The 111,512-nt window shown below is 54.5% G+C and carries 125 protein-coding genes, 1 rRNA gene and 1 riboswitch (1 of these 127 running past the window's edge); of the genes, 22 read left to right on the plus strand and 104 right to left on the minus strand.

Annotation, left to right across the window (positions count from 1 at the left end; all coding sequences use genetic code 11):
- A 16S ribosomal RNA gene (locus tag ACFQZG_RS20485) occupies positions 1-326 on the minus strand; the annotation flags it as partial.
- 338 nt (positions 327-664) lie between these two features.
- Positions 665-1,558, minus strand: coding sequence for a nucleotidyltransferase-like protein (locus tag ACFQZG_RS20490; protein ID WP_378155901.1), 894 nt, complete (start codon positions 1,556-1,558; stop codon positions 665-667).
- 203 nt (positions 1,559-1,761) lie between these two features.
- On the opposite strand from ACFQZG_RS20490, the gene ACFQZG_RS20495 reads away from it, so the two are divergent.
- A complete protein-coding gene (locus ACFQZG_RS20495; RefSeq protein ID WP_378155903.1) occupies positions 1,762-2,151 on the plus strand; it encodes a DUF2614 family zinc ribbon-containing protein in 390 nt (129 codons plus the stop codon).
- Between the two features lie 95 nt (positions 2,152-2,246).
- Here the strand turns inward: ACFQZG_RS20495 and ACFQZG_RS20500 are convergent, their stop codons facing one another.
- The 8 genes from ACFQZG_RS20500 to gatC form a co-directional block, all read right to left on the minus strand.
- A complete protein-coding gene (locus tag ACFQZG_RS20500; protein WP_378155905.1) occupies positions 2,247-4,001 on the minus strand; it encodes a glycosyl hydrolase family 18 protein in 1,755 nt (584 codons plus the stop codon).
- A gap of 174 nt (positions 4,002-4,175) precedes the next feature.
- Entirely contained in the window at positions 4,176-4,607 is a 432-nt protein-coding gene (locus tag ACFQZG_RS20505; protein WP_378155907.1) for a Fur family transcriptional regulator, read from the minus strand.
- Between the two features lie 86 nt (positions 4,608-4,693).
- Positions 4,694-5,287 carry a hypothetical protein gene (locus ACFQZG_RS20510; RefSeq protein ID WP_378155909.1) on the minus strand — a complete coding sequence of 198 codons (594 nt, stop codon included), beginning with the start codon at positions 5,285-5,287 and terminating at the stop codon, positions 4,694-4,696.
- Positions 5,288-5,315: 28 nt separating this feature from the next.
- A complete protein-coding gene (locus ACFQZG_RS20515; protein WP_378155911.1) occupies positions 5,316-6,011 on the minus strand; it encodes an MgtC/SapB family protein in 696 nt (231 codons plus the stop codon).
- 115 nt (positions 6,012-6,126) lie between these two features.
- Positions 6,127-6,588: a GNAT family N-acetyltransferase gene (locus ACFQZG_RS20520; protein ID WP_378155913.1), complete on the minus strand. Its 462-nt coding sequence runs from the start codon at positions 6,586-6,588 to the stop codon at positions 6,127-6,129.
- Positions 6,589-6,671: 83 nt separating this feature from the next.
- Entirely contained in the window at positions 6,672-8,105 is a 1,434-nt protein-coding gene (gene gatB / locus ACFQZG_RS20525) for an Asp-tRNA(Asn)/Glu-tRNA(Gln) amidotransferase subunit GatB (protein WP_378155915.1), read from the minus strand.
- Positions 8,106-8,117: 12 nt separating this feature from the next.
- Positions 8,118-9,578, minus strand: a complete 1,461-nt coding sequence (gatA, locus tag ACFQZG_RS20530) for an Asp-tRNA(Asn)/Glu-tRNA(Gln) amidotransferase subunit GatA (protein ID WP_378155917.1) — start codon at positions 9,576-9,578, stop codon at positions 8,118-8,120.
- A gap of 25 nt (positions 9,579-9,603) precedes the next feature.
- Complete coding sequence (gene gatC, locus ACFQZG_RS20535) at positions 9,604-9,891, minus strand: Asp-tRNA(Asn)/Glu-tRNA(Gln) amidotransferase subunit GatC (RefSeq protein ID WP_378155918.1); 288 nt, start codon at positions 9,889-9,891, stop codon at positions 9,604-9,606.
- Between the two features lie 98 nt (positions 9,892-9,989).
- Here gatC and ACFQZG_RS20540 point away from each other — a divergent pair, with 98 nt between their 5' ends.
- A complete protein-coding gene (locus tag ACFQZG_RS20540) occupies positions 9,990-11,036 on the plus strand; it encodes an EAL domain-containing protein (protein ID WP_378155920.1) in 1,047 nt (348 codons plus the stop codon).
- A gap of 453 nt (positions 11,037-11,489) precedes the next feature.
- On the opposite strand, the gene ACFQZG_RS20545 is transcribed toward ACFQZG_RS20540, so the two are convergent.
- From ACFQZG_RS20545 to ACFQZG_RS20755, 44 genes are all read right to left on the minus strand, one after another.
- The gene (locus ACFQZG_RS20545) at positions 11,490-11,873 is read right to left on the minus strand and encodes an ATPase (RefSeq protein WP_378155922.1); all 384 of its coding nucleotides are present in this window, start codon (positions 11,871-11,873) and stop codon (positions 11,490-11,492) included.
- A gap of 145 nt (positions 11,874-12,018) precedes the next feature.
- Positions 12,019-12,600: a Uma2 family endonuclease gene (locus ACFQZG_RS20550; RefSeq protein WP_378155924.1), complete on the minus strand. Its 582-nt coding sequence runs from the start codon at positions 12,598-12,600 to the stop codon at positions 12,019-12,021.
- 55 nt (positions 12,601-12,655) lie between these two features.
- The gene (locus ACFQZG_RS20555) at positions 12,656-13,879 is read right to left on the minus strand and encodes a M24 family metallopeptidase (protein WP_378155926.1); all 1,224 of its coding nucleotides are present in this window, start codon (positions 13,877-13,879) and stop codon (positions 12,656-12,658) included.
- 85 nt (positions 13,880-13,964) lie between these two features.
- Entirely contained in the window at positions 13,965-14,447 is a 483-nt protein-coding gene (locus tag ACFQZG_RS20560) for a hypothetical protein (RefSeq protein ID WP_378155927.1), read from the minus strand.
- Positions 14,448-14,467: 20 nt separating this feature from the next.
- A complete protein-coding gene (locus ACFQZG_RS20565; RefSeq protein WP_378155929.1) occupies positions 14,468-14,893 on the minus strand; it encodes a hypothetical protein in 426 nt (141 codons plus the stop codon).
- A complete protein-coding gene (locus ACFQZG_RS20570) occupies positions 14,890-15,036 on the minus strand; it encodes a hypothetical protein (RefSeq protein WP_378155931.1) in 147 nt (48 codons plus the stop codon). The genes ACFQZG_RS20565 and ACFQZG_RS20570 overlap by 4 nt, the downstream gene beginning before the upstream one ends.
- 30 nt (positions 15,037-15,066) lie before the next feature.
- Positions 15,067-15,216 (minus strand): hypothetical protein, encoded by a 150-nt coding sequence (locus ACFQZG_RS20575; RefSeq protein ID WP_378155933.1) that lies wholly within the window; start codon positions 15,214-15,216, stop codon positions 15,067-15,069.
- A gap of 22 nt (positions 15,217-15,238) precedes the next feature.
- On the minus strand, positions 15,239-16,132 hold the full coding sequence (locus ACFQZG_RS20580) for a hypothetical protein (RefSeq protein ID WP_378155935.1): 894 nt from the start codon (positions 16,130-16,132) through the stop codon (positions 15,239-15,241).
- A 14-nt stretch (positions 16,133-16,146) separates the two neighbouring features.
- Positions 16,147-17,082 carry a type II secretion system F family protein gene (locus tag ACFQZG_RS20585; RefSeq protein WP_378155937.1) on the minus strand — a complete coding sequence of 312 codons (936 nt, stop codon included), beginning with the start codon at positions 17,080-17,082 and terminating at the stop codon, positions 16,147-16,149.
- Complete coding sequence (locus ACFQZG_RS20590; RefSeq protein WP_445297465.1) at positions 17,076-17,423, minus strand: hypothetical protein; 348 nt, start codon at positions 17,421-17,423, stop codon at positions 17,076-17,078. The genes ACFQZG_RS20585 and ACFQZG_RS20590 overlap by 7 nt, the downstream gene beginning before the upstream one ends.
- A 110-nt stretch (positions 17,424-17,533) precedes the next feature.
- Entirely contained in the window at positions 17,534-17,893 is a 360-nt protein-coding gene (locus ACFQZG_RS27600; RefSeq protein WP_483862645.1) for a YhjD family protein, read from the minus strand.
- Complete coding sequence (locus ACFQZG_RS20595; protein WP_378155939.1) at positions 17,890-18,090, minus strand: hypothetical protein; 201 nt, start codon at positions 18,088-18,090, stop codon at positions 17,890-17,892. The genes ACFQZG_RS27600 and ACFQZG_RS20595 overlap by 4 nt, the downstream gene beginning before the upstream one ends.
- Positions 18,091-18,241: 151 nt before the next feature.
- Complete coding sequence (locus ACFQZG_RS20600) at positions 18,242-18,451, minus strand: hypothetical protein (RefSeq protein WP_378155941.1); 210 nt, start codon at positions 18,449-18,451, stop codon at positions 18,242-18,244.
- Between the two features lie 273 nt (positions 18,452-18,724).
- Positions 18,725-19,564: a peptidoglycan recognition protein family protein gene (locus tag ACFQZG_RS20605; RefSeq protein WP_378155942.1), complete on the minus strand. Its 840-nt coding sequence runs from the start codon at positions 19,562-19,564 to the stop codon at positions 18,725-18,727.
- Complete coding sequence (locus ACFQZG_RS20610) at positions 19,527-20,168, minus strand: hypothetical protein (RefSeq protein WP_378155944.1); 642 nt, start codon at positions 20,166-20,168, stop codon at positions 19,527-19,529. Before ACFQZG_RS20610 ends, ACFQZG_RS20605 begins: the two co-directional genes overlap by 38 nt.
- A gap of 323 nt (positions 20,169-20,491) precedes the next feature.
- A complete protein-coding gene (locus ACFQZG_RS20615) occupies positions 20,492-24,484 on the minus strand; it encodes a hypothetical protein (RefSeq protein WP_378155945.1) in 3,993 nt (1,330 codons plus the stop codon).
- Between the two features lie 11 nt (positions 24,485-24,495).
- Positions 24,496-25,731 (minus strand): hypothetical protein, encoded by a 1,236-nt coding sequence (locus tag ACFQZG_RS20620; RefSeq protein WP_378155947.1) that lies wholly within the window; start codon positions 25,729-25,731, stop codon positions 24,496-24,498.
- 66 nt (positions 25,732-25,797) lie between these two features.
- Positions 25,798-27,045, minus strand: coding sequence for a right-handed parallel beta-helix repeat-containing protein (locus tag ACFQZG_RS20625; RefSeq protein ID WP_378155949.1), 1,248 nt, complete (start codon positions 27,043-27,045; stop codon positions 25,798-25,800).
- 34 nt (positions 27,046-27,079) lie between these two features.
- Complete coding sequence (locus ACFQZG_RS20630; protein ID WP_378155951.1) at positions 27,080-27,793, minus strand: H-type lectin domain-containing protein; 714 nt, start codon at positions 27,791-27,793, stop codon at positions 27,080-27,082.
- Positions 27,794-27,797: 4 nt separating this feature from the next.
- Positions 27,798-29,582: a hypothetical protein gene (locus tag ACFQZG_RS20635; protein ID WP_378155953.1), complete on the minus strand. Its 1,785-nt coding sequence runs from the start codon at positions 29,580-29,582 to the stop codon at positions 27,798-27,800.
- 16 nt (positions 29,583-29,598) lie between these two features.
- Complete coding sequence (locus tag ACFQZG_RS20640) at positions 29,599-30,516, minus strand: hypothetical protein (protein WP_378155955.1); 918 nt, start codon at positions 30,514-30,516, stop codon at positions 29,599-29,601.
- A 10-nt stretch (positions 30,517-30,526) separates the two neighbouring features.
- Entirely contained in the window at positions 30,527-30,811 is a 285-nt protein-coding gene (locus tag ACFQZG_RS20645) for a hypothetical protein (RefSeq protein WP_378155957.1), read from the minus strand.
- On the minus strand, positions 30,804-31,124 hold the full coding sequence (locus ACFQZG_RS20650; protein ID WP_378155959.1) for a hypothetical protein: 321 nt from the start codon (positions 31,122-31,124) through the stop codon (positions 30,804-30,806). Before ACFQZG_RS20650 ends, ACFQZG_RS20645 begins: the two co-directional genes overlap by 8 nt.
- 61 nt (positions 31,125-31,185) lie before the next feature.
- The gene (locus ACFQZG_RS20655) at positions 31,186-31,569 is read right to left on the minus strand and encodes a hypothetical protein (protein WP_378155961.1); all 384 of its coding nucleotides are present in this window, start codon (positions 31,567-31,569) and stop codon (positions 31,186-31,188) included.
- 23 nt (positions 31,570-31,592) lie between these two features.
- On the minus strand, positions 31,593-32,429 hold the full coding sequence (locus tag ACFQZG_RS20660; RefSeq protein WP_378155962.1) for a phage major capsid protein: 837 nt from the start codon (positions 32,427-32,429) through the stop codon (positions 31,593-31,595).
- A 15-nt stretch (positions 32,430-32,444) separates the two neighbouring features.
- The gene (locus ACFQZG_RS20665; protein ID WP_378155964.1) at positions 32,445-33,218 is read right to left on the minus strand and encodes a hypothetical protein; all 774 of its coding nucleotides are present in this window, start codon (positions 33,216-33,218) and stop codon (positions 32,445-32,447) included.
- A gap of 92 nt (positions 33,219-33,310) precedes the next feature.
- On the minus strand, positions 33,311-35,194 hold the full coding sequence (locus tag ACFQZG_RS20670) for a hypothetical protein (RefSeq protein ID WP_378155966.1): 1,884 nt from the start codon (positions 35,192-35,194) through the stop codon (positions 33,311-33,313).
- A complete protein-coding gene (locus tag ACFQZG_RS20675; RefSeq protein WP_378155968.1) occupies positions 35,191-35,460 on the minus strand; it encodes a hypothetical protein in 270 nt (89 codons plus the stop codon). Before ACFQZG_RS20675 ends, ACFQZG_RS20670 begins: the two co-directional genes overlap by 4 nt.
- 3 nt (positions 35,461-35,463) lie before the next feature.
- Complete coding sequence (locus ACFQZG_RS20680; RefSeq protein WP_378155970.1) at positions 35,464-35,625, minus strand: hypothetical protein; 162 nt, start codon at positions 35,623-35,625, stop codon at positions 35,464-35,466.
- Between the two features lies 1 nt (position 35,626).
- On the minus strand, positions 35,627-36,964 hold the full coding sequence (locus tag ACFQZG_RS20685; RefSeq protein ID WP_378155972.1) for a PBSX family phage terminase large subunit: 1,338 nt from the start codon (positions 36,962-36,964) through the stop codon (positions 35,627-35,629).
- The gene (locus tag ACFQZG_RS20690) at positions 36,961-37,341 is read right to left on the minus strand and encodes a hypothetical protein (RefSeq protein WP_378155974.1); all 381 of its coding nucleotides are present in this window, start codon (positions 37,339-37,341) and stop codon (positions 36,961-36,963) included. Before ACFQZG_RS20690 ends, ACFQZG_RS20685 begins: the two co-directional genes overlap by 4 nt.
- Positions 37,342-37,538: 197 nt before the next feature.
- Positions 37,539-37,682: a hypothetical protein gene (locus tag ACFQZG_RS20695; RefSeq protein ID WP_378155976.1), complete on the minus strand. Its 144-nt coding sequence runs from the start codon at positions 37,680-37,682 to the stop codon at positions 37,539-37,541.
- Positions 37,683-38,351: 669 nt separating this feature from the next.
- Complete coding sequence (locus tag ACFQZG_RS20700) at positions 38,352-38,786, minus strand: sigma factor-like helix-turn-helix DNA-binding protein (RefSeq protein WP_378155978.1); 435 nt, start codon at positions 38,784-38,786, stop codon at positions 38,352-38,354.
- Positions 38,787-39,106: 320 nt separating this feature from the next.
- Positions 39,107-39,337 carry a hypothetical protein gene (locus tag ACFQZG_RS20705; protein ID WP_378155980.1) on the minus strand — a complete coding sequence of 77 codons (231 nt, stop codon included), beginning with the start codon at positions 39,335-39,337 and terminating at the stop codon, positions 39,107-39,109.
- Positions 39,338-40,411 (minus strand): hypothetical protein, encoded by a 1,074-nt coding sequence (locus ACFQZG_RS20710; RefSeq protein ID WP_378155982.1) that lies wholly within the window; start codon positions 40,409-40,411, stop codon positions 39,338-39,340.
- 240 nt (positions 40,412-40,651) lie between these two features.
- Positions 40,652-41,008: a YopX family protein gene (locus tag ACFQZG_RS20715; protein ID WP_378155984.1), complete on the minus strand. Its 357-nt coding sequence runs from the start codon at positions 41,006-41,008 to the stop codon at positions 40,652-40,654.
- A gap of 552 nt (positions 41,009-41,560) precedes the next feature.
- A complete protein-coding gene (locus ACFQZG_RS20720) occupies positions 41,561-41,884 on the minus strand; it encodes a RusA family crossover junction endodeoxyribonuclease (RefSeq protein ID WP_378155986.1) in 324 nt (107 codons plus the stop codon).
- A 1-nt stretch (position 41,885) separates the two neighbouring features.
- Entirely contained in the window at positions 41,886-42,086 is a 201-nt protein-coding gene (locus tag ACFQZG_RS20725) for a hypothetical protein (protein WP_378155988.1), read from the minus strand.
- Positions 42,079-42,354 carry a hypothetical protein gene (locus tag ACFQZG_RS20730; protein WP_378155990.1) on the minus strand — a complete coding sequence of 92 codons (276 nt, stop codon included), beginning with the start codon at positions 42,352-42,354 and terminating at the stop codon, positions 42,079-42,081. The genes ACFQZG_RS20725 and ACFQZG_RS20730 overlap by 8 nt, the downstream gene beginning before the upstream one ends.
- Positions 42,351-42,761 (minus strand): BC1872 family protein, encoded by a 411-nt coding sequence (locus ACFQZG_RS20735; protein WP_378155992.1) that lies wholly within the window; start codon positions 42,759-42,761, stop codon positions 42,351-42,353. The genes ACFQZG_RS20730 and ACFQZG_RS20735 overlap by 4 nt, the downstream gene beginning before the upstream one ends.
- 324 nt (positions 42,762-43,085) lie before the next feature.
- Positions 43,086-43,355, minus strand: coding sequence for a hypothetical protein (locus ACFQZG_RS20740; protein ID WP_378155994.1), 270 nt, complete (start codon positions 43,353-43,355; stop codon positions 43,086-43,088).
- 465 nt (positions 43,356-43,820) lie between these two features.
- A complete protein-coding gene (locus ACFQZG_RS20745; RefSeq protein ID WP_378156221.1) occupies positions 43,821-44,603 on the minus strand; it encodes an ATP-binding protein in 783 nt (260 codons plus the stop codon).
- Positions 44,494-45,345 carry a hypothetical protein gene (locus ACFQZG_RS20750; RefSeq protein WP_378155996.1) on the minus strand — a complete coding sequence of 284 codons (852 nt, stop codon included), beginning with the start codon at positions 45,343-45,345 and terminating at the stop codon, positions 44,494-44,496. Before ACFQZG_RS20750 ends, ACFQZG_RS20745 begins: the two co-directional genes overlap by 110 nt.
- A 4-nt stretch (positions 45,346-45,349) precedes the next feature.
- Positions 45,350-45,538, minus strand: a complete 189-nt coding sequence (locus ACFQZG_RS20755; RefSeq protein ID WP_378155998.1) for an SANT/Myb-like DNA-binding domain-containing protein — start codon at positions 45,536-45,538, stop codon at positions 45,350-45,352.
- A gap of 110 nt (positions 45,539-45,648) precedes the next feature.
- Between ACFQZG_RS20755 and ACFQZG_RS20760 the strand changes: the two genes are divergently transcribed.
- Positions 45,649-45,807, plus strand: coding sequence for a DUF6364 family protein (locus ACFQZG_RS20760; protein WP_378156000.1), 159 nt, complete (start codon positions 45,649-45,651; stop codon positions 45,805-45,807).
- A gap of 63 nt (positions 45,808-45,870) precedes the next feature.
- Here ACFQZG_RS20760 and ACFQZG_RS20765 read toward each other — a convergent pair whose 3' ends face one another.
- The 13 genes from ACFQZG_RS20765 to ACFQZG_RS20825 all read right to left on the minus strand — a co-directional run bounded on the left by ACFQZG_RS20765 (position 45,871) and on the right by ACFQZG_RS20825 (position 54,188).
- The gene (locus ACFQZG_RS20765) at positions 45,871-46,680 is read right to left on the minus strand and encodes a hypothetical protein (RefSeq protein ID WP_378156001.1); all 810 of its coding nucleotides are present in this window, start codon (positions 46,678-46,680) and stop codon (positions 45,871-45,873) included.
- A 124-nt stretch (positions 46,681-46,804) separates the two neighbouring features.
- Positions 46,805-47,422 (minus strand): hypothetical protein, encoded by a 618-nt coding sequence (locus ACFQZG_RS20770; protein WP_378156002.1) that lies wholly within the window; start codon positions 47,420-47,422, stop codon positions 46,805-46,807.
- Positions 47,423-47,908: 486 nt separating this feature from the next.
- Positions 47,909-48,268 carry a YopX family protein gene (locus ACFQZG_RS20775; RefSeq protein WP_378156004.1) on the minus strand — a complete coding sequence of 120 codons (360 nt, stop codon included), beginning with the start codon at positions 48,266-48,268 and terminating at the stop codon, positions 47,909-47,911.
- On the minus strand, positions 48,261-48,932 hold the full coding sequence (locus tag ACFQZG_RS20780; RefSeq protein ID WP_378156006.1) for a phiTE_072 family protein: 672 nt from the start codon (positions 48,930-48,932) through the stop codon (positions 48,261-48,263). The genes ACFQZG_RS20775 and ACFQZG_RS20780 overlap by 8 nt, the downstream gene beginning before the upstream one ends.
- Positions 48,929-49,414, minus strand: a complete 486-nt coding sequence (locus tag ACFQZG_RS20785; protein WP_378156007.1) for a hypothetical protein — start codon at positions 49,412-49,414, stop codon at positions 48,929-48,931. The genes ACFQZG_RS20780 and ACFQZG_RS20785 overlap by 4 nt, the downstream gene beginning before the upstream one ends.
- 746 nt (positions 49,415-50,160) lie before the next feature.
- Entirely contained in the window at positions 50,161-50,490 is a 330-nt protein-coding gene (locus tag ACFQZG_RS20790; RefSeq protein WP_378156009.1) for a hypothetical protein, read from the minus strand.
- Between the two features lie 175 nt (positions 50,491-50,665).
- Positions 50,666-50,920, minus strand: coding sequence for a single-stranded DNA-binding protein (locus tag ACFQZG_RS20795; protein WP_378156011.1), 255 nt, complete (start codon positions 50,918-50,920; stop codon positions 50,666-50,668).
- Positions 50,917-51,492, minus strand: coding sequence for a Sak single strand annealing protein (locus ACFQZG_RS20800; RefSeq protein ID WP_378156013.1), 576 nt, complete (start codon positions 51,490-51,492; stop codon positions 50,917-50,919). The genes ACFQZG_RS20795 and ACFQZG_RS20800 overlap by 4 nt, the downstream gene beginning before the upstream one ends.
- On the minus strand, positions 51,485-51,697 hold the full coding sequence (locus tag ACFQZG_RS20805) for a hypothetical protein (RefSeq protein WP_378156015.1): 213 nt from the start codon (positions 51,695-51,697) through the stop codon (positions 51,485-51,487). The genes ACFQZG_RS20800 and ACFQZG_RS20805 overlap by 8 nt, the downstream gene beginning before the upstream one ends.
- A gap of 551 nt (positions 51,698-52,248) precedes the next feature.
- Positions 52,249-52,470 carry a hypothetical protein gene (locus ACFQZG_RS20810; protein WP_378156016.1) on the minus strand — a complete coding sequence of 74 codons (222 nt, stop codon included), beginning with the start codon at positions 52,468-52,470 and terminating at the stop codon, positions 52,249-52,251.
- A 482-nt stretch (positions 52,471-52,952) separates the two neighbouring features.
- Positions 52,953-53,075, minus strand: a complete 123-nt coding sequence (locus tag ACFQZG_RS20815) for a hypothetical protein (RefSeq protein ID WP_378156018.1) — start codon at positions 53,073-53,075, stop codon at positions 52,953-52,955.
- A gap of 13 nt (positions 53,076-53,088) precedes the next feature.
- The gene (locus ACFQZG_RS20820) at positions 53,089-53,742 is read right to left on the minus strand and encodes a Rha family transcriptional regulator (RefSeq protein ID WP_378156019.1); all 654 of its coding nucleotides are present in this window, start codon (positions 53,740-53,742) and stop codon (positions 53,089-53,091) included.
- A 71-nt stretch (positions 53,743-53,813) separates the two neighbouring features.
- Positions 53,814-54,188 (minus strand): helix-turn-helix transcriptional regulator, encoded by a 375-nt coding sequence (locus ACFQZG_RS20825; protein ID WP_378156021.1) that lies wholly within the window; start codon positions 54,186-54,188, stop codon positions 53,814-53,816.
- Between ACFQZG_RS20825 and ACFQZG_RS20830 the strand changes: the two genes are divergently transcribed.
- A complete protein-coding gene (locus ACFQZG_RS20830; RefSeq protein ID WP_378156023.1) occupies positions 54,162-54,557 on the plus strand; it encodes a helix-turn-helix domain-containing protein in 396 nt (131 codons plus the stop codon). The genes ACFQZG_RS20825 and ACFQZG_RS20830 overlap by 27 nt on opposite strands.
- A gap of 225 nt (positions 54,558-54,782) precedes the next feature.
- Positions 54,783-55,010 (plus strand): helix-turn-helix domain-containing protein, encoded by a 228-nt coding sequence (locus tag ACFQZG_RS20835; protein ID WP_378156025.1) that lies wholly within the window; start codon positions 54,783-54,785, stop codon positions 55,008-55,010.
- Positions 55,011-55,169: 159 nt separating this feature from the next.
- Here the strand turns inward: ACFQZG_RS20835 and ACFQZG_RS20840 are convergent, their stop codons facing one another.
- A complete protein-coding gene (locus tag ACFQZG_RS20840) occupies positions 55,170-55,532 on the minus strand; it encodes a LytTR family transcriptional regulator DNA-binding domain-containing protein (protein ID WP_378156027.1) in 363 nt (120 codons plus the stop codon).
- A gap of 138 nt (positions 55,533-55,670) precedes the next feature.
- On the opposite strand from ACFQZG_RS20840, the gene ACFQZG_RS20845 reads away from it, so the two are divergent.
- Complete coding sequence (locus ACFQZG_RS20845; RefSeq protein ID WP_378156029.1) at positions 55,671-56,306, plus strand: tetratricopeptide repeat protein; 636 nt, start codon at positions 55,671-55,673, stop codon at positions 56,304-56,306.
- Between the two features lie 37 nt (positions 56,307-56,343).
- A complete protein-coding gene (locus ACFQZG_RS20850) occupies positions 56,344-57,783 on the plus strand; it encodes a recombinase family protein (RefSeq protein WP_378156031.1) in 1,440 nt (479 codons plus the stop codon).
- Here the strand turns inward: ACFQZG_RS20850 and ACFQZG_RS20855 are convergent.
- From ACFQZG_RS20855 to uptA, 6 genes are all read right to left on the minus strand, one after another.
- Entirely contained in the window at positions 57,695-58,831 is a 1,137-nt protein-coding gene (locus ACFQZG_RS20855; protein ID WP_378156033.1) for an ATPase, T2SS/T4P/T4SS family, read from the minus strand. The two genes, ACFQZG_RS20850 and ACFQZG_RS20855, sit on opposite strands and share 89 nt — an antisense overlap.
- Positions 58,789-59,622 carry a CpaE/TadZ family protein gene (locus ACFQZG_RS20860; RefSeq protein WP_378156035.1) on the minus strand — a complete coding sequence of 278 codons (834 nt, stop codon included), beginning with the start codon at positions 59,620-59,622 and terminating at the stop codon, positions 58,789-58,791. The genes ACFQZG_RS20855 and ACFQZG_RS20860 overlap by 43 nt, the downstream gene beginning before the upstream one ends.
- Entirely contained in the window at positions 59,622-60,341 is a 720-nt protein-coding gene (locus ACFQZG_RS20865) for a CpaB family protein (protein ID WP_378156037.1), read from the minus strand. The genes ACFQZG_RS20860 and ACFQZG_RS20865 overlap by 1 nt, the downstream gene beginning before the upstream one ends.
- A gap of 178 nt (positions 60,342-60,519) precedes the next feature.
- The gene (locus ACFQZG_RS20870; RefSeq protein WP_378156039.1) at positions 60,520-61,146 is read right to left on the minus strand and encodes an MBL fold metallo-hydrolase; all 627 of its coding nucleotides are present in this window, start codon (positions 61,144-61,146) and stop codon (positions 60,520-60,522) included.
- A gap of 13 nt (positions 61,147-61,159) precedes the next feature.
- The gene (locus ACFQZG_RS20875; protein ID WP_378156040.1) at positions 61,160-61,726 is read right to left on the minus strand and encodes a thioredoxin family protein; all 567 of its coding nucleotides are present in this window, start codon (positions 61,724-61,726) and stop codon (positions 61,160-61,162) included.
- A 34-nt stretch (positions 61,727-61,760) separates the two neighbouring features.
- Positions 61,761-62,369 carry an undecaprenyl phosphate transporter UptA gene (uptA, locus tag ACFQZG_RS20880; RefSeq protein WP_378156223.1) on the minus strand — a complete coding sequence of 203 codons (609 nt, stop codon included), beginning with the start codon at positions 62,367-62,369 and terminating at the stop codon, positions 61,761-61,763.
- A 171-nt stretch (positions 62,370-62,540) separates the two neighbouring features.
- Between uptA and ACFQZG_RS20885 the strand changes: the two genes are divergently transcribed.
- The 3 genes from ACFQZG_RS20885 to ACFQZG_RS20895 all read left to right on the plus strand — a co-directional run bounded on the left by ACFQZG_RS20885 (position 62,541) and on the right by ACFQZG_RS20895 (position 67,704).
- Positions 62,541-62,990, plus strand: coding sequence for a cupredoxin domain-containing protein (locus ACFQZG_RS20885; RefSeq protein ID WP_378156042.1), 450 nt, complete (start codon positions 62,541-62,543; stop codon positions 62,988-62,990).
- Between the two features lie 157 nt (positions 62,991-63,147).
- The gene (locus ACFQZG_RS20890) at positions 63,148-63,453 is read left to right on the plus strand and encodes a dehydrogenase (protein ID WP_378156224.1); all 306 of its coding nucleotides are present in this window, start codon (positions 63,148-63,150) and stop codon (positions 63,451-63,453) included.
- Positions 63,454-63,681: 228 nt separating this feature from the next.
- Complete coding sequence (locus ACFQZG_RS20895; RefSeq protein WP_378156043.1) at positions 63,682-67,704, plus strand: endo-1,4-beta-xylanase; 4,023 nt, start codon at positions 63,682-63,684, stop codon at positions 67,702-67,704.
- A gap of 75 nt (positions 67,705-67,779) precedes the next feature.
- Here ACFQZG_RS20895 and ACFQZG_RS20900 read toward each other — a convergent pair whose 3' ends face one another.
- The 8 genes from ACFQZG_RS20900 to yyaC form a co-directional block, all read right to left on the minus strand.
- Positions 67,780-68,139 carry a hypothetical protein gene (locus ACFQZG_RS20900; protein WP_378156045.1) on the minus strand — a complete coding sequence of 120 codons (360 nt, stop codon included), beginning with the start codon at positions 68,137-68,139 and terminating at the stop codon, positions 67,780-67,782.
- Positions 68,140-68,280: 141 nt separating this feature from the next.
- Entirely contained in the window at positions 68,281-70,560 is a 2,280-nt protein-coding gene (locus tag ACFQZG_RS20905) for an O-antigen ligase family protein (protein ID WP_378156047.1), read from the minus strand.
- 158 nt (positions 70,561-70,718) lie between these two features.
- Positions 70,719-71,420, minus strand: a complete 702-nt coding sequence (locus ACFQZG_RS20910) for a PilZ domain-containing protein (protein WP_378156049.1) — start codon at positions 71,418-71,420, stop codon at positions 70,719-70,721.
- A gap of 115 nt (positions 71,421-71,535) precedes the next feature.
- Positions 71,536-71,623, minus strand: a riboswitch (cyclic di-GMP riboswitch).
- An 89-nt stretch (positions 71,624-71,712) separates the two neighbouring features.
- Positions 71,713-73,368 carry a histidine kinase N-terminal 7TM domain-containing diguanylate cyclase gene (locus ACFQZG_RS20915; RefSeq protein WP_378156051.1) on the minus strand — a complete coding sequence of 552 codons (1,656 nt, stop codon included), beginning with the start codon at positions 73,366-73,368 and terminating at the stop codon, positions 71,713-71,715.
- Between the two features lie 166 nt (positions 73,369-73,534).
- Positions 73,535-74,722, minus strand: coding sequence for a class I SAM-dependent methyltransferase (locus ACFQZG_RS20920; RefSeq protein WP_378156053.1), 1,188 nt, complete (start codon positions 74,720-74,722; stop codon positions 73,535-73,537).
- Positions 74,719-75,381 (minus strand): DUF6483 family protein, encoded by a 663-nt coding sequence (locus ACFQZG_RS20925; protein ID WP_378156054.1) that lies wholly within the window; start codon positions 75,379-75,381, stop codon positions 74,719-74,721. Before ACFQZG_RS20925 ends, ACFQZG_RS20920 begins: the two co-directional genes overlap by 4 nt.
- A 2-nt stretch (positions 75,382-75,383) precedes the next feature.
- Positions 75,384-76,151: an alpha/beta fold hydrolase gene (locus ACFQZG_RS20930; protein ID WP_378156056.1), complete on the minus strand. Its 768-nt coding sequence runs from the start codon at positions 76,149-76,151 to the stop codon at positions 75,384-75,386.
- Positions 76,152-76,169: 18 nt separating this feature from the next.
- Positions 76,170-76,706 (minus strand): spore protease YyaC, encoded by a 537-nt coding sequence (gene yyaC, locus ACFQZG_RS20935; RefSeq protein ID WP_378156058.1) that lies wholly within the window; start codon positions 76,704-76,706, stop codon positions 76,170-76,172.
- Between the two features lie 143 nt (positions 76,707-76,849).
- On the opposite strand from yyaC, the gene ACFQZG_RS20940 reads away from it, so the two are divergent.
- From ACFQZG_RS20940 to ACFQZG_RS20950, 3 genes are all read left to right on the plus strand, one after another.
- Positions 76,850-77,071: a DUF1128 domain-containing protein gene (locus ACFQZG_RS20940; protein ID WP_378156060.1), complete on the plus strand. Its 222-nt coding sequence runs from the start codon at positions 76,850-76,852 to the stop codon at positions 77,069-77,071.
- Between the two features lie 178 nt (positions 77,072-77,249).
- Entirely contained in the window at positions 77,250-77,402 is a 153-nt protein-coding gene (locus tag ACFQZG_RS20945; protein ID WP_378156062.1) for a hypothetical protein, read from the plus strand.
- A 38-nt stretch (positions 77,403-77,440) separates the two neighbouring features.
- Entirely contained in the window at positions 77,441-78,340 is a 900-nt protein-coding gene (locus ACFQZG_RS20950; protein ID WP_378156225.1) for a LysR family transcriptional regulator, read from the plus strand.
- Positions 78,341-78,416: 76 nt separating this feature from the next.
- On the opposite strand, the gene ACFQZG_RS20955 is transcribed toward ACFQZG_RS20950, so the two are convergent.
- Genes ACFQZG_RS20955 through ACFQZG_RS20970 form a run of 4 tightly spaced genes read right to left on the minus strand, consistent with a single transcriptional unit; the run spans position 78,417 to position 83,130 of the window.
- Positions 78,417-79,346 (minus strand): hypothetical protein, encoded by a 930-nt coding sequence (locus ACFQZG_RS20955; RefSeq protein ID WP_378156064.1) that lies wholly within the window; start codon positions 79,344-79,346, stop codon positions 78,417-78,419.
- A 40-nt stretch (positions 79,347-79,386) separates the two neighbouring features.
- Positions 79,387-80,940, minus strand: a complete 1,554-nt coding sequence (locus ACFQZG_RS20960; RefSeq protein WP_378156066.1) for a UDP-glucose--hexose-1-phosphate uridylyltransferase — start codon at positions 80,938-80,940, stop codon at positions 79,387-79,389.
- Positions 80,941-80,955: 15 nt separating this feature from the next.
- A complete protein-coding gene (galE, locus tag ACFQZG_RS20965) occupies positions 80,956-81,945 on the minus strand; it encodes a UDP-glucose 4-epimerase GalE (protein ID WP_378156068.1) in 990 nt (329 codons plus the stop codon).
- Between the two features lie 3 nt (positions 81,946-81,948).
- Positions 81,949-83,130, minus strand: a complete 1,182-nt coding sequence (locus ACFQZG_RS20970; protein WP_378156070.1) for a galactokinase — start codon at positions 83,128-83,130, stop codon at positions 81,949-81,951.
- 173 nt (positions 83,131-83,303) lie between these two features.
- Here ACFQZG_RS20970 and ACFQZG_RS20975 point away from each other — a divergent pair, with 173 nt between their 5' ends.
- Entirely contained in the window at positions 83,304-84,173 is an 870-nt protein-coding gene (locus ACFQZG_RS20975) for a helix-turn-helix transcriptional regulator (RefSeq protein WP_378156072.1), read from the plus strand.
- A 421-nt stretch (positions 84,174-84,594) separates the two neighbouring features.
- Here ACFQZG_RS20975 and ACFQZG_RS20980 read toward each other — a convergent pair whose 3' ends face one another.
- From ACFQZG_RS20980 to ACFQZG_RS20995, 4 genes are all read right to left on the minus strand, one after another.
- Positions 84,595-85,266 (minus strand): hypothetical protein, encoded by a 672-nt coding sequence (locus ACFQZG_RS20980; RefSeq protein ID WP_378156074.1) that lies wholly within the window; start codon positions 85,264-85,266, stop codon positions 84,595-84,597.
- A gap of 540 nt (positions 85,267-85,806) precedes the next feature.
- Positions 85,807-86,820: an asparaginase gene (locus ACFQZG_RS20985; protein ID WP_378156076.1), complete on the minus strand. Its 1,014-nt coding sequence runs from the start codon at positions 86,818-86,820 to the stop codon at positions 85,807-85,809.
- A 145-nt stretch (positions 86,821-86,965) separates the two neighbouring features.
- The gene (locus ACFQZG_RS20990) at positions 86,966-87,958 is read right to left on the minus strand and encodes a glycosyltransferase family 2 protein (RefSeq protein ID WP_378156078.1); all 993 of its coding nucleotides are present in this window, start codon (positions 87,956-87,958) and stop codon (positions 86,966-86,968) included.
- Between the two features lie 34 nt (positions 87,959-87,992).
- A complete protein-coding gene (locus ACFQZG_RS20995) occupies positions 87,993-89,822 on the minus strand; it encodes a phospholipid carrier-dependent glycosyltransferase (protein WP_378156080.1) in 1,830 nt (609 codons plus the stop codon).
- A 138-nt stretch (positions 89,823-89,960) separates the two neighbouring features.
- Between ACFQZG_RS20995 and ACFQZG_RS21000 the strand changes: the two genes are divergently transcribed.
- Positions 89,961-90,269, plus strand: coding sequence for a YtxH domain-containing protein (locus ACFQZG_RS21000; RefSeq protein WP_378156082.1), 309 nt, complete (start codon positions 89,961-89,963; stop codon positions 90,267-90,269).
- Between the two features lie 78 nt (positions 90,270-90,347).
- On the plus strand, positions 90,348-90,587 hold the full coding sequence (locus ACFQZG_RS21005) for a hypothetical protein (protein WP_378156084.1): 240 nt from the start codon (positions 90,348-90,350) through the stop codon (positions 90,585-90,587).
- Between the two features lie 169 nt (positions 90,588-90,756).
- Here ACFQZG_RS21005 and ACFQZG_RS21010 read toward each other — a convergent pair whose 3' ends face one another.
- The 4 genes from ACFQZG_RS21010 to ACFQZG_RS21025 all read right to left on the minus strand — a co-directional run bounded on the left by ACFQZG_RS21010 (position 90,757) and on the right by ACFQZG_RS21025 (position 92,764).
- Complete coding sequence (locus tag ACFQZG_RS21010; RefSeq protein WP_378156086.1) at positions 90,757-91,113, minus strand: hypothetical protein; 357 nt, start codon at positions 91,111-91,113, stop codon at positions 90,757-90,759.
- Positions 91,114-91,202: 89 nt separating this feature from the next.
- Positions 91,203-91,976: a sigma-70 family RNA polymerase sigma factor gene (locus tag ACFQZG_RS21015; RefSeq protein WP_378156088.1), complete on the minus strand. Its 774-nt coding sequence runs from the start codon at positions 91,974-91,976 to the stop codon at positions 91,203-91,205.
- Positions 91,973-92,413, minus strand: a complete 441-nt coding sequence (gene rsbW / locus ACFQZG_RS21020; RefSeq protein WP_378156090.1) for an anti-sigma B factor RsbW — start codon at positions 92,411-92,413, stop codon at positions 91,973-91,975. Before rsbW ends, ACFQZG_RS21015 begins: the two co-directional genes overlap by 4 nt.
- A 30-nt stretch (positions 92,414-92,443) precedes the next feature.
- Positions 92,444-92,764, minus strand: coding sequence for an STAS domain-containing protein (locus ACFQZG_RS21025; protein WP_378156092.1), 321 nt, complete (start codon positions 92,762-92,764; stop codon positions 92,444-92,446).
- 264 nt (positions 92,765-93,028) lie between these two features.
- Here ACFQZG_RS21025 and ACFQZG_RS21030 point away from each other — a divergent pair, with 264 nt between their 5' ends.
- Entirely contained in the window at positions 93,029-94,264 is a 1,236-nt protein-coding gene (locus tag ACFQZG_RS21030) for an NAD(P)/FAD-dependent oxidoreductase (RefSeq protein ID WP_378156094.1), read from the plus strand.
- 56 nt (positions 94,265-94,320) lie between these two features.
- Here ACFQZG_RS21030 and ACFQZG_RS21035 read toward each other — a convergent pair whose 3' ends face one another.
- The 7 genes from ACFQZG_RS21035 to ACFQZG_RS21065 all read right to left on the minus strand — a co-directional run bounded on the left by ACFQZG_RS21035 (position 94,321) and on the right by ACFQZG_RS21065 (position 102,066).
- The gene (locus ACFQZG_RS21035) at positions 94,321-94,812 is read right to left on the minus strand and encodes a hypothetical protein (RefSeq protein WP_378156096.1); all 492 of its coding nucleotides are present in this window, start codon (positions 94,810-94,812) and stop codon (positions 94,321-94,323) included.
- 99 nt (positions 94,813-94,911) lie between these two features.
- Complete coding sequence (locus ACFQZG_RS21040) at positions 94,912-95,748, minus strand: CheR family methyltransferase (RefSeq protein WP_378156098.1); 837 nt, start codon at positions 95,746-95,748, stop codon at positions 94,912-94,914.
- Positions 95,745-99,395, minus strand: a complete 3,651-nt coding sequence (locus ACFQZG_RS21045; protein ID WP_378156100.1) for a response regulator — start codon at positions 99,393-99,395, stop codon at positions 95,745-95,747. Before ACFQZG_RS21045 ends, ACFQZG_RS21040 begins: the two co-directional genes overlap by 4 nt.
- Positions 99,385-100,551 (minus strand): PP2C family protein-serine/threonine phosphatase, encoded by a 1,167-nt coding sequence (locus ACFQZG_RS21050; RefSeq protein WP_378156101.1) that lies wholly within the window; start codon positions 100,549-100,551, stop codon positions 99,385-99,387. Before ACFQZG_RS21050 ends, ACFQZG_RS21045 begins: the two co-directional genes overlap by 11 nt.
- A 134-nt stretch (positions 100,552-100,685) precedes the next feature.
- A complete protein-coding gene (locus ACFQZG_RS21055; protein ID WP_378156102.1) occupies positions 100,686-101,009 on the minus strand; it encodes a YflT domain-containing protein in 324 nt (107 codons plus the stop codon).
- A gap of 62 nt (positions 101,010-101,071) precedes the next feature.
- Entirely contained in the window at positions 101,072-101,584 is a 513-nt protein-coding gene (locus ACFQZG_RS21060) for a hypothetical protein (RefSeq protein WP_378156104.1), read from the minus strand.
- A 2-nt stretch (positions 101,585-101,586) separates the two neighbouring features.
- On the minus strand, positions 101,587-102,066 hold the full coding sequence (locus ACFQZG_RS21065; protein WP_378156105.1) for a DUF948 domain-containing protein: 480 nt from the start codon (positions 102,064-102,066) through the stop codon (positions 101,587-101,589).
- A gap of 159 nt (positions 102,067-102,225) precedes the next feature.
- On the opposite strand from ACFQZG_RS21065, the gene ACFQZG_RS21070 reads away from it, so the two are divergent.
- The 4 genes from ACFQZG_RS21070 to ACFQZG_RS21085 all read left to right on the plus strand — a co-directional run bounded on the left by ACFQZG_RS21070 (position 102,226) and on the right by ACFQZG_RS21085 (position 106,103).
- Positions 102,226-102,387, plus strand: coding sequence for a DUF1328 domain-containing protein (locus ACFQZG_RS21070; RefSeq protein ID WP_378156107.1), 162 nt, complete (start codon positions 102,226-102,228; stop codon positions 102,385-102,387).
- A gap of 260 nt (positions 102,388-102,647) precedes the next feature.
- Positions 102,648-103,691, plus strand: coding sequence for a nucleotidyltransferase family protein (locus ACFQZG_RS21075; RefSeq protein ID WP_378156109.1), 1,044 nt, complete (start codon positions 102,648-102,650; stop codon positions 103,689-103,691).
- Complete coding sequence (locus ACFQZG_RS21080) at positions 103,688-104,872, plus strand: glycosyltransferase (RefSeq protein WP_378156111.1); 1,185 nt, start codon at positions 103,688-103,690, stop codon at positions 104,870-104,872. Before ACFQZG_RS21075 ends, ACFQZG_RS21080 begins: the two co-directional genes overlap by 4 nt.
- A complete protein-coding gene (locus ACFQZG_RS21085; protein WP_378156113.1) occupies positions 104,862-106,103 on the plus strand; it encodes a hypothetical protein in 1,242 nt (413 codons plus the stop codon). The genes ACFQZG_RS21080 and ACFQZG_RS21085 overlap by 11 nt, the downstream gene beginning before the upstream one ends.
- 69 nt (positions 106,104-106,172) lie before the next feature.
- Here the strand turns inward: ACFQZG_RS21085 and ACFQZG_RS21090 are convergent, their stop codons facing one another.
- The 3 genes from ACFQZG_RS21090 to ACFQZG_RS21100 form a co-directional block, all read right to left on the minus strand.
- A complete protein-coding gene (locus ACFQZG_RS21090) occupies positions 106,173-107,051 on the minus strand; it encodes an RluA family pseudouridine synthase (RefSeq protein ID WP_378156114.1) in 879 nt (292 codons plus the stop codon).
- Positions 107,048-107,482 carry a hypothetical protein gene (locus ACFQZG_RS21095; RefSeq protein ID WP_378156116.1) on the minus strand — a complete coding sequence of 145 codons (435 nt, stop codon included), beginning with the start codon at positions 107,480-107,482 and terminating at the stop codon, positions 107,048-107,050. Before ACFQZG_RS21095 ends, ACFQZG_RS21090 begins: the two co-directional genes overlap by 4 nt.
- A 306-nt stretch (positions 107,483-107,788) precedes the next feature.
- Positions 107,789-110,842 (minus strand): cyclic nucleotide-binding domain-containing protein, encoded by a 3,054-nt coding sequence (locus ACFQZG_RS21100; RefSeq protein WP_378156118.1) that lies wholly within the window; start codon positions 110,840-110,842, stop codon positions 107,789-107,791.
- A gap of 441 nt (positions 110,843-111,283) precedes the next feature.
- Here ACFQZG_RS21100 and ACFQZG_RS21105 point away from each other — a divergent pair, with 441 nt between their 5' ends.
- Positions 111,284-111,512 carry the 5' portion of a hypothetical protein gene (locus ACFQZG_RS21105; RefSeq protein ID WP_378156121.1) on the plus strand. 149 nt of this gene lie beyond the right edge of the window, so the window shows 229 of its 378 coding nt (coding positions 1-229); the start codon lies at positions 111,284-111,286; the stop codon falls past the right edge of the window.

Consider the following 111,512-nt stretch of genomic DNA (forward strand, 5'->3'; position numbering starts at 1 on the left):
CAGTCCCAGTGTGGCCGTTCACCCTCTCAGGTCGGCTACGCATCGTCGCCTTGGTGAGCCGTCACCCCACCAACTAGCTAATGCGCCGCAGGCCCATCCGCAAGCCACAGATTGCTCCGTGTTTCCCGAAGCGCCCATGCGGGCGCCACGCGTATCCGGTCTTAGCATTCGTTTCCGAATGTTATCCCGGCCTTGCGGGCAGGTTGCCTACGTGTTACTCACCCGTCCGCCGCTAAGCCATTCCCGAAGGAATAACTCCGCTCGACTTGCATGTATTAGGCACGCCGCCAGCGTTCGTCCTGAGCCAGGATCAAACTCTCCATAAAAGTGAAACTTTTATCGAAGAGCCATAAAGGCTCAATCTGTATTGCTGGTTTGTTCACCGAAGTGAACGATTTATTACCGTAAATTACGCTCGATGTTCAGTTTTCAAAGAACAAGCTGTGTTGCTTCTTTTTGTCATCCGCGCTAACGGCGACTTTTATAATATATCACAGATGCCTAACCGATTGCAACAGGTAATTTCTTACTTATTCTCAACCGATCCGCTTATCCGTTGCCGCGTCTCGTTTCTTTCGTAGACCGTTTTCAGCGGCGAGAATTAATTTATCACAGATCGATGGGCGAAGTCAACGTTTAATTCGACATTTTTTACGTTTCTTTTTTACCGGTCGGATACCTTGTAACAAAGCTCCAATAAACCCATGCCTCGAGCGCGATGCGGCCTTGCGATCTCGAGAATGCACCCCCGCTTGGTCAGCTTCTGGAGAAGCAGCGAGACGTCTATCGACAGCCCGGCGAGATCCGGATGCTGCATGAGCTCGGCCGGCGACCACGGCTCATGACGAGAGGCGATAACACGGATCAGAAGCGCGCAGGATGACTCCATCTTCGTCAATACCGAGAACTCGCATGCCAAGAGCAGCAACTGCACGCGTTGCTCGACCGTCTCTTGGCTCGTCGTCAACTCTTCGAATAGCTTGTACACGCCGGGGTTGACGCTGCGCAATTGCTCCCATACGGTCAGCTCCGGATGCATGCCCGCTTCTATTAACGCGATGTGCGCCCAATAATGAAGGGAAGCCATGACGTTGGCGTATGCATCGAGCACCTGTCCGTCCTTAATGTCTTGCTTCGCTTGCAAGTACGTCCGCGCGAACTTGGAAAACTCGCATAGCAGCTTCTGCTCTCGCAACAACGGAGACCATTCGATCAATCGGCTCCTCAACCCGGACAAGTAACCGCCGCGATCGATTAGAATTTCGCCTTGCGCCAGCAGTTGCACCATCTTGTGATTGTCGCTGCTGAGCAGCCAACCTTCGAATTCCGCGGGCGTAACCCGTTTTACTTGAATGCGGGCGCCGTCCCGGAGGAAATGCTCGATCTCTTTGCCCGGCTCCACTTCGCTCATGATCAATATGCACAAGCGGTCCATGCCGTCGATCATCGGTTGATAAGAGAACAGGTTCGTCTTCAGAAGCAGACCGATCAACCCCTTCTCCGCTCCGAACCACTCCGTATAGAATAGACCCTTGCTATCAAGACGGACCATCTTCATCCACGCCTCTCCAAGTGATTCGGACCGCCCGAACGCTCCACGTTGGCCTGTCCGCGAATTGTGCGCTATAATGGAATACCAAGTAAGGTGTAGTTCTACAAGCGTACCGCGGTTTCCTGCCTGCGGGACGGCATAAGCCAAACTTCGCGTTCATTCGCATGCTTTACTGATTACGTTCTACTAAAGGATGGGAGTTATTCAACATGAAATGGAAAGCAAGTAAAATATCGACGATGCGCACGTGGGGATTGTTGCTCGTCTTGCTCGGCCTGGGCATCATGGTATTCGGAACGAGCGGCATACTGCTGTTCGGCAACGTCGGCAAGATCATCGCCGCCGTCTTCATGGTATTCGGGATGATCAGCTGCTTCGCGAGCATGGCCATCTACTTCTACGTAGGCATGCTGTCCACGAGCGCTCCCGTCCTCGATTGTCCCGAATGCGGCAAGCGGACGAAGATGCTCGGCCGAACCGACCGTTGCATGTACTGCCATACGATTCTGACGACGGATCCCGCTCACGCGCCGAAAGAAGAGGAACAATCCTCCGAACCGGCGGCGAATGCCGTATCGTCCGCGACGACTACGTCCTAAAGCTTATACGGCTAGCATACAAAAACCTCCGCGATCTTCGGCTGCATGAGCCGACGTCGCGGAGGTTTGTTCTATCTGATTAGGTTTAATGCCGGTTACGGCCGGCTCTGCAGCGCCTCGTCGAGCGCCGGCCAAATGTCCGGCGTTTCGAATCCGCGACGCCATGTCGCCGCGCCGGCAAGATCGTACTTCTTGACCAGCTCGGCGCGCGCCTTGATCGATACCGCGTCCTCGATCCATATCCGCTTCAGCGACTCGCCTTCTTTGTACTCCGCGTAATGCTGCCCCGTCTCCGACATGATCGGCTTCAGCTTTTTCTCCTGAATGATCTGATTCACCGCTCCCATGCCCAGCGCTTTGGAACTGACCTTCACGCCGCCTTTGCCGTCCGGCTCTTCCGTCCATACGCGGGCGTACAGAGGCATGCCAAGGATCAGCTTGCTGGACGGCACGCCGTCTTCGTCGAGAATGCGCTTGATCGTGTTCTCCGTCCATGGAAGCGACGATACCGAACCCGAAGTCGGACTGCTCGCCCAGTGCTCGTCGTAGGACATGACCATCATGAAGTCGACGACCGTGCCCAATCTTGCCCGATCCAGGAACAACGACCACATCTCGCTATTGGACTTCGGCGTCACGTCGATCGAGACGACCAAGTTCGCTTCGTGAAGCAGCGGCGTCATCTCGCGGACGAATTGCACGAGATTGTCCTTATCCTTCGTATACACGTTCTCGAAATCGATATTGATGCCCTGCAGCTTGAACGTCTTCGCGTAGGCGAGCAACTGCTTGATCATGGCAAGACGCGTCTCGTAAGTCGCCAAAGCGACGTGCGTGCGGTCCGGCTCGAAGCCGTTGCTGAACAACCCCCACACGTGCATGCCTTTCGCTCTCGCCCAAGCGGAATAACCGGCATCCGCTTTGCTTCGTATCGTCCCCTTATCGTCGACGAGCTCGAACCAGGTCGGACTGACGACGTTCACGCCCTGCAAATCGCCGATGGCGTTCGTATCCGGATTAGCCGAGTAGACCGCTTCCCACGTCAGGTTAATTCTGCGGCCTTCGCCCTTCCATGCGACGAACGGCTCCTCCTTGTCCTCGTTCTCGGCGACTTGCTCTACGCTCGTCAGGACTACGTCGCCCTTGGCTACATAGCCGATCTGGCCGGAAGCCGATTGCGCAGCGTACCAGCCGCCGTCGCCCTCTTCCTTCCACAGCCGCAGCTTCGTGCCCGCCGGCAAGTCTTCGACGATCGCGAACGACTTGTCCGCGCCAGCACGAAGCTTCTTCGGCTTCTTGGAGGTTACGGGCACTTCCGCCCCCTGCACGGCGTCGCCCGGCATATTCAGCGTAACGATGCCCGTCCCGCTTCCGGTTTCAGCCTGCAACCCGAACAGCTCTGCCAGCGGAGCGAGCGGCAAATACAGTTCCCCTCCGGACTTCTCCGCCGTGAACGAGAGCGCGATAGGCTTGCTGTTCAACGTCGCGCTCAGCTCTCCCTCGCGAAAATGAAGCACGTCGTCGTCCGTCGTCAAAATAATCGATTCGCTCGCTTCCTCGTACCGTACTCCGTCGCCGAGCAGCTTCTGGGCGACCGATAGCGGAATGCGCATCCCCTCGCCGTCTCCGAGAGCGTGGCTGCTCGTCCATTCCCCGCGCAGCATGACCGGATGCCTTTTCGACATATAATCAGGCACGATCCATTCCTTCGAAGCGGTATCCCGGTTGCCTAACCACCAGACGACCGATACGGCCGCGACGATAAACAAAATAACGTATAAGAACAACGGACCGGACCGCCCGCGCTTGCGGCGGCGTTCCGTAACGATCGGCGTATGCAATGCTCTCACTCCCTATCTCTATTCTAAGGCGATCGAACCTTCGGCTTGTCCCCTCTCTACTGATACGTCTCCAAGAACAGAACGATGCAATCCGAACGAAAGTTGCATCCGGTCGGCGGACAAGCGCAAATGAAAAGCGCGCTTAGACTGGGGTCCTTGCGCGCTCGGTCTATTCGAAATAAGTTAGACGTGCAACGTCTGGCAGGTCGGGCATACGCCATACACTTCCATCCGGTGTCCGTAGACGCGGAATCCGGTCGACGTTGCCGCCGCCTCTTCCACTTCCTTGATCGGCGGATGCTCGAAGTCGACCATCGTGCCGCATTTGGTGCAAATCGCGTGGTAATGATCCGACAGATCCGCATCGAATCGGCTCGAATCGTCGCCGTAGGTCAGCTCTCGCACGAGACCGGCGTCGATGAATACTTTCAAGTTATTGTAGACGGTCGCCACGCTCAAGCTCGGATATTGGGGAGACAGCGAACGGAAAATGTCGTCAGCCGTCGGATGATCCAACGATTCCATCAAATATTGCAAGATCGCATACCGTTGCGGCGTCATCCGGACTCCTCCGGATTTGAGCTGGTCCACGGCATGCTCGACCCTGGAGTCCATGCTCTTCACAGCCTTTCCTGTCTGTTATAGCCTCATTTTACGTGCGTTGTTCGAAACTTGTCAATGGAAGAAGCCGCCTCGTTCGTTCACGGCTTCGGCTGTTGCGGGTTGCGGAGCTCCCAAATCCATAGGGCGATTCCGCCCGCGATCAGCAGCACCGCGCCTACGATCGAGAGGGTCGAGTCGAACACCCAGTCCGACCAAGTCTCCTGCGCCAGCAAGAATACGATGATGCCGACGACCACGAGAACGACGAGCTTGTTGTACGATAACGTCCGGAAGGCCGGGGCGTCGGGACGTCGTTCGGATGCCGCGGCATGCGCGTTCCATTCGGCAGCCGCCAACCGATCGTTAACGGTCTCCGCGCTCTGGATCGCATCGAACAAGTTGTAGAAGTAGATAATCGGCATGAGCAAGCTAAGCAATACGATCGTCAGCGCATTGTCGTCGTACTTCGACATCTGGACGATCGCGGCGATATTCGCGGCCAAGAGCAGCATGATCGACACCGCCTTGAACATAAGCCCCAAGTACATATGGCCGGTTCCCGGCACTAGAAAAGCAAGCAGTCCGGCGATCCACTTACTCCGCCTTTTACCCGAACGGCCATAGGGAGGCGGATACCCGGACGGCATCCGGCGTTCGTTATCGTCGCGATTCCATGGGTCTGCATCATTCATACGGTTACCTCCGACATCTATGGCTTGCTTACTCGGCGATTACGGATTTGACGCCCTCTAGCCGCTTGAACTGGTCCGCGATGGCGATGAGCTGTTCCCTGCGCGGAAGAGCGATATGCATATGGATTCGCTGCAAGCCGGATTCTCCGGCCTCGTCCGCATCCGCGAACTTCACGTGGCTTAGCTTCGCCCCGCGCTCCGACAGCAATCGTTGCAAGTTCTCGACGAGACGAGCCTCGGCGTCGGCCGTCACGGTAACGACGCATTCGCGGCGGTGCTTGACGTAGCGCTTCTCCACGATGTTAAGTCCCCATAGGATGAGGAGCACCAATACAGCCGACAACCCTGCGGGCATGTAGAATCCCGCGCCCACGGCGAGCCCGATCGCCATGACGACCCAGACGGACGCCGCGGTCGTCAGGCCGGTAATCGACTTTCCAGTGAACAGAATCGTGCCCGCGCCGAGGAATCCTACGCCGGTAATAACCTGAGCGGCAAGCCGCGCAGGGTCGAGTCTCACGTTAGGCTCGTCGGCGAACGCCGCGAAGCCGTACATGGACAATAACATGATGAGGCAAGAGCCTAAGCAGACCAAAATATGCGTGCGCAAGCCCGCGGCGTGGTTTTTGCGTTCGCGCTCGATGCCGACGAGCCCGCCGAGCAGTACGGACAATAACAGCCGTATGGCGAGATGATCGTAGCCGATAATCCAAGGATCATGCATGCGATTTCCCATTCCTCGCTTAATTTTGTTCATTGTAGCACCTGGAGCCGGCGCATACAACGGGTTCCGGACGGGGAATTGCCCCAGTCTCGCGTCTAGGTTCTCATTGTGGATCTTACTTTGCCGATCGTTCGAGCCGTACGAGCGTAATATCCGGCGCGGGCTGCAGCGAACCTTTGCGAACGAAGCCGCTCTTCTCGTACAGCGCAAGCGCCGGCGCGTTCCTGGCTTCCGCGGTCACCGTCCAGGAGGGCGCCGGTTCGCGTTCGAGCAAATACGCCAGCAACTTCGAGCCGATACCTTGCCGATGATAATCGGGATGCACCATTAGCCGGCATATCGTATGCCGGCCTTGCCGATCCGTCTCGCAGGAGATCGCGCCAGCCAGCTCGCCGGCGGTCGTACGTAAACCGTAGAAGCGCTCCCGGCATGCGATTAACGCGTCCACGGTGTCCTGAAGCGGCGGCAACTGCGCGACGCCGATTAACGCCGCCTCCGCCCGGTACGCCGCGTGCTGAAGCGCCCAAACCTCTTCCGCCTCTTCCCGGTTATACATTCTTATGGCCTCGATGATCATCTCATCACACGCTCCCGTACATGCAACGAAACGACAATGCCACCCTAAGGTGGATTGTCGTCCCGATTGCAGCGCCTTCGCGCTTATGCTTTTAATCGATCCATGAGCAGCTTGTTGACGAGCCCCGGGTTCGCTTTGCCTTTCGTTTCCTTCATGATCTGGCCGACGAGGAAGCCGATCGCTTTGTCTTTGCCGGCGCGGAAGTCTTCCACCGATTGCGGATTCGCGGCGATGATCGAATCGACGATCGCGATGATCGCGCCTTCGTCGCTGATCTGCACGAGACCTTGCTCCTCGACGATCTGCGCCGGCGACTTGCCGGTTTCCAAGATTCCCTTGAACACCGTCTTGGCGATCTTCGTGCTGATCGTGCCTTTCTCGATGAGTTGAATCATCTCGCCGAGTCCTTGACCCGTAATCTTCACGTCTTCGAGCTCCAGGTTGTTCGCGTTCAAATACCCGAGAAGCTCGCCCATGATCCAGTTCGCCGAAGCTTTCGCGTCGGTCGTGTACTTCAGGCTGTCCTCGAAGAAGTTCGCGAGCTTCATCGACGCGGTCAATACGCCGGCGTCGTAGGAGGAAAGGCCGTATACGGCGATATATCGCGCTTGGCGGGCATCCGGAAGCTCCGGAATCGAGTCGCGGACGCGCGACTTCCATTCGTCGTCGATATGCAGGCGCACCAGATCCGGATCGGGGAAGTAACGATAGTCGTGCGCTTCTTCCTTGCTGCGCATGCTGAACGTCTTGCCTTGGGTTTCGTCCCAGCGCCGCGTCTCCTGAACGACTTTGCCGCCGCCGTCGAGCACGTCCGCTTGACGAAGCTCCTCGTATTCGAGACCGCGCTGAACGCCGCGGAACGAGTTCATGTTCTTCAGCTCGGCGCGAGTGCCGAACTTATCTTGGCCGTACGGGCGAATGGAGATGTTCGCGTCGCAGCGCATGCTGCCTTCTTCCATCTTCACGTCCGATACGTCGCAATAGAGCATGATCGCGCGCAGTTTCTCCAGATAAGCCTTCGCTTCTTCCGGCGATCGGATATCCGGTTCGGAGACGATCTCGACGAGCGGCGTTCCGACGCGGTTGAAGTCGGCGAGGGAACCGTCCCCGGTATGCGTCAGCTTGCCGGCGTCTTCCTCCAGATGGAGGCGCGTGATGCCGATCCGCTTCGTCTTGCCGTTCACTTCGATGTCGATCCAGCCGTTCTCTCCGATCGGTTGGTCGTATTGCGAAATCTGGTACGCTTTGGGCGAATCCGGGTAAAAGTAATTCTTACGGTCGAATTTGCACCACTCGGCGATCTCGCAGTTGATAGCCATGGCCGCCTTCATCGCGTACTCTACGGCTTGGCGGTTCAGCACGGGAAGCACGCCGGGATGGCCGAGGCAGACCGGACAAGTATGCGTATTCGGCGGCGCGCCGAAGGAGGTGGAGCAACCGCAGAAAATTTTCGATTGCGTATGCAGCTCGACGTGAACTTCAAGGCCGACGACTGTTTCGTATTTGGAATTCGTCATGTTGTACGCCTCCTATGACAACGCCGGACGCAGGCTATGGAACCCGGTCTGGCTCTCGAACGCGTGCGCGGCGCGCAGCACGGTCGTCTCGTCGAAATGCTTGCCGATAATTTGCAATCCGACCGGCAAGCCGTCGGCCAACCCGCAAGGAACGCTGATCGCCGGAACGCCGGCCAGGCTGACCGGGATGGTGCAAATATCGTTCAAGTACATCGTCAGCGGATCGCCGACTTGCTCGCCGATCTTGAACGCCGGCGTAGGAGCCGTTGGACCGATGATCAGGTCGTACTTCTCGAACGCTTGGTCGAAGTCCCGTTTAATGAGAGTCCGGACTTGCTGCGCCTTCTTATAATAAGCGTCGTAATAGCCGGAGCTCAGCGCGTACGTGCCGAGCATGATCCGACGCTTCACTTCGGGACCGAAGCCTTCGCTGCGGGATTTGCGGTACAAGTCGAGCAAATTCGCCGGATTGTCCGCGCGCACGCCGTAGCGGACGCCGTCGAACCGGGCGAGGTTCGAGGATGCTTCGGACGACGCGAGCAAATAATAAGTCGCGATGGCATAGTCTGTATGCGGAAGCGAAATTTCTTCCCATTCCGCGCCCATCGACTCGAACACTTTGAGCGCCTCGAGCACCCGCTCCTTCACTTGCGGATCGATGCCTTTGCCCATGTATTCTTTGGGTACGCCTATCTTCAGCCCTTTGACGTCGCCGGTCAGCGCGGACAAGTAGTCCGGGATGTCCACGTTCGCCGACGTCGAATCGCGGCCGTCGTGTCCGGCGATCGATTGCAACACGTATGCGGAATCTTCGACGTTCTTCGTAATCGGTCCGATCTGGTCGAGCGACGAGGCGAAGGCGACGAGGCCGAACCGCGAGACGAGGCCGTACGTCGGCTTCATTCCGACGACGCCGCAATAAGCCGCCGGCTGACGGATAGAACCGCCGGTATCGGAGCCTAGCGTGAAGTAAGCTTGTCCCGCCGCGACGGCCGCGGCGGAGCCGCCGCTGGAGCCGCCCGGAACGCGATCGAGCGCCCAAGGGTTGCGAACGGGGCCGTAGGCGGAATTCTCGTTCGAGCCGCCCATCGCGAACTCGTCCATGTTCAGCTTGCCGACCGTAACCGATTGCGCGGCGCGCAGCTTCGTCACGACGGTAGCGTCGTAGATCGGATCGTAATTGTCCAGGAACTTGCTGCCGCAAGTCGTCCGGAGCCCTTCGGTGACGATATTGTCCTTGATGCCGGCCGGGATGCCGAACAACAGGCCTCGTTCGCCGCCTTGCGCGAGCGAAGCGTCCAGCGCAGCCGCTTCCTTGCGCGCGTTCTCTTCGTTCAGCGTTAGGAACGCGCCGATCTTGCCGTCGGTCTCCGAGATTCTCGACAGAGAAGCTTCGACGAGCTCGGCGACGGATAATTGCTTCGTTGCCAGGCGATTATGTATATCGGATAGCCGTAGATCGAACAACGACATGGGGGTAAGCTCCTCCTTCGGTTTCCTATTCCAGTACTGCCGGAACTTTGAAATGGCCTTCTTCCTCTTCGGGCGCGTTCAGCATCGCTTTGTCGATCGGAAGCGAAGGCTTCACGGCGTCCTCGCGCATAACGTTCGCCAAAGGCAGCACGTGGCTGGTCGGCTCGACGCCGTCCGTATTCAATTCGTTCAATTTCTCGGCATATTTCAGAATCGCGTTCAGCTGTCCCGCGAACTGTTCCTTGTCCGCATCCGATAGCTCGAGCCGCGCCAAATTCGCGACGTGCTCGACGTCTTTGATACTGATGCTCATCTCGTCAGGTCCTCCTACAATCCGTATTTCCGCTCATTCCTATTATTATATCGGACATGCTCGCGCTTAAGCAACAACTTGAACAGGAGGGATACACCATGACCAACGTTAACCGATTACCCGAATTCGAATACGCGACTCCTCTGCAAGACCACGGCTTCCTGTCGTTCGACGCCGACAATCCAGGCGCTCGCGCGCTTCTGCGAGAAGCGATCTACGAGGTTGCCCCGTCCGAACGGATGCCGCTGTCGATTCACTATGAAGACGAGCACCAGCTGCTGCGATTGCTTAGCTTGCTGCAAAGCCGGATACAACCCGAGCAATCCGAACGCATCCAATGCCTCATTATCGCGGATCGCGAATCGGATACCGGTTGGACGCCGCTCCGGTCGCTGTTCGGGGATGTCGGCGGTCACAGCGTGGCCGACACGATACTGAACCGGCTGTTCACGTCCCATATGCAGCCTATCGTCTCGGCGAACGGCGCGCCCGTCGGCTACGAGTTCCTGCTGCGGCCGCTGCCTGAACTGCCCCCGTTCAAGCCGGCCGCCCTGTTCGAAGCGGCGCGACGCACCGGACAGCATGCCTTCCTCGACCGCGCGGCCCGGGAATCTGCCATCCGCGTAGGAGCGAGCCATCTGAGGAACGGGACCAAACGATTCGTCAACTTCCTGCCGTCCTCGCTTCACGATCCGGATTCGTGCCTCCGCTGCACGTTCGATGCAATACGGGAAACCGGAACGGAGCCGGCCGATTACGTCTTCGAGGTCATCGAGACGGAACGGCTCGACGATCCCGGAATCGCGCGAGTATTCGACGTCGCGCGGGCGAACGGCGTCCGCCTGGCGCTAGACGACGTCGGCACCGGCTTCGCGACGCTCGACACGGTCGACCGGCTGCGCCCGGATTACGTCAAGATGGACCGTCAATGGGTGAGCGGCTGCGACGCGGACGAATCGAAGCAGCGCTATATCGAAGATTTGATAAACAGATCGGCTAGATTTGGCGGCACGGTGCTGGCGGAAGGCGTCGAGCGGGCCGAGGAATGGGATTACTTGCGGCGGGCGGGCGTGCCTCTGCTGCAGGGCTTCCTCTTCGGCAGGGCAGCGCCGGTTCCGGTCGGCACCAAGGCCGGGGCGCATTGACGGCCCGATTGTTGGAGGTTAGCGCTGTGTGGCAGCGTTAATCCGGACAAATCGCGATTGTCGGGAGTTTAACGCTGCGTGACAGCGTTAATCCGGCGGGATCGCGAATGTTGGGAGTTTAACGCTGTGTGGCAACGTTAATTCGGCAGGATCGCGAATGTCGGAAGTTTAACGCTGCGTGACAGCGTTAATCCGGCGGGATCGAATGTTGGGAGTTTAACACTGTGTGGCAGCGTTAATTCGGCAGGATCGCGAATGTCGGAAGTTTAACGCTTTGTGGCAGCGTTATACCGGCGGGATCGCAAGATATCGGAGTTTAACGCTGTGTGGCAACGTTAATTCGGCAGGATCGCGAATGTCGGAGGATTAACGTTTTGCGACTAACTTAGTACGCTTATTCAACCCGATAACAACGAACAACGGTCCCTTAAGGGACCGTTGTTCGCGTCTGGCTTATATCCAAGCCTTCAAGTTCACTTGCTTAATGAACGCTTCCGGACTAAGCGCTTCGTTGCTCGGCTCTTCTTCCGGTTCAGCTTCCGATTCCCCGCCGTTCATAATGCGCCGGAACAGCTCTTCGTTGTGGGTTGCCAGCGCGTAGTCGATCAACGCCTCGCGCGAGGTTCTCTCCGCTTCGAGCTCTAGCAGCACTTCTTCCAATTCGATATCGGTAGCAGGCACGTAGAACTGCCTGTTCGCTTTAGGTACGCGGATAATATAGTCGAACGCGCTGTCGTTGTTGCGGTCATAAGCGATGATATAACCGTATTCGCCTACGGGCATGTTCTGCTCGAAGCGGTCTTCCACGATAACGATCTTCTCCCCGAGCTTAAGCATCGCGATTCCCCCTACTGGTACGATACGTAACTACGACTCTATGGATATATCCTACTAGAATGATTGATTCGATGCAAATCGACGGCTTCACGGCAAAAAACGCCTCCTGCGGGAAGCGTTCGTAATTGGCCGTATGTTCGTATCTTTACTTGTAGGTTAGGCCCTCGCTGACTTTGAAGCGGACGCAGGGTAATCTGGTCGATTCAACGTAGTCGTCCCCGGCGAACAGGTTCAAAAGCGCGTACGGCTCCCCTTCTTTAACGAGCGAGTACTGTTCGACCGTCACGTGCAACGGATCGACGATCCAATATTCCGGCACGCCGAATTGGGCGTAAGTACGCAGCTTCATCGTTCGATCCCGCTTTACGGATGTCGGAGACACAATCTCCACGACAAGATCCGGCGGTCCTACGACGGCATGTTCATGAACGATACCCGAACGCGAACGTTGGATCATTAAGATATCCGGTTGACGCGTATCCTGCTCGGACAAGATGACGTCCATCGGTGCATACAGAATGATATATTCATCTTCGCAGCTATCCGTTAAAACGCTCGTCAATCGATGACTGATTCTCTGATGAGTCGTCGACGCCGACGGTTTCAGCTCGAGAATACCTGCCACGATCTCGTATTGGTTGCCGTTGTCCGGCAGCTTCGCGTAGTCTTCGTAAGTCCAGCCCGATTCCTTGATCAGAAACGGATTAAACGACGTTCGATCCGACATTCCGAGCCAACCTCCCGAGTCGAATAATTACCATTATAATACAGTAGGAAATATCCTACAACGGCAGAGTAATCAACCGCTCCGGAGATCGCGTCAGCGGACGGCAGCCGGTCTCGGTCACGACGTACGTATTCTCGATGCCGACGACGCCCCACGCCGGGAACGTGAATTTCGGCTCGACGGCGATGACCATGCCCGGCTCCAGCGGAGCGCGAAACCCTCGCGCCAACACGGGCCATTCATCGATCTCGAGTCCGATGCCGTGCCCGAGAAATTTGACTTGGTCTCTGCCGTAACCCATGAAATGTTCCAACAATCCCGCTTCGGACGCCATCTTCATCGCCTCCGCGTACAGCTCCTCGGGTATGGCTCCAGGCTTCAGCATCGTCTCGGTTCCTCGAATAATCGAGACCGCCGTCTCATATGCGAACAACAGCTCCGGACGCAATTCGCCGATGACCGCCGTCCGCGTCTGGTCGATCGTATACCCGTCGACGCAGCAACCGATATCGATCAGAATCGGCTCGCCGCGCCGAATCGGACGCGTGCTCGCGCTTTGCGGCGCTGCCTCGGACAACCCTCTGCCGCCTGCCGGACCGTCGAAGTACGTCGGTTCCGCGGCAGCTTCCCCCGCGGCGACGACCCCCGTCATAATCTCCTGGTTGTACCCGCGCATGCGCATCAACCCGATATGTCCGCGCAGACGCATGGCGTTCTCGATAACAGCCATCAGCTCCAGCTCCGTCGTCCCTTCCTTCAGCGAGGCGAGCCCCGCCTCGAGTCCGTCGGCGGCCACGTTCGCCGCGGCTGATATTCGCTCGATCTCATAAGGAGACTTCATGCTTCTCGCTTCGCGGAGCATCGACGACGCATCCTTCACCGCAGCTTGAGGAATCGCATCGGCCAGCCTTACGTACAGTTGCGCCGGCATGACGTCCAGGTCCGCGCCGATTACAAGCTTATCCGGTTCGCCCACAACAACGCACGCGAGCTGCGAATAATCGTTGGCCAATTGCTTGCCGAATTCTCTGAAAGAGGCAAGTTCCGCCGTACGTACCTTCGATTCCCTCTCCGCGCGTTGCAAGCTTCTGCGAACGTAGAAAGTCGGACTCCCTTCTGCCGGAACGAACAAATACCCGGTCTGCATCGTGCCGGTATAGTAGTAGATTCCGATATTTTGCGTGACCAGGCAGCCTTGCCATCCCGCTTCGCGTACGCGCGCTTGGAGCTTCTCGATCCGATTCGTCCATTCTTCCGGTTGCGCTTGAACGCGTCCCATGCTGCCGATTCCCCTTCCGAGTCGAACACTATGCAACCATTAGAGCAAACGAAGGGGACTTCGTCAACTGACCGGCATCTGGCGCTCAATACACAAGCTCCGAAGAACCTCTCACGTCCCACTCGATCGGCGCTAGCACGCCGAACAGCAGCGGATAGGTCACGTTCGCGATCAGAACGACGCCAGGCCTATCGAAGGTGACCTCGTACGCGTAGCGCTCGTTCCGATACGTAAACGGATAAGCCAAGCTCTCGTCCAACACTTCGAATACGCGCACTTCTACCGAATCTCGAAGCATGCTGCCGGGCAATGGGTTCAACTGGCCGTCCAGCGCGAGGTTGTCCATTAAGTATCGGGCAGCGGCTTGCTCGGCCAGAGACTCGTCGATGGACAAGATGCCGAGCTCAAGCTTGTCCCGGTCCAGTTGTTGCGCCGCGGCATGCGCCGCCCGGTTCACCGCGTGCTTCATGTTGGATAACGTCCCGATCGCCATTTCCTCGTCAAGCTGGAGCGCATGCAGCATCCACCAGACGACGGTCATCAATACGCCGAACAACAACTTGGCCATGCTCGCTTCGGCTCCTCCCGTTAAGGAACATATTCGCTCATCCGCATCCCTCGCCCGGCGATCCGCGCGTCGGCCGAAGGAGGAGCGATACCGATAAGCCGGTCGATATCGAGCAACCGTTCGTACGGGTACGCCAACCGAAGACGCAAGCCGTCGCCTCTGAGAAGCGGCGTTCCCGAATCGCCGCCGTCCGCTCCCGAAGCCGATCCCACTTCGTATTCGAGCAGCGAAGGATCGAAGCCGTAAGAGGCCAGCCGCTCGCGCGAAGACTCGATCATCGCTCCGTCGATATAGCCGTGTCGGCCGCTCGCGCCGATCTCGAGAAGATAATCCACTTCTTGCTGAAGCAACGCTTGCCGAATGACCAGCACATGCTTATAGATCGGAGAGAACATGAGCCAGCAGAACATGGCCGCGAACAGCACGAACACGAGCAGTTGCTTCACGGGCTCATCTGGGCGATTCGAACCGCCATCTGCTGCCCGGACGACGATATACGCGCTTTCGTCCCTTCGCCTCCGGAAACGAGATTCGAATATAGCGTTACGACCGTCAGCAGCAGAAGCACGGTCATCAACAATTGTCGCATAGGGGATCCTCCGATTCGGAACTTCTCGTTTTACGGTCCTAAATTGCCCAGCGAAGTATTGGCCGTCGTGCCTTGCGTCTCGATGCGGGCGCGCGTCCCCGTATTATCCTGGGCGACGATGTTGTTGAACATCAATGCGACGACGATGAGCATCATGACGGTAATCAGAATGTTGCGCATGCGTACACCTCCTCTCGACTACTTATGAATTCAATGCATCGAACAGCTTCGACGCCTCTTGCACCCACGGGTACAGAAAGATCTGGAACATATACAGAATCGGAATGCCCGCAAGGACGAAGAGGAGATAAGACGTCGTCTCTTTGCGGCTGTGCCTCGCGAGCTCGGTCTTATTCTTGTATTCGCGGACGACTTCCCGCAGCATGTCGTAGAACGAATCGCCGTCGTCCATCCGCAGCGACCGCAGCGTCTCCGCGAAGCCGTAGGCCTCGTCGGTTCCGAGCCGCTCCTTGAACCGGGTCAAGGAAGCGTCGGCGTCGTGATACCATTCATTCAGCATCAAGCCCATCTCCGTCCGGATCTGACGGGTGAGCGGCAAGCACTTCATCAGCTTGGCATGCAAGTGATGCCGGGAGCCGGCGTAATAGAGCAGTTGGCTGCTGACGGATACGATCTCCTTGCGAATCCGATCGGTACGGTATTGCTTGTAGGCTTGGAGCCACGCATGATCGTACAGCACGGCGACGAGCAAGATCGCGTCCGCGATTCCGGCATACGAGGCGGCGGAAGCAGATAACGGGCCGTGATTGACGAGCAAATACGTCGCCGCCCCTGCGGACAAGCAACAGAATAGCGCGAATCGTCTGCACGCAAGGTACGCCTCCGGGGGAATTCGTATGCCGCAGCCCGCCAGAAGCACCCGCCTTTCCTGCAGCGCGGCGCTCTCTTCGGCAGCCAGCCATAGCGCGAGCCACCAACGCGGCATTCTGTACAATCGCCAATCCCGCAACTGGATGCGCCAGCGGTTGCGCGAAGAAGTCGCCGCTTTCAGCAGCGCCGCGATGCTGACGAAAGCGAACGCGAACTGCAGCGCCGCTCCGATCGCCGCGCTAATCGTACCGCCATATCCGGACATCGCTTCCCCTCCTCCTACAGCTTCCGCCGCGATAAATACAAGCCCATCATGAACGACAAGAACAACAGCACGATCGCGTTAAGGAGCATCGCGCGCCCCCCTGGATCCGTCACGTAATACCGGTAGCTGGCCTCATGATTCAGTCGAAAGTTAATGCCGAGGAACAACGCCAGGAATACGATCGGCGTAAAGTTCGCCAGACGAATCTCGAGAAGACGATGCCGCTCCGCTTGATTGTCCATCTGGGATTTGCGCATATCGGCGATCAGTTCCTTCAAGTTCGCCGAGATATCGTTGCCTTCCTCGAGCGAAACTTTGACGATATTCGCGAAGTAATCGGCCCATACGTGTCCGAACGATAACGCGAACCGGCGTATGCTGCCGTCATCGTCCGACCTGACCGACAGATTACGATACAACTGGTCGAATACGAACTGCACGCGACCGCCGAGCCTTCTCTCTTCCACCGTCTTCTGCAATGCGATTCGAACGTGGCGGCGGCCCGAGATCAAGTAGCTCTGATAGAATAGCTCCACCGCGGGAAGAAACTCGAGCCGGGTCGCCATCTGGCGGTTCACGAGCGACATTCGCAGCATCACGTAGGGCATGCTGCCGAGAACGGCAAAGAGCAGAACGACGGATCGGATCGACTGGAAGAGCAGCACCCCCGTAGCTATGCCCAGAAGCGCCATCGCAAGCGACAACAAAGCGAAGCCGTTCGGCCCGACTTTCCATCCAAGCGCCAGCAGCATGTCGGAGACGTGCACATAAGGTTTGCCTAGCTTGGCCAGTTGCCGATCTCGCAGCTTGCTCCACCCGTTGTCGCGATAAGATGCAAGCCTTCTCTTGCGAGACTGTTGAACCGACCATGCCGCCATGCCGAATCGGATGCTAACGAAGAACAACAGGAAGAGCACGGCCGAGAGAGAGATGAGCGCGAAGGTCAACATCCCTCCGCCTCCGCTAGCCGTCGGACGAGCTCTAGTCCGTCCGGATCCATTCGCGCGATTCTAGCTAACGCCCGTTCGGAGAATGGCTCCGGGAATCGCCAGCGGCCTTCCCTCTCCTCGTATCGCATTACGTCTCTCACCTCGATCTCCCCGTCCTTCCACTCGTATTCGCCGATGCGAACCAGCTTGCGAACGCCGCCGATCATCCTCATCTCGAGACCGATCTGCGTGACGTGCTCGGCGATGCGCCGCGTCATTCGTGCCGGGTTCATACCGCGCCCGTCGAGCATGCACATGTCCGTGATCGTATCCGGCACGTCTTCCAGACTGTTGGCGTGCACCGACGTCAAGCTCCCCTCGTGCCCCCGCGTGCAGGCGCGGACGTAAACGTTCGCGTCCTCGTCCCGAATCTCCGTGTTACATCAAAAGACGCAAAAAAACAGCCAACCGGCTAAGATTGACTGTTCTTCATATACTCAGTAAGCATTACCCTAAGCTCTGTCTTGAGATGTTCCCGCGTGATCCCGAATCTGTCTTCGTATCCTCTACATGCGTAGTTGGTGTAAAGGATGAACTCCGTCTGCTCACCTTGCCACACTTTTATCTTACCCTCTCTAAGCTGTTGCTTAACCTCGCGCATACGTTCATGTAGGAGATACAACACACGGTCACATGCTGCCACATACAGCGGTGTAAAGGTGTACTCTGTGACTGCTATCTCATCTCGGTTCTTTACGGCTATGTCGATTAGCATAGGTATCATTGTGGATTCACGGATTAGTTGTAGTTCTTCTATAGATGCGCGGTTCATGAGCGTATTTGTTGGAGGGCTAAGCTTGCACTACCACCCATTGCGGAAATGAATGATTCATGGTCAGGCATAACACTTCTGTTTATACAGTCGTTGTACTGCTTCTCAAACACCATAACTTCTTCCAACGCTTTTTCTGCAATCTCTAAACGTGATTTTAGATACTTAATATACACTTCATTTTTTACTTTGTACATGTTATTCCTCCTTTAACTTTTCTCCACAGTAGTGGCAATAGTAAATAGTCTTTTTCAAATCATGATCGTAATAACTTCTAATATCTTCTTGTCGATTTCCAATCTGTTCACATTTATGTTCCATCGTTATTCCTCCTTGGTATATGGCGGTTTAACCTGCACTTTCAATCTGGTCGATCTTTTCTTTGCACTCTAACCATGTTTCTTTCATCCATCCATCTACGCCAATTCCACGATAAGCAGAGATTTTTTTGCTTTGTTTTTCAAACACAAGTGACCCAGCACCGCAGAACACAGATTTCCACCCTTTGTAAGTGCCTGGTTTTACGCAATACTCTACAATCTCATCATTAACATTCATTCACTTATCCTCCCTCATCTTCTCCGCTTTAATATACTCATCTACTCGTATGTTCTTATCCATCGTGTCTTTCCAGACCTTTTTCGTGAAGTGGCTGAACCATCCGTGCGGTTGCTTCTCTAGCCAATCCCACAATAACCGGTCTTCTTCTTTATCCATGTTAAACTTGATTGTTTTGTTACGTATCATCATATCACCTCAACTATATTTTACCATATGTTTAGTCATATGACTATAGTCGAGACAAATGAAAAAGGGGCAGAACGCCCCTCATTAGATCAGTTTTTCTTTTTTAGCCTCTGCGACGATCCCCGCCAGTTTATCCGCATTCTCTCCAACGAATCCTTCATCATTCACTGTCTTGTATAGGGATAGGATGGTCGATGCGATTACCTCTGCTGTGCCGTCTACTACTGGTTTAAGGAGTCCTAGTTTACGCGCAGACTCTTTACCCCATGTAGGATGTTTAAGCTTTCCTTGGAGATCCTTGACGCGTGTCGCTAGCTTGTAGGCGTCTGCTGCTAATGCGGCTGTGTCTTGGTTAAACGACATCTCTTCTTCCATAGATAAGATGTCTGCACGGATCCTGTCCATGCTCGTTACCGGACATGCTGTAGGAGAAACTTCGCGATGGCCTACTATATGCTTAATCGGAAGTACCGCCTTAACGCTCAAGATAGCCGCATATAGAAGCTCTCGCTCTCGTGGTGTTAGATCAACCTTAGATAAGTCGCGATTTACCTCAATACCAACTGTGTAGGTGTTGTTGTTACCGGCGTGATATGTGAACGATCGGAGATCATTGACCTGTTTAATCTGATCTTGATCGATGCAGATGTGATAGGCGATTCCCGCGCCCCATTTATCTGCATGGAAGCGAGCATGAGACTGCAACGTTCCATTAGGAGGTCCTGAGTGGTGGATGACGATTGTATCGATATCCTTCGGATCTCTAAACTTACCCTGGTGATACGTTTTACCGTCCCATTGACCTTTTACGATGTACTTCTTTTTCAGCGATTCCCAGGATGCTTTTTTCGGCAGTTGATCTGTGATATCGATAATCGGAGGAATGTTACTCGAAATGTTCGGTGCTAGTTTTAAATTCCTCATCCTTTACCTCCGCTTTAACCTTGGCTTTGTCGATTGATCCCTCTACCCATTGATATACCATACCGGCTACGAGCTGAGATACGCCGATAAACAAAGGTGTATATGCGCTCACTTCGGACTGTACGTCGTTTACGTTCATTAGGTATCCGATCAAGAGACCGATGTTCGTAAATGTGGCGAGTAAAAAGGCTTGGAACTTAGTGCGGCCCAGTTTCTTTAGGTATTCCTTCATCTCTCGGTTCCCCCTCAAAGTAGTAGTTGATTCCTTTGCTGTGTACGCATCTGCAATATGGACAGATGATTTCCCCGCCCATGATGATATCGACGACTTCTTCTCCGTACTTATCGATGAGTCGTTCTTTTCTGCATCCCATGTGACCTCCTGTGCGCTCATTAGAGCGTCTATTTTAGCTTCTATGCGTATTTGTCTAGCCTCGTAATTAAGCACGTCTGAATCGTCCCTAAGAAGCCAAGGAAGACGTTTACGTAGCGCACGTTTTACCTTTCTCTGTTTTAGGAGAACAAAAAGAGCCGTGCCGAGTGCCGACAGGCTCAATCCGTTCTTCATTATGGCGTGGACGATTTCTAGGACAATATCATACATTCGGAACCTCGCGTTCCTCTATGAAGATATTTGCGAAACGATCAGCTCGCATGTCACGCAATGTCTTGATTAGTTGGCAAGTATCTGCTGGTTTTTCACAGCATGTACAGAATTTCTCGACTAGTTTTATCACCACATCGACATCAACTCCTGTTGAAATGAAAAGAGACCCCCGAAGGGATCTCCACGTTATGGAACATATGGTCCGTACACAACCATTGCGATGATCATAGCCACCGCAACCAATCCCCAAAACAATTCAGATATTTTCTTCTCGATACGATTGTATCTTTCTTCCTGTTCAGGCGTGTACTTTTTGAACATTACCTCGCCTCTCTTATACCTAGTTCTCGCTTAAGCGCGTTACGACCAATTCGACCGGCATCATCAAACGCCTTAAGTACGAGTTCAACTTTCTTATCTGTAGGTAAGTTCGTGTTGATTTGTGAAATGCGTTTCGCTGTTTCTTGACCAACGATCGTCTGTAATTGAACATACTGCTCAGGGGAAAGATTAACTTTCTTCTGTTGTCCGGTTACAGAGTCTTTGCCCGACAGGTACTTATCGACTGCTCTCGGTGCAAGCCTATTATCGCCTGTTTCATTGAGCAAGTCCATAACAAGTTGAGCCTCTTTAGTTGGCTTGTACTTGCTTCTATCCGCAGGTGTTACGAAGATATCGAAGAACGAATTAGGGCGCGTCTGAGGCTCTCCTAGCGTGCTCACACGTTGCGGCATGTCCTGAGCAAGTCCAGGTATTCCCGATTTAGCGGGATTTAGGTAGCTATCCGCAGTATCAGGGCTGTACGTTTCTTTAACACGATCATCCAAATAAGCGTTGATATTCTTAAGAATCGATGGAGTGAACATATTGGGAGCTTGTTTGATCAGGTTCGTACCGATTGCTTTGATGGCATTGTCTTCTCCCGAAGGAACTTGGAACGCTTCACGGATGCCAGAAAGCACAGACGAATCGAACACTGTAGAAAGGCCAGATAGCGCCGCTTCCCCTGCTGTTTTTAGTCCACTTTGACCTTCCTTAACTCCTTGATACACGTTAGACCCCACCGCGATTGGAGTAGCGGTTGGTTGCGCCCAAGAATAACCCCATAAAGTGTCGCCGGGTTGAAGTTTTGCCGCCTTGTTCACGTCACCACCGGATACCAACGCGCCGACCATACGAGAGAGAGCGGAACCGTTTATTTGGAAATCTTTAATGCCGGTTTGTTGTTGCAGTTTGCGAACCTCGGGATCGTCGTTTGATTTACCGAACAACGCGCCTTTATCCGCAAGCCAGTAAGCCAGTACACCCATTCCTGATCCCATAATCGTTCTAGAAACGGAGTCAATAACGTCTGCGCGGGTTAAACTGGTGTTCTTCTTCCGTAAGATTTCATGAGTCTGTTTAACGGCCTTTAGGATTCCCGCAGGACTGTATTCTAGACCTCTCAGGAGAAGGTTAGCGGGAGTCTTAGCGAACGGAACGACTAAACTTCCTACGCCGAAATCCTTGCTTCCTGTAAGCTGGTTAACACCTCTTCTGAATCCAAGAAGCTTCCTAGCGAGCAAGGTATCATCTTGCAAGGTAGCGTATTTACCATATTCCTTAGCAAGGTTATGAACGCCCTCATCGAGGTTGGTCATAAACGATTGCATATGGTCACGGATGTTGTCCGCACCTTTTACACCGCTATTGATGGCATCAAGGTACGCCATTTCCCGCATGCGCTGATTTGTTGCACGTTGGAATGCTGCATAGTCGAAACCTTGCATCGTTGCGCCAAGTGCTTTTTCCATGTACGTAAGAGGGTTGTACTTGCTTGTAAACGCAGGTCCTTGAATATCGTATTTGGTTGTCAGCCCTTCTGGACTAACACCACGTGAACCGGCTCTGCCTCCCTCAATTAACCCGTTGTAGAAGTCTTTGCTCGTGGTAAAGAAGTTGTCCCATACTCTCGGCCCGCTCTTGAAAGTCACCGTGCGTGGGCCTCCTGTTACCTTAGATGCCACGATATCGATCGGAGTACCAATTAAACGAGAAAGTCGCTCGAATCTGTACATCAATTCATTACCGACGATATTTCTGATTTGTGATTTTGGATTAAGCAGCATTGAAATATATTGAACGGTAGAGAGTTTGCGACCAATTCCCGCCTTTTCAAACCCTTGCATGATGGCTTGAAGGTCTTGTGATGCAATGTTTCGTTCCTTGCCGGCCAGAGAAGATACCTTCTGAGCTAGATCACGGATTAATGTGACATCACCATCCGACAACTTGTCTGCGTTGGATTTCAGGTATCCTTCTGCAATTCGTTCGGCACGGCTTACAACTTGCTCATTGATCTGCTTTGCACTATTGCTAAGTTGTGACTGTGCCTTTTCGTAAATGTTTCGAAGTTGCGGACGAATTTCTTCCCCAAAATCCGAAATCATTTGAGCAGACCAATCTGCGAACTTTGTTGCACCTTTAGCAAGCTTTAATGCGCCGATATAAGCATAATCAGCCCAGATATCTAACGGATTGGAGCTAACCCGAACGCCTTTTGAGCGCAACCGTTCTTTCGCTGCTTGCTCCTGTGCTTCAAGGAACGAAACAACGCGATCTGCAACACGCTTATCAGACATCTCTTTCGGTGCTGATGCTTGCTTAGGCGGTCTTCCGTCTGATTTCTTAACGAATCGTCTTGCGTCATCGATAAAGTCTGCAATTGTTTGTTTATCCGAAGTAGATAACGTCTCTCCTTTCCGTGCACGATCCATGATTTCCATAACCGTTCCTGCGCGTTCCTGGCTCCCCCCTGATGCTTGGATAGCTCCAGCTGCATCAATGATATCCTGAGCTTGTTTATTGCTTATTTTTACCTCTTGCTGTCCTTTAAGTAGATTGTCATTAACACGATTCACCTTACGTTGAGCTGCCAACAATGCACCTTCCGGCGTAAGTCGGTTCCAGATTGACGCAGCTTGTACCGTTTGACCGGCTTCCGTGAGCGCTTTGGAGAGGTTCTCGGCGATTGTAACCGCTCGCTGTACATTTCCGCCCTTCTGCAACTCATCGATTAACCGCATGCCCGTAGCGACGTCATCGGCGTTGTATTTATTCTTTCCAAGCAGATCAGCTTCCGCTTGGTCTACTCCCTGTGAAATTCGTTGATTAGCCCTTGCAACCGTTTCTTCGTTGGTGATAGGTTCGTACCTTCGTTCGGGAGATTGTGCTAAACCTCGTTCTACTTCTGGTGTCAGTTTTCCCGATTGTTCAAGGTTCTGAACGAATCCCCGCTCTCCTTGAATACGAGGGGATCGTAGCGTTGGTGGTTCAGGTGCAATTTTCGTCGATCTACCAGGAGTAGTAAGTTGCGCATCCGATTCTACATTCTGAGCCAACTCACGCGACGATACAGATCTTACAGGAGTTTCCGGAACCCTTACATCCAACTCTCCACCAACCGCCTTAACGAGTGGCTGAGATCCTCTGGAGGCTACATTACGCAATCCCCTAGCACTCTCCACAACAGCGCGTCCAGCCGCAGGGATAAGCCCACCACCGGCACCCAATGCACCGGCAACAGCAAACTCACGCGCACTAGCCTCCGGGTTAATCGCTAACTCCTGTCCCACGCCCGCTGGAACGCCCTCTGCGACGCCTTTAATCGCCGTACTGGCAATTCTACCACCGGAAGTATTACCAAGGTTAGGTGCGATTCTAGAAAGAACGTTACCGGCTGCATTATATAGTCCTGTGCCGCCGCTACCCGAGAAAGTGATTGATCCTGCGGTGTTGAGTACGTCTCCGGCCAGTTGAGCACCTTTGCCGAACTCGTATTGGTCTTCTTTCCCCACCGTTGTTCCCAATCCTTGACGAGCGGACACCATGAAAGGCGCTTGCTCTAACGCCGCTATAGGCGCTACAAGAGGTTGTAATACAGTCGGGAAGTCTGACAGTCTGTCCCTTATTCTCTCTCCATATGAAGGCAATGCGGGCTTCACAGGTTGAGTATCAACGATATGCTGTAGTCCTGCACGGCTAAGGGATGGAGGTTTGGCATTCTGTGAGGCGAAGTCCATGCCGATCTTCTCCATCTCTTCACGCTCTTGCTGATATTTAGACTGTTTTGCCTGATTTGTCTCTATCTCCATAAGGCGAGATTTCTTCATGCCCTCTTCGTATACTTTATGATCATTTTGAGCCTTTTTAAGCGAATTTGTTAGTCCTTCACGCTCATCGGCATATTTACTTTTTGTAGTAGAAGAAGCAGAAGAAGTTGAGCCGACAGGTGTCAGTCCCAACTTCTTCCGTTCATTATCGTACTTGCTCATAGGTTAGCCCCCTAGTTGGTGGGTAATCCAAAGAAGATCAGGATCTCGTCTGTTTCGTTGTCTGCGAGTCCCTTAGCGATAACAGCGCTTCTAAGCGCTTGTGGGTTCGTTACAGTGATTGAACCGGTCGATGGGTCGCGAGATACGTATTGACCCTGTAACTGGTCTATAGCGCCTGATACGCGTTTTCCTGCGGCTTCACCTAGGTCTTGTTGGTATTGCTTTTCTCTATAAGCTTGTTCTGCTACGAATTCTTTATCTCGTTGGCTCAAACTTGCCCATTGAAGTCCGCGAGATGCAGCAGCATCCTTCATGTCTTGTTCAAAGCTACGGTTTTTAAACGAGTTCTCCCACGCTGTTTGAGCTTTATTCCAGTCAAATTGGGCTTGGTTGAAGTTGTTTTGCCATTGTTGTTGAGCGTCCGTTATATTGTCGCGACCTACTTGATAGTCGTAATTTCGATCAGATTCTAGAACGCTTCTGTCGAATTGCTGACCAGCAAGTGTTTTCTGTCCGTTTCGTACGCCCATCAGTTGATCAATTTGCAATTGTAACTGTCTATCCGTGTTGTATTGATTTAATAGCGCGCTCATACGATCGGCTTCAATTCCCGACTTAGCGCCTGCCACATCAGATTCATAAGCATTATTAAGGTCTGATGTCCTACGTGCAATGTCGGTAAAGGCTTGCGCTTCCTGACGTCCTAGAGAGCCTAAATTACCCTGAGTGGACATGTTTCGGGATAATTCAGCCTGCGCATTAGCGCCCGAGCTTGTTCCACCTCTAGATGCCATGTATTCAGCGAAGTTACGTGCTTGTTGTTGTGCACCTGCTGCCACTTGGTTGCGTGCGTCGTAGAACTTAGGCTGTATTGCGCCCTTTTCAGCGTTCAGATTCGACAAAGCCGCATCACGGCTTTTACCGAGTGCGGCTAGGGTTGAGTCCAATCGAGCGTTATTTAACTGATTAATATAAGATTGTGGTGTGTTGGTATTGATAGAACTTGCTTGTACTTCTTGCTTAGGTGCAGACAATGTATACCCGACACGTTGTTGATCCGCTGCAAGACGATTAAGCATGTCATTATCACCAGACGCAACAGCTGCATCATATTTAGCCTGTTGTCCTGCGACATATTTTTCTAATCCACCCTGCCCACTCCGAGAATCGTTAATCCATGCTTGCGCAGATGCTTGTGAACCTGGTTCAGGTTTTTTACTTATTGCGCTTGTAGTCGAGGCAGCCATGTTATATCCCACCTTATGCTTATAAAATATTAAAGGAGCCTTCAAAGGCTCCTTTAATGCATTGATTTAATCGTTATTTTTAACGATGTTTCCAGGTTCAAATTTGTAATTTTCCATGGTATTTTCACTGGATAGGTTTGAATCAATGATGTTATTTACATCGTGGACAAGGATTCCTCGGCTGTAATTTGTTCTAACGATATTCTCACGAATAATATTCCCAGTTGCTCCAAACTCCAAGAAAATACCGTTACCGTTGTTGTAGGTAAGAACATTGTTTTCAATGATGTTGTTCTTTGCAGTTGTTAGATATATTCCGCTCGTAATACCAGAGGAAAACGTGTTGTTTGAAATGACATTTCTCTCAGCTCCGTCTTTCAACCATATTCCGTAACAATTGGCCCGTAAGATGGAGTTGTACTCATATCGATTGCCGATTCCGCCGACTACCGAAATACCGTCTGCGTTCGTTGGGCCTGTACCGTTAGACATGTTACGAATGACTTTACTGAACATGTTGTTACGGGTGTAAATTGCTCCGCTTCTTGTTATCTCGTTATAAGAGATTTCAGCGTTGAAGTTTTCAAGACTTCCAATCGAGAAGTCACCGTAACCCGCTCTGCCGTTTTCGAACAGAATATTCCTTGTGATAAGAGGGGAATAAGACTGCTCTACGTAAATGGGATTGCGGCCGACTTTGGAGAAGTTAACATGTTCAATCGTGAAATTTTTCGTATGGTGAGCGTAAATCGCCCAACCTACAATGCCATCACCCGATTTGATTTTCATGTCTTTGATCGTTACATCAGGCAAGAGGTTAACTTTAACTAGCTTTGCGGATTGGTAGCTTTCGAGAATATTGTCCTTAAGAACAATTTTGTTTCCTGTAACCTCCTTGACAATGTTGTAGCTAAACTTCGTTGATGTTCCTGACTGAACTATTTTCACATTGTCGTTAACTTGGAATCCAACACTTGAAGTTACATTAAGCACAGGATATTGATTGTCAATCCCACCGCCTGGAATCAAATCATTTTGTATATTGGTTGATGTAGATTCAGACCCATATACAACGATTGTATTCTGCGAATTGGTTGCATTGATTAGAACCGTACTTTTCCCACTGCCTTGTAATATTACGTTAGGCTTTGTGATGGTAATAGGAACAGTGATAAGGTATTCACCTGGTGGGATTGTAACTACTCCACCACTAGGACCTAATGCATTAATTTCTTCTTGTATGTCGAATGTATTTGCATGAGCAGGTACAACGAATGATAAAAATAGCACCATTACAGTAATCAACTTTTTCAACTTAATCATCTCCTGAATAGTATTAATCTAAATTTTATATTCCAATTGCTACCCAATGAACTGTAAGTGTTGCCGATGTTCCGACATTGTTAGAATGAGTTGCGTAAGCTGTAAACCCGGAAGTTGACACATTGAACGCTGTTGCATAATATAAATTGTCTCCTACTAAAGTTACAACAACGACAGGTGCCGTTGCAAATGCTGTCGCAAATGATATTGATGTACTCCCGGATGTACTCGCACTTACGTTTACTGTAGCCTTACCTTTTTCAATTCTCTCACCATCTCCAGTTATTGTGTTTGAAGAGGGGGAAAATAACTGAAAGTTATTACCGTCATATATTACTTCTGAAAGTTGATTTGCTCTAATGTCATTTGTATTTAAATCAGACGTCACTTTCTTCTTAATCGACTTTGCGCCAAGGCCATTGACATTAAGTGTCGCCGCACCTGTGTTAGCGGTGTTGGCTTTGAACCGCACAACCATTCCTGCAAAGTATGAGGACGGCGCAGGGACTAGCGTTATTGCGTAGGAATCTGTAGAACCTGCATCCTCGGCGTATTGTCCATCCGGTAGACTGCTATTGATAGCTGGTACAACAGTTCCGTTGAGATAGTCCTTGATAAGACCCGCTGCCTCGTCGAATTTAGCCTTTAGTTGGGTTGCAGTAAGGCCGTCTGTTGCGTTCGGCTCATCAGATAGAGCGGATATGACCTCTACATCGTCTGTAAATTGAGATATTGACACGATATCACCTCGATTTGCTGCCGTAACGAGCAGCGAGATTTATTGATAATACGGTTAATTTGTCGTTTAACTTTTCATTTCGCAAAACAATCTTGAAATAAACGAACTTTTTAGCCTTAATTTTGAATCTGAATGGCTGAGGGTTGTAGTTTACATAGAACGAGAAGTCAGCAAAGTTCATATTGGCGAATGATGCGTTGTTATAGACCGCCACATATGTTCCTGATGTGACAACCCTATCCGTCTGATACGATATCTCAACGCTAGAAATGTCTGTCGGCTTGAGGCTAATCCACATTTCGTTGATGAATTTCTGCAGCCATTCCGCGTTGAAGTCGTAGAATGCCATTTCCCACTCCGCGCTGATGATCGTACCGTTATCGTTTCTAAGGTCATCTCCGAACTTCATGATCATGCCGTCATCAGTACCAAAGTGAAGTTCATCATCCTTCACCAGGAAGCAAGTTACGTTATGGGCTAGGGTGTACTTGTACCAGACATCTAGCCGGTAATTATAGACGATGACTGTTGATCCGTAAGAAATCCAATACTCCCACCGTTTCTCCCAATCTACTGTGAGAACAGACGGAAGGCTAAAGTCTTCAATAGACGATTGCACTCTTTTCGAGATAAAGTTGGCGTTCCTCTCATCCCTGACGTTCGTAGCAACCCATTCCTGAACGCCTTTGAATACAGTGAAGGGGTTGTTATTGATCAATCTGGATTGCCCTGGAGTAACATTCCCCTTAGTTTGGTTTAACGGGAAAGTAGGGAAGTCCGCAATAACATCTCCACTATCCAGCGTAAGTGGGTCATAGTACGAGTACCAAGCCTCTCCACCGTTTGTGAAGATAATCTGTCGGTCATACTGGCGAACGATGTCCGTAACCGCAAATTCATCTGAACTTATTTCGCGATAGTTCAATGCCGGCAAGTATTCAGCACTCGGTACACCAGAAGCTAGTCCAGTGTAGTTATACCGGTTAGTGCCGTTACCGTAAAAGAACGCTCTTGTGTCATTTTGACCACCGAAGAACATCGCGAACTTGTGTCCTGTAATCTCTGATCGGCTACCAGATCCCTTTGTCCACTGAATATCGACATTATCTACGCCCGTAGGCGGTGCCACTACAAACGTAACTACGCCTGTCGTAAGGTTAACTGTGTAGTCAGTAGTGACGGTCTTGACCACGCCGCTTACTTTAACAACATCGACGCTTGTCAAAGCTGTTTCGGCTAGTTGATAAGAAGTAGCCGAATTATTTCCGCTGAACGTCTGCCGCTTCTTTCCGGTTAGAAGATTTAAGCTCTCATTCTCTGTGCCGCCTCCCGTTGGAGGGGTTGCAGTTGCGATAAGCGGAATATAGCCCGCCACATCTCCGAAGGTAACGCCGTCCCAATACTTGTACTCAGAACCGTTAAGCATGTAAACTTTTTCTCCGAATGCAAAGAAAAATGTCTTAGCATCGGTTAAAGTTCCCTTGCTTGTATTGGTTCCGGTGTTTAAATCATGTTCATAGACATGACCGTTAGCAGCAAATAAAAAGTGGTACGACCCATTTATTGAGCCATACCACATACCCTGTATGTCAAAAGAGCCTAAACTAGCGAATAACTGTTCATACCCCTCGCGCTTTCGTAATTTATAGTTCTCGGTGATACGATAATTTATCATCGAAGGACTCTCACCTAGTTGTAACTGGGTATCTCCCGTTGTGTCCTCGTTGAGTCCTAGAAACCGATCTATAGTTTCGGGAGGGTTTGGTTTTTGTCTTGTTATCGTCGCCATTTCTCACCCTCCCCGATTAAAATGATCCATACACATTGGTTATTGCTTCAATTGTTGCTGGCGGCATCTCGGATGCATCACTTTTCAATTCTTCGTATCTCTGTTGAAAGAAACTCGCCGCGTCTGAGTTTTCTGTCAACAATAGGTGAGCGGCTAACCCATAAGGAACGATCGTCCTACAGGTCACATCGTCCAATTGCATGGTATCATCGATTGTTACGACCACGTTTGGAATAGGCCGGTACACGATTCGGATATTCCCATCGTAGAAGTAGTTAATATACAGGTCTCGTTTACCTTCCCATTTGTATCCCGCGCTTTGGCTATAACTAGTCTTTTCCTCGTTGATGATCTCGCTAATGGACTTAAAATCAGTTGGCATCGTCTTTTTAACCCATGGACGGTATACAGGAACATCATCTGCTGTCGCAAACGGTATAGAGAACAATGCGCGATTAACCGTTCGGTAGTAGTATGAACCGGTAAATCGAAGTCTAGATTTAGTCGCCCCACTAGAAGGTGTTACGACTCCTTTATAGGCCGTGAATCCGTCAGGGGTATTTACGGTGTTAATCGTCGCCAGCGTGTTCCATACGCCGTTGTAGTCCTCCACATAGACCGTTCCGACGCGATCAACCTCGAAGTAATACGCCTTTGCCGATGAATTGGCCTCTCGGATGAATTCTTCGCCTTCAAATGCGATTACATTAAAGTCGGAATTATACCCAAGAAGATTAGATACCGGCTTATTGCTGATTTCGTAAGTGCTATACACTTCACCTTGCTCAATAAGCTCTGATTGCAGAATCGTAAGCAATCCAGGTGTCTTAACACGGTACGAAATAACGTCCGATTCGTTTAATAGTCCATTGTCTTGACGCTCATCAATCAAATCCATGGTGATTTCGAATATTTCTTCAGCCGTTGTAGCCATGATTCACCGCCTATAATTTGGCGTAATAGCCGATTGCCGTACCACTCGTAAGTGTAATGGACGAGAATTTGCCGTATACCGTCAATCCCACTGGGATGGGGCCGAGAGTCGGATTGTCCGAACCCGTAACATTCTCCTGAGATGCCACTACGGTGGCCGCTGTTGCCGCGATAGCACAAAAGTAATACCCCGCAGGCGGTGAGACTTTGGACGTTCCTGTAATGGCTTTACCGCCGTTTGCGCCGTGGTTGTTCAGATAGGATTGTGCTGCCAGTTGGGACAATGTACTATTCATCTTTGCCCTCCTTCGGATGTTCGGACTTCTTATGTGCCATTAACTCGCCTTTATTGTCCGATTTGAAGTCACATTGATTGCATTTGTACTTCTTGTCTGTCTGCCCATGATCCTGGTACTCAACATCATCACTGATGTCTGAAGTTTCTTTCCCTTTAGCCGGTACACTATCGAACTTATGGTGGAATCGTTTGATCAACAATTCGTTTTCTGTTGTGAACTCTCCCTTATCATCGAATCTAACGTGTCTAGTCGTTCCAACAGGCGGTTCAAGTCTGACCAACATATTGGGCGTTCCCTTGAAAGTAACCAACTGTAAACCTCCTTTATACAGAAAAAGGGCGAGACATAAGCCCCGCCCAATCCCCTATGATTTATGGCATTTGGAATACAGTTACGCGAAGTGCATGGTCAGTAAGAAGGCGTTTGCCGCTTGCTGGCGTGAACGTGATAGCGATCGTTCCTGCCGCCGCTTTGTACTTACCACCCTCTAGGACAATACAACGTCCAACTCCTTGCGCTACGCTGCCTGTGAGTGCCGCACCAGCCGCCCAGAAGCCTCCAGCGGCGATGGAGTAGGTAAGCGTACCTTGGTCAGCGGCTACGTTCTCGATGTAGATTAGAACCTTATTATCCGCCTTGGTCGGCGTAATCGTGAATACTTCAGTCTGATCGATGGTGGAAGACGTAGCGGCGTTTCGAGTCGCCGTAGTGATCGTGTTTTCCGTTGGATTCGTATTTGTGCAGCTAACTGCCATGTTATATCATCCCTCTCGTTTTATTAAATAGTAGTTTCAGCAGCAAACGTCAACGTAGCCGTGCAAAGCAGGTCAGGACGAACGACTTTACGACCGAATACGTGAAGACCGCGAACGCCTGTGTCAAAGCTGGATTCGAGGCGAAGCGATTCGGTTTCGATGATTTGTTGCGCGAATGCGATAGCGTTGTAGGAACCGGCCATGACCTTGGATACAGGTGCTTGAACCGTGTTTGTGTTGATGACTTGGTTCGTAACGTAGATGTCAAAACCAAGTTCATTCGTCCACGCCATGCCGCCAGTACCGTTCAAACCGTTGTTGATTTGGAACTTGATGCCCGCTAGTTTCAGTTTCAGTTGAACCCATGGAGGAATTACGCACCACATGTCGCTGGAAGGTACGTTAACCTGTGCAAGTTCTTGTTGAATTGCGCCCATCGTAGAGAGAATAGAAGCCGTGTCACAGCTCGCGTCCGTAACGGTGAGATTAGCTTCGCCGTAGAGGCTCATGATATTGGTGTCGCAAGCTTCTTTGAGCTTGTACGCCGCTCTAGCAGCCTGAGATCCTTTCAAGTCAACGTTGGCTTGCGCCTTCTGAATGTCCGTCACTTTAAAAGCGAAGTAGTTTTGTTGGTCGATATGCATCGTTACGCCAGCATCTTGCAATCCTTCGTACGTAACCGATCCGGTGTACGCTGTGATTGTTGGATCTGCAAGGCCATTGAAGTAGACCGTATCACCGGCCTTTTTAATCTCACCTTCAGCATCCATGTTACAAATTTTCTTTGCGACCAAGTTATCCTCCAGTGTTCGAAGAATCTTGGTCGACCAAATCGCAGGTACAAAGTTTTGTACGCCCATGTTTGACTACTCCTTTTAATCGTAGAATTTTGGATTTTTCATAGATTGATTGATTGCATCCCAATGCTTGTTTACTTCCGATTGGCTCATGCCATCTACTTGCTTCTTTGTGAAGAAGGTAGGCACGGCAGAGCCATTACCCGTCACAGATCCCGTAGAACTCTGCGCATTCGCTTCGTTCTGCTGCTCAATCTGCTTTTGTTGCTCGATTGCCGCCAACTTCTGCTTCAGAGATTGGTTCTCATGCCTCGTATAAGCGTCTACAAGACTTGAACCGTTCTGGACATCAGCCCATACCGTTGGAGGAATATCCTCCGCTTTAGCGTCAGGAAACGCCTTAATAAACGCTTGAAAGTCGGCGCGTTCCTTTTCTTCTGCCTGTTGCTGTTGTTGCTTCGTTTGGTACTCTTCACGGAATCGTTTACTCTCGACCAGTTCTTTGACAATGTCATCATCCAAGCCCCGGTTCTGGTACTGTTCCATGAGCGCTTTTTCTTGCAGAGCCTGTTTGTACTCCGCTTCAGTCTTGATCGTCTTACCCTGCCACTCATAATTCTGTTCAGCAATGTAAGCGTCTCGGGCTTCTTGTGCCGCTTTCTTCGATGCCGAAGCTTCTGCACGTTCAACACGACGTTTCATCATTTCGTTTACTTCGTCTTGTGTGAACGTTTTTTCCGGTTTCGTCTCCACTTGCTCCGTGCTCGGCTCGGCGTTCTCCGTTTTTACCGCCTGTTCAGCTATGAATGTTTCGACTGATTCCAGAGATTGTTCTTGCACTACCTCTTCCATGGTGAATCCTCCTCATTTGTTAAGCGGTGGTCCGCTGTTGTATTGCCGAATGATTGCATGAGAAAGGGCGCTCCACGACTGGATGCGCCCCGTTAATTCCTATTCTTCATCCCCGCGATAGCCAACTTATTCTCGTTGTCCATCTGCTTTAATGCGACTTGTTGTTGGAACTTCATACTCTCTTTCAGCATGTCTTGCTCCTGTACTGCTTGTTCTTGTTGCTGTTGTTGTACCAGCAATTGCTCTTGTTGCGCTTGCATATTCGCATTCTGCTGTGCCTGTTGTTCCGGTGGCTGCATCATCATCTCCATGATCCTAGATTCCATTTCTTCTGGTGGAAGTTGTTGTAGTTCTGCTTGAATCTGAGGCGGCAATGTCTCCATAAACCGCGCCATTTGTTCGTAAATGAATTGTTGTTTCATGTCCTGTGATTTCAATTCCTCGATCAATTCCTGTGACTTCGGAATGATTCCGTTCGGAACACGCTCAAGGTATTGCAGGAACGAAATTCGATCATTCTGCAACAGTGCATCAAGCGTCTGCATAGCGCTGATCTGTGACCAGTAGGAAGATGGCCCGACATCGATCTTAATACGCATCTTCATGTTTCGAAGCGTAGAGAAATCGAACTCTTTAACGACTCGCTTACCCATTACCTCAATGTCAATTTTCCGCTTACCATAGTTCGCTGTCATCATGTCTAGCCAGATGTACCCGATATCCTCGACGTACTGATATAGGTTCCTCTTGATTGTTTCAAGCGGTATAGAGGACGACTGCTGAACGGCAATAATAGCCGACGTATTATCAGGCTTGACCTCGCCTAAAGCCGCGTCCGTGGCTCCTAGCATATCCTTGGTGTATTGGATAGCTAGGTCGATGAGTTTGAATACCTGTTCGCTCATATTTCCTGGTGTTAAGTAATTAACGACGTTGTTAACGTTAGTTTGTAGGTCTGCGTCGATACCAACAGCTGTTCCAAGCACATTATTCCATGCTGAGATAGCGTTCTTGTTGTAAATCGCTTTAGGGAACGCCGTGTGCATCTGACTCATCATTGCCATAGCGAACATCTTGTTGATGAATATCTGATTCGGAACCAATCCAGTACCTAGCGCCTGTCCATGATAGGAGTTTTTCCGTTGATCCCAGTTCATCCATGCAATAGGGTAAAGCGTAAGGTTCGTATCCCACTTAGGACGGATATCCGTTTGCCTAACGCTCTTTACCGCGTAGATTTTACCGTCCTGCTTCCACAATTTTAGTAACGCTTGGCATTTCCCTGTCTGAGCGCCCTTGTTATCTAGTTCAATCTTCGACCGATCACCTGATTGATAGTCCGTTTCTACGTCGCTAGTGATTAAATCAATCTGAGCTTGTGGGATCTTGTAGAACTCAGCTTCTTTCTTGAGGTTTTCGACCAATTCACGGAACGCAATGATGATGTACGGCTGTTTTTGCACTCGTTTATCGTTCGGGTTGCCGAAGAAAACATTGACATTATCGACGTTTTCAAGACAAATGTCGCCTTTTGCCAACTGTCCCGTGTCAATTGACGCATCAAAGTAGTTGTATCCGCATCCATCACCCGAAATAGCGCAATCAAGAAGCGTTTGCCATAGGAATTGATGCATTTTGTTCTTCTCTTGGAGTGTGTTGGAGTATTGCGTAATGGTTTCAGCTGCTTCTTTCATAGCAACTTCTTCCGGAATATCCGTGTCATCGCCTACATTCTCTGCCGTAAACTGCATTGCCACGTTCTGACTCATGATTGCGGCGATGAAGTAGTTGATGATCCGCTTGAATATGTTGAATACCGGCGTTGGAAGACCGTTAGCTACGACTCCATTCCACTGATCATTGGCATAGAACCGCTCATTCTTGTTAACGTTCTCGTACAAGTTGATCCTGGTATTGTAGTCAATTCCATCCTGATACAGTTGCCAAGTTAACGTATCCTTGTCGTCCCTCTTCATGCTTCACCCGCTTTCTTCTGTGGCGATCCATCGAATGACATTAGATTTGCGAACCCTTCCGCGAATGCATCATTAGCGGCCTTTGTTTCCTTCTGCTCTGCCCTCGCTTCACGACGCTCTATAATCGCTTCTACGGGGGTTTTGATGGGTTCAGGTGTCTTGCCCTGATTGAGCGCTAATCCATCGCGTAAGCCGCGCCTATAAGCCCATAGAGGTAATATAAAAAGGCACAGTCCGAAGACTATGCCAGCGATCATATATTCCATTGTTTACACCTCTTGTAGATTTACTTTCTTGTATACACGTGGACTAATCATGTTTATTTTGTTAGCTTCGATGTATTCAACGGCTTTTTCCAAGGTCTCACACTCTTTTGTTTCTGTTCCGCTTCTAAAGCCTGCGTCGAAATACCAAACCACGATATATTCCATGTCACCAACCTCCGGTAATGTAAGACTGATCAACCGTAGAACCAACAAAAGCATCCGGTTTCGGACGCTCTGATGGGAAGTTATGTGTTTTTGCTGGTGCTTTGGGCTTCTCTTCCCTGAACTTCATCCATTCGTCATTTAAGGCGTATCTTACCGAGTCTATGCTGTGATTGTTCTTGTCGGGATATCCTGCTTTCCAGTTTCCTTGTGCGTCTCTCTCAAGCTCATAGGAGAGGAATTCGCGTGCCGTCTCAGGACAGCGTTGATCGTCGATTATGATCGCTTCAAGGCTCTGTAAGAACCTTATGCCGTACTCGATTGAATCTGGCCCCTTTTTTACTCCGCGCATCCTTAAACCGTATTGAATCAGCTCGTGTATGCTCTTGGGCTCTGCTGAGTCTGCGATAATCTGGTCGTTGTTCTTGTTCTCTTTGACGATATGATCGTAAGCCATTCGGTTACTCATGCCAACCTTGTACAGTTCGTGATAGATGTACAACCGTTTATGCTTACGGTCATAGTGCATGACGTTGTAGCTAAGTGGATCTATCGCATATCCGAAGTCTAATCCGCGCTTGATATCGGTGAAGTCCTCAATCTCTGCATCAGATATCTTACGAATCTGCACATTGTCGAACACTTCTCCACCGCTGCCGGTCTCGATCCCAAGATACTCATGCTCGTATGCTAATGGCTTTGTTGATTTAAGATGCTCAGCCTCTATGATGAACTGATCACCCAACCATTCAACCGGCACCGATTCATACGTGCTGTGGTGTGTAATACGGTCAGGACGAGTCAGCTTCTTCTCAGTGTTAACCCAATTGTTAGCGCTCTTAGGCGGGTTGTACGAGTAAAATACGATGAACTTCGGGCCACCACGCATGAGCGATTGGTTAATCATCCGAATCTCTTCCATGCTCGTGAACTCGTCTAGTTCCTCGTACCAGATGAATTTCGTGTATCCCTTAGCGAACTTCATCGATTTAATCTTCTTCGGCTTATCCGCGCCTCTGAATCTTATCTCTTGTCCAGTTGGCTTGTAGGTTAGGACAAGCTTCGATTCTGGCATGTCCCAATAGTCGGATACACCTAACGATTCAATCGCCCATATAAGCTGATCCTTAACCGATTCGTTAAGCGTGTCCTTTACCTTACGCAATACTACGGCATTAGCAAGCGGATCGCTCATGATTCCTAATATGATCTCAACCGATATGAAAGATGACTTCGTGCTGCCACGGCCACCGGATAGCCAGTAATGCGTATGATTTCTTTGCTTAATGTCCTTGTGGATCTCATGGAATGATGGGGCGATAACGCTAGTTAATCTCGTCATCGGATATCATCTACGATTGATACGCCAATGTCCGCTGTCTTTCCTCCGGTCATTAGCGCTTGTTTATCATAAAGTGTGCCGACATATGTTGAGATATGAGACAGGGGAATTTCCCTCTTGTTCTCCTTAGCCTCTTTGATCATCGAATGACCAAGCTCTATTGCATCCTCAATGTTCTCCCACAACTTGTTTACGAATGTGGTTCTTTTACGTTCACGCAAGTTCTCAATCTCGTCCGGGACTTCTTTACTCACCTTGTCTATTGTCGCCCACGACATGCCAACTTCTTTAGCAACTTGATTCTTAGATTTACCCAGCGAGAGCAGCGCCTTGATCATCTCGCGCTGTTCATCATTTGGCGGTATTCCTGCCCCCATACAATCACCTCATTTGCACTAATTTTTAACCATATTTGTATTACGTCGCATTTTCGAGCATTTAAACTTCATTTATTTGCACTAATACGTCAAAAATTGCTTCCACCTCTTCGGTGTCCTACAAGGAACGCATCTCTTTGAGTTTGCCATTCCCTTATACCCCTTCTCGCATGAGGCACATTTCTTTGTGAGTGTTCTCATGGTCTCACCTGTCCTTCTTGACGATCGAACATAGCTTTTTGAGCTTCTTTACCGTACTTTATGTCTCTTATCTGTGCTACTGCTTCTGCTATTTCTTTTGGTGTTCCATGAAGTTCTATACAATGATAGATTGCTTTCATGATTAACACCCCTTTATACGGCCTCCACTACGTTGAGCTTATTCGGTCGAGACGAAGAAAAAAAGAGCCTTGTCGGCTCCCCTATGGGTTAAGTTTGTGATTGTATTAGGCGCCCAGTTTTTGTTCGGTCGGGCATCACCTAATCCCGTTTTATTTAACGTCATCGGGAGTTTGACTATGTGATGCGCTACTCCCGAAGTTTCGCGCTTGTCACCTGACTCGTGCCGCCGTAGTCACTTGGGCTAGCCAGCACGACGCCTAAAAATATGTGATGCTCCCCACCCGACAACCGGTGTTCACCCCTACTTTTGTGTAGAGTGACGGGTGGTTCGCTATTCACCTTATTAATCGTGAGCCATGGGCCATTCTCCCATGAATAGTGAGCAGTTGCAGACACTTACCTCGGGCGTCTCGGTTCGAACGAGGCGCTTCCCCTGACCCTAGCGTCTCTCTTCCGCCACTCAACGATTTATGTGATTCGTCTCGACAATCCATCAGCCCAACACGGGCGGGAAGCTATCGGCAAGACGATTTTCACCTTTGTTCGGAAAACCGAGTAGAACGGAATTGCAGCATCCCTAATGTGCAGAGTTCAATTCTTTAACTCGGTTTCCCATGATATAAAGTTACCACGTTCAATGTTGCATTTGTGGGCAAAAATGTTGCAATTTAACCTTTGTTTCCAACCCATGAGTTTGGGTTCGGTGGATGAAACATGTGTTCAAACGGTGTTATCTCGGTTTCCTTGTTCAATGGTTCAAGCGCTATCCCAAGCTTGTTAAGCGCCTCTTTGTGCCGACGTTGTACGGTTGATCGGTCGCAATTCAGGATATCCGCGATCTGCCCAAGTGTTAATGGGTTACGCTCCAGGTATCGCCTCATGATGACCGTTCGTTGCTCATCCGTCAACACATCGTCTACGGCTCCTGTAACGGTGCTTACGATGCGCGTATATCGCGTGGCATCCCACCTATTAGGACTGCGTTTGCGGTCGTTATAGAGCGTAGGAGCGCCGTCTAGCAATCCTTCTGATTCTCCAACCTTAGCCGCGTATCGGTATGATCTGAAATTAGTCAGGATTTCGGATACGTCTTCGTTCCTCATGTTATCCCTCCTTCTTCTTTTTCATCAGATACACAATTGCTACTCGCCCTATATATATTCCTGTTCTCGTTGTGTCTTCGTACTTGTATTTCCATTCAGCACTGAAGAACTTCGCTTTTAACTCCTTGCGGGTTTTCCACCAATCTCGCTTAATAGTTGACCGACTAATAGCGAACATGTGTGTATGTGTCTTGTTTTCCCAATGAATACTATGATGCCAAACGTCTTTGTGTAATTTTCGGATAAAGAGCATTCTCCCGATCAGTACCACTCTCTCACCATCCATATAGGCGGGATGTTTTATGTCCCGCCGTATGAGATTAACTTTGTGCTTCGACTTTCATTTCAACCGGTCTATCTTTTCCCCATTCCGTTGGCGCGTCTTTATATTCTGGTTCTCTGCCCTCCGCCATTGCCAACATTAGCTCCATACCGTTATACATCCCATGCATGTATGGGTCATAGTTCCAATTTCCATCTGCTCCTTGAACCTTAACCAGGTCTTTCATGCTTTCGATCCATCCGTCTTTTACGCTTCCCTGTGCTTTCATTTACGCCGCCGCCTTTACTTGTCCGAACACAGCCGCTTCCAACGCCGTTACACGATCCTCTAACGTTTGTGGTGTTTCCTTACCATCTGTTGCTGCCACCTCGCCAGATGCGGTGTAGGCTGGTACTTCGGCATCCTCGCCGGGAAACTGCAATGCGGGAGGTGCTACAATCTCAGCCGTTTCGGTAGCAGAAACCGTATTGTCTTGAGTGTCGGAAGTATTATCATCGTCACGAAACGAGTCTGGCACATCTGCGGCCTGCCATTCGGTTGCGACTTCTTGCCGCTTCACAAGCTCGAATGATCCGTCTGGTTTCGTCACCTTCATGATGCTTCCGTAGTCTTCTACCTTGGCATACAGCTTCTTAACTGCATCCAATGCCGCGCTAATGGATGCTTTCTCTTCATCGTTTGCGCTTACTTGTTCCGTTTGGCGATTGTTGTATTCTTGTGCGCGTTGGAAATCCTCAATTTGTGTACGTTGCCGCGCGATTTCGTTATTAGCTTCTTCTAGCAATCGTGACGAGTTGTCGCGGCTTTTACGAGCATCGGATAACTCAAAACTTAATTTGTGGTTCTCTTCGGATAGCCGTTGAATTTCAGCAGCAGATCGAGACAATTGAATGTTCAACGCGTCACGTTGCTCTAGCAATCCATCAGACAAACCTTCGAGTTCCTCAAGTTTTAATTTAAGCGCTTCTTCTGTCTTTCTCGACTCTTCTTCGTTCTGTTCCAACTCAATCGCATGTTCGTTCAACAGTCTGCGGCGATCCGCTTTAACTACCGCATCGATAAGTGTAATTACCTCAGCCGGTAGATCAGTAAAATCAATTCCAGCAACAGCGAACGGAATTTCAGCCGCATGCGTTTTCTCTTCGATCACTTCCGCACGTTGCAGTTCTTTCTCTAAAAGCTGTTGTAACTCGTGCCGTTTCTCCGATAGTTTGTTCCGTACGATGTTCAGCTCGTTTACGAATGATTGCGCTTGGTTGTCATCTTGAGCATTATTCAGATCATTCTGAAAACTGATTTCCTGCTCTTCCAAAGTTGCGATCTCTTGCCGTAATTGATCCATTTTTGACCTCCTGAGTTCTTAATCGATTGTTTTCCGAACTGAGCACCCAATTTTCTCTGATTTGCTCTTATTTCTCCACTTATTGTACCACATTTCGCCATTTTCCACCATATGTTGTGGGTGTTTACGACACATTATTAGGAGGTCTAGGCTTCAAAAACTCATCAGGTTTCGGACGCTTATTCTTTGGTTTAAGTGGGTATACGTTTCCTACTGGGTTTATTTTACCTACCATGGGTATCACTCCTTGGATTCGTATATGTTTCCGATGACTTCGTTTGTTCCAATCTCGATGGATAATGTGTCCCCGCTATATGGGTCTTCGATATCTTCAAGGCAAAACGACCCTTCAACGTACTTCACTACTCCGATAAAGTCGTCACTACCTGGATTAATCTCCACCCATTCACGTTTGACAATATCCCCTTCGTATATCTCCACTCCGTTACGATCCTTTAGTCCGGTGTATTGCATGAGATGAACAAGCTTTGAACCATCGCATAGCGCAAATAGGTTCATTCCGCTGTGTTCCAATTGTTTAAAGTCGAGCATTTTCTCAAGCATGGTGTCCCATGCTCTAAACTTGATCTCCCGCATCTACTTTTTCCCCGCCTTTTTAAGATTGGCCTTGTATATATCCTTTGCAATTCCATCCCTCAATGTTTGTTTCATGCTGTCGCCTCCGTTAAGGTGGTTTCTATGCTTTCTAGCAGTTCGGTAGATAAGATACAGCGTAAGAGTATATTGAGTCTCTACGCGTCTCCTAGAAGCCTCTCCAACTCTTCAATCCTCTTTACCTTCTCTTCTCTCTCTGGCGTTTTAACGTTATAGAATCTTATGTGCTGTATTAGGGTTTCTTTTTCTGCTTGTAGTTGTTCTCGGGTCATGCGCTATTCACGCTACTTTCTTCATGTTCTCGCGCATATCCAACTTCTCCGCAAAATATCCCTTCCTCGAAATAATGGTGATGCTTGTCTAGGAAGTTGTAGCATGGTATGCAGTAGTGGTGTGCGGAGAACTCCCCTTCAAACACTCCTACGTAATAGTGAGCTTCCGATCCTGACGGGATTACGTGGCGGCATCCAAAGCAACTGTGATCCTTCTTTGTCTTCTTAATCGCTTTCCACTCGTTTAGCATCTTCATCCCTCCTAAGACACTTCCCTGATTTCTACTTCGATACGCGGATTGTTCTTGTCTACCTCGAACCTATGCGTTACACTCCCGATTTGCTTCCATCCGTCGTTCTTTATGAATCCGATATGCTGTAAAGCATCAAATACAAACTTCTGACCGGCCATGATATTGTCTTTGTCTTTTCGTTTGTTCGGACAGTACCATGTGAACTCATAATCTGCTTTTGTAGGAGGTATCATTCCCGGCATGAATCTCTTGAATGACCATCCGACAACGTTAATAGCTTCGTCCTTCATTTTCACGTAGACGTATTTGCTTCGTTTGCTGGCGTTGATCATCTCATTCAGGCTCGGGAGTGTTCCTGGTATTGTGATCTTCAGATGCTAACACCTCCTCCAGTTGTTCGATTGTCTGTTTCAATTCGATATATCTTCCGTATCCTTCTGCACTTAATGTTCCTCTTTGAGTCCCATACATCATGCGAGCATCTTTTTTTCTTACTTCCAATTCCGCTATCACTCTCTCTATATCCTCACGCATTGTCACTCTCTCCAATCTGCCAAAACGATAACTTCGTGTTGTTGTAGTGGATCTTCTTGATTCCGTGGGATTTGAGGAACATTTCAAGTTCCGCGTAAAAGGTGTCGTTCGGAAACGCTCTTCGATTGTCCTCGTCGATGTACGGTTCTTCGTTCAATCGAACATTGAACGTCCCGTCAAGAGATTTATCCGCGAGTATTCTCATTGCACTTCCTGCCCGTTCGAGTGTTTCGTTAAAGTCGGTTAACATGTCATGCGTTATTCTCATCTGTTCTCTTCTCCTTGGATGGTGGTTAATAGGGCGGCAACGGATATGGCGTGTGCGAATGATGTTTCACTATCAAATTCGGCATAATCCCCTTCATAGCGCTTAAAGAACCTACAGTGATAGTTAGTTTCTCCGCTTTCTGTGTCTGACTCAATCGCGAAATCATACCCATAATCGTTCATCTTTTTCACTGCTTCGAATGCTGTGGATATTTCGGAAGATGGATACCAGCTGTAAAATGGTTCATCATTCTCTTTGTCCCATGCATAAGGCATTTCAATATAGTTTCCTACGATAGGCGGATTTACCCACTCGTACCCCATAACCTTCTCCGCAACAAGTTTATCCATCTCTCTACCGGCTGGCATACTCAGTATCTGTTCACGGGATAGTTTTTCTATGTTCATAGGTTCCTCCTGGATTTATTATTAAGATCCTCTTATACGGCTGGGGATTGTTCGGTCGTGTCGATGGCCTTCGGCAAGTTCACCAAACCAATGATGCTATCTGCGTTATACGATCCCAATTTTCTACTCGTCTCCAGCCTCTTCCTGGATGATAGTATTCAACGTCTGCCCATTTTCTGCGATTCCCGATAAAGCGCTTGTTCGTTGCTCTGTACTCGCGACCGTCAATCGTTACGCTTGGGACAATATCATCGATTGTGAGTTGCACCCTTCACTCACCCCTCAAATTAGCTCTAACCCCTATACGGCCTCGCTATGCTTAGATTATTCGGTCGATTCGACGTTCTTTTTCAAAGCATTTCTAATTGCACGAAGTTCTTCTTGGTAAAGATGAATGTCCGAGTTGATACTTTTAATTTTCTCTTTCAGCTCATGCGGCACTTCTGCACAATGCTCTAGAACCGTATTCGCCCATGAATTGTGGTTAGATGCATTTCCCATGTGTGCCAATGCCTGAAAAATGAAGTCATCTAGCTTCCCCAACGTTTTGAATCCTTCGTAATTCGGCTGACAATTTTCATAAGTAAATTCCATTCTTCATCTCTCCAAATTTAGTATTTTTATTAAGTAAATTGACCACGCATACTGCAATTGCGAGTGGTTATACTTCCGCATTCTTTTATCAACCGTTACGAATGACACTTGATCACGAAATGTCATTTATTTTTACGATGTTACCTATTTCCTTTTTGTATCCCTTGCGCCATGTCCTGACCTTCTTTCCGTGTTCCATTCCCCATTCCACGCATACACGTTCATCTGTCACCTTACGAACAGTACCTATTCCATGTGTGAAGCAACGATGTTTTACTGCATCTCCTACTTCAAACACCCTTCACTCATCCCTTCCGTTTTTCTAGTGTCCCTATTAAGTCCTTTAGAACCTTGATGTGCTGATCTCGCGACGTTCGTTACGTGCTTCCCATTCCTTTTCCGCAAGTCCGCGTTTTATAAACTCATCGAAGTCTCTGTCCATTAGCGTGTAATCGTCGTCTTCTCTCATGCGCCCTCCCGCAGCCGGTAGTTGATTTGTTTATAGTCTCCGTGCAATACCACGCAATACGATTTACACATCTCGTAAACCCGCGATCCGATCGCCATATCGAACTTGCACATCGCATCAATGTCGTACTCGGATGAAACAAGGATTGGCAGTTTGTTCATGTAACGATAGTTGATGATTGCAAAGGCTTGTTCGATCTGGAAGTCCGTAGGTGTCTTTCTACCCTTCCACATGTCGTCGATGTACAGAACCGGGATACGCTGTAAAAGTCCAATACGATTTTCTAAGTCGTCCAAGTTGTCTTTTAGCTCATTGAACCCTTCAATCCAAGGGAAGTAGATGACCGGCGTACCTTTAGCGATGATGTTGTTTGCCACGGCCATGCATAGGTGCGTCTTTCCACATCCAGGATCGCCAAGTAGAGCGATGCTGTTATTGCGGTATTCTCGTATCTCGTTGAAATCCTTGACGTACTCGTAAGCCGCATTAAACGCATCCTGAACAATTGACGGAACATTCTGACGGTTAAAGTTAGAGAATGTCTTGGATCGGAACTCTTCGGTGATTTTACTCTGCTTCATGACACGTTCAGCCTTTCGCCAATCACGGCATTCGTTGCAGATTTGCCACCGTTCGATTCCGTCTTCGCCTCTGACTAGGTATCCCGTTTCATCCTTGCACGTTTGGCAACGGTACGACGTTTCCTCTGTTCTTTCCGACCCATCCGAGCTGCCCGCCTGTAATCGATTCGCTTGCGCTCGTTGGCGTATAGCCTCCAGGTCGAACCCCTTGAGTGCTTCCTTCATGCTGTGCATCTGCTTCCCCACCCTTTGCCCCCGGCAATTGTTCCGCCCGCGTTATTCTATCGACATTAATCATCCCGTTAAGCGTATTGGTTAAGTACGTGTGCGGCTTTTTCTCGCTCTTTTTTATGATCGCTTCGATCACCTTCACATCAGCAACACCAAGATATGAATAAACGATATCGAGGTTGTAATTTGTGAATCCTTGAATTTTCATGCTGTTGCATAAATCTCTCAAATCATCTTTCACTTTGTTAATGTCAGATATTTGAGTGTGCGGGATCTCTTCACTTCCGTTCTGTTCTGTTCCCTTCTCTTCAGTTCTCTTCTCTTCTCTTCCGTTCTCTTGACCGGGAATTTCCGGTACTTTCCGGGAAATTCCGGGAACTTCCGGGAATCTTGACTTAGTTCGCTTGTGTAACCCTGTTTGATGATCCTCGAATTTCACAATTTGAATGAATTTCCCGGAATCTACCGTGTACCAGACTATGAGACCGGAATCATGTAACCTTTGAAGTGAATCGGAAACTTCGCGAACAGTTCTTGAAAGTAAAGGGATGACGAGCGCCTTAACCTTAGTTGACTCGCCCATTAACCGACCAAAGTCATCAGAATGCGGTATCATCCATGTGAACAGCAGCATGTCGAAGTAATCCGGTAGAGAATTAACCTTTTCCGATATGCTGATAGATTTGCTTATCATTCGTTTCTCGGCCATTCCGTCACACCGCCTCGCGTGCCTTGATCTCGTACCAACGGTTCTGACAGGACTTAGCGGTTCGACCAAGAGAAGCCCCTGCTTCGATAAACAAGGCCAGTGTCTTCTTTCGATCGTTCATTCCCTTTGTCATAATTTCCGTTAACTGCCGATCCTCGTCCGATGTCCATGAGTGGTAGTAGAACCTTGTCATTCTGACCTCTCCTTTCTAATCTATATTATATCCTACTTTATCCTACTTAGAAAGATACTTTGCATTGAATATCCTACTTTTGTGTATAATTAGCGATAGAGGTGTTTAATATGGTTAGGCAAGTCAATAAGGAAAAGTTATCAATCACACTCGATACTGAGGTTTATCAGTTCGTTCAGGAACTTGCAGATCAGGAAGACCGGTCCGTAAGTTCTATGATTAACGTGCTGCTCAAGAAGGTTAAGGAGGAGAAGGAGAAAGGGAATTAATCCCTCGCTCCTTCTTTTCTATTTCGATTGCTCTATTGGTGATTTGTTGGAGTTTGTGAGGGATTAGACACCGCATGAACCGCTACAATCGTTACCAAATCCCTCATAATCAAACAAGTCACCCTGTAACGACGATCGTCTTACCGCTTCTTCCAAATCCATGCGGTCTTTATGGAGAAATAACTGCGACTTGAACTTTTTATGGTGCCTTATCATCCGATCCAGCTTTACAGCTTTTTGAAACTCCACTGGATGATTCTTGGCGATATCGACCCATGTCTGCCGACTATGGAACGGACAACCTACGCATGAGGACTTTGGCGGTACTCCATAACCTTTGCGTTCTAACCAGTTCATGCAATCCAGCCGATTCATTCCAAGATCGAACAGCGGGTAATGATATTCCTCTGACTTAACCTTGCTGTCTGTTATGCGCTCGATTTCGTCTGTTGTGATTCCTTTCCACATGACTAGTTTGTGCGTGTACCGCTGTCTTGGCTTTAGTCCGAGGAATGTTCGAGCTGCTTTTCGCACAACTTCGATTTTGTAATCGTTGGTGCATTGTCTACCTACGATTCCTTCTTCTCCGTCTGCATCCGTATAGAATGGCATTGATGGCGCACGTTCTCCCGTTTGTGCGCTTCGTATGGTGTCCTCGTATATATCCCCGGCTGTTTCCACCATCATCGGAATTCCGGATTGTTTAACATCCTCCATAAGCTTGTTGAGATATTTATAAGTGTCGTCTAGTTCCCATTGTGGATCTGCAAATACTATTAAGTCAGGTCGTGGTATCTCTCCCTCAAGCACCATGTAGACCATGCAAGATGTTTGAACGCCTGCTCCATGAGATAAAACATTGAGTCTGTTCACCCTGCACCTCCTTCTGTTTTGCCGTAGGCCATCAATCGACTGAATATGCTTAGAACCGAAGGTTCGGAGGCCGTATAATCAGCCCTTAAAAAACCTAATCATCCATATACGAGCATCAATATTTCTAAGGAGTAGTCTTATACGATTCATGGGTGTCTCCTTTGGGATATTGGGATAGGATAGTACGGGCTTTATCACCATTGTCGCGGCTAATCGGTGTCGGTCTACCATCGTCCTCCTCGGTACTGTGATTCTCTTGCTCCGCATACCATTCCAGCACCTTATCCTTAGCGGATAGTTCGGTACGGAGGGATTGGATCGATTCGATGTATTCCTTGGCCTGATCGAGTGTTACACCTTTCCAAAATTCTCGGAGTTCGTCCCGTTCAGCCTTAACCTGTTCGAGTTCTTCCCTTGTCTGTTGGAGAACCTTGTCTGCTTCGCCGATCGTCAGGCATAACGTATGCTCAACCGATTGCAGCCGTTTGTTCTCTTCCAGTAGGGCGCGTAGCCATGTGGGAGAGTTGGCGATGAGAAAGGCGTCGCGCGCGCTCTGATCGTCACCGGCAGGACCGGTAAAAGCAACGACGGTCGTTCTTCGCCGTAGCGTGACCATATGATTGCTTGTACTACCTTGGATGTTAATGTCATCTTTGGTGCACACGCCTGTAATCCACGGACCCGGCGTAGCTGCTTCCAGCGCCTTCTCTATCGTCTCTATCAGTTCATTAGGTTGGGTCATGTCCATATCTCCCATCCGATATAGATTCCAATCAATACACCGGTTACGAGGATTGATAACACTCTTAACGCCTCTTGTGTTAGTGGATCAAGTCTTTTCATTGGTTACCTCCAGTAAGGAGTTCGGGGTTGTAGTGGACCATTCTGTGATGTCTGAAACAGAGCCATTTAACCTTCAATGGTTGACTATAATCCTCGTGATGTCCTTCTGTTTCAGCGTGACCACAAATTATACATGGGTCTCTCATGACACTACCGTTCCTAATCGCATGATTTAATTCGCTTCTTGCTTTTCTTTTCATTTTGCGAGTGGATTCATCTGCTCCTGATCCATATCTTGGATGTTCTTCTTTAGGCAATAAATCACGTCTAAATGATGAATAACAAAGCCTGGAACAAAAATTTCGTTTCCTTCGCGCAATGTGACTTGGCTTCTTTGTTGCATCGCAACCGCAATAATCGCACTTGAAAACAACCTGTGTCGCTCTCATTTCAACAAGTCTCCGTTGTCGTGGATGTTTCCGATGACTTCGTATTCGTGAAGATCGTTGTTCATATCGAGGTATCCCGTTCCGCTCGGCGACTTTACTGCCCATTGTGCGCTAATGTCGTTCCATTCGATGAACATTGGACGTCCGCTGATGTCGAGAACATCCCCATCGAATATCTCCTTGCCGTTTAGGTCTTTGAGGCCGGTGTATTGACCGACTGTATCGGGATCAACGTCAACTGCATCGAATACTGCGAGACTGTGAAGGATGCAGAAACGGGTTGCTCCTTTGACAAAGTACCCGTACACCCACTCGCCGTTGTCAATCCGCTTGCCGCGAAACCGTATATCACGCATCCTGTTCCCCTCCATAGCCAATTTCAGTTTTCAGGATTTCAGCGAATAACGGCGCAACCACTTCGCAGAAAGCAATAGCTTGGCGATCACCGGTCATCTCGACGTCGAGGCAAGCGATGGAATCTCCGTCGAAGAATTTGTCATCGAATGATCCGCCTTCCCAGAGGATTGAGAAGAACCTATCTTGGCTAAGCTCGCCTTGTCCTTCAAGATCAATAAGGGCGTCCCACGTCGTTCGCGCTTTATCTTTCAATTCGTTGAATGCCCATCTAGTGTCGAAGTTATCGACATACCGAGAGAGTCTTCTTGCATCGACGTAGAGCTCACGGTACCGTGTAATAAAATCTTTCTTCATCGGCGCAACCGTCTTATCGCAATCCACCCGGTCTCGATTCGAATCCGATATCTTCTCGTACACGTAGCTGCCGCGACCGCCTGCGGACTTGGAGAAGATTCTGATCAGAAACTCTTTAAATGTGCCGCTTCCGTAGCCGCCCCAGTAGTAATTGAAATTTCCGCAGTCAGTCACCGCGTTAAAATCGCCGGAGTCATTAATCGTGATATTCGCCCATTGGCAACGATGGCTATCGATACGAATGCGGTACACCTCAGAAACGTCCTTCTTTACGGTGAATGGTCGAGCTTCCGTCGCTTGGATACTCATTGCGATTTACCTCCATCCGTTATGCCTGGTATGGTGATGCCGTGATACGCGAGGAGAACCAATTCGATTCCTTCCCACGATGGTGCATCTTCATGTTCACCGATCTCGTTTTGAATTTCGTCGAGCAGAACAGGCGACAACGTCCATCCGATTTTCCGTTGATCGTCGTTGGCGAATATTAGCTCCAGCACCTTCTGTATCCCTGTATCCTCTGTATGGGTGGAGATGGCTTTATGAGTTATTTTGGAAATTTCGACAAGCCTATCGCTTGGATGCTTATTAACGTCTAGTATAGTGTCCTTAATCTCCTCCAACGCCTCCCGCAGTCTTGCTGCTTCTCCTTGGTTGGATGGGGAGTCGAATTTCTCCGCAACAATTTCACCAACCAAGATACAAAACTTATCCTTCCAATTCTGAGAGTCATCTTGCCCCAACGACTTCGCCCGTTCTAGTAATGACTGTTTACTGATCGTATTGTTCATAGATATACCTCTCTTAAGGGGATTGTTATATACGGCTTCCGCTATCGCTATGCGGTTCGGTCGTCTCGAAGTCTGAACGGATTAAGATCGGAACAGGAGCGATGTCGAAGCTATACTCTGCCTTGTTCCCGCAATGTCGACATTCGAAGTGTGTAAGTGTATCGTCTCTTACGCATGATCGATTGCTGATCAACTCAACGCCGCATTTCTGACAGAAGATAAAAGTGCTTTGAGTGCTTTTGCTTGTCATATGAATCTCATGCTTGATAATCACTTCGTTGTAAAAGGGATTACGATTTATCCAGTAGCGCATATGTTGGAAATCGTAAAGGTTGTCATAAGGTCGGACGTAATACCACAGCCCGCCCTTCCACTTGCGATACCATTTGAAACCTGTGAATGCGTATATCACCCAACATCTCTCCCAATCAACTTAGATTGAAACTGCAATAACCAATCTCTGCCCTCACGCGATCCATCTGCCCACCTATGGCAACCGGAGCAGAGGTGCGCGAAATCCTCTGCAACCGGTTTAACCGTGTGATTCCTGCGTCGTACGATGTGCGCTCTTTCTGTGGCTCTCTGACGGTCACAGCGTTCGCATACGCCGTTTGATCGTTCTTTGAGTCTCTTATCCTCTTTTGCAGATAGATTGCTAATAACGGCTCTAGAGGGCTTGTTACGTCCATGTTCGACCTTTGGCTTGTCTACTCTGTTTTTGCGGCATTGATGAGACTTGCTATACATCATGCGGCATCCTCCTGAATCCTCAGCACCGATTGAAGTGCCGATAAAGTAGATTTGAGAGCTGCCATAGATTCCATAGCCGCCTTGAACTTCACTTCTGCCGCATCTCGTTCGAACAATAGATCCGCGACATTCCCGCGAGCAACATCCGATATGAGTGTGGCCGGCATCTTATCCGCTTTAAGCTTCATAATCTCCATCATCAATGCGCGTCGGTATTGTCTCTCCGTCTCCGCTTTCGCCTTGCCTAGAAAGAATATCTCTGTGGAGGCATTCTGGAGCCTGTGAGCCGTTTCCATGATCTCTTTGGTAATAGACAGCAGTTCCATATTGAACGCCTCCTACGGGCTATTAGAGTGGTCAGAATGGCAAATCGTCATCTGAAATATCTAGAGGCTTACCGTCATCTTCGAACGGATCTCTTTGCTTAGTCGAAGTCGTTTCCTTTGTGCTATCTTTAGGTTCCAAAAACTCAACTTGCTCAGCGACCACCTTAGTTGCATATCATTTCTGTCCATCCTTTACCCACTGTTCAACCTTTAAGCGACCCTCAATTAGCACCTTTTTACCTTTACCGCTGTAGTTCGCAACGGCTTCTGCCGTCTTTCCCCACATCTCAACTTCGAAGAAGAAAGTTTGCTTTTTATCTCCGTACCCCTCATCAACTGCAATCGAGGATTTAGCTACTGTTTTGCCGCTATCCAATGCTTTGAAATCAATATCCTTGCTCCAACGACCACTCAGCACAACCTTGTTCATGCCGTTTCACTCGCCTTCTTTTTATTAAGTGCTTCTTGCAAAATGTTCTCCATGTCACGGAAATTGCGACCCTTGGTCTGTTGACCTGTTACCCATTCATCGAATCCGTCCATGCTTCCCGTCCCTAACTGATATTTAGCTTTAAGGGATGCCGGAGGAATATCTTGTTTCGCCTCTGTCTGATCTTCTGAACCTTCGGGCAAGTCCTCTCCGGCGTAGATGTATAATCCGAGTCCATGAAGTGCTATGGACTTTACTAGCGCTCTCTGGATGCTTGTATTGATCTGAAACGAGTTTGGAGAAGATATTGGTTTATTGTTGTTATCAAGAACCGGATGAATCTGCGACAATGTGATTCCTTGTACTGTGACGGCAACCTCTACGAATATGCCGAATTTCGTTTCCATGAACGGCATACCGTTGAAGCGAACAACTTCCCACGTTGCTGTAGGATCCGACTTCCTAAGAACATCAACCGCCCATGCCCAAGATAAGTAACTGAACTTACCTTTCTTCTCAACGTGTTCGTTAACGTTGATTTGGGATAGCTTTTCAAAATAGTTTTCATTCATCGTCTATCACCTCGTAAGTGATCTTTATTGGTTGCGGCTTGTATTGTGTAGCGTCTAATGGCTTGTAATAGCCCGTTATGAATGCGTTGTACTCTTCTATGTCGTTGAACCTTGCGGCTGTTGATAGGCTTCTTACAGGCTCGTAGCGGAGGTTTACAGGCGTACCGTCGATGTGCTTGATGATGATCCGCCGTTTGATCTCCATCTTCTACACCTTCTCTTATTGTGTTAATATGATTCTGAGTGATTTAACTATGGCACCGTTGGCGCGGTGTCTTTTTCTTTGTTCTGTGGTCAGCCTTCCATCCTCTTTCCCATGTACCAAACGATCGCTCTGAACCTCATTAATGCGGCGCGTTGTATTGCTCTCCTATGGGCTTTGTTCATACTTCAACCACCTTGTACCACTCGGGACGAATTATCTGGAACTTCTCATCTTGAAACAGTTTCTTCTTGCATGGTCCCTTGCCAAACCCCGGTCTCCAAGGATGTATAGAGAAGTATTCTGCCAACTCTGCGCGTCGTCTGCGTTCTTCTTTGGATAGGCGTTCGGTTTTATAGGGTCTCATGCTATCGCCACCTCACATTCACAGATTTCAAGTCCGCAGCAGTCGTGTACGAGAACCGGATCTTCTACCTCTTTGCCGCACCCTTGGCAGTAATCGACTTTTACGTACATTGGATAAGTTGAGCCGATTGGGTACAGCGCCTTTCTTCCTACTTCGATTGGCTTTATGCAGCATCCGCTAGCTGATTTCATGCGGCCTCCACCATCTCTTTCTTCTCTTCATCTAACAGCTTCGCAAATGGGCATACATCGCGTTCAGCTTTATAGGCGATGGATCTTGCTTCCTCTATCGTGGAGGCTTTCATGATGTCTCGTAGAGCGTTCCAGAAGATGGAGTTTTCGGCTTTGCATTTTTCGATTTTCAGTTCATGATCAGCATGTATTGAACGGATGTACTCAATCATGTCCATTAGGCCACCTCCCGTGGTGCTTTAATTGTTGTCTTATTCCCCGGCTTTTTGATTCCTCGTACCACACCATCCAGCATTTATACCGCCTCCTTGTAATCCACTATTTTCATTTCCTTTGAATTGATAAGGTCATTGATGATGCAATCTTTGTCGTAGTAGAAATCTCCTGACCAGTTGTAGCAACCTTCTACGATTTCTCGGTTACATCCACACCGGCATCGTGTTTCAGGTCTGAACACCGTTTCAATCAGGTACGACGATGGCTCCCGAAGTGGCAACATCCCGAAGCGTGTATGTTCTCCTAATTCGCTCTGCCTCACGCTCATATTCGTTTAGCCTCCTTAGCTTCTCTCGTAAGAGTGGTATCCGATGCTTTACGTGGTGCGATATGGTTGCTTGTTGCAGGACTCCTTCTAGGGATATTTCTTTCTCCCAGGTATCAAGATCGAATAGTAGATTGCAGTTTTCTTGAATCGCTGCGTTCATGCCGGTTTCTCACCTCGTACAGACCGAGTTACTTGTTGATTTTGTGCCGCTGGAACGAGGTGCTTATTCATTGCTGCTGCTATACGGTCAATAGATGGTTGAGGAAGTTTTGCGTTCATGTTGTGGCCTCCTTTAAGCTACTTTTGGCTTCCACGCCTCGATATATTGCAATACTTGATCGATTTCATTTCTCCGTACATCCCGGTAGCTCGCTACTGCCCAACGATCTTTGATTTCCCTATAAAGTTGAGGAAACAGTTCTCGTGTGTTCATTCCGTCAGAGCAGAATTCATATACCTTCCTCGCCACTGCTTTCTGAATACGGCGTTGCTCTCCATGATCGATCGTGATTTGTTCTTCTACCGTCTCTCGTAAAATCTTGACCTCGTTTTCAATTGATTCAATTCTCTCTTCATGATCTACAGCAGTTTTCAGAAGCTCCATTCTGACCTTTCGCTCGTCCAGAGGAACAATCTTCGATTTCTCCACTTCGTCTCTCATTCGGTGGAACTCAATGATGTATTTCTCTTTGAACTCCATAGCTGCGCGACCTGTGTATCCCATAGCCAACATCGCGAATCCTTGCTCGGTCATGATGATCTTTGGCATTTCTCTTCCTTGGTTGTTTCTATAGGAGGACTCCACGAAATTGTGGAGTCGGAATTCCTCCGAACAACCTAAATCGCGAACATCTTGCAACACTCGGTCGTGACGCTTTCCGAACACTTCCGATACCATATTGCTGTCTGTTACCGGACGATTGTTTTCGATGAATACAAGCTTCATTTTTACTTCCTCCTTAAAGGTATTTGTTACATTGTGTCGAATAGATGAAGTTTGTGTTACACGTAGCACTATTAGGCACAGAAAAGATCATTTACAGGCTTTTTGAAGTATTTGGACAGCTTCATCATCAATTTCGCTGATGGAGTTCCACCGTTCAAAACTCTATAAATTGTGTGTCGAGTTACACCGATATCTCTCGCTAGCTTTGATACCGTTACGTTATTAGTTGTCATTTGGAACTCCAAAGTGTTCTTCATTTTATCACCCCACTCTTGTGTTATGTGTTGCACATCTACAATGTACAATGCATTGCACAACTTGTCAACTATGTTGCAATGGTTTATGTGAGATATTTTGAAACTTTTTGTACTACAATATGTGTTATGTGTAGAACGCATTAAAATAAGGGGAGATGCTATATGTCTGACATAAATAAGTTCCTTCATGATTTGAGGAAAAGGAGGAGAATGACGTTACGGGAAGCATCTGAAAAAAGTGGATTAAGTTATTCCTATATAAGCGCTCTAGAACGTGGCAAGCATCCGACAACACTGGCACCAATATCCCCATCTCCTGAAAGTTTAAAGGGATTGTCAGCGGCTTATAATTTTGATTACCAAGAACTTATGGTCATGGCCGGTTACATTGAAGACAATAAAAAAGAGAACGCATATGCGCTCCCTGAAAGTGTTTATGATCAGATCATCAAAGAAACCGAAGAAAAGTACAATGTTATTCTTCGTGACGATCCGTTTGTAGTTGAAGCAATGAAGAACCTAATTGATTCGTACGCGAAGTCAAAACAGAATCGGTAGTAAATGAAATAAAGTTTAACAATTCAGCTTCCGTAGCGGTTAAGTTTTTTCTATCTATGACCATTCGTGCGAGTGATTTCTGTTCATCCATTCACTCATCTCCCTTTTCATGGTGCAGCCGCCCTAATAAGGTACGAATATCATATCATAAAAGAGAAGATTTTTGCGAACGCCTGTTCTTATTTTTAAGAAAAATTTATAAGATTAACTTAGAGGAGTGTAACGATGCGGGTAACGCCCGGTCGTTGCCTGCTTCGTCAACTTCTAAAGGAGAAAAGGAAGACACAACGGTGGCTCCAAGAGGTAACGGGGATATCGGAAAGCAATCTTTCTGATTATGCCAGCCGTCGTAAAGTGATGGGGGTTACTACATTAAAGACGGTAGCCAGCGCTTTGGACGTACCAATGGACGATCTATATGAATGGAACGTTGACGACGGGCAAGGAGAGTGATTTAACTCTCCCGACCTGGTGGGAACTTCTAAGAACTTAGAAGTTCGTAAGCGCATCATCTGCTCGTATTTCAATTATATAGGTTTGCTAACAAATTTGATGTAGAACTTTGTCGAAAGAACAATAGCAAATTAGCCCCCTCAACTTGCTATTGACATGCTATTTCTTGCGGCTTCTCGGGGAAACGTTAACTTCGCAGTTGTCGACAAAAGTAATTTTTTTGCCATGAGGTGTAACAACCTGACTTTTTATTCTGCGTTTATTAACCAAAGTCGAGTTATCCATTAAAACAAATCCATGAGGCCTTAGAGATAAATCGAGATCCCTTAAAGTGAGTAACGGGGCATAATTACCGTAAGCTGTGTGATAGATCGGAATCTTTTCGGAGTTGCGTCGTAAACGAACTAAGTTGATGTAATTAACTTCACTTAATCTGAAATACTCGAATTCCCGCGTATCAATATTCACTCCTAGCATCTGCATCAAATCACGCTGCCTATTCATGGTGTTACCCTTCATCATATTAAAGCGTGAGAGTTATTGCATTGAATAAAATATGACATTTGAGATTGCTTGAACGTCGTACAGCGTATAAATTAGTCTTATATTCTATATTTTTAGCAAATCCCCGATCCGATCGGGACACGCCAGGAGTATTCAATGAAACGATTATTACTTTTTATGAATGTTACATTCTTAATTTTATGTGTAGCGTGTACTAACTCCGACCCATTTGAAGAATCTATGAAATTAGGTAAAGAAGCATTAAAATCTGGAAATTTTGAAGAAGCTATCAAGCAATTCGATATTGCACTTATTGATGAGCCAAGCAATAAAGATGCAATCGCACTATTTGAACGTGCGAATAAGTCAAAAATGGAAAATGATAAAAAGTTAGAAAATGCTAAAGCTGAGTCTGAAAATATCAAGAAGATGAAGCCATACAGAGAGAGCAGATTAAAACTCGTTGATAGTATTAAACTTCTGGCTAAAAATGTGGAGTTAGATTCAATCTTCACAGTAAAAGATAAAATACTTATACAAGATGATTTATCCGGGTTAAGAGATCAACTAAAGGTACTACAGGATTTCGATCGCGAAACTTCCGACAGTGGTCTACTTAGGAACATAGACCAAATAAAATTAGATGATAAATTAGAACAAAGTATTTCTAGAATTGAGTCTTCATTCAAACGAAAAATAAATTTCCCTGATTCAAAGTACAATAATGATGGAATTGAAAGCGCAAAGGTATTACTTAGTGAATGGATATCAGAGGTCGATAAGTATAAATAACCCCTCGCATGAGGGGATTTTTCTTAGGAGGGACATCATGAGAGCTGCCTGCTATATTCGCGTCTCGACGGACGATCAAGTACGAGAAGGTTTCTCTATCCCTGCTCAGAGAGAGAAACTTACAGCTTATGCCGTGTCCCAAGATTGGGATATATATGATTACTACGTCGACGAAGGATACTCCGCAAAAGATACAAAGCGACCTGAATTTCAACGCATGATGAAAGATGCTCAAGAAAAACAAATAGATGTAATTCTCGTATATAAGCTAGACCGCTTCACGCGTAATGTAAGGGACCTCTATGACGTGCTAGACAGGCTCTCTAAGCTGAATGTGTCATTTAGATCGTCCCAAGAACAATTCGACACTACGACGACCATGGGACGCGCCATGATCGGCATGCTAGGAATATTTGCGCAATGGGAACGCGAGGTTATTGCAGACCGCGTTTATTTTGGAATGGAGCAGAAGATTACATCCGGTAAGCGTAATGGGGCTATTGCTCCACTTGGATTTGACCTTGTAGAAGGAAAGCTAGTAAAGAATCAAGATGCCGAGTTTGTTAAGCGGATATTTTCGATGTATCTATCTGGTATGGGAATGCCATCACTTAACGAATCCTTGGCGCTTGAAGGAAAGTCCATGCACATCAAGACGCTATGGTACATCCTCAAAAACCCTATATACTGCGGTGAATATAGATGGAGATTCAGGTCTAAAGGTCGCCTAACTCATAACCCGATTGTTGTTGATGCGGAAAACGTTGAACCGATCATCAGCAAGGAAGAGTTTTACCGCGTTCAATCCATGATAAAGTCGCGTGATAAGAAAGGCCGTGCTGCCACGTCTGACTACCTGTTCAGTGGTATCGTTAAATGCGCAAGATGTGGTTTTCCCCTAACAGGGGGAATACGCCATAACAAGGAATCGGACATTCTATTTTACCGTTGCTCCGGTAGAGTAGGTTACGGGAAATGTGACCTTCCTCGAATCAGGGAAGAGTCCGTCGTTGAGGCTCTATTCACAGAGCTTAATATCGATAAACGGTCACTTTCGAAAAAAGTAAAAACTGTGGACAAAAAAGTGGATAAACAGGATTACGCGAAGGTTATGAAGGAGATCGACCAGATAAGGAAGCGTCGGGAAAAATGGCGTTCAGCGTTTGCTAATGATTTGATATCAATGGAAGAGCTGCGGAAGTATACGGACATTGAGAAGGAGAAGGAACAAGTTCTACTGAGGAAGTATGAAGAGGCTAAATCGGAGGCCGCAACATTCAGAAGCGTGGAAGAGACATACAAACTGTTCAAAGACATCTCTGTGGCCTTTAACGCGATTGATGACCGGCAAGCCAAGAAGATGTTCCTCAACGATATATTCAGAGAAATCACCATAAATACAGAAGTAACGAGACCAAGAGCAGGCCGAAAAAACGAGTATGGATGTCATATAACGGATTGGAAATTGGTCGAATAGCATCTTCTGATGTAGCATGGTTCTCCGCGTGGCAGATCCGCTGCGGCGATTGGCGCAGCGCCAGCTTGAACGCCTGCCGCGAACCGTGCAGCGGGTCGTCTTCCTCGGACTCGTACTCGACGACGTTCTTATCCGGGAAGTCCCGGGTCAGCATCAGCTCGAACCGGCTTTCGATCGTGACGATCCGCTCTTCGTCGGGCATCGCGGCGATCAATGCCTTGATCAGGTGGGTCTTACCTGTATTGGTGGAACCGATTATGACCAAGTTGAACCGGCTTCGGACGATGGCAAGAAGCAGATGCCTTACGTTGTCGTCGATCGTCAGGTACTCGGGACGGCATAACGCGTCGAGACCGAACCGTTTGACCGTGTACAACCGAATCGTCAGCGTCGGCTGCACCGTGAACCCGAAGCCCGTCAACGTTACCCGCGAGCCGTCCTGGAGCAGCACTTCCGCCCAACGTTTGCGCGGATTGATCCTGTCGTTATTGAAGAGCACCAAGTTCTGTTGGATGCGTTCGACTTCTTCCGCGTGACGGAACCGATACGGGGATGCCGTAGGCCGCCCGTCCCGAACCTCGAAGATCCGCGTGCCGACGACCTGTACTTCCTCTAACCCTTCGCGGTTGCGCAAGACGAGCTCGAGCACGTTCAGCCCGATCACTTCCGCGAACATCGCTTCGGCGAGAGATTGATATTGCGTGCCGGCGACCGACACATGCTGCAGCCGCTTCTTGATCATCCAGTCCGCGATGATCGCCAGCATCTCCGTGCGCTCCTGCGGGAATCCGATAACCGCCCGGTTCAGCTTCTCCGCGTACAGCCTGCGCTCTTCCTCGCTATTCCCCCGCGGAGCCGCCAGCATATGCCTGACCTCTTCCGCGTATGCGCGCAGATCCGACGGCCCTTCGGTATCCGGGCGAACGGGATTGTCGCCTGCCGATGCGCTCTGCAAGTCGGCGGCGTACGCGGAAGGAGAGAACCGCCTGGGCGCCGTCGTTCCGTTCATCTGCCTCTCCGCCGATGCACCATCAATCTGCGCAGCCATGGCCTCTCCGTTCTCTGCAATCGTTCCGTCCAGTTCAGCCGATGCAGCAGCGTATCGGCCACCGGATCGAAGGAAGCGGCGTTACGCTCCTGATCGCTCAACCATTCGTCCAATCTGCCGCTGTCCAACTGCAAGTGCACGCTCTCGACCAGCTTCATCTCGGTGAAGGCGATGCATCCGGTTTCCTTGCGAATTTCCCTCATCTTATATCCCCCCGATATTCTCTCGTTTCCTTGCAGCAGCACCAAATCGAATTGCTCCGGCACGATGCCGAACATCGAACCGACTTGCCCCGTCCAACGATGGACGTCCTCCTGAAAATGACTAAGCCGGTCGGTCGTGACGAGGAACTTGTCGTCCGCTTCCCGCATCGCGCATATCGTAGCGGCGTTGTCCCAATACGCGGACACGTCCGCTATGGTCAAATCGTACGCATCGCGAGCCGCCGCGAGTAGATGGCTCATGTCTTCCGGCTCGTAATATTCCGCCTGCTCCCTCGCCATGTTGCCGAACAGGACGCGCAAGCCGCCGAGCTTCCGGGACCTGAACGCGTACTGGCGAAGCTTATCGCCCGTCAGCGTACGCGCCCGAAGCTCCGGCCTGATGCCTTCCAACGTAATCTCCGGCTTGTCCACCCCGAGATACAGATGCGTCTTCGCGCTCTTCAGGTTGAGACACAAGTAGCCGACGTTAAGCTTCGTCGTCGCCGCGATCCGATACGCGGTGCCGAGCGCGGTAAGCGAAGTCCCGATATTCGGCGTCGATCCCGCGAATGCCGCCAATCTCCCCATTACGGTTCATCCCCCTTCTCATCGATGGACGATGCCTGGAACGCGATGATCAGCTTCGCGCTCCCGCCCTTGCAGACGGTATCTAGCTCCAGCCATTCCGCTTCCGTCAAGTTCAAGTTGATCGAATCGATCGCGCCGTTCGCTTCTCGGCGCGAGGCGTACATGCTTTCCTTATCTCCGCTGGCCATGGACAGCAGATTCGAATTCTTCGGGTCGTCGATCTCGACGTTCGCCGCGGTCTTGACGGCGGCGACGACGACTTCTCCCGCGAACAGCCTGCGCGAAGGCGCATCCTCCGATTCGCCCGACACGTAGATGGCGACGCCGTCTCCCGCGCGAATGCCGTTCGAGATCGACTTGACGTATTCCCGCGGAATCTGGAACGTCGCTTCACCTTGCCGCGGCAGCAGCCTATACTTGTCGAGCTTCCAGCGAAGCAGCGGCTCTTCCCCGCCCAACGGCACGGAAGCTTCCATGCCGACGGCATCAGCGGCGGACGTCAACATCTGCTCGCTTACCGCGCCGCGAGGCAACGGCATCGTCTTCAGATCTCCCTCTTCAAGCATCGTGCCGACCGGCACGAACCGCTTCGGCACGACGACCGACACCGTCTCTTCCAGCTTGATCTGCCTCAGCTGGAGCGCGTATACCCCGTAGACGAGCAGCCCCGACAGCACGGCCGCGATGAAGCTGATCGTCAATTGCCTGCGCCGATTCACTAGACACCTCCCTTTCCGAATATACGAACATAAAAAAGAACGCAGGCAAGGAGATCACTCCTTCGCCTGCGTTCTTCGCAGCGAACCTATAGCCTATTGCGGCTTTGTCACGCTCAATATACCAAATTATAGAAGACGTGTAAACCCCTTATTTTACAAATTGCGACCGCGATCGCCGTTATCTGACGTAAGGGTTCCCTTGTTTCTCTTCGCCGATCGTCGTGTCCGGCCCGTGTCCGGGCAAGACGATGACCGATTCCGGCAGCGTGTACAGCTTCTCCCGGATCGCCTTGAACAGCTGATCCTGATTGCCTCCCGGCAAGTCCGTCCGCCCGATCGACCGCCGGAACAGCGCGTCGCCCGCGAACAGCAGGTCGCCGACAAGGAAGCTGACGCTGCCAGGCGAATGGCCCGGCGTATGCAGCACCTTGAACGTCTCTCCGAAGAACGTCAACGACTGTCCGTCCGTCAGCAGATGGTCCGGCGCGTCCGTCGTAATCGGCGGCGTCACCTGCGCCCAGCGCAGCGATCCGTTCTTGCTCGCGTCCGTCAGCCAGTCTTTCTCGAGCGAATGAATATAGACCGGGCACGAATAGCGCTTGCGCAGCGCGTCGACGCCACCGATGTGATCGAAGTGAGCGTGCGTGAGCAGGATCGCCTCGACCTTGAGCCCGTCAAGCTTGCGCAGAAGCGCCGCGTCGGCCGTACCCGGATCGATGACGACCGCATGCGTGCGCTCCGCGTTAACGACGACGTAAGCGTTCGTCTCGAGCGCGCCGAGACTATAGGCGTGAAAAGTCAGCATGTCGGTACGCGCCTCATACGCCGGACAAAACGTCGCGGAGCTCTTCCAAGATCAACTTCTGGTAACCGGTGCCTTCGCCGTAACGCGCCATGATCTCCTTGCGGGCGGCCGTGAGATTGTCCTGATAGTCCGCCGCTTCCCGGTCCGGGTTCGCCTGTTTGAACGCGACCATCGGTTCTTGGATGTACTTCGGACGAGGTCCCCATTTGCCCAGCACGTGGCCGCCCGTGTCCGCGATCAGCACGACCGGAAGCGAACGTCCGCCCATGACGAGGAACTGGTCGATCAAGTCGAGATGCTGCTCCATGATGAACACCTCGGTAGGAATGCCGCCCTTCTCCATCGCGGAGAACACGACCGGAATATTCCGCACGACGTCCCCGCACCAATCCGCCGCGATGATGACGCACCGTAGGTCGTCCCGGTTGTTCAAGGACTCGAAGAACGACTCGGTATCGGCGTCCTGCCATTCGAACCCGGACAGCACGGCCCGGAACGAATCCTGATTTTTCGTCATGCCGTCCGCGAACTGCCCCGGCGTAATTCCCTTACCCAAGTAATTGGCTATTTGTTGGCTCATGTTGCCATCTCCCCGATTAAACGGCTGCTCGCCGTTACATATTTTTGCCCCGCTTGCGCAGGTATTGATAGATGAAATAAGCGATTAGAACCGCCAGCGCGATCAGAATGATCGGCTGCACGTATTGCCCCGCCTTGTCGTCGATGTTCTCCCAGTTGTCGCCGAGCGACTTGCCGAGCCACACGAACAGGATCGACCACGGGATCGAAGCCAGCAGCGTCAGGATCGTGAAGACGCTTAGCTTCATTCTCGCCATGCCGGCCGGAATCGAAACGACTTGCCGCATGACCGGCACGAACCGTCCGGTGAAGACGATGATCGTTCCGTACTTCTCGAACCAACGCTCCGCGATATCGATATGCTTCGGCTTCAGATGCAGGTACTTGCCGAACTTGTCCAGGAACGGCCTGCCCCCGTAGCGCCCGATCGCGTACAACAGCCACTGTTGCAGAAGCGCGCCGATCGTGCCGCAGATGACGGCGACGGTGAACGAGATTTCGCCTTGGAACACGAGATATCCCGCATAGGCCAGCACGATTTCGCTCGGAATGACTTCGATCGCTAGACCAATAATGATTCCCCAGAACCCTAAGCTCTCGATCCATACGAGCAGTTGGTGCACGATATCGTGCAACGTGTCCATCATCGTCCAAAACCTGCTTTCTATTCCATAATGACGTTACTATTCTAGCATAGAGCACGACTCTTCTTCCAGTTTAGTCCCTTCGCTAGAAATTAGAACGGGCTTGTCATGACGATGCGGACAGGCGCATACACTGCGGTAGGTGGACAAAGTTGAAGAGGAGAGAGCGACATGAGCAAAATCGTATTGCTGAATCGGAAAAAGCTGCAAATGTACGGCATTCTCGCGCTCGTCGTCATATTGGCGGGAGCCTACTTCGGGTGGCAGCAATCCAAGTCGTCGGTCGCGACGTCGGCGTCGGACAACGTTCAGGTGTATCACCTGGTCACGGGCGAATTCTCGTCCGAGGCCGACGGCAAGAGACTCGAAGCCTATCAATTCGTGCCCGGCTCGATCACCGTGAACAAGAACCAGCCGGTCGAGCTTCGCATCTCGGGCATCAACGGCCAATCGCATCCGTTCGTCATCGAAGGTCTCGGTATCGAAGCCACGGTCAACAAAGGCAAGACGACGGTCGTCAAGTTCACGCCGAAGCAGGCGGGTACCTACACGATCATCTGCCAGACGCATACCGAGCAAAACTCGGGCGCGCCGATGATCGGTTATTTGTACGTGCAATAACGACTAACGTTTCAACTCGTTTCATCACGGACGCCTTTGCGGCGTCTTTTTTTCTGTCGTTATGGCGCCTGCCCCCTCCATCCGCCCATTCCGGTGACGACTCCCCCGCCCCCCGCATACCGTATCGCAAGAGAGGCAAGGTGATGCACGCGTGAAAATGTTCCAAGAAAAGCACGCCTCCCCGCTCCCGACTCCGCGCAGCATTCGCAGAGCTTGCGGCAACGAATTGTATCGGACGGTCAAACGGCTGAAGCAGCACGTCCCCGCCCCGCTCGTCGCGCAAGCCGAGGAGTTGTACGTGCGGAAGGTGATCGGCAACCTGCTGTGGATCCATGAGAACCGCAGCAACCGCAAGGCGTTGGCCGACTGGTGGGACGAAACGGTGAGCGAGGAGATCGCGCAGTTGTGGAACGTGGACCGGACGCGGCTGATGCAGGCTTTTCGCGCGGCGTTCGGGGGATAAGGAAACAGATAGAGCAAGTCTAATCGATACAGGACGGAGCGAATCTGGCTTCGTCCTTGTTTGCGTTCGGATAGAGTCACGATCTTTAATTTACTCAATAGATTGTGTAGTTCGTTAGGTGTTAACGCTTTCATGGACGCGCTACTATGAAGGATATGGAAGGGAGGGGGCTCTTCTTATTCAAGTTGCTGTCTCTTGAAGATCCACTTATATGAAGGAGGATGCAAGATGTCGAGAAGAATGTCTAGAAAAGTGTTGGTCTTGCTGTGCAGCCTGATGCTAACCGTTTCTTCGATGCCGTTCGTCGCCAACGCGACTGGGGGCGGAGATACGGTCGTGTACGACATGCAGGCGGATTCGAGCATTACCGCGGCTGCCGAAGGCTCTGTTTTCGATGGAACGGACTATCTTCAGAATAGCGGAGGTACGCGCTCGGTCGAGGCGTATAACGGCGGCAAGTCGATTCACCTGTCCGCAAGAACCAGCGACTACAACGGCGTGGATATAAAGCTGAACGCGCTTGGCTTGACCCCCGGCGTTGCGTATTCGTTCACGGTCAACGGCCACGTCGAAGGCAGCGTAACCGTGCCGGCCTCCTCCGTGATCGTGTTAAGCAATCCGAACGCGTTCGGGCCTTACGGCAACTACCAATGGCTCGAGAACGGACCTCTGACGGCGGGAGACTTCACGCTCGACTATACAACAACCTTCACCGCTTCCGATATCTCGGCCATCGCGAACAATTCCTACTTCCGCATCCAGACGAACGCGGACGCGCAGAACGTTCCGTTCTACGTGGACAGCATCGTCGTTACGAAGGCTGCCCCGACCGTCATCTACGACATGCAGGAGGATGCGGGTATTAGCGCAGCCGCCGTAGATTCGGAGTTCGGCTATACGGACTATCTGCAGAATAGCGGCGGAACCCGCTCGATCGTCGCCTACGAGGGCGGCAAATCGATTCATCTCTCCGCGAGATCCGGAGACTATAACGGCGTGGATATCAAGCTGAACTCGCTCGGATTGACCGCAGGCATGGAATACACGTTCACGGTCAACGGGCACGTGGACGGCGACGTAACCGTGCCGGCCTCTTCGGCGATCGTGCTCAGCAATCCGAACGCGTTCGGACCGTACAACAATTACCAATGGCTCACGAACGGACCTTTGACGACGGGCGATTTCACGCTTCAATACAAGACCGCCCTAACTTCTACCGATATCGCCGCCATCGCGGGCAATTCCTATTTCCGCATTCAGACGAACGCCGAAGCGCAGAACGTTCCGTTCTACGTGGACGGTATCGTCATCACGCAAACCGCCGCTGCCGCGGTTCCGGAGTGGGATCTGAACCTCGACTCCCTGCATGAGGCTTACGAGAACGAATTCCTGTTCGGCAACGCGGTCTCTTCGAACCAGATCGCGAATGCCGAATTCGTCGACATGTACAAGCTTCATTACAACGTTCTGTCAGCGGAGAACGAAATGAAGCCTCAATATCTCAGTCCTTCGGAAGGCGTATATACCTACGCCAACGCGGACGCCTTGGTCGATTGGGCGCTCGACAACGATATCCTGGTGCATGGTCATACGTTGGTATGGCATTCCCAATCCGCGGACTGGCTGACGAAGAACGCCGACGGAACGCCGCTAACCCGCGCGGATGCCAAAGCCAACATGGCGGATTATATCAGCAACGTAGCCGGCCACTACGAAGGCAAAGTTATCTCCTGGGACGTCGTGAACGAGGCGTTCTCGGGCGGCAGCTTCAACGGCGACTGGAAAAAATCCCTGCGCATGGGCGGACAGGACGGATCTCCTTGGTATCTAGCCTATGCCAACGGCGCGGACGAAGAGGCGGGAGAGAGCGGCGCGGACTACATCTATGACGCTTTCGTTCAGACTCGTCTAGTCGATCCGAACGCGACGTTGTATTATAACGACTTCAACGAGGAAGCCCCGAGCAAGCGCGACGCGATCGCCGCGATGGTCGAGGATCTTAACGACCAGTGGGCGGAGGACGAACGCAACGAAGAGCCTGATCGCCTGTTGATCGAAGGGATCGGCATGCAATCGCACTACTTCACCGAGTCCCTGAGTATCGAGAATGTCGAGAATGCCATCAAGCGGTTCATCGAGACCGGCGCGAAGGTTACCGTGTCCGAGCTAGATGTTCCGGTAGGCAATTATCTCAACTACAATACCTCTCCGCTTACGCAGGAGCAAAAGGTGGTACAGGCGCAGGCGTACGCGCAGCTGTTCCAGCTGTACAAGAAATATGCCTCCTCCATTGAACGCGTGACCCTCTGGGGCATCGCCGACCAGCATAGCTGGCGCTCCGAAGGCGATCCGTTGATCTTCGACAGGCTGTATGCCGCCAAGGAGGCATACCGTGCGATCATGGATCCGGACGGATACATTGCCGAGCACCCTCTGCCTCTGCCGCAGACGATTCCGGAAGCGTCTGCCGCGGCAGGAACGCCGGTCATCGACGGGGAAGCGGACAGTGTCTGGACAAGAGCGACGGCGATCAACGTGAACACGAAGCCGAACGGCCAAGCGCAACAGGCCGCGACCGCGGAGGTCAGGACGCTGTGGGATAACGATTACTTGTACGTATATGCGAAAGTATCCGATTCCGAATTGAACAACGCGTCCGCGAATCCTTGGGAGCAAGACTCGGTCGAGGTGTTCCTGAGCGAAACGTTGCATAGAGGCGCGGAATACAAAACAGGAGACGGCCAATACCGGGTAACCTTCGAAGGCAACGAGTCCTTCAAGGACAGCAGCACGGCAACAGGCTTCGAATCTTCGGCGAAGATCGTGGACGGCGGCTATGTCGTGGAGCTGAAAATTCCGTTCCGCGTCATCGAACCGGCGGTTGGCGCCACGGTCGGATTCGACGTTCAGCTCAACGACGCTTCCACAAGCATCGGAAGGAAGCTTACCGTCTGGAGCGATCTGAAAGCGAACGGCTATAATACGACGGAAAATTGGGGCGAGTTGACGCTAGCCGCGGCGCCGGTCACTTCGGGGCCATCCAACCCGATCGTGTTCGTGCCTAGCGAGCCTGGGATCAGCCAAGTCGGCGGCGTCGTGACGATCACGCCGACCGTAGCCGTGAACAACGGAGCGGCCACGGCAAGCATCTCCGGCAGCAACTTGAACAAAGCCTTGGAACAAGCATCCGCAAACGCCGAAGGAAAGAAACGGGTTGCCGTAGAAATCCCCGCGCAAGCCGGCTCGACTTCCTACGAAGTGAGTTTGCCGACATCGAACCTGAAAGATTCGGGCACGACCGTCATTTCGATCAAGACGGAGCAAGGTTCGGTCGATCTGCCGGGCGACATGCTCTCCAAAACGGAAGTCGGCACCGAGGACTCCGTAACGATTCGCCTGGGCAAAGCTTCGACCGCCGGACTCGGCGACGAAGTTCGCAAGCAAATCGGCGACAGACCGGTCATTAACTTGGAAGTTCTGAGCGGCGGCAAAGTCATCGCCTGGAACAACCCGAACGCGCCCGTGACCGTATCCGTCCCTTACAAGCCGACGGCGGAAGAGTCGGCGAATCCGGATGCCATCGTCATCTGGTACATCGACGGGCAAGGCGTTGCGACTCCGGTACCGAACGCGCGTTACGACGCGGCTACCGGAACGGTCGTCTTCAAGACGACCCACTTCAGCAACTATGCCGTAACTTATGCGGCAAATACGTTCGGCGATCTGGCGTCCGTACCTTGGGCGAAGAAAGCGATCGAAGCGATGGCCGCGCGCGGCATCATTGCCGGCACGTCCGACGACGCGTACGCGCCGAACGCTTCCATCAAGAGAGCGGACTTCCTCCTGCTGCTCGTTCGCGCGCTGGAGCTTCGCGGAACGGACGGAGCGGCTGCGACGTTCGACGACGTCGACGCATCGGCATACTACGCCGACGCGGTGAAGATCGCCGGGCAGCTTGGAATCGTCCAAGGAACGGGCAACAACCAGTTCGGTCCGGACAGCCCGATTACGCGCCAAGACATGATGGTACTCGCGATGCGCGCCTTGAAGGCGGCTGGCAAGCAGCCGACGGGCACGGGCTCGCTCGAATCCTTCGACGACGCCTCGCTCGTCGCGGCTTACGCGCGAGACAGCGCGGCTGCTCTCGCGACTGCCGGCATCGTGACCGGCTCGGGCGGCAAACTCGATCCGCTGGGCTCTCTCACGCGCGCCGAAGCGGCGGTCATTCTCCACCGGTTGTGGAGCAGATAAGCAAATAGAGGCTGAGAATACGAAAAACGGTTGGGTCGCTCCTGCGCCCAACCGTTTTTGTCGTGCCGTATTCGGTTAACCGATGATCGCGAACGTCTCGACGCCCGCGGGAATCGTCCGCGTGCGGAACAAGACTCCGTTGGCGTTGAACAGCCGCAGCGTATACGAGACGGTCGTAAGCGTGCGGATGTTATTGAAGCGAGCGACGCCGAATCGGTCGAAGCTCGCGGTAGAGACGAGCGTGCTGCCTCTGGACAGACGAGCGAAAAATCCCGTCGTATCGAACGGCACGCCGCTGGACTGCACCCATAGAACGGTCAGCCGGCTGAAGATCGGACCCGTGATCGACGCGCGGGGGCGGGCGCTCGCTTTCAAGCGGACGATGCGGGATATGCCGCCGTCCGGCAAAGGCGGTTTGGGACGTTTGACGGCCATGGAATCACTCCTTGTCGCTATTTGCTTCAATGTATGAGACGACCTTCGAAGCAACCACGGACGACTCCCCACTTGCACGTCCAAATATTCGCCCAAAAGCAGATTGCGACGACGGGCGTTCGTTCACGGGCCGGAGCGTGCTTACGTCGGCTCATCCAAGAGCAGCAGCGCCCGGTCGCGCCAATCTTCGTCGTCCAGCCGCGCGATCTCCCGCGCCAGCGTCTCGGCTTCTTCGCGTCGCCCCAAGATGAGCAAACACCGGGCGGCATGGTATTGCGCGGCGATCGTGAGGCCGAATTGCCGATCGTTCGCCGGGCTCTCCATGGCGGCGACGTGCCGGGCGAGCTCGCGGTAGCGCGCGAAGAACGCCGCCCCGGCGGCCGCCGCCTCCTTCGCCGCGACCGCGTCGCCGGCTTCATGGCGGGACGCCGCCAAGTTCGCCATCGCCGCCAGCGCGGCGGTTTGCCCTTCGCGGCTGAAGCGATCCAGCCGCAACGCCTCGCGCAAGCTGCTCGCCGCTTGCGCAACGTCCCCCAGCTCGGCATAAGCGATGCCGAGCTGCAAGCGCAGCGGCGCGGACTGCGGTTCATACCGCAGTCCCGCCGCCAACAGTCTCGCCCGCTCCCGCAACGGCAGGAGCGGGGCGAGCCCCGGGCGAATCCCGGCGATCGCCGGATTCGCCTCCAACGCCGCGCGCAAATGCGCGGCGCGTGCTTCCGGCGAGGCCGCGATCGCGGCCCTGCCGGAAGCTTCCAGGGCGGCGCCCGAGCGCGTCGCCGCCCATAGCCCTGCCGCCGCGCCCGCAGCAAGCAGCGCGGCAAGCCCGACGCGGCCGAGGCGCCGCCGGGCGCCGGTCGGGCCGCGAACCTCCGCGCCCGCGCGCTCGTGCGGGCGGCCGCTAACCCCTCCATGCAGCTGCAGCCAGGCGAGCAGCAGCAGCCATACGAACGCGTACGACCAGTCGAAGTCGACGAACGCGTGCGCGAGCAACACCACAGCCGGCGCAATGTACTCTCTTCTGCCTTGCCGCCACATCCTTGCGAGACCTAAGCCCAACATTGCGAGCAGGACGGTCAGTCCGACGACGCCCGTGTCGAGCAAGATAGCCAAATATCCATTATGCACCTCGTTGCCCACGTAAGGCTCGCTTTGATACAAGCCGAGCATCGTCCGCCAGCTGTCCCCGCCGTAACCGAACCACGGCCGATCCATGAACATCGCAAGCGCGTCCTTGTACAACAGGAACCGCGAAGTCGCCGTCTCGTATTGGCCCGACAGCCGTTCTCCCGCTGTCCCCGCCCACAGTCCGTATGCGCCTGCGAAGCCGATCGTCGCGGCCGCCCACGGCAGCAGACGGGACAGTCGTCTGCCGCCGTCCGCGGAACGGCTCATTCCGTACCGGATCGCCGCGAACGCCGCCAAGCCGGACATGCCGCAGACGATCACGGCGAGCCCGCCGCCGAGCGATATCCCGTCCCCCGAGCCGTCCGCCGATGGCATCCAGCGCCATGCGGCAAGCGCGGTCAGCACCGAGCCGGCAGCCGTTATGCCCAAGATTGAGATCCATCTTGCGCGGCGATTGGCCGGCGATAGCCCAATCGCCAACGCGACGCCCAGCAGCAACGCCGCGTACGAGCCTCGCGATTCCGTCAGCAGCAGCGCGCCGCCGTAAGGCACGGCGGTGCAAGCAGCCAGCCACGTCTGCCAGTCTCTGCTCTTCACCTTCGCCAGCCACGTCTGCCAGTCTCCGCTCCTCCCCTTCGCCAACCAAGTCTGCCAGCCCTTACTCTCTCCCTCCGCCAACCGCTTTTGCCAACCCCGGCTTTTCCCCTCAGCCGTAGCCAGCACCTGCAACTGCATAAGCAAGAACGCAGCCAGCAAAGCTCCGTAAGCGTTCGGATATTGCATATAGCCCGCCAAACGGGCCCCTACGGCCGACACTTCCGGATCCGAGAACGTCATCACGATGTCCGGGTGCGCGTAGAAGCCGAGCCAGCCGAGCCAGCCAGTGATGAGCAACAGCGCTCCGGTCGCTTGAATAGCCGCGTTCCCCCATTCGCGGCTGCGCCTATCGCGCCAGACCGCGCCGAGCAGAAGCGCCCAGCAAGCGTAGGCGAGCCAGCGCAACGCGGCGTCCGCCGAGCCTTGGAACGACGCCGGATGCCCGAGTAACGACGTTCCGTAGAGCGCCGCCATGCCAAGCGGGAGCAACGCCCAAGCGGCTCCTTCGATCGCCCGCCGAAGCCATAACCCGATTATCGCAAGCGCGAGCGCTCCTAGGTATAACATTCGTTCGAAGTCGTAGAACTCGCGATCGAAGTACAAGCCGGATCGATACGCACCCGCGCCTAGCACCATCGCCGCGAACAGACATCCGGCGGGAGCGGCCAGGCGCCGCGCCCCTATCCTCCATCTTTCCATTCCGAACCGCCTCACCTTGCCATCCCTCCGTGTCCTGAGCGATACCCTGTTTCATTAACGTAATTAAACCATCCGAAGGTGCAGATCGCCAAATAAAAAAGGCCCTCTCGGGCCTAACGTCCATGCGATCGCTCAGTTTCGAATTCTCTCGGTCTTTACTAGAACCGCTTCTTCGCGGCCGTCGATTCCCTCCGCAACTCCGCGTGCTTCTCCACCTGTTGCCGCAAAATCAGAGCCCGGAGCGGACGCATCATGTCCGGTTCGGTCACGTGCATTTTGGCGCCGATCAGCACTTTGTCTTCCTGACGTTCGCGGCGGATAATCTCGAGCTCGCAGTTGAACCCGAAGCCGATCTCGACGTTCGCCTTCAACCTCATATTCCGATTGATCTGCGGGGCGTCCGGTCCCGAGAAGCCGATGCCGGACAAGCTGATGTCGTGTACCGTCAGCTCGAGCGGCTGCTCCAATCGAACTTCTTCTCCGGACTCCGTCGACGCGAAGTACACCTGCGCGTTGCCGGTAATGGACACCCGCGGATGCTCGCGCCGTTCTTTGAACCGCTTCTGCAGGTTCGGCGGCTGCAGCAGCGCGATCGCTCCCTCGTACTTGGCGAACACGATCGACTGGATCGTCTGCAGACCCGCCGGCGAATAGACCGTAATCTTCACCGTCTCGCCCAGCTCGAACTGTTCGAAGTCGTGCAGCTCCACCTCGAACAGCTCGCCTTCGACGTGAGTCATGACCCCCGTAGTTACGAAGTTCGTGCTCTCGACCACGGTCCGACAATGCAGCAACACGTTCAACGGCAGCAGATCCTTATCGTCCGAGACACCTTTTTTCACATTATCCGCCTGACTCATCCGCTGACCATCCTTCCGATTCCATACATCGCGCTCTATCCAGTCTTATATGAAAAAAAAGCAGCCTCCGTTATGGAAGCTGCGCGATATCCCTACAATACCCGTTACGGGTCTCATCGGCAGCCAGGCTGTCATCGTTCTCGCGAACATTAGACCCTGTAGCTTTGCGTCCTCGTCTTTCGGCGAGTTTGCCAGTATCGTAGCCATAACGTGATTCTTGGAAATGATTGTAGCATAGTTCCGAGGCCCAAGATATCGTTTTTCGTAAAATTCGATAATATTCGAGCCTGCCTCAACTAGCGGTGACGACCCGGTTGCGGCCTTCGTTCTTCGCCTTGTACAGTGCCGCGTCCGCCCTGGAGAACAGGTCGCGCAAGTATTCCTTCGGATTGTCGACGGTGAACTCTTCGCTCGCTTCGGAGACGATGCCCATGCTGATCGTTACGTTCACTTGCTCCTCGCCCGCCGGCACGCGATTCGTGCTTACCGCATGGATGATGCGATCCGCCAGCAGCTCGGCTTGCTCCCGGTTCGTGTGCGGAAGGTAGACGGTGAACTCCTCTCCGCCGTATCTGGCGAGGATATCCGTTCTGCGAAGCTTCGACCGGACGATGTCGGCCGTGCTGCGGATCACTTCGTCTCCGACGAGATGACCGTAACGGTCGTTGATCTGCTTGAAGAAGTCGATGTCGAATAAGAACACGGAGAACGGAATTCGGTATCGGACGTTAAGCAGCACCTCGTGCTCCATCTGCTGCATGAGATAACGCCGGTTGAAGCAGCCTGTCAGCGCGTCGGTAACCGCCATCTGCTCGAGCTTCTGGTTCACCCGGAACAGCTCCTCCTGGATGGCGATGAGCTCGAGATTGCGTTCGTGCAGCGCTTCGTTCTTCCGGTTCATCTCGTCGACCAGCTTGCGAAGCTCCGATACGTCGTGGAACGTGATGACGCGGCCGAGCAGCGTCTTCCGGTCGTCCAGAACCGGCGATATTTGGATCGACACGTGACGTCCGGCCGCATCCTGCATCGCGTATTCCAGTTGGTTTCTCTCCTGCGGATGGTGAACGTACCGGTACAGGAACTCGTATACTTCGCCTTGCGTCTGCAACGGAGACAGCAGCTTGTCCATCTCGAATTGCTCGCCTTTGGCGACGCGCGCGAACGGGGTAGCGCCCCGATTGACCTCGAGCACCTTGCCGTTCTCGTCGATGACGATGACTCCGGTCGTCATATGCTCGAAGATATCCCGCTGCGCCATGCTGAGCAGGTCGAACATGCCGAAGCGGTAGATCGAGATGACGAAGCACATGTCGGACAGCAGAATGCCGAGCGCCAGCAAGCCGGGCACGACGGGCAGCCATTCCTGGAGCAGCACGTTGACCAAGATGTCGAGGAGGCCGAAGCCAGTCAACACGAATATGCCGAGCAGCGCGATCGCCATCTGCTTGCGTTGATTGACGGAAATAACCGTCTTCATCGCCTGGAACATGCTCATGAGCGCGGTGAAGAAGTAAGCGATCTGAATCAGGACGAGCAGCCAGAATACGGGTCCGTATACACGCTCCAAGTAGCTTCCGCTTACCGGCGACATGAAGATATGTTCGGGATTCCACATCGCCAAGCCGATGCACGCGAACGCCGGGAGGAGATACAGCAGCGTCTTGCCCGGATTCAAGGTCGAGGATCTTCCCGTCAGGAAGAACACGAACATAAGCCAACCCGGGCCTAACAACCCCATCGAGGCGAAAGACATATTAATGAAGAACAATTGATACTCGGGGATATCCGTCATAATGACGGCGAACTGTCCGAGCGGCCACAGCATCATGACGAAATGAAAGGCCAAATACACTTTGTGCGTATGCGTGATCCGATTGAATGCGATTACGCAGACGAACAATACGAATAGACAGACGAATAGAATAAAATCGGGACGAAGAAACGCCAAGGGCATTCACTCTTTCATCGACCGTAATGTGAAAGAAGATACAAACCCAATTTTACCATATCGCGTCATAACGCGACAGGTAATCTGACGATTCTGTTCGTAATTTATTCGTTTTTTTACAAAATCAAAGGACTTTTTACCTTCTTCGTCATGACCGAAGACTCATTTATTTCAAGTGTTTTTCCATAAACGGGGATATTCCCAAGTAATCCCTGAAAGTCTCGTATTCTAGCATCGCGGTTTCGGCCGCCGGCTGGCGGCTCTTGACGGCGCGGATGAGAATGTTCTTCGGCGTGTGCTCCAGATCGATGAACTCGAGCAGCTGCACCCGGTAACCGGACGTTTCGAGCAAATTCGCCCGAACGGCGTCGGTAACGAGCGCGGCGAAACGTTCCTTCAGAATTCCGTGCTTCAGCAGCGGCTTCAGCACCGGCTGCGACAGCTGGCGGAACAGCTCGTGCTGGCAGCAAGGAACCGACAAGATGACGCTCGCGCTCCAGCCGATCGCCTTGAGCAGCGCCGCGTCGGTCGCCGTGTCGCAGGCGTGCAGCGTCACGACCATGTCGACGGTGTCGAGCCCTTCGTAACGCGAGATGTCGCCGACGGAGAACGATAGCTTGTCCCACCGCAGACGTTCGGCAAGCTCGCCGCATGCCGCGATGACGTCCTCCTTCAGATCGAGCCCGATGATGCGGACGGGCAAGCCTTCCTTGATGGCGAGCAAATAGTACAGCGCGAACGTCAAGTAGGATTTGCCGCACCCGAAGTCGACTATCGTCAATTCCCTGCCTCTAGGCAGCTCTTCGATCACGTCGGAAACCATCTCGAGGAACCGGTTAATCTGCCTGAACTTGTCGTATTTCGCTTTGACGACTTTGCCCTCCGGCGTCATGACCCCCAGCTCGATCAGGAACGGAACCGGCTCTCCGTCCGGAATGACGTACGACTTGCTGCGGTTATGCTCGGGAGGCGCCGCCGGCGCCTTGGCCGTCGGCTTGCGCACGAGCAGCGACAATGCGCCCTTCTTGTTGCTCAGCACCTGCACGTCGGCGTCCGGCGTCTTGAACAACGCTTGCTTGTACCCCGCCATCGCCGCCTCGAGCCGCTCTTGAAGCTTGTCTTGCGGGACATTGTCGTGATAAGCCTTATTGTTCACTTGGCTCTCGAATTGATAGAATAGTCCGTTCTTCAGCCGTATCGGCCGAACCGTCAGTTTGCGGGACGCATCCGGGCTCTTGTCCTTCGGTCCGCTGAACGAAGCTTGCAGCAGCTTGCCTTCGAGGGCCAGTTCTCCCGCGAACGTCTCCCATTCCGCGTTGCGGCCGGCCTTCGCGCCGTTCCGTATATCGTTCATCCGATATTCTCCTTCATAAGCGCCTGCCATTGCCGGCGTCCTTCCTCCAGCTCGCTTCGCGGCATGCCGCCGCTCGAGAGCGCTTCGTCGCCGCGCGCGGAGAGCCGCTCGTAGAATTGCTCGCCTTCCCGGGCGGTCACGCCGGACTCCTCGAACAGCTCGTACAGCAAATCCTCCGCGTCGGCGAAGCTCGCGCTCTCCTCGCGCCACGACCAGATCGACCGCTTCGTCTCCACGGCGATCCGGTAAGGCTCGAGCTTGACCATCAACCCGTCGGCGCGTTCGCCGACGTTCCAGCCTTCGATCTCCGCGCCTTCCCGAAGCAAGTACAAGTTCAATCGAAGCGCCTTCTCGTAACGCGGCAACGCCTGCTCTTCCTGGTCCAGGTCGGCGAGCAGGTCCGCCTCCTCCTCGAGGAACGCGGCGATGACCGCGACCGTCTCCGCGTTCGGCACGCCGCCTACCGTCAGCATCTGCAGCAACTGCTCGTCGGTCAAGCCCATCGCGAGCCGCGTTCGAATCCGAAGCTCTTTGCTTAGGAACTCGTCGATGAGATCGAGCGCCTCGCGCTGCTTCATCTGCTCCTTCAGCCCCATCGAACGGCCGAGCACGAGCGCCGCCTGGGAGATCAATCTCATTAGATAGTCTCTCTCGAGCATGCTTAGTTCCCCGTCCTTTGAACGAATGCGACGATGGCGTCTGCGAATGCGCGAGGATCTTCCATCATGCCCATATGACCGACGTTCGGGAGCGTAACTTGCTCGATATTCGGCTTGGCGACGGGAAATCTTCTCTCCGCCGGAATGACTTCGTCTTTCTCTCCCGCCAGCAGCAGGATCGGCAATTCCGAATTCGCGAGCGCGGACGTGCGGTCCGGGCGATCGCGCATGCCGAGAGCGCAACCGATCGCGCCTTGCGGCGACGTGCCGTAGCCGATATCCAGCGCCTTCTTCAAGCTCGGGTTAGACTCTCCGCGATGTTCCGGCGCGAACAGCTTCGGCACGAGACCGGTCACGAACGGGACGACGCCGTCCTTCCCGATCGTCTCCGCCGCCTTGTCCCGGTTCGACTTCGCCGCATCGCCGTCGGCATATGACGTCGAATGCGCCAAGCCGAATCCCGCGAGCCGCGCCGGGAAACTCTCCGCAAGCGCCAACGTGACATAGCCGCCGAGCGAATGGCCGATCACGATCGCTTGACCGATGCCGAGGCGATCCAATAGCTCTACCATATCGCCTGCCAAGCTCTCCATCGTATAGATGCCGTCGCCGCCGGGCGATTCGCCGTGACCGCGCAAGTCCGGCGCAATGACGCGATAGCGTTCGGTTAACAGCGGAGCGACTTCGTCCCAATATCGATGGCTTCCGCAATATCCGTGCAGCAAGACGATCGGCAACCCGCTTCCGTTATCCGCAGCGAACATATTCATACACATCCTTCGTTAAGTTTAGTAAGGTTTACCCTTGATTTCCGTCAGCAAATCGGCGATCTCTTGCGCCATTCCCATGACCTTGTAGAGAGAAGTCGTCTGCAGCGTCCAGTACGGCTTCGGTCCCGTCCGGTTCACGATGGCGGCAATGCTGTACGCGCCGATCGGAGGAAAGCCCCGGCCGACGGACTGCGCCGGGACGAGCGGACCTTCCGAGACGAGATACGCGCCGACGCTCTCGGGCCGTCCGAGGCACGCGTCTATCGCGATGATCGTCCGCGTCCCGTCGTTATTATCGGCGGAGAGCCTTTCGGCGAGCAGCGGCAGCCGGTCGGCGTCGCACGGCTCGCGCATCGTTCCGATGACGCGGGGGAAGCCGCGTTCTTCCAGCATCGTGCCGACGAGCGGACCCAGGCTGTCCCCGGTGGAACGGTCCGTGCCGATGCAGACGAACGTCAGCTCGTCCAGCCCGCGGTCGCGGCATATTCTCCTGATGAAGTCCGCGACGCCCGCGGCGTCGACGCGCTTGGCCGCATTGTTCGTTCGATCGGTCATATTCTTCGGTTCCCTCGCCGTCTCCATGTTACTTACAGGTTACCATTCCGATGCGCGGAATGCCAACGTCCCGCTTCATGGCGGGGCACTCCACTCTATGATACAATGGCTGCATCCCTATTACCGGAGAGGAAGTTACGACGATGGATCTTAACGTGCCGAATCAACAGAACGTCGAATATATGATCGAGGCGATCAAGACGAAGCTGCGCATGGCGACGGGCGCCGCGATGCAAGCGTCCAGCTTCTCGGTCGAAAAGTACGAGGACATCAAGGATATTTACGATATGATCGCGTCCAAGGACCGATTCAGCATCAGCGAAGTCGAAGCGCTCGTCTCCGAGCTCGGCAAGCTGAGAGGCTAAGCCTCCGCGACCGCGTCTTGCGGCAACGTTCCCCCGAGGAACGTTGCCGTTTTTCTTTTTCGCCGTTTGGTGGCGTTTTCATCATTTTTTTCGATGAGTTCCATGGAAAACGCTAGCTAACTCGTTTCCAATCTCTGCTGGTATGATGGCTTAAAGGAAATGGCAGGGGGCGAAAAAGATGTTGCTTCACGATTACGCGGCCTATAAAATATGGGAAAGCAATCAACGGGAATTGACAATCGAACTCGAAAGATCGGCCGGCGGCACCCGGCGCGCGAAGCGCCCGAACGTTCGCGCGCTCCTATCGGCGCTTGCCGGGCTGTTCCGCTAGACGATCCGAAACCGGAAGCGCGGTGAACAAGCTTGGATATGATCTATTTGCGTTCCTTCATTGAAGTCGCTCGCTGCCAGAGCTTCACGAAAGCCGCGGAAACCCTCGGATACGTGCAATCGAGCGTAACCGCCCATATCCAGAAGCTGGAGAGCGAGTACGGCGTCGTCTTGTTCGAGCGGTACGGACGGAGCATGCGGCTCACTTCCGCCGGGAAGCAGTTGCTCGACGTCTTCGAACGAATCACCGCCCTGTACGACGATTCCAAGCGCCTCATTTCGCGGCAAGCGACGGGCACGTTGGAGATCGGCACGATCGAGTCGCTCATGGCGTTCTTCCTGCCTCCGGTATTCCGCGCTTTCTTCGAGTGTTATCCCCAAGTCAACCTCCAGGTCGATTCGCTCGTCGAAGCGAACATCTACCATGCGGTCGAAGCGGGGACGATCGATATCGGCATCTATATCGATCGTCCGATCGTAAGCGAGGAACTCGAATCGATACCGATCCGGCAAGAACCGCTCGTGCTCGTCGCCCAGCCCGGTCATCGGCTCGGCGGTACCGGGGCGCTTCAGATCGGACAGCTGCAAGACGAAGCTCTCATCGCGACCGAGCAAGGCTGCACGTACCGCGCGGCGTTCGAACGGCTGCTGCGGCAGAACGGCGTCAGTTACCGCATTCAGAACGAATTCGGCAATCTCGAGACGATCAAGCAATGCGTCGGGTACGGCCTCGGCATCGCGCTGCTGCCTCGACTCGCCGCAACCCGCGAGCTACGCGAAGGGCGATTGATAGAGCTCGAATTTACGCACCCCGATCTTACGTTCTATACGCAGATCATCCACCACAAGAAGAAGTGGCTGAACCCCGCGACGCGGAGACTCATTCAACTGCTGACGGGTACGGATATCCCCTCCAAGGCTCAGTCGACCGGCGGTTGATCTTGATCTTCAATACGCGCAACAAAAAACCGGCCGTCCCCTAAGGGCCCCCTAAGGGACGGCCGGTTCGTTGCGATTACCGATTCGCCAAGGAAGATACGCGCGCGTAAGCCTCGTCTTCCGGCATGCCTTTCAAGTCGAGGCCTTTCACGACCTGCCACGTCTCCACGTGCGTCGCGGTCGCGCCCGACTCGACCTCTTGCAGTTCCCCGAGCGTCTCGAGCTCGAGCATGACGCTGTTCGTATACAGCTCGAACGATACGCCGAAGTCCGGATACGTGCCTCCCGGAACGGGCGAATAGCGCTTGATGAACGTATCGCCATGATTGCTGTATGCCGCCCATCCGGCTTCGTTGTCACTGCCGAACTTGTACGGCGTCGGACCTTCGCCTTGGTTGACGACGATCGCCGACTCCGCGAACGCGATGCGCGGATCGTTCAAGCGCGCGTACGGCCACAGGACGAAGCGGCGGTTTGGCAGCAATCCCTTATCCGCGGCGGTCATCGGCACGACGGCTCTGCCGCCCGCTCCCATGACGGACAACGCCCACGGCGCGAACGTAATCGGCCAAGCGCCCTTGTTCGTCACTCGGTGCGTAACCGTAACGCCGTCTCCCGAAGCGTCGAACTGAATCTCGATCTCCTTCGCGATCTGGTTCCAGCGTTCTTCCTTCGGACGCAGCACGATGCCGCGCTCCCCGGCTTGCGCCCAATCGACCGGCTCGTTGTCCGGATACGTCGTGCGCGGCACGCGCTCCGGGCTCGTCCATAACCGATGCCCGCCGTAAATGTGCCACTTGCCTCCTCCGACGGACGCGAACGCGTCTCCGTCGTTCGTGAGCGCGTCTTCCTTGTCCTCCAAGAACAAGTTGTTCCCGCCCTGCGACGACAGGTGGATGATGCGAGGCCCGAAGTCGAGCGTCGCCAGCAGTTCTACGCTGCCGTTCGTCAGAGAGACGCACTTGCCCCACTTCTCGTGCTGAATGACTGTTATCGCTACCGACATTGTCCAAGCGCTCCCCTACACAAGATTCAATCCCATTGTATCAAATAATCGAGGCAGCCGTTAAGAACCGTTGGAACGACTCGCGTCCGGCGCCGTCCGTCTTGTACACGCCGGCGTCGCGCAGCACCGCGGCGAACTTGTCTCCGACGGCCGCTTGCAGCGCTTGCTCCGCGGCCGCCGCGTCCAGCTTCGTGCCGTGCTCCGCTAGGAGCTCCGCGATCCAGTCCGCGTGCAGCCGAAGCGGATGCGAAGGCTCTCTCAGCGCCGCCGCGTCGTAAGCTTCCGTACCCGTCAACAGACCGGCGATCCGCGCCAGTTCTCCCTGCAGGCGTCCCGGCAATACCGCCAAGCCCATAACCTCGATCAGCCCGATATTTTCGCGTTTAATATGGTGCAATTCCTTATGCGGGTGGAAAATCCCGTCCGGATGCTCCTCGCTCGTACGGTTGTTGCGAAGCACCAAGTCCAGCTCGTACGTGCCGTCGTCCTTGCAGCGCGCGATCGGCGTGATCGTGTTATGAGGCGTCTCCCCGCTGAACGCGTGCACGTCCGCTTCCGGATCGCTGTAGCCTCTCCACTTGTCCAAGACGTCCGTCGCGACCCGCATGAGCGCGCGGCGATCGGTCGCCTGCAACCGCAGCACCGACATCGGCCATTCGACGATGCCGATTCTCACGCCGGACTCCGACGCGCTCGGGTTCCAGTCGCCGACCCCGGCTTTTTCCATCGGGAACGCGTGCCGTCCGCCCTGGAAATGGTCGTGGTTCAGAATCGAGCCGCCCACGATCGGCAAGTCCGCGTTCGATCCGACGAAGTAATGCGGGAATTGCTCGACGAAATCGAGCAGCCGCTCGAACGTCGCCGGCGATATCGCCATCGGCGTATGCTCGCCCTTGAAGACGATGCAATGCTCGTTGTAGTACACGTAAGGCGAGTATTGGAAAAACCATTGTTCGTTCTGCAGCGTCACCGGCAGGATGCGCAGGTTCTGTCTCGCCGGATGGTCGATCCGTCCGGCGTAGCCGACGTTGTCCTTGCATAGCAGACAGGCCGGATAGTGCGCCTGCGGCAACGTCTTCAGCAGGGCGATCTCCTTCGGATCCTTCTCCGGCTTCGACAGGTTGATCGTGATCTCCAGCTCGCCGAACGGCGTGCCGTGCTTCCAATACCCGTTCTTCCGGATGCGCTCCATGCGGATGTAATTGACGTCGACGTTCATCCGGTAGAACCAGTCCGTCGCGCCGGCGACGCCGCGCTCTTGCGCGAGGTCGCGGAACTTGCGGTTCGTCTCCGACGGTCGCGGCATGAGCAGGCCCATGATACGCGCGTCGAACAGATCCCGGTAGACGAGCAGGTTGTCTTGCATAAGCCCTCTTGCCGCAGCCTCGTCCAATAACGGCTCAAGCAGCGACACGGGGCTGTCCGGCAACGTGCCGGGATCGACTTCCGCGGACGAGTCCGGCTCCGTCAACCCGAATAGATCGAGCAACGAGTTGCGGGCATGCTGCGTATCGAACGGATCTATAAGATCATGCTTGAGAGCGAAGGCGACGAGCCGCTCGATGTGCGTCCCGATCGATTCCGTGTGTGACATGTCGTAGGTGCCTCCTTATTCCCCGGCGTAGCCTTTCGGATTGCGGCTATGCCATTGCCAAGCGCTGGCGATGATATCCTCGAGCTTCTCGCGCTTCGGCTTCCAGCCGAGCTCTTCCCTTGCCCGCTGCGAGGAGGCGATGAGCACCGCCGGGTCTCCCGCGCGTCTCGGCTCGAATCTCGCTTGAATAGCCTGCCCGGTCACGCTGCGGGATACTTCGATCACTTGCTTGACCGAGTAACCGTTGCCGCTGCCGAGGTTGAAGATGCCGCTCTCCCCGCCTTGGCGCAGCCGATCGAGCGCCAGCAAGTGCGCGTCGGCCAAGTCGCTGACGTGAATGTAGTCGCGAATGCACGTGCCGTCTTCCGTCGCGTAGTCGTCGCCGAACACCGAGATGAACTCGCGTTGGCCGAGCGCAACCTGCAGAACGAGCGGCACAAGGTGCGTCTCCGGCTTGTGGTCTTCGCCGATCTGCCCGCCTTCGTGGGCTCCCGCCGCGTTGAAGTAGCGGAGCGACACGAACTTGATGCCGTGCGCGACGTCGAACCAGCGAATCATCTTCTCCATCGCCAGCTTCGTCTCGCCGTAGGTGTTCGTCGGCTGCGTACGGTCGAATTCGCCGATCGGCACCCGCTCCGGCTCGCCGTAAGTCGCAGCCGTGGACGAGAAGACGATGCGCTTGACGCCCGCCTTGTTCATCGCCTCGAGCAGGCACAGCGTGCCGTACACGTTGTTATGATAATACTTCGCCGGGTCCTGCATGCTCTCTCCGACGAGCGAGTTCGCCGCGAAGTGAATGACGCCGTCGATGTCGTTCTCGGCGAATACCTTCGCCATGAATGCCGCGTCGCGCAAGTCTCCGACGTACAGCTTGCCGCCAAGAACCGCCTTCTCGTGCCCTTGCTGCAGATTATCGACGACGACGACCTGCTCGCCCTTCTCGAGCAATGCGGCGACCGCGTGAGAACCGATATATCCTGCTCCGCCCGTTACGAGTACTGCCATCGTTTACGCCTCCCCCGTGATTTCGCGTACGCCGTCGCCGATGTCGCAGACGTAGAAGTCCGCGCGCAGGCCGGTTTCCGCTTCGTATTCCTTGCCCACTTCCGCGATGAACCGCTCGACCGAGTCCTGATGGACAAGAGACACGGTACAGCCGCCGAAGCCCGCTCCGGTCATGCGCGAACCGAGCACGCCCGGCACCTTGCGAGCCGCCGCGACCATCGCGTCGAGCTCGGCGCCCGTAACTTCGTAGAGATCGCGAAGCGAATCGTGGGAACCGTTCATCAATTCGCCGAACGCCGCGAGGTCGCCGCGGTTCAGCACGACCATCGACTGTTGCACGCGGTCGATCTCTTCCACGACGTGGCGGGCGCGGCGGCGGACCGTCTCGCTCCGGATCAGGTGCGCGTTCTCGTTGAATTCCGCGACCGTCAGTTGACCGAGCAGCGTCAAGCGCGGGAACGCGGCTTTCAGGTCGGCGACCGCCTGATCGCACTCGGAACGGCGCTCGTTGTACTTGGAATCGACCAAGCCTCGGCGTTTGTTCGTGTTGCCGATGACGATTTTGTATTCGCCGGATTCGAACGGCACGAGCGAATATTTAAGCGTGTCGCAGTCGAGCAGAATCGCGTGGTTCTTGCGTCCGTTCGCCACCGCGAACTGATCCATGATGCCGCATTTGACGCCGATGAACTCGTTCTCCGCGTGCTGCGACCATCTGGCGATTTCCACCGTGTCGGTCGGCTGTCCTTCGAGCGTCAGCAGCGCGAACGCCGTGACGACTTCGATCGAAGCGGACGAGGACAATCCGGCTCCGTTCGGAATCTCGCCGTGGAACAGGAAGTTATACCCTTGGCTCAGGCCGACGCCTTGCTGCGCCAGCTCCCAGACGATGCCTTTCGGGTAATTCGTCCAGTCGTCTTCTTCCGCGAAAGCGACGTCTTCGGCGGATACGACCCGCGTCAGCGGGAAGTTCGTCGAAGCGAAGCCGAGCTTGCCGTCTTCGCGAGGCGCGACGAGCAGCGTCGTGCCGAACGTGAGCGCCGCCGGGAATACCGCGCCGCCGTTGTAATCCGTATGCTCGCCGATGAGGTTGACGCGTCCTGGCGCTTGGAACGCGGAGATGCCCGTACCATCGCCGCCGAACTGTTCGATGAATTGCTGCTTAAGGGTTGGAAGGTGTGCCATCGGTTACAATCTCTCCTTGGGACGTCTAGTTTTGCTTTCAGTATACCGGACTCGAGCGCTTTCACCAATGGCTTGATATGCTTTTCATATGGAGAAATGTGACTTCCAGGCAAGCGGATACGAAGTGATCATGGTACAATGGGGGCAATGATGAGGTTCGAGGAGAGCGTTCCATGACGATAACGACGTCTTACACGTATCGGGTCGTGTCCAATCCGGTCAGCCTGCAGGCTCGCGGCTTGACCGTGCTGTTCTCGGGAGACAGCCAGACGAAGCCCGTGCATCGCATCGGGCCGAAGGTCGTCGATTATTACTTGCTGCATCACGTGCTGTCGGGCAAAGGGAGCTTCCGAAGCGGGGAATACGAGGGGGAGCTGGAGGCGGGCGCGAGCTTCCTGATCTACCCGCGCCAGCTGTTCGATTACGTCTCGGACGAAGCGGAGCCCTGGCGGTATCGCTGGGTGGCGTTCGCCGGCGCGGACGCGGAGGAGCTTGTAGACGCGGCGGGGTTCGGACAGGCTACACCGATCGTCGATACGGGGACCAGCCGTGCGCCGGGAGATCGGTGCAAAGCGATCTTCGAATGCTTCCGCGCGCGCGGGCCTTCCGCGTCGCTCGCGGCGACGGGCCACTTGCATTTGCTGTTCGCGGAGCTGCAGGCGGCCGCGGAAGGCCGCGCGGCGCAACAGCCGCTTCGCCCGGACTCGCACAGCGACGAGCTCGCGCGACTCGTCATCGGCTACCTGTCGACGCAATACGCCGAGCCGATCACGATCGAAGCGATGGCGGAGACGCTCGGCTACAACCGTGCGTACTTGTCCCGGCTGTTCAAGCGGCACGCCGGCCTGTCCCCGGTCACCTTCCTTACGAAGCTGCGCGTAGACAACGGCCGCCGGCTGCTGCGCGAGCGTCCGGAGCTGACCGTCGAGCAGATCGCCTCGTCGGTCGGCATCCAGGACGCGCTCTACTTCTCCAAGCAGTTCCGGCGCTGGTACGGCCAGTCTCCGACGGAGTATCGGAGTAACGTTATGAAGCAGCATTAATGAGACGCTCATCGGGTTTCCGCCGCAGTAACGTTATGACACATTACTATTCCGACGCCGCCGCGTGGCCGCGCGATTTAGCGTTATGACACATTACTATTCCGACGCCGCCGCGTGAACGAACGATTTAGCGTTATCACACAGCGCTATTCCGGCGCCGCCGCGTGACTGCGCGATTTAACGTTATGACACAGCGCTATTCCGACGCCGCCGCGTGACCGCGCGATTTAGCGTTATGACACAGCGCTATTCGGCCGCACCATCGTGACCGCGCGATTTAGCGTTATGACGCAGCGCTATTCGGCCGCACCATCGTGACCGCGCGATTTAGCGTTATGACACAGCGCTAATCGGCCGCACCATCGTGACCGCGCGATTTAGCGTTATGACACAGCGCTAATTGGGCAAACGCGTGGTTTCGTTACAGCATCTCCATAATATTGTTGGCCTTCAACCGATAAAAGTGAATGCGCTCGCTGCCAGATGCGGCCTCTAACAACCCTAGCTCGGTTAGTGAATGCAGCTGCGTTCTCGTAAATTGCGCTTTTTTCCCCAGGAGCTGACATGCATCTTCAACCGACAGAGGACTTGATGACCGTGTAACGGTCCGCATAATTTCCCTTTGATAGATGTTTAATGCGCGTAGCGATATGTCATCTTCCCCATACCAGACATCAAGCATCCTACTAACCGTCCGCTGGCAGGCGAATGGATTTTCTTTCAGTTTATCCGTGGAAAACCGAATAATGTTCCAATTGGCTAGCACGATCTCGTTCTGGCGATCCAGTCCGCGGCTAAACTCGTCCCGATCGATATCCCGCAAATGCGAGCCGTAGCTGTCGGACTCGACCGCGGTCGGCCGAGGAAGTCGCATATACGCCAAGTCGATAAAATAATGTTTGCCGTCGATATCGACGAATTCGAACTCCGGATACAACAAATCGAAATTGCCCAATACCGGCCACCATGCCTGCTGCAACACCAACTTCTCGCCGTATCCGTGTTTCTTGGTCAATCTGCGCAACCTCTCTCCGCTTGCCTCCGATTTATGTTTGTCCAACCAAGCAACATAGGCTCTTTCTAACGACTCCATCGGGAAGTCCTCCTTTTTCGGCAAAAAAATAACCGCCTATATCTCCGGTTGGAGAATAGACGGTGTGCTTCACGCGTTTGTAAAAATCATACATTCGATGCAATCTATTGTCAATACGTGCGGAAGTGGTAATGTTGTGACACAGCGCTATTTCGGCGCACCGACGTGACCGCGCGATTTAACGTTATCACACAGCGCTATACCGGCGCACCGACGTGACCGCGCGATTTAACGTTATCACACAGCGCTATTCCGGCGCACCGACGTGACTGCACGATTTAGCGTTATGACACAGCGCTATTTCGGCGCACCGACGTGACCGCGCGATTTAACGTTATCACACAGCGCTATTTCGGCGCAACGACGTGGCCGCGCGATTTAACGCTATGAGACAGCGCTATTCCGGCGCACCAGCGTGCCCCCGCGATTTAGCGTTATGACACAGCGCTATTCCGACGCACCATCGTGACCGCGCGATTTAGCGTTATCACACAGCGCTATTCCGCGCGCATAGGAGCGCAAGCGTGCCTGCCAATCCCCCTAGAACGTCGCTTCCCAACGCCCGGCGACTTCGCCGGCATCGTTGCGGAACGCGGACGGGAACCTCGCCCGGAGTCGCTCCAATGTGTCCTCCGACGCACCGCCGAACCGCTCGAGCAGCGCGATCGCGATGTACGGCCATGCGACTTCCGTGCCGTCGGACACGGCGAACGCGATGCCGAGCCTCTCTCGGCGCAGGCCGATCGCGAACAGGCCGTGCGCGCCGCTCTTGGCGACGACGTTCGGATCGGCGAGCAGCGCGCTCGCGAGGCGGCCGTCCGCTTCCACGTAGTCCGGATAAGCGTTCATCGCCCCGGCGATCCGGCGAGCGGCTTCCGATGCCCGCGCGTCCGGAATCGCCTCCGGCGCGGCAAGGCGCCCGTAAGCGAGCGCGATCTTGGACAGCGGCATCGCGGCGACCGGGAACCCGCAGCCGTCGCGGCCGATCGTCACCTCTTCCTCCGTCGCCCCCGTCCACATGCGAAGCGTGCCGACGATCTCTTGCTGGGCGGGGTGCTCCGGCCGTATATATCCTTCCAGCGGCCAGCCCATCATCGCGCTATAGGCGAGCACGCCAAGATGCTTGCCGGCGCACGTATGCAACAGCTTGCGCGGCTTGCCCCCGGCGGCGACGTATTCGTCCCGTTGCTTGCGGCCGACGGGAAGCGTCGGATGCACGGCCAACCGGTCTTCCCCGACGCCGGTCAAGGCGAGCATCTCCTCCAGCGTCGCGATCTGTTCCTTCGTCCCGCGGTGCGACGCCGCCATCAGCGCCAAGTGCCGATCCTCGAAACCGTATCGCTCGGCCAGCCCGTTCATGAGCCCGTTCGCCGCCTGGATCGGCTTCGCCGTCGACCGGAAATACGCCGTCGACTCCGCTTCTCCCGCGGCGAACGCGATTTCCCCGGTATCCGCCGATACGACGGCGATCCGTCCCCGGTGGACGTTCTCCAATAAGCCTCCGCGCATCATCGCTAGCAAGGGGACGTCCCCGATGTTGTTCCGCTCCGTCATAGCTGTCGTCTCCTTCTGTCTACTCTCCCTCATCATATCCAAATTGCCCGACAGGCGCAAAAAAGTAGAAGCCGCCGTTCTCCTCCCGGCTACCGGAAAGCAAACGACGGCTTCCTAACGTTAGTCTATCGCCGATTCGAACCCGTTACTCCCTCGCCCCGGCTCCGACCGGCTCCCGTTGCCGGCTCTCCCGGCCTTCGGCGGAGAAATTGACCGTATCCGATACGAGATAGAGCGGACGCCCCTTGGTCTCTTCGTAGATGCGTCCGATATACTCTCCGAGCACGCCGAGCAACGATAGCGTAATGCCGTTGAACAGCAAGCTGATCACGATGAGGGACGTCCAGCCGGGCATCGTCGTATCGGTGAACAGCCGTTGGTACAATACGACGAATAAGTAGATGAATCCGGCCGCCGACAGCAAGAAGCCGAGCACCCCGGCGAGCTTGAGCGGTTTCGTCGAGAACGACGTGATGGCGTCGAGCGACAGGCGAAGCATTTTGCGAAGCGGATACTTCGTCTCCCCCGCGAACCGCTCCTCGCGCACGTACTCGGCCGACGTCTGCTTGAAGCCCGCCCAACTGACCATGCCGCGGATGAAGCGGCTTCTCTCGCGCATCCCGGTAAGCGCGTCGCACACTTTGCGGTCCATGAGGCGGAAGTCGCCCGTATCGACCGGAATGTTGACGGACGTCATAGAGCGCAGCAGCCGATAGAACATCGCCGCGGTCGCTTTCTTGAACCACGTCTCGCCCTTGCGCTCCATGCGCTTGCCGTACACGACGTCGTAGCCCTCGCGCCACTTGGCGACCATGTCGAGGATGATCTCGGGAGGATCCTGCAAGTCCGCGTCGATCAAGACGACCGCCCGTCCGCCCGCATGGTCCATGCCCGCCGTCACCGCGATCTGATGCCCGAAATTGCGTGAGAAGTCGATCAGTTTGACCGTGCGGTCCCGCGCGCAGATGCCGCGAACGATCGACGCCGTCTTGTCGCGGCTGCCGTCGTTCACGAATACGATTTCGTACGTTTCCCCGAGCGACTGCAACACGGCCCTCAACCGGTTGTACGTCACTTCGATGACTTCTTCCTCGTTATACATCGGAACGATAACGGAAAGGAAGATCGGCTCGTTCACCTTCGATATCCCCTTTCTATGCCGGCTGCCGTCCTTAGAAGTCCCAGCTCGACCACCAGCGAATCGCGAAATTCATCCAGCCTCTGTCGATCGTGATGCCTACGTAGACCGGATAGAACCAGACGAACAGGAACGCCGTCGCGGACATGCAGGCATACGTGATCCAACGACCGTACCGGAAGCGCTCCTCGAGCCATCGGAACATCCAGACGAGGAACAGGATGAGGAGCGGCACCATCGGAAAATAATGATACAGGAACGTGACGCTTCGCGGCGCCACCATCCACGGGACGTAGAACGACAAGTACGCGACCGTGAGCGTAAGCACGATCCGGTCTTGCCGGCGAATCCATCCCTTCAGCCAGGAGAGAACCGCGATCGCCCAAGCGGCGACCATCGCCGCGAGTCCGCCCCACCATACGGCCGGGTTGCCCATCGCCGCGATGCTCTGCGCGGTACCCGGTTCGAGGTCCTTGCCTCCGTAATACCAGACTGGGCGAAGCATGAGCGGCCACGTGTACCATTTCGACGAGAAGGGGTGCTTCTCCTTGACGCCCTTATGGTAATTATAGATGCTCTTCTGCTGCTTCCACAGATCGTCCGCGTTAACGCCGTCGTCCGTCCTCGTCGTCGCCTTGAAGAACGGAACGTACGAAGCCGCGTAGATGCCGACCGGAACGGCTACGTATAGCACGACGCAAGCCATGAGCGTAAGTACCAGCTTCCGCCAGAAGCCCGCTTCCCAGTCGCCTCTCGTCTCCCTCCAGCGGCGGATGAGCGCGAAGAGCAGCAGCAGCGCCAGTCCCGCTCCTCCGTACATATAGTTCCACTTCACCGCCGCGGCTGCGCCGAAGAATACGCCTCCGAGCGCCAGCCAGCCGAGTCCGCGCTTGAACGCGCCTCCGCGCCAAGCCGTCTCTCCGTACCGATACATCGCGTAGAACATCAGAATCGTGAACGTAACGCCGATGATGTCGATGTTGGCGCTGCGAGAATGGACGAGATGGAACCCTTCCAGCACGAGCAGCGAAGCCGCGAGAACCGCGTATCTCGTCCTGCGGAACATCCCCAGCGCGACAGCGTAGAACAGCGGCACCATTAGCGTGCCGAACACGCCCGCCATGAAACGCCAGCCGTAAGGCGTCATGTCGAACAGCTTGACGCCGATCGCGAGGAACACTTTGCCAAGCGGCGGATGCGTCCATTCGTAAGGTTCCATCCCTTCGACGAATTCGTAAGCCGTCCGGCCGTGGTAGATCTCGTCGAAGTACATGCTGTTGCGGTAATCCGGGCGGTACGGAGCGAGCTCCTGCTCGTCGAATACGTCAAGGCCGCTGCCTTCCGTATCGGCGCCTTTCTTGTCTCCGTCCAAGATGTCCTGGTAGGGAATCGGAAGCTCGTCGATGCCCTTCGTGAAGAACGCCGCCTCGTATAGCCGGTACCCGGTGCTGATCGCCGTGAACCGCATATATCGCGCTTCCGCCTGCTTCTCGTCCGTTTTCCACGTGAAGACGCGGTTCGTCTTATGTTCGACTTCTACGTAGGGTAACCAATTTTGGCCATCGACCGACGATTCGACTTTCGTCTTCCCTTTCGCCCCCGGGCCTTCGTACAAGTTCAACCGGTCCACCGGGCGAGCCTTGCCGAAGTCGACGACGAACGATTCCCCCGTTACGGTCGGCTTCCAGTACGTCTGCGGCGCCGTGCGGTTACCCAGATCCGTGAAGGTCATGATTGCGGATATCACCGTTAGCAGCAGCACCCACGCGAGATCCGTCCGCGTCCAGCGCCGCTCCTCGCGGCGGGAGTCGCCGACCGATCCGTTATTCGAATAACCGCTGCCTAGGCCGTAATCTGATTGCATGTCCGTCCTCACTCTCTTGCGCGTAGTCTTTCCTATTGTAGTCGAAAGCGTTCTCTCCGAAAAGCATGCGTTTCGCAATGGCGCGCGAAGGGTAATGTTCCTTATGGACGATTACTTACCGTTAAGGAGGAATTGAACATGGAGAACAACAAAGGCACGATGAAAGGCGTACTGATCGGCGGTATCGTAGGAGCTGCGGCAGCGCTCTTGCTCGCCCCTAAATCCGGCAAGGAATTGCGCGGAGACATTAAGGACAAATACGGTTCCGTTCATGAACGGGCCTCGCAGCTGGTGAAGGAGACGGGCCGCAAAACCCAAGAACTCGCCAAGCAGGTCGGCGATCAAGCTTCCAACATCGCGGACAAGACGCGCTCCGCGATCACCGCGGCGAAGGACGAAGCGATGCAATGGAAGGACGAGCATCTCTCGAACGGCAAGACGAACTAATTGCGCATATCGATCGAACGACAGCCGAACCGCGATTAACCGCGCGTCGGCTGTTGTCGGCTGAGAGGAGAGAAGCGTATGAGACAACCGCGCCGATCAAGGGTACCAGGAGAAACGAAGCCCGTATACGAAGCCGACAGGCAAGACGCCAAGCCGTCCGGCCCGCTTCGGACCCGGTCCGTAGAGAATGCCCGCAACGGTTCGATGGTCCAGGATTTCGCGGACATGGTCCGGCTGGGCGATGAGATGAAGCGGGTGCAGACCGAGCGGCAGCTCGAAGAGGAAGGGCTGGTAGACGACCCGATTCAACGAGCATGACAGTCCCCGACTAACCGGTAACGCCGCCGCAAGCTTATATCCAACGATAGGCCGCCTAGGCGGCCTATCGTCATGCGTATTTCTCCATGCGCGAAGGCGCCTTCCATCCGTCTAACGCTTTGACGGATGGAAGGCGCCCGATGTTGCACCCGGAGTCGTAATTATCGCTTTAGGCTTGCTTTTGGATCGCGCCGGCGTCGTCGCCCGGCAGTACGCTCCGCAACAGCTCCTCGAACGCTTCGTCCGTCATTTCCAACGCCAGCAGCTCGAGCACCGGCATCGTCGGCATTCCTTCCTTGCAGAAGCCGTCCCTCTCCAAGTGGTAGCCATGGGCCTTGATCGCCGTGTACAGCCTGCAGAACTGTTCGGCCGCGTCGACCGCGTTGCCCAGCTTGCCGAAGGCGGCGATTTTATTGCCGTAGCTTAGCGGGTTGACCCGCGAACCGATCGTGACATGGTAGCCGTCGTTTTTTTCCAAAACGTAGATATCGCTTTCAGAGCATCGGATTTGATATTTGACCGTCATCGTATCCAACTCCTTCGCGGAAAGTTTAGAATGCTATATCCTTAACTACCCGCGAGTCGCCGGCTTGAAACGTCTTCGAATCCGATTCGTTACGCCGGCTCCGGATCGTCCCCGAGCAATTGCCTAAGCTTGTCGATGGCGCGTTTCTGGATTCTCGATACGCTCATCTGGGAGATGCCGAAGGAATCGGCGATGGCCCGCTGGGACAATCCGCTCTCGAACACGAGCCGCAGTACCTGGCTTTCTTCCGGCTTCAACCGTTCCATCGCGTCCTGCAGATCGAGCCGGTGTTCCAAGAACGCCAAGTCGTCGGACGGAGCCCCGATCATCTCTCCGAGCACCGACGCGTTGTCCTCGTCGGAGATCGGCGTGTCGAGCGACACGTAATGGTACATGTCGCGGCCGGCGAGCACCTCCAGCGTCTCTTCCGGCGTCAGTCCGATCATCTCCGCGATCTCGTCGACGTTCGGGGACCGCTCCAGCTTGACCGTCAGCTCGTCGATCGCTTGCTGCACGGCAAGTCCCTTCTCCTTGATTCGCCGCGGCACTTGAATGTACCACGACTTGTCGCGCAAATAGTTCTTCATATGTCCGATCAAGCTCTTCATGACGTACGGCTCGAAAGGCATCCCAAGGCTCGGATCGAACTGCGTCAACAACCGGAACAACGCCAGCTGTCCGACCTGGAACAGATCGTCGTACAAGTCCGGGCGGTTGCGGGAAATCTTGCCCGCCGCCATCTTGACCATCGGCTCGTAATGGCGAATCAGCCGCTCGGCCAGCTCGTCGTTCGGCGCTTGCTGGTATTCGAGAAGCATGGCGAGCGCGTCGTCGGGCAGACGCGCGGAATAAGGCATGCTCATGCGGTCTCTTCCGATTTCATCCGTTTCTTCGTCATCGTGACCGCGGTTCCGTTCTCGTTGCGAACGTCCACGCGGTCCATTAACGCCTGCATTAAGTAGAGACCCAATCCGCCCGACTGGATTTCATCGATCGATTTGCCATGAAGCGCGACGGGCTCCCCGCCTTCCACGACGGTGAAGCTGCGGCCTTGATCGCGAACCGTTATCGACAGCTCGTTGTCCGTCGTCACGAACTTCACCTCGATGGTGCCGTTCTCTCCGCCGTAAGCGTGAAGCACCGCGTTATTGCAGGCTTCGGACACCGCGACCTTCATATCCTCGATATCCTCGAACGAGAACTTCAGCTTGCCGGCGATCCCGTACAGCGTGAGCCGGATCAGATCGACGTATTCCGGCGAGGCGGGGACGGTGAGCGTAACTTCTCTTTCTTGTTTCATGGGGTGATCTCTCATTCCTCTCGGGTTGTATTATTCCGCTTGCGCCAAGAACGGGGTAATGCCCGTCATATCGAACAGTCTGCGAATATGAGCGGGCACCCGCTCGACGTCGAACGCCGCTTGCCGCGCATGGCGCGCCTTCACGACGGAGATGAGAATGCCGATTCCCGTGCTGTCGATATATTTCAGATCGTGCAAGTCGAGCGTCAGCCTTCGGTCCGTAAGCTCGATCAACGGCTCCAACGCGCTTCGCATCTGCGACGCGACCTCCAGATCGAATTCTCCTCCGACGTACAGTATCGTCCGTCCGTCCTTATGCTCCGCTCGGAGCGTGAATTTATCGGTACCCATTGCCAACACCGTCTCCTCTCCTACTGAACCTGGCGGCAGCCTGACGCCGAATGCCGAACGGCATCCGGTAGGAAGCGCCTATATTGTTGTTATAACCCGTTCGTCCGGGAATTGAAACACCCTATACGGTAATCGCCTCGATCGTCTCGGTTTCATGCCCGGACGCCGGTGGTAAAAAGGTGTTGCCGGAGCCTCGGCCCGCATAGGGGCCGTTGGAATTCGGCATATTACGGTATCGTAAAAGACCGACGGAGGGATCGCCGCATGAGTTTGCATTACGGTACGTTCTATTGGCCGACAACGCATCAACGACCGATTCGTTACCCGGTTCTCGACGCCGACCGCCGCTGCAGCGTGGCCATCGTCGGCGGAGGCATGTCCGGAGCGACGTGCGGCTTCGCGCTAGCCGCGGCGGGCATCGACGCCGTGCTCGTCGAGCAGGGCAGCGTCGCGGCGGGAAGCACTGCGACCAACACCGGTCTGCTCCAGTACGCGAACGACACGATGCTGAGCGAATTCGCGCGAACGATCGGGGAGAAACCCGCGGCGGCTTTCTATACCGCTTGCCGGCAAGCCGCCGAACGGCTTCACGCGATCGCCGAGCAATTGCCGCGGGACGTCCAATTCAAGAGGCGGCGCAGTCTCTATTACGCTTCTTCGCCCTCCGACGTCCCGGCGCTACGCGACGAGTACGAGCAGTTGAACCGCAACGGCTTCGCGGCGGAATGGTGGGACGAAGACAAGATCGCCGCCGTCTTCCCGTTCCGTAAGAGCGGAGCGATTCTATCGGGCGGAGACGCGGAGCTCAATCCGTATCTGTTCGTCCACTCCCTCGTGGAGGAAGCGGTACGGCGCGGATTGACCGTCTTCGAGCATACGCGAATGGAACGCGTGGAGAACGCGCGATCCGGGCGGGGGTATCTGGTGCGGACGTCCGGCGGCACGATCGAAGCGGAGCACGTCGTCTACGCCGTCGGCTATGTGCCGGAACACGCGGGCGGACGATGGGTTCGGGCCAAGCTGGGTCGTTCGTACGCCATCGCGACCGATCCTATGCCCAGCTTAGCGGACTGGCACGAACGATGCATGCTCTGGGAAACCGCCAGGCCCTACTTGTACGCGAGGACGACGGTCGACTCTAGAATTATCGCGGGCGGACTCGACGAGCCCTTTCGCGGTCCCGTGCTGTCGGATCGGGAGCTGCGCGCGCGCTCGATGAGGCTGCTGTCCGAGGTGAAGCGGTTGTTCCCCGGCTTGGAGCCGGAAATCCGCTACGAATGGTGCGCTACGTTCGGAGAGTCCGAGGACGGTCTCCCCTGGATCGGCGAAGACCCCGATCGGCCCGGCCAGCATTATTTGCTCGGCTACGGCGGGAACGGGACGATCTACAGCATGCTCGGAGCGGAGATCATTCGCGACAAGCTGCTCGGCGTCAGCCATCCCGTCGCCGACATCGTCCGTCCGGATCGCCGGGTCGTCGTTCCGCGGACGAGCGGGTGAACGGCGAAGAGCTGCCGAGCCTTCAATCGCTGAAGGTTCGGCAGCTCTTCGTTCGTCTACGCTTCGCTGCGGCCGATCACGCTTGCGGCGCCGGCCCTGCCGAGCAGCGATTCGGCATTGATGCCCGCCTCCGTGTCGGCTACGAGCACGTAGGCGCCGTTCTCGATCGCCTTGGCGCAACGGTTAGCCGCGTCGTCCGGTATGCCCATCTCGCGCAGCAGCTCCGCGCTGCCCGGCACGTCGCCTTCGAAGCCGCCCGCAAGGACGACGCCGACCGGGCCCGGCCCGGTAGCCGATGCGCCGAGCGGGAACGCGGTCGTCTGCGCCAACGGCAAGAACGTGCTCTTGTCCGCTTCCTCGCTGCGCGTGATCTGGAGCTCGTACAGCTCTTCGATCCGAATGTCGCCGTCGGACGAAATTCTCGGCGCGCCTTCGCGGTTGTTCACGATCACCCGGATATCGTCCGGTTCGGCGCCCGCTTCGCGCAGCAGCCGGATAGCGTCGAGAACGCCTTCCTCGTTATCGAATATCGCGATGTTCTCCGTCATATCGCACCCTCCAATCGTTGTGTGCCCGATAAGGGCTTGCAACATTGGTATACCCCGATGACGAAGCTTTGAATCTGTTATGCCGCGATGCGGAGCGCTTCACCTCATCTTGCGGTAGATGCGCTGCTGCTCGTTCCAGGTATCGTATTTGCCCGCCATCGACGTGAAGGAGACCGACTCTTTGTCGCCGACGACGAGGAAGCCTTCGTGCGCGAGGCTGTCGTAGAACAACCGCTGCGCGCGATCTCTCAGTTGGGCGTTGAAGTAGATCATCACGTTGCGGCACAAGATCGCGTGAAATTCGTTGAACGACCCGTCGGTCGCCAGGTTATGGCTCGCGAACACGATGTTGTCGCGCAGCATCGGCTTGAGCGTGACGGTGCCATGATCGGAATCGTAGTAGTCCGAGAACGATTGCGTACCGCCCGCTTCATGATAATTGCGCGTGTATTGCTTCATCCGGTCGATCGGTATGACGCCGTCCTTCGCGCGTCTCAAGGCGCTCTCGTTGATATCCGTCGCGTAGATGCGCGTCCGCTCGAGCAAGTTCTCCTCTTGCAGCACGATCGCCATCGAGTACGCCTCTTCCCCCGTCGAACAGCCGGCGTGCCAGATTCGCGCGTACGGAAGCTGGCGCAGCGCCGGCACGACGTCCCGGCGGAACGACCGGAACATCGCGGGATCGCGGAACATCTCCGTCACGGGGATGACCATATCGCCGAGCAGGCGCCGGAACGCGTCCGGCTCGTGCAGCACTTGCTCCTGCAGCGCGGAGATGCTCGGAATATTCTCCAGCCGGATCCGATGCCAGATCCGGCGTCGGACGGAAGAAAAGGCGTAATTGCGGAAGTCGTAGCCGTACCTGCGATAGATGCCCTCGAGCAGCAGGGCGATCTCGATCTTCTCGAGCTCGCCGTCCGTCGTCCGTTCGCTCATCGATGCAGCCACACCCGCATCAAGGATAACAGCTGCTCCGTGTTGACCGGCTTCGTAATATAGTCGGAAGCGCCCGCTTCGATGCATTTGTTCCGATCGTCCTTCATCGCCTTGGCGGTAAGCGCGATGACGGGCAGCTTGCGCCATTCCGCGTGCTCGCGAATGCGCCGCATCGCTTCGTAGCCGTCCATCTCCGGCATCATGACGTCCATCAGCACGAGATCGATGTCCGGCCGCGCCTCCAGCTTCTCCAACGCTTCCTTTCCGTTCTCGGCGAAGACGACGCGCATGCCCCGGTGCTCGAGGACGCTGGACAAGGCGAATACGTTGCGCGCGTCGTCGTCCACGAGCAGAATGGTCTTGCCCTCGAACGTCGAGTTGCCCCGGGTCAGCTTCTTGAGCAAATCCCGCTTCTCCTCCGGCAGATCGGACTCGACCCGGTGAAGGAACAGCGTCGTCTCCTCGAGCAGCCGCTCCGGCGATCGCACGTCCTTGACCACGATCGACTCCGACAGCAGGCGCAGCCTGCGCGCGCTCTCTTCGTGATCGTCGCCTCCGCCGTAGACGATGATCGGCACGGCGTGCTGCGTATCCGAACCGCGGATGCGCGACAGGAACGATTCCGCCTCGTCCGCCGGCAACCCGCCGTCCAGCACGATGCAGTCGAAGACGCCGCCTTCGAGTTGTTCCCAAGCGCGGTTCGCGTCCGCGACGTCGACGACGTCCACGTCGTCGTGCGCGATGAGACGCTTCAAGCTTGCCCGGAGTCCCGCCTCGTGCGCGACGAGCAGCAGCCTTCTCGGGTGCCCGTCCAGCACCTTCTCGATGTTGGCGAATACGCGTTCCAGTTGCTCGCCGCTAGCCGGCTTCTGCACGTGATCGATGGCCCCCATGCGCAAGCCGTGCCGGGAAAATTCGGTGACGGAGACGACGTGTACCGGAATATGGCGCGTCCGGCCGTCGCTCTTGAGCTCCGCGAGTATCGACCAGCCGTCGGTTCCGGGCAGCTGGATATCGAGAATGACCGCGTCCGGCCCGACCGACCGGGCCAGCGACAGCCCGTCGTCGCCGCGAACGGCCACGACGGCCTTATAACCGCGCGCGCGGGCCATCTCGAGCAGCACCTTGGCGAACCGCACGTCGTCCTCGATGATGAGCAGCTTGCGATCTTCCGGAGAGAGCGAGCCGCGATCGTCCGTAACCGGAAGCGCATCCTCCGCCTTCACCGGCACGATCGGCGCGTAGGCACCGGCTACGGCCGCTTCCGTCGCGGCCGCCAACGGCGGCCGGCCGGCCTCGTTCAGCGACGAGAGCCTCTCCGGAACGACGAGCGTGAACACGCTGCCGCCGCCCGGACGATCCTCCAGATGAATCCACCCTTCGAGCAGATGCGCCAGCTCGCGGCTGATCGTCAGCCCGAGACCGGTCCCGCCGTACTTGCGGCTCGTCGTCCCGTCGGCCTGGCGGAACGCTTCGAAGACGAGCTCCCGCTTCTCCTCCGGAATGCCGATTCCCGTATCCGAGACCGACAACGCCACGTACGATACACCCGGTCTCGCTCCGTCCGCGCGCATCTCCGCCTCTCTCGGACGCCGAATGCGGACGGACACTTCGCCGGCCTCGGTGAACTTAAGCGCATTGGACATCAGATTGCGCATGATCTGCTTGATGCGATGGCCGTCGCTCCAGATCGCCTCCGGACCGGAGTCCTCCCGCTCGATCGACAGCGACAGCCGCTTCGCGTCGGCCATCGGCCCGAACTGCCCGCGCAGGAACGCCGCGATGTCTTCCATGACCATCCATTCCGGATGAATGTCCATCTTGCCGGCATCCATCTTCGACAAGTCCAAGATCTCGTCGATCATCTTCAGCAGATCGCTGCCGGACGTGTGGATCGTGCGCATATAGTCCTGCTGCTTGCCGGTCAAGTTCCCTTCGCGGTTCTCTACGAGGAACTCGGACAGAATAATCAGGCTGTTCAGCGGCGTGCGAAGCTCGTGCGACATGTTCGCGAGGAACTCCGACTTGTACTTGCTCGACAGCGCGAGCTGAATCGCCTGGCGCTCCAGCTCCCCGTTCGCTTGCGCGATCTGCCGGTTCTGCAACTCGACCCGCTGGACGTGCCTCTGCAGGTCGAGCGTCTTGACGGTCAGCTCCTGGTTCGCGTACTCCAGTTCCTCCTGTTGCTGCTGCAACCGCTGCTCGGATTGCTTCAGATCGTTCTGCTGCGCTTCGAGCTTGTCGTTCGTCTCGCGCAGCTCCTCCTGCTGGCATACGAGCTCCTCGGACTGAACCTGAAGCTCCTCGGTCATCGCCTGCGACTCCCGCAGCAGCTCCTCTACCCGTCGGCGGGACAGCATGTTGTTCAATACGGTGCCCAGCTTGTCGCACAGCAGCGCGAGCAACTGCGTGTTCTCTTCGTCGAAGCTCTTCACGGACGCCAGCTCGATCACGCCGATGACCGTATGGCCGCTGTAGATCGGCTGCACGACGAGAGCCCGGGGAGCGGCAGCGCCCAAGCCCGAGCCGACCTTGACGTAGTCGTCCGGCAGATCGCCGATCGCGATCGATCTGCCGTCCCGGTAACATTGTCCGATCAACCCTTCTCCCGCGCGGACGAACGCCGGAGCCGCGACGGGATCCGCCATGGCGGCGTAGGTCCCGGACAGCTCCAGATCGGCGCCGGACGTCAGCGGATCGTTCACGTACACGAGGCCGTAATTCGCGCCGAGAGCCGGAGCGAACTCTGAGATGAACAACTGCGCGGCCGCCTTCGCGTCGGAGCCCGCTTGCAGCAGCTCGGTCACTCTCGCCACTTCTCCGTTCACGCGAGATTGCCTCCGCTGCGCATCCGACAGCTCCCGCTCTCTCTCGTTCTTGCCGTGAAGATCGAGCGCGATCCGTTGGAACAGCTTCGCCAGCTCGCCGAGCTCGTCTTTCGACCCGATTTCGAAGCGGCCGAAGCTCTTCAGCCTTCCCTTCGCGAACCGGTCGGCCATCTTGCCGAGCAGGTTCAGACCGCTCGTAATGCTCGGGAATATCCAGAAGATGATCGCGATGCCCAGCAGCAAGCCGGACAGAATCAGTATCGCGACGATGCGCACGGAACGCGAGTATAGCTCCCTGGAGTCGCTCATCTCGTCCTTCATCGCGGTCTCCTGCAGCTTGACCACCTGGTCCATCGCATCGATGATCTGACGCTGCTCGTCCCTGAGCTTAGCGGTATACAGCTGCCTGGCGTCTTCCATCCGGTTGCCCGAGGCCAGCTCGATGAACTGCTTCAGCGAAGCCCCGTAAGACTCGGACAACGCCGTCAGTTGGTTCATTTCCGCCTTTTCGACATCGTCCAGCTTCAGCTTCGCCAATTCGTCGAATTGTCCCCAAGCGCTGGACAGCCGTTGCGAAATTTCGTCGATGCTCGCTTGCCGGACTTCCTCCCCGAGGATCATGTCGTTCATGAGCCTGGCGGCGGAGTTAATCTCCCCTCGAACGGCGAGGGCAAGCCGGACTTTCTCGAACCGATTATCGTAAAAATGGTTGATCGACTGGTTCATCTGGCTTAAGCGCTCGTATCCGAACGTCGTGATTCCGATCATGAGCAACAGCAAGAGGGCCATTCCGATCGTCAGTTTGGACTTAATTTTCATGCGTCGATCCTCCAGGCATCAATTGAAGCTTCACGAGACATCTGTCGTCGGATCGCCCGTCGAGCGGCATCGCCGCGATGAGCGCTTGCATGCGTCCGTCGTCGTCGAGATCCCTCCCCAAGTATGTCATGAGCTGTTCGATCTGCTTCTCGTCGTCTCCCTCGAACGGGCTCAGTATGCCGTCGGTGTACGCGTACAACGAGTCGCCTCGCCCGATCGGCATCGTTCTCGTCACGATCTCGGCTTGCTCGAACAGGCCGAGCGGCGGAGAGGTGACGGGGAGCATCTCGGCCAGCGGCTCGCCGCGGCGGAACAGCAGTCCCGGCGGATGGCCGGCGTTGGCGTATTCCAACGTGCCGCTGTCCGTATCCACCGTGAAATACAAGCCCGTGCAATAATATTGAATGAGTTCGTTCTCGCACTGCAGGCCCATGATTCTGCGGTTCAGCTCGCCGAACACGCGGCGGGGCGACCACAGCGAACGCATCGCTTCCTTCAAGATGGAGGCGATGAACATGCTGACGAGCGAAGAAGACAGCCCGTGCCCCATCGCGTCGATGACGGCGACCGCCCAGCGGCTGTCGTCGATCTTGTGCCAAGCGTACAAATCCCCGGCCAGCTCCTCGGATGCTTGGAAGCGCGCGCTGATTCGGACGTTGCCGTCCATCACAGGGTCGGGAAGCACCGACTCCTGCACTTGGCGGGCAAGCGTCAGCTCCTGCCTCATCCGGCTGTCCCGCTCTTTGTGCCAGTCGAGCTCCCGCTTCAGCTTCAACGCCGAGCGGATTCGCGCGAGCAGCTCTGTCTTGTTGATCGGCTTCGTGACGAAGTCGATCGCCCCCGCGTCGAGCGCCTCCGCGAGCTTATTCGAATCCCCGATCGCCGTCACCATGATGACCGGAATGTCCTTGTATCGGGCATCCCCCTGCAGCTTCCGGCACGCTTCGATGCCATCCATCTCCGGCATCATCAGGTCTAGCAATATGAGGTCGATCTTCGTCGTCGCGCCGCCTTGCCCGTCCGCCGAACGTTCCAGCGCGCCGAACATCTCCTTGGCGGAATAGACGGCGCCCAGCTCCTCGTAGCCCGCCCTTCGCAGCATCTCTTGGATGACCATTACGTTCATTGCGTTATCGTCCACGATAAGTACCGCCATCGTATCCTGCTCCTTCGATTCGATCGTCGCATGTATGCGCCATAGCCGGCGTATCCGCCAAGCAACAAACGCGAATAAGGAATGAGCGGCGGATCTTTCCGCCCTCATTCCTTATTCCCATATGCTCCTTGCCGTTAATGACGCGCCATGACCAGCACTTTGCCGGTATCCAGCTCCGATTCGTACCTGCCGGCTTCGTAAGTGCTGAAGCCCATCGACTCGATCTTGTTGCGAAGCTCGTCCCCTCTGCTGCGGAACAGATTCGCGATCGTATCGAACATGCCCTCCTCGGCCATCCCGACCTTGTTCGCGTCCGTCACGTCCGCGAGCCGGTCCGTCCTGTCCTTCTCGTGCGCAAGCACGTAGATTTCATCCTGCGCGTAACCCTGACGATGCAGGTCGTTCACGACGTCGACAGCTTCCAGTCCGTTATTCACTAGTCTAGCATAAGCTCTCATCGTTGTTCCCTCCTATAATTCGTCTACTCTTCCTATTAAACCGCGGATTCGCGGATGAAACATCAAGCCCCGCACGGTCCGTAGAATAAATCGATCGAAGCGATGCGCCCGGAACCGTCCTCGAAAACCTTCAACGCTTCTTCGCCTTTCATCACGCCCCACCCGTCGTCCGCGACGAACGCCGGCTTGCCGAGCGCTCGCTTAAGGTCGGCGTTCGTCAGCGGTACGTCGACCCCGTCGATGTTCGTCTCGCTCGATTTCCCCTTCGCTTGCACGAATTCGACCGCGCCTTCGCACAGTCCGACGGTGCTGCCGTTCGCGTACGTCCAATTCTCGCAACTATCGCGAAGAATATCCGGCTCCTTATCGGCGGGAGCGCCCCAAGCCGCCCGGACTTCGGCCGCCGTGTCGCCCAAGCCGACGCCTTCCAGCCGCCATCGTTCAACGGCGTTCTCCGCCGAAGGCGCCTGCGCCAGTACGGCCTGAACCGGCGCAGCCGCGGCCGGCAGCGGCGCGGCGGGCGCGCTTCCTCCGTTCGTAAGCGAGGAAAAGAGACAGAACCAGAATATCCACATCGTTAAATTTCCTCCTTAACATGCGAATGGGTACTCTCCTTTCTGCCTTGCCATTGTTCCTTGACGACCGTCGCGATTCGCGCGGCGAACGCCGTCTTCCGCAGCCACGAGGGAACCGGGCTATCGCCCGAGAGCGACGCGGCTTGCTTCCGGGCGGACATCGCCAACCCTTTGGCCGCCTCCCGAGCCGCCCCGGTCACTTCCCCGAGCACGACGCCGACGTCTTGAACGGCGTCGAACAGCGGATCGACCGACCTCAGCTTGCCCCGCACGTCTTCGGCGGCCGCGTTCACGCTCGCCGCCAGCTTCCCGACTTCGCCTTGCAGATCCTGCACGGTCTCCTTCACTTCCTGCATCGCGGACTGCGCGGTTCCGAGCGATCGTTGCGCGGCCCGGAGCAGCGCGATCAAGTAGCCGCATAATACGATGAAAGCGACGGCGACCGCCGCGACGCTCCATGCGATGATATCTTCGTTCGTCATAAGCGATCCTCCCTTTCCGAATGCCGTTCGTAATCATTCGTTACCCTTAGCCCCGCGTCCCGAAACAACGATTCAATCGCCGGAGGGCGGGGTAATGACGACCTATCACGGGGCCCGCCGCCAAGACGGGGCGACGCCCTCAGACTAGGAGGAGTTCATATGTTGCAATGGGCGCTTATTTTCTTCGTCGTCGCGATCGTCGCGGCCATCTTCGGATTCGGAGGCATCGTCAGCGCGGCCGCCGGTATCGCCAAAATCCTGTTTTTCATCTTCCTCATCATGTGCGTCATCTCTTTCTTCGCCGGAAGACGCCGAGCATAGGCGATTCGAAGCCTATTCCGTTTTCAAGTAATTGGAAGCATATTCCGTTTTCAGAAAAAGTATAAATCAAGTAATCGGACCATCGTCGTAGCGACCGGTCGCTTCCCATCGATATTGACGCTTCCCTGCGCCCAATCGCAACGGAGGCGTCGTTTTTTTATCGCGGAGGTGATTGAACAAGCAGGCAACAAGGGTAAAGGTTGTCATTCGATTATTCGGGGCAACCCGACAATTCATTTCAAACGGAGGTTGATTCCAACATGAAAGCATTGCTACTCGCCGGAGGACTCGGTACCAGACTTCGTCCGCTAACGGAACATCTTCCGAAGCCGATGGCGCTCGTCGGCAATCGACCTTGGCTGGAGCGTCTGTTGCTCGACTACAAAGAACAAGGGGTACGCGAATTCGTCGTCGCAGTCAAACATTACCGCGAGCTGATCGAGAGCCACCTCGGGGACGGCTCCAAGTACGGCGTCCGCATCGACTACGCGGTAGAGAAAGAGCTGCTGGGGACGGCCGGCGCGATCAAGAACGCGGAGCATCTGCTCGGCGATCGGTTCATCGTCGTCAACGCGGACATCGTCCATAAGGCGGACCTCGCGTCCGCTATCGCTTTCCACGAACGGCACGGCGGCGCGGCGACGATCTGCCTGACCGAGGTCGAAGACCCGTCGCACTACGGCGTCGTGGAACAATCGGATAACGGGCGAATCATGCGCTTCATCGAGAAGCCGAAGAAGGAAGAAGCACCCTCGAACCGGATCAACGCGGGCATTTACATCATGGAACGCAGGGCGCTCGACTTCGTGCCGACCGGCAGGCCGGTATCGATCGAGCAGGAAACGTTCCCGCTGCTGATCGAGAACGGCAGCGGCGTATACGGCCATCCGCTCGGCGGCTATTGGATCGACATGGGCACGAAGGAGCGTTATCGCCAGCTGCACTGGGATTTGCTCGACCGCCGGTTCCCGCAAGGCATCGACGGTAACGACATGGACAACGCGGGCATCTGGATCGGCTCTAACGTCCGCATCGGCCAAGGCGTCCTGTTCGTCCCGCCCGTCATGATCGGAGACGACGTGACGATCGGGGACCGCGCGATCATCGGCCCTTACGCCGTCGTAGGCAAGGGCAGCCGAATCGGCAATCAAGCTCGCTTGTCCCATTCGATTCTGTGGGACCGTTGCAAAGTCCGCGCCGGCGCGCAGTTGAACGCGTGCATTTTCGGCTCCGGCATGCAGGTCGGTCCGCACATTCTGCACGAAGCCGTATGCAATCGTAACCTGGAGGTGCAACGCCGATGATTAACCGTTATCCCCATATCGCCTACGTCAGTACTTACGTTCCGAAGAGGTGCGGCCTCGCCACGTATACCCACCATCTGCGAGACGCCATCGCCTTCGCGAAAGGCTATCCTCAAGCCGAGGATCCCGTCGTAACGATGTGCAATCCGGACGAACGCCAGGAATACGCGGAGTCGTGGATGATGCCGCTCTCGAAGCAGGATCCGGACGATTACCGCGCCGTCGCCGATCTGATCAACAATAGTCCCGTCGACGTCGTGTCGCTGCAGCACGAGTTCGGGATTTTCGGCGGGGAGGGCGGCAATTACGCGCTCGAACTGCTGAAGCGCCTTCGCAAGCCGGTCGTGACGACGTTCCATACCGTGTTCGAGACCCCCGTCGCCCCGTACGCGGACGTTCAGAAGGAGATCGCGAAGTGGAGCGACCATATTCTCGTCATGAACCGCAAGGGCATCGGGTATTTGCGCGATGGGCTCGACGTGCCGGAGGGCAAAATCTCGTTCGTGCCGCACGGCGCGCCCGTTCCTAACCGCGCCGATCGCGCCCAGGTACGCCTGGAGGCGGGCTGGGAGCATCGCAAGGTGCTGTTCACGTTCGGCTTGCTCGGGCGCAGCAAAGGAATCGAGCTCGCGCTCCGCGCGTTAAGCGACGCCGTTAAGGCCGTGCCGGAGCTGCTGTACGTCATCGCGGGCCAGACGCACCCGGAGGTGCGCAAGCACGAAGGCGAAGCGTACCGCGACGAATTGAAGGCGCTTGTTCGGGAGCTCGGCCTCGAGCACCACGTCGTCTGGATCGACCGCTACGTGCCGGAGGACCAGCTCGTCTCGCTCATCTCCGCGTGCGACCTGTACGTCACTCCTTACCCGGGGATGGCGCAGATCACGAGCGGCACGCTCGCCTACGCCGCGGGACTAGGACGGCCGATTCTGTCCACCCCGTACGCGTACGCCAAAGATCTCGTGCAGGGACACGAAGAGATGCTGCTTCCGTTCGGCGACCCCGAAGCGTGGGGACGCAAGCTCATCGAGCTGTTCACCTATCCGGGCATGCTGTCGCGGTGGGAACGCGCGATGGCCGACATCGGAAGAGGCATGCATTGGCCGCAAGTCGGGGCGCAGCATTTGCGGTTGTTCGAGCAAGTCATCCTTCAACGCCGAGGCGGCATTGCCGATGTCGTGTGAGAGAGAGCCTTCGGCGGCTCGCCTCGCGGCGCCATCGTTCGTTCACCTGCGCCGGCTGACGGACGATACCGGATTGCTCGAGCACGCGCTCGGCCGCATACCGAGGCGCAAAGAAGGCTACACCGCCGACGATAACGCGCGCGCGCTGTGGACGGTTACCGAATGGCTATCGTCGCCTTCCGGCGACGACGTTCCCTCGGAAGAACTGTCACGGTTAGCCGACGTCTATCTCGCGTACTTATTGTGGAGCCAAGATGACGACGGGTGGATACACAACAACATCGCCTACGACCGTTCTCCGGAGCCGGAAGAGCGATCCCACGATTGCCAGGGCCGCTCGTTCTGGGCGTGCGCGGACGCTTGGGTGAGGCTATCCCTTCCGGTCAGGGAGACGGCGAGAGCGATCGTGGAACGCGCGATGCCGACGCTCCGGAGCATCGATTCGCACCGGGGGCAGGCGTTCGCGATGGCCGCGTGCGCGCACTTGCTGGAGGCTGGGGGCCGCGGCGACATCGACTTGCCCGGCGACGTCCGGGGCGAACTGGCCTATCATCTCGATCGGTTCGAAGGGATACTGACGCGCGCGTTCGAAACGTTCGACGACGGATCGAAGTGGAGATGGTTCGAGCCGGCGATGACTTACGGCAACGGCGTGCTCCCTTGGGCGATGCTGCGCGCGTACCGGTATACCCGCTGCTCGGAAACGATGCGGGCGGGGCTCGCGAGCCTCGGGTTCCTGCTCGGGCGAATGACCGCCGACGAAGGCTGGCTGCGTCCGATCGGCAACGAAAGCTGGTGCACGAAAGAAGGCTCCGGCTACTGGGATCAGCAGCCGCTGGAGACGTTCAAGCTCGCGCTCGCGCTGGAGGAAGCCGCGCTCGTCGTACCGACGGCGGCTCCCGACTCTCGAGCGGTGCTGGTCGGCAGCTTCGCGGCGACCGCCATGCGGGAAGGCGTTCCTCCGCTCGTCGGCACGGGCGGCGACGATGGCGACCGTCGCTTGCGGCATATCGCTCATCCGCACGAGCTTTCGCCCGAGCGCTACCGCGCCTTGCGCGATCTGTGCAGGGAATGGTACTTCGGCTTCAACGACCTCGGCGCCCCGCTCGTCGACCCGTCAGACGGCAGCTGCTGCGACGGGCTGACGCGCTACGGTCCGAACGTGAACTGCGGCGCCGAATCGACGCTGTCGTATTTGATGACGGCGGCGTTGTGCAGGCGAGGGGAATAGGCGGTTGGAAATAAACGCAAACAAGCGGCCCCCATTGAGGGGCCGCTTGAACGTTAACCGAACATGATTTTACTCGTGTCTCACTCGGTTTAAGGCTTCGTTGAAATCGTCCGGCAACGGCGCGCGCACCGATTGCTTCTCTCCCGTCCACGGATGGCTCCAGATGAGCTGCTCGCCGTGAAGAGCCTGGCGGGACATGACGCCGCGCGATCCGCCGTACATGCCGTCGCCCGCAAGCGGGTGATTGATCGAAGACATATGGACCCGGATCTGATGCGTCCGCCCTGTCTCGAGCCGCAGCCGCACGAGCGTATGATCGCGAAGCCTCTCGACGACTTCGAAATGCGTCACCGCCGGTTCGCCCGTATCGCTCACGCGACGCCGGGTCGAATGATGCCGGTCTTGACCGATCGGCTTGTCGATCTTGCCCTTGTTGCCTTCCACGTAGCCTTCCGCCAGCGCCACGTACAGCCGCTCGATCTTCTTCTCCCGCATCGCCTTATCGTATTGATAGTGGGCGAACTCGTTCTTGGCGTAGAGGACGGGGCCGGTCGTATCCTTGTCGATGCGGTGAATGTGACGTACCCGAATGTCCTGTCCGGACATCTCGTAATACGCGGCTACCGCATGCGCCAGCGTCTTGCGCTGCCCGTGCTCGCTCGGATGCACCTCGATGCCCGCGGGCTTATTCACGACGAGCGTGAACTCGTCCTCGTAGAGAATGTTCAGATCCATCCAATCCGGCGGAAAATCGCGCTGCTCACGAGGGAACAGGTGCAGCCGCAAGTTCGGTCCCTGCAGCAGCAACCCGCGCGTTTGAAGCAGCTTCGAGATGTGTTTCGGCGGCAGCGGCAAGTGCGCCGTCACCTTATGCATCGGGGCGCCGACGAGGAAGTCCGGCAGCCGGATTTCCATCCATTCGCCCTTGATCCGCCCCATCTTGATCATGGCAGACGGATCGACCCGCGGAGCCGGCGCGGCCGAACGGATCGGACCCGCGCCGCGCGGCTCTCTCGGCGGAACTCCGCGACCGGCGCCTTCCTTGCGGCCGCCGCGGAACGCTTCGTTGCTTGCCCCGCGCGCCGAGCCGTCGTTCCGGCTCCCCCGGGCTGAGGTATCTCCGCGGACGCCGCGACCAGCGTTCTCTTGCCGAGCGCCGTAACCCGCTTCGGCGCCGCTTCTCCGTCCCGCTCGTTCGTCGCGTCCACCTCTTGCCGGCGCTTCTCCGCGTCCGACTCTTGCCTGAGCTTCCCCGCGACCGTCGCGCCCCGCGCTCTCGTAGCGTCCGGGACGCGAGTCGCCGCGTCCTCCGCGGCCCGCGTTGCCGCCCCCGCGTCCGCTTCGGCCGGTCCCGCCCGACCTTCCTCTGCCTGCTCCACTCATCCGATCGTACCTCCGAATCTTCCCGTGCAGGCCCGGCGTTGCCGAGCCGAATCAACGAACAATATACGGGAACGCCTCGCCTTTGTCAAACGCGCCGCGTTCCGGCGATTTAGCGACGTGACGCAGCGTTATTCGGCGCGCGAACGCCGTTCCGGCGATTTAACGCCATGACATAACGCTATACGGCGCGCGAACGCCGTTCCGACGATTTAACGCCATGACACAGCGTTATTCGGTGCGCGAACGCCGCTCCGTCGATTTAACGCCGTGACACGGCGTTATTCGGCGAGCAACGTCACTCCCTACGAATCGATCTTCATCATCATCTCTTCGAGCAGCCGCACCCGCGCGAGCGAAGCTCTGAGCAAGCCGATGCCGATCTCCGGATACAGCCGCACGAGCCTCGTAATCTCTTCCCGCTCGATCGCGAGCGCGTGAACTTCGCCGAAGAACGCTTGCGCGGTTACCGACGACGCGGATTCGTCCAGCGCCGAAGTCGCGCCGCACACGTCGCCCGGGGCGAGGACGCCGAGCGTCCCTTCCCAGCCTGCGGCGGACACGCTCGTCAGCTCGACGTTGCCGTCGATGACGACGTACATCTCCGAATTCGCCTGCCCGCGCTCGAGCAGCTTGTCGCCGTCCCCGAACCGACGCTCCGTCGCCACGGCAGCGATCAACCCGAGCTCCTCCAGCGTGAGATCCGCGAAGAAAGGAACCTTCTTGAGGAACACGACCTTCTTCAGCCTTCCGAGCATCCCTTGTTCTTCCTGCATCGTCCCCCGCTCCTCCCCGGCCGCCCATTCGGCAGCCATCTCGCGCCACCAATCATCCGGCGAACGCTTGCAAGCCTCGACCGCTTCCCTCGCCGCTTCCTCCGTCATCGCGCCGTGCGCGTCATCGTCCGCTTGCAGCGCGGAAGCCAGCTTCTGCGACAACCGCCTCTCGCCGATCCCTTCGGCGAGCACTTCCAAGCCGCCGCTTCGCGTCTCCTCGTCGGCGTCCGCGATCGAAGTACGAATCGCGGTAACGACCTGATCGTCCGTCAGCCGCTCCAGAATGCCCCAGCAGCCGCCGTACACCGTCGTCCGCAAATCGCGCTGCCGCATCGTCGCCAGCTCCGCCAGATCGGCGCGTCCGAGCACCCGGAACGCCGCAGCCATTCTCGCCGACGATTCCAGCTCGCCCAGCTTCGCCGTCGCTTGCTCGGACAGCCAGCCGCGCACGTCCGCGTCCGGAAGCAGCCGGGAGAGAACGATAACGGAAGCTTGCCACGTCTTAGGCGGAGCGGCTTCGACCTTCGTCCTAAGCAAGTCGATTACCCGGTCGCCTATATCGGCGAGAGCGGAGATCGATGCCCGGTAAAGCTCCTGATCCGCCGTCTCCAGCCTTCCGTAGACGATCTTGGCCACCTGAGCGCGACCTAGCAAACCCAAGCATGCCGTGGCCGCCACGCGCACCGAAGGACGCGAGTCGTCCAGCAGCTTCTCTACGTCCGTCGCGAACGCGTCCAAGCGAAGCTCGGCGATGACCCGGCAGCCGTGCACGGCCGACTCGCCTCCCGCCTTGAGCATTTGCGCGACGGCTTCGTTGCAGGCTTCGTAGCTTTGCGCGCTTTGGAGCGAATACATCGCTTTGACCGCTTCCGCGACGACCATCGGCTCCGAGTCGAGCAGCTTCATTCGCAGGAAGAAGAAAGCCTGAGCGGGCATGTGCTTCATCTGCGCGATCTTGTGCACGACGATCGCCCGTACTTCCTGCTCGGGATCTTCCAGCAAGGAAGCGACTCGCGCCATCGCTCCGATATCCGCCGACGACATGTTCATCGCCTTAAGCGCTGCGGTACGGACTTTGGCGTTGTCCTCGTCCAGCAGATTCAGCAGCTCGGGAAGGAACTTCGCGTCCGGCGCGTGGCCGATAATATGCAGCGCGACTTCCTTCGCGTCCGCGCCGTCTTGGCGAAGCATCGCGTGAATCGTCTTCATGACGCGCGGATTGCGCAGTATCTCCTGCAACGACTCCGAAGCGTCCCGTTCGGTTAACGCGAGCACGTGAACGCTCCGCACCAATTCCTTCATGTAGAGCTGTCGGACGGTCCAAGAGAGCGCCACGAGCACGACCGCTCCGCACGTGCCGACGGCCGCCAGCGCCGGGAATCCCCACCCGAGTCCGGTATGAAGCGCCTGCAGCCCCGCGCCGAGCAGGATGCCGGCGAACGTCGCGATGCCTTGCGCGACGTAACGGAAGCCGTCTCGCTGCTGGAGGGGCAATATTTTATAGAACAGCTGGTAAGAAGGCTCAGCGGAGTAATAGATCAGCAAGTACGTCAGCATGTACCCGCCGGCGACCGCGGCCATCGCGACCGGCGAACCGAGCAGCGTCCATGCGCCGACGAACGCCAGCGCGTACACGGCGGATATCGCGGTGAGCATGCTGCTGGCGCCAAGCCATGCCATCAGCTTGCCGGACACGAGCTGCAGCAAGAACGCGAGCGCGAACAAGATGGTCGTCACGACGCCGAACATGCGGCCGAACTCCGCTTCGTCCGGATACGCGGTGTGCGCGGTGTTCAAGAAGATGAACTCCATCAGGAAATAGAGCGCCGGCATGACCAGCATGAGCCCGAGAACGCTAAGCAGGAACGGCGAACGCAGCGTCCGGCGGAAATAGTCCATGGAAGACAAGCTGTCCGTCTCCGCATCCGCAGCCTTCGATGCCTTCAGCGCCAACGGCACGAGATACACCGCGATCGCCTTGCGATAGTTGAATGCCGCCGCGAGCAAGAACGCGGGGCCGAGCACGTAGACGATGTCCGGACCGAGCCACGGGCTGATCAACTGCGTGATTAACCCCGCCGCCATGCCGCCCAGCGTCGCTCCGCCGACGAACAACGGCATGAGCCTTTTCGCCTGTTGCGTCGGGCACAGGTCGACCGCCAAGCTCCAGAGCAATATCGTCTGTTGGCGGACGACGAAGTTAGAGGAGAGGAACAGGATCGGATAATACCATCGCAAGTCCTCTCCCGTTATTCGCAGACCGAGCAGCATCGCCGCGTTGGCGAGCACGATGCCCGTCATGATCGCGTACATCGCGCGCATGAGAGCAGGCTTGGACAGCCTGCCCGCCAGCCAAGTCATGAACCAAGCTTCGAACGGCAAGACGATCGCTTCCGCGACGTAGATATATGGCATATATGCGCTGCCGAACCGTTGGTTGAACAGCGTCATGAAGCCGTTATAGTTAAGCGCTTCGGCGATGCCGCAGATGAGGAATACGGGCCCCATCAACCATAGCTTCCGCCAGTCCTCCGCCTTCAAGCCGAGACGTCGGCTCCATCGATCCTTCAGCATGCTACTCATCGCTTTCTTCCTAGGTGATAGATTGATAGGATTCGCAAATTCGTCAACGAGCGCCAACCTATGGAAATCTAACCCTATCGTACAATAAAGTCCGACAGAATACACGCCATTCCGAAGCAATCGATAAGGGAACTCGGCTGATTTTACACACAATCGTCGAATCTCGCTACCTTCAAAAGGGGTACAATTTCGCTAGCGTACGGCGTTGAAAGCTGACGTCTCCGCCAAGCGAAGACAGCGTCTGCCGTAAACCCCCGCTCTTTTTCCATTCGACTCTCATAGGAACCTCTGCCGTTAATTAGGAGATAACCGCGAGTCGTCCCGCTTTCGCGGAAAGCCGTCAATAATATACAAAATAACACCGTTGCCATATTTTGACTAAGGAGATAACTTGGATTGTAGGGGATTGTCCCCTTAATCACTTCTCGGGAGGAATTCGAAATGGACTTGAACGAAGAAGTAGTCGCAGTCGAAGGCTTGGAAGCGTCTTCAGATGAAGTCGCGGTCGAAGCGGTAGCAGAGGAAGCGGAGCTCGGCTCCCAGGCCGAGGAAGTCGAAGCATCGGAAGAGGCTGCCGAGGAAATCGTAGCCGAAGCGGAAGCTGTCGAGGCGGAAGCCGTCGAAGCGGAAGCAGACGCGACGATCGAAGCCGAAGCCGAGGCTGTCGAAG

Origin of the sequence: Cohnella sp. GCM10027633, from assembly GCF_042675445.1 — a bacterium.
Classification (GTDB): domain Bacteria; phylum Bacillota; class Bacilli; order Paenibacillales; family Paenibacillaceae; genus Cohnella.

Coding starts and splice junctions, on each gene's coding strand:
- ACFQZG_RS20690 (WP_378155974.1), bottom strand. CDS start 37,341: ATGGGGGCAGGAATACCGCCAAATGATGAACAGCGCGAGATGATCAAG.
- ACFQZG_RS20490 (WP_378155901.1), bottom strand. CDS start 1,558: ATGAAGATGGTCCGTCTTGATAGCAAGGGTCTATTCTATACGGAGTGG.
- ACFQZG_RS20850 (WP_378156031.1), top strand. CDS start 56,344: ATGAGAGCTGCCTGCTATATTCGCGTCTCGACGGACGATCAAGTACGA.
- ACFQZG_RS20795 (WP_378156011.1), bottom strand. CDS start 50,920: ATGAACAAGGTTGTGCTGAGTGGTCGTTGGAGCAAGGATATTGATTTC.
- ACFQZG_RS20705 (WP_378155980.1), bottom strand. CDS start 39,337: ATGAAAGCACAGGGAAGCGTAAAAGACGGATGGATCGAAAGCATGAAA.
- ACFQZG_RS20810 (WP_378156016.1), bottom strand. CDS start 52,470: ATGGACATGATTGAGTACATCCGTTCAATACATGCTGATCATGAACTG.
- ACFQZG_RS20505 (WP_378155907.1), bottom strand. CDS start 4,607: ATGGACTCCAGGGTCGAGCATGCCGTGGACCAGCTCAAATCCGGAGGA.
- ACFQZG_RS20615 (WP_378155945.1), bottom strand. CDS start 24,484: ATGAGCAAGTACGATAATGAACGGAAGAAGTTGGGACTGACACCTGTC.
- ACFQZG_RS20720 (WP_378155986.1), bottom strand. CDS start 41,884: ATGATCAACGCCAGCAAACGAAGCAAATACGTCTACGTGAAAATGAAG.
- ACFQZG_RS20905 (WP_378156047.1), bottom strand. CDS start 70,560: ATGGAAAGATGGAGGATAGGGGCGCGGCGCCTGGCCGCTCCCGCCGGA.
- ACFQZG_RS20930 (WP_378156056.1), bottom strand. CDS start 76,151: ATGAATATGTTCGCTGCGGATAACGGAAGCGGGTTGCCGATCGTCTTG.
- ACFQZG_RS20665 (WP_378155964.1), bottom strand. CDS start 33,218: ATGGAAGAGGTAGTGCAAGAACAATCTCTGGAATCAGTCGAAACATTC.
- ACFQZG_RS20790 (WP_378156009.1), bottom strand. CDS start 50,490: ATGGAACTGCTGTCTATTACCAAAGAGATCATGGAAACGGCTCACAGG.
- ACFQZG_RS21005 (WP_378156084.1), top strand. CDS start 90,348: ATGAGACAACCGCGCCGATCAAGGGTACCAGGAGAAACGAAGCCCGTA.
- ACFQZG_RS20555 (WP_378155926.1), bottom strand. CDS start 13,879: ATGGGACGCGTTCAAGCGCAACCGGAAGAATGGACGAATCGGATCGAG.
- ACFQZG_RS21000 (WP_378156082.1), top strand. CDS start 89,961: ATGGAGAACAACAAAGGCACGATGAAAGGCGTACTGATCGGCGGTATC.
- ACFQZG_RS20550 (WP_378155924.1), bottom strand. CDS start 12,600: ATGTCGGATCGAACGTCGTTTAATCCGTTTCTGATCAAGGAATCGGGC.
- ACFQZG_RS20895 (WP_378156043.1), top strand. CDS start 63,682: ATGTCGAGAAGAATGTCTAGAAAAGTGTTGGTCTTGCTGTGCAGCCTG.
- ACFQZG_RS27600 (WP_483862645.1), bottom strand. CDS start 17,893: ATGAACCGCGCATCTATAGAAGAACTACAACTAATCCGTGAATCCACA.
- ACFQZG_RS20670 (WP_378155966.1), bottom strand. CDS start 35,194: ATGAAGAGGGACGACAAGGATACGTTAACTTGGCAACTGTATCAGGAT.
- ACFQZG_RS20755 (WP_378155998.1), bottom strand. CDS start 45,538: ATGACAAGGTTCTACTACCACTCATGGACATCGGACGAGGATCGGCAG.
- ACFQZG_RS20725 (WP_378155988.1), bottom strand. CDS start 42,086: ATGCGTGAGGATATAGAGAGAGTGATAGCGGAATTGGAAGTAAGAAAA.
- gatB (WP_378155915.1), bottom strand. CDS start 8,105: ATGACGAATTCCAAATACGAAACAGTCGTCGGCCTTGAAGTTCACGTC.
- ACFQZG_RS20620 (WP_378155947.1), bottom strand. CDS start 25,731: ATGGCTGCCTCGACTACAAGCGCAATAAGTAAAAAACCTGAACCAGGT.
- ACFQZG_RS20835 (WP_378156025.1), top strand. CDS start 54,783: ATGCGGGTAACGCCCGGTCGTTGCCTGCTTCGTCAACTTCTAAAGGAG.
- ACFQZG_RS21065 (WP_378156105.1), bottom strand. CDS start 102,066: ATGACGAACGAAGATATCATCGCATGGAGCGTCGCGGCGGTCGCCGTC.
- ACFQZG_RS20495 (WP_378155903.1), top strand. CDS start 1,762: ATGAAATGGAAAGCAAGTAAAATATCGACGATGCGCACGTGGGGATTG.
- ACFQZG_RS21010 (WP_378156086.1), bottom strand. CDS start 91,113: ATGACGGTCAAATATCAAATCCGATGCTCTGAAAGCGATATCTACGTT.
- ACFQZG_RS20855 (WP_378156033.1), bottom strand. CDS start 58,831: ATGGCTGCGCAGATTGATGGTGCATCGGCGGAGAGGCAGATGAACGGA.
- ACFQZG_RS20655 (WP_378155961.1), bottom strand. CDS start 31,569: ATGGCAGTTAGCTGCACAAATACGAATCCAACGGAAAACACGATCACT.
- ACFQZG_RS21030 (WP_378156094.1), top strand. CDS start 93,029: ATGAGTTTGCATTACGGTACGTTCTATTGGCCGACAACGCATCAACGA.
- ACFQZG_RS20600 (WP_378155941.1), bottom strand. CDS start 18,451: ATGAATGTTAATGATGAGATTGTAGAGTATTGCGTAAAACCAGGCACT.
- ACFQZG_RS20970 (WP_378156070.1), bottom strand. CDS start 83,130: ATGGCACACCTTCCAACCCTTAAGCAGCAATTCATCGAACAGTTCGGC.
- ACFQZG_RS20515 (WP_378155911.1), bottom strand. CDS start 6,011: ATGCATGATCCTTGGATTATCGGCTACGATCATCTCGCCATACGGCTG.
- ACFQZG_RS21060 (WP_378156104.1), bottom strand. CDS start 101,584: ATGTGGATATTCTGGTTCTGTCTCTTTTCCTCGCTTACGAACGGAGGA.
- ACFQZG_RS20740 (WP_378155994.1), bottom strand. CDS start 43,355: ATGGAATTTACTTATGAAAATTGTCAGCCGAATTACGAAGGATTCAAA.
- ACFQZG_RS20510 (WP_378155909.1), bottom strand. CDS start 5,287: ATGAATGATGCAGACCCATGGAATCGCGACGATAACGAACGCCGGATG.
- ACFQZG_RS20995 (WP_378156080.1), bottom strand. CDS start 89,822: ATGCAATCAGATTACGGCCTAGGCAGCGGTTATTCGAATAACGGATCG.
- ACFQZG_RS20785 (WP_378156007.1), bottom strand. CDS start 49,414: ATGAACAATACGATCAGTAAACAGTCATTACTAGAACGGGCGAAGTCG.
- ACFQZG_RS20760 (WP_378156000.1), top strand. CDS start 45,649: ATGGTTAGGCAAGTCAATAAGGAAAAGTTATCAATCACACTCGATACT.
- ACFQZG_RS20660 (WP_378155962.1), bottom strand. CDS start 32,429: ATGGGCGTACAAAACTTTGTACCTGCGATTTGGTCGACCAAGATTCTT.
- ACFQZG_RS20605 (WP_378155942.1), bottom strand. CDS start 19,564: ATGAGGAATTTAAAACTAGCACCGAACATTTCGAGTAACATTCCTCCG.
- ACFQZG_RS21055 (WP_378156102.1), bottom strand. CDS start 101,009: ATGAGAGCTTATGCTAGACTAGTGAATAACGGACTGGAAGCTGTCGAC.
- ACFQZG_RS21040 (WP_378156098.1), bottom strand. CDS start 95,748: ATGAGCGAACGGACGACGGACGGCGAGCTCGAGAAGATCGAGATCGCC.
- yyaC (WP_378156058.1), bottom strand. CDS start 76,706: ATGACCGATCGAACGAACAATGCGGCCAAGCGCGTCGACGCCGCGGGC.
- ACFQZG_RS20575 (WP_378155933.1), bottom strand. CDS start 15,216: ATGCGCAACATTCTGATTACCGTCATGATGCTCATCGTCGTCGCATTG.
- ACFQZG_RS20680 (WP_378155970.1), bottom strand. CDS start 35,625: ATGGAATATATCGTGGTTTGGTATTTCGACGCAGGCTTTAGAAGCGGA.
- gatC (WP_378155918.1), bottom strand. CDS start 9,891: ATGAGCATCAGTATCAAAGACGTCGAGCACGTCGCGAATTTGGCGCGG.
- ACFQZG_RS20800 (WP_378156013.1), bottom strand. CDS start 51,492: ATGAATGAAAACTATTTTGAAAAGCTATCCCAAATCAACGTTAACGAA.
- ACFQZG_RS20925 (WP_378156054.1), bottom strand. CDS start 75,381: ATGCTCGAGAGAGACTATCTAATGAGATTGATCTCCCAGGCGGCGCTC.
- gatA (WP_378155917.1), bottom strand. CDS start 9,578: ATGTCGTTGTTCGATCTACGGCTATCCGATATACATAATCGCCTGGCA.
- ACFQZG_RS20840 (WP_378156027.1), bottom strand. CDS start 55,532: ATGATGAAGGGTAACACCATGAATAGGCAGCGTGATTTGATGCAGATG.
- ACFQZG_RS20675 (WP_378155968.1), bottom strand. CDS start 35,460: ATGGAATATATGATCGCTGGCATAGTCTTCGGACTGTGCCTTTTTATA.
- ACFQZG_RS20815 (WP_378156018.1), bottom strand. CDS start 53,075: ATGAACGCAAAACTTCCTCAACCATCTATTGACCGTATAGCAGCAGCA.
- ACFQZG_RS21090 (WP_378156114.1), bottom strand. CDS start 107,051: ATGATCAAGATGGGGCGGATCAAGGGCGAATGGATGGAAATCCGGCTG.
- ACFQZG_RS20885 (WP_378156042.1), top strand. CDS start 62,541: ATGAGCAAAATCGTATTGCTGAATCGGAAAAAGCTGCAAATGTACGGC.
- ACFQZG_RS20980 (WP_378156074.1), bottom strand. CDS start 85,266: ATGGAGTCGTTAGAAAGAGCCTATGTTGCTTGGTTGGACAAACATAAA.
- ACFQZG_RS20635 (WP_378155953.1), bottom strand. CDS start 29,582: ATGGCGACGATAACAAGACAAAAACCAAACCCTCCCGAAACTATAGAT.
- ACFQZG_RS20950 (WP_378156225.1), top strand. CDS start 77,441: ATGATCTATTTGCGTTCCTTCATTGAAGTCGCTCGCTGCCAGAGCTTC.
- ACFQZG_RS20910 (WP_378156049.1), bottom strand. CDS start 71,420: ATGAGTCAGGCGGATAATGTGAAAAAAGGTGTCTCGGACGATAAGGAT.
- ACFQZG_RS20920 (WP_378156053.1), bottom strand. CDS start 74,722: ATGAACGATATACGGAACGGCGCGAAGGCCGGCCGCAACGCGGAATGG.
- ACFQZG_RS20870 (WP_378156039.1), bottom strand. CDS start 61,146: ATGCTGACTTTTCACGCCTATAGTCTCGGCGCGCTCGAGACGAACGCT.
- ACFQZG_RS20770 (WP_378156002.1), bottom strand. CDS start 47,422: ATGACCCAACCTAATGAACTGATAGAGACGATAGAGAAGGCGCTGGAA.
- ACFQZG_RS20580 (WP_378155935.1), bottom strand. CDS start 16,132: ATGTCCGGATATGGCGGTACGATTAGCGCGGCGATCGGAGCGGCGCTG.
- ACFQZG_RS20845 (WP_378156029.1), top strand. CDS start 55,671: ATGAAACGATTATTACTTTTTATGAATGTTACATTCTTAATTTTATGT.
- ACFQZG_RS20710 (WP_378155982.1), bottom strand. CDS start 40,411: ATGGATCAATTACGGCAAGAGATCGCAACTTTGGAAGAGCAGGAAATC.
- ACFQZG_RS20960 (WP_378156066.1), bottom strand. CDS start 80,940: ATGTCACACACGGAATCGATCGGGACGCACATCGAGCGGCTCGTCGCC.
- ACFQZG_RS20955 (WP_378156064.1), bottom strand. CDS start 79,346: ATGTCGGTAGCGATAACAGTCATTCAGCACGAGAAGTGGGGCAAGTGC.
- ACFQZG_RS20830 (WP_378156023.1), top strand. CDS start 54,162: ATGTCTGACATAAATAAGTTCCTTCATGATTTGAGGAAAAGGAGGAGA.
- ACFQZG_RS20860 (WP_378156035.1), bottom strand. CDS start 59,622: ATGGGGAGATTGGCGGCATTCGCGGGATCGACGCCGAATATCGGGACT.
- ACFQZG_RS20560 (WP_378155927.1), bottom strand. CDS start 14,447: ATGGCCAAGTTGTTGTTCGGCGTATTGATGACCGTCGTCTGGTGGATG.
- ACFQZG_RS20685 (WP_378155972.1), bottom strand. CDS start 36,964: ATGACGAGATTAACTAGCGTTATCGCCCCATCATTCCATGAGATCCAC.
- ACFQZG_RS21085 (WP_378156113.1), top strand. CDS start 104,862: ATGTCGTGTGAGAGAGAGCCTTCGGCGGCTCGCCTCGCGGCGCCATCG.
- ACFQZG_RS20700 (WP_378155978.1), bottom strand. CDS start 38,786: ATGAGGAACGAAGACGTATCCGAAATCCTGACTAATTTCAGATCATAC.
- ACFQZG_RS20730 (WP_378155990.1), bottom strand. CDS start 42,354: ATGAGAATAACGCATGACATGTTAACCGACTTTAACGAAACACTCGAA.
- ACFQZG_RS21025 (WP_378156092.1), bottom strand. CDS start 92,764: ATGGGTACCGATAAATTCACGCTCCGAGCGGAGCATAAGGACGGACGG.
- ACFQZG_RS20640 (WP_378155955.1), bottom strand. CDS start 30,516: ATGGCTACAACGGCTGAAGAAATATTCGAAATCACCATGGATTTGATT.
- ACFQZG_RS20820 (WP_378156019.1), bottom strand. CDS start 53,742: ATGAAGCTTGTATTCATCGAAAACAATCGTCCGGTAACAGACAGCAAT.
- ACFQZG_RS20940 (WP_378156060.1), top strand. CDS start 76,850: ATGGATCTTAACGTGCCGAATCAACAGAACGTCGAATATATGATCGAG.
- ACFQZG_RS20545 (WP_378155922.1), bottom strand. CDS start 11,873: ATGCTTAAGCTCGGGGAGAAGATCGTTATCGTGGAAGACCGCTTCGAG.
- rsbW (WP_378156090.1), bottom strand. CDS start 92,413: ATGAAACAAGAAAGAGAAGTTACGCTCACCGTCCCCGCCTCGCCGGAA.
- ACFQZG_RS20645 (WP_378155957.1), bottom strand. CDS start 30,811: ATGAATAGTACATTGTCCCAACTGGCAGCACAATCCTATCTGAACAAC.
- ACFQZG_RS20735 (WP_378155992.1), bottom strand. CDS start 42,761: ATGAACATAGAAAAACTATCCCGTGAACAGATACTGAGTATGCCAGCC.
- ACFQZG_RS20570 (WP_378155931.1), bottom strand. CDS start 15,036: ATGCGACAATTGTTGATGACCGTGCTTCTGCTGCTGACGGTCGTAACG.
- ACFQZG_RS21035 (WP_378156096.1), bottom strand. CDS start 94,812: ATGACGGAGAACATCGCGATATTCGATAACGAGGAAGGCGTTCTCGAC.
- ACFQZG_RS20775 (WP_378156004.1), bottom strand. CDS start 48,268: ATGCGTGATATACGGTTTCGCGGCAAGCGGATTGACAACGGCGAGTGG.
- ACFQZG_RS21080 (WP_378156111.1), top strand. CDS start 103,688: ATGATTAACCGTTATCCCCATATCGCCTACGTCAGTACTTACGTTCCG.
- ACFQZG_RS21045 (WP_378156100.1), bottom strand. CDS start 99,395: ATGAAAATTAAGTCCAAACTGACGATCGGAATGGCCCTCTTGCTGTTG.
- ACFQZG_RS20875 (WP_378156040.1), bottom strand. CDS start 61,726: ATGAGCCAACAAATAGCCAATTACTTGGGTAAGGGAATTACGCCGGGG.
- ACFQZG_RS20585 (WP_378155937.1), bottom strand. CDS start 17,082: ATGTTGACCTTCGCGCTCATCTCTCTCTCGGCCGTGCTCTTCCTGTTG.
- ACFQZG_RS20595 (WP_378155939.1), bottom strand. CDS start 18,090: ATGTACAAAGTAAAAAATGAAGTGTATATTAAGTATCTAAAATCACGT.
- ACFQZG_RS20780 (WP_378156006.1), bottom strand. CDS start 48,932: ATGAGTATCCAAGCGACGGAAGCTCGACCATTCACCGTAAAGAAGGAC.
- ACFQZG_RS20695 (WP_378155976.1), bottom strand. CDS start 37,682: ATGAAAGCAATCTATCATTGTATAGAACTTCATGGAACACCAAAAGAA.
- ACFQZG_RS21075 (WP_378156109.1), top strand. CDS start 102,648: ATGAAAGCATTGCTACTCGCCGGAGGACTCGGTACCAGACTTCGTCCG.
- ACFQZG_RS20750 (WP_378155996.1), bottom strand. CDS start 45,345: ATGGCCGAGAAACGAATGATAAGCAAATCTATCAGCATATCGGAAAAG.
- ACFQZG_RS20890 (WP_378156224.1), top strand. CDS start 63,148: ATGTTCCAAGAAAAGCACGCCTCCCCGCTCCCGACTCCGCGCAGCATT.
- ACFQZG_RS20975 (WP_378156072.1), top strand. CDS start 83,304: ATGACGATAACGACGTCTTACACGTATCGGGTCGTGTCCAATCCGGTC.
- ACFQZG_RS20610 (WP_378155944.1), bottom strand. CDS start 20,168: ATGTATGATATTGTCCTAGAAATCGTCCACGCCATAATGAAGAACGGA.
- ACFQZG_RS20945 (WP_378156062.1), top strand. CDS start 77,250: ATGTTGCTTCACGATTACGCGGCCTATAAAATATGGGAAAGCAATCAA.
- ACFQZG_RS20900 (WP_378156045.1), bottom strand. CDS start 68,139: ATGGCCGTCAAACGTCCCAAACCGCCTTTGCCGGACGGCGGCATATCC.
- ACFQZG_RS20985 (WP_378156076.1), bottom strand. CDS start 86,820: ATGACGGAGCGGAACAACATCGGGGACGTCCCCTTGCTAGCGATGATG.
- ACFQZG_RS21015 (WP_378156088.1), bottom strand. CDS start 91,976: ATGAGCATGCCTTATTCCGCGCGTCTGCCCGACGACGCGCTCGCCATG.
- ACFQZG_RS21100 (WP_378156118.1), bottom strand. CDS start 110,842: ATGAGTAGCATGCTGAAGGATCGATGGAGCCGACGTCTCGGCTTGAAG.
- ACFQZG_RS21070 (WP_378156107.1), top strand. CDS start 102,226: ATGTTGCAATGGGCGCTTATTTTCTTCGTCGTCGCGATCGTCGCGGCC.
- ACFQZG_RS20540 (WP_378155920.1), top strand. CDS start 9,990: ATGACCAACGTTAACCGATTACCCGAATTCGAATACGCGACTCCTCTG.
- ACFQZG_RS20825 (WP_378156021.1), bottom strand. CDS start 54,188: ATGAAGGAACTTATTTATGTCAGACATATAGCATCTCCCCTTATTTTA.
- ACFQZG_RS21050 (WP_378156101.1), bottom strand. CDS start 100,551: ATGGCGGTACTTATCGTGGACGATAACGCAATGAACGTAATGGTCATC.
- galE (WP_378156068.1), bottom strand. CDS start 81,945: ATGGCAGTACTCGTAACGGGCGGAGCAGGATATATCGGTTCTCACGCG.
- ACFQZG_RS20715 (WP_378155984.1), bottom strand. CDS start 41,008: ATGCGGGAGATCAAGTTTAGAGCATGGGACACCATGCTTGAGAAAATG.
- ACFQZG_RS20520 (WP_378155913.1), bottom strand. CDS start 6,588: ATGATCATCGAGGCCATAAGAATGTATAACCGGGAAGAGGCGGAAGAG.
- ACFQZG_RS20805 (WP_378156015.1), bottom strand. CDS start 51,697: ATGGAGATCAAACGGCGGATCATCATCAAGCACATCGACGGTACGCCT.
- uptA (WP_378156223.1), bottom strand. CDS start 62,369: ATGGACACGTTGCACGATATCGTGCACCAACTGCTCGTATGGATCGAG.